Annotated in this window: 84 protein-coding genes, 3 tRNA genes, 1 other RNA gene and 1 pseudogene (2 of these 89 cut by a window edge); 25 read left to right on the forward strand and 64 right to left on the reverse strand. The window is 42.4% G+C overall.

The features are described 5' to 3' along the window. The 5 genes from K9E37_RS01420 to K9E37_RS01440 form a co-directional block, all read right to left on the reverse strand. Positions 1–69: transfer RNA gene (locus tag K9E37_RS01420), tRNA-Gln, on the reverse strand (it extends 2 nt beyond the left edge of the window). A gap of 91 nt (positions 70–160) precedes the next feature. Beyond that, positions 161–1,183 carry a ribose-phosphate diphosphokinase gene (locus tag K9E37_RS01425; RefSeq protein WP_032837849.1) on the reverse strand — a complete coding sequence of 341 codons (1,023 nt, stop codon included), beginning with the start codon at positions 1,181–1,183 and terminating at the stop codon, positions 161–163. Positions 1,184–1,279: 96 nt separating this feature from the next. After that, a complete protein-coding gene (nadD, locus tag K9E37_RS01430) occupies positions 1,280–2,092 on the reverse strand; it encodes a nicotinate-nucleotide adenylyltransferase (protein WP_004108320.1) in 813 nt (270 codons plus the stop codon). Then, positions 2,082–2,600, reverse strand: a complete 519-nt coding sequence (locus K9E37_RS01435) for a hypothetical protein (protein ID WP_004108325.1) — start codon at positions 2,598–2,600, stop codon at positions 2,082–2,084. The genes nadD and K9E37_RS01435 overlap by 11 nt, the downstream gene beginning before the upstream one ends. A 38-nt stretch (positions 2,601–2,638) precedes the next feature. Continuing rightward, positions 2,639–3,916 carry a glutamate-5-semialdehyde dehydrogenase gene (locus tag K9E37_RS01440; RefSeq protein WP_064621530.1) on the reverse strand — a complete coding sequence of 426 codons (1,278 nt, stop codon included), beginning with the start codon at positions 3,914–3,916 and terminating at the stop codon, positions 2,639–2,641. A gap of 200 nt (positions 3,917–4,116) precedes the next feature. Here K9E37_RS01440 and thrC point away from each other — a divergent pair, with 200 nt between their 5' ends. Then, a complete protein-coding gene (gene thrC, locus K9E37_RS01445; protein ID WP_248893424.1) occupies positions 4,117–5,643 on the forward strand; it encodes a threonine synthase in 1,527 nt (508 codons plus the stop codon). A 59-nt stretch (positions 5,644–5,702) separates the two neighbouring features. Here thrC and K9E37_RS01450 read toward each other — a convergent pair whose 3' ends face one another. From K9E37_RS01450 to K9E37_RS01490, 9 genes are all read right to left on the reverse strand, one after another. Beyond that, the gene (locus K9E37_RS01450) at positions 5,703–6,371 is read right to left on the reverse strand and encodes a regulatory protein RecX (RefSeq protein ID WP_248893426.1); all 669 of its coding nucleotides are present in this window, start codon (positions 6,369–6,371) and stop codon (positions 5,703–5,705) included. A 31-nt stretch (positions 6,372–6,402) separates the two neighbouring features. Continuing rightward, positions 6,403–7,542, reverse strand: coding sequence for a recombinase RecA (gene recA, locus K9E37_RS01455; RefSeq protein ID WP_004106501.1), 1,140 nt, complete (start codon positions 7,540–7,542; stop codon positions 6,403–6,405). Positions 7,543–7,747: 205 nt separating this feature from the next. Beyond that, positions 7,748–8,437, reverse strand: a complete 690-nt coding sequence (locus K9E37_RS01460) for a CinA family protein (RefSeq protein ID WP_248893584.1) — start codon at positions 8,435–8,437, stop codon at positions 7,748–7,750. A gap of 111 nt (positions 8,438–8,548) precedes the next feature. Continuing rightward, positions 8,549–9,229 (reverse strand): CDP-diacylglycerol--glycerol-3-phosphate 3-phosphatidyltransferase, encoded by a 681-nt coding sequence (gene pgsA / locus K9E37_RS01465; protein ID WP_076002943.1) that lies wholly within the window; start codon positions 9,227–9,229, stop codon positions 8,549–8,551. 81 nt (positions 9,230–9,310) lie between these two features. Then, complete coding sequence (locus tag K9E37_RS01470; RefSeq protein ID WP_248893428.1) at positions 9,311–12,010, reverse strand: FtsK/SpoIIIE family DNA translocase; 2,700 nt, start codon at positions 12,008–12,010, stop codon at positions 9,311–9,313. Between the two features lie 123 nt (positions 12,011–12,133). Next, the gene (locus tag K9E37_RS01475; protein WP_076002945.1) at positions 12,134–13,147 is read right to left on the reverse strand and encodes a class C sortase; all 1,014 of its coding nucleotides are present in this window, start codon (positions 13,145–13,147) and stop codon (positions 12,134–12,136) included. Positions 13,148–13,236: 89 nt separating this feature from the next. Further along, positions 13,237–14,874, reverse strand: a complete 1,638-nt coding sequence (locus K9E37_RS01480; protein ID WP_248893430.1) for a SpaH/EbpB family LPXTG-anchored major pilin — start codon at positions 14,872–14,874, stop codon at positions 13,237–13,239. Positions 14,875–15,100: 226 nt separating this feature from the next. Next, the gene (locus tag K9E37_RS01485; RefSeq protein ID WP_248893432.1) at positions 15,101–18,814 is read right to left on the reverse strand and encodes a Rib/alpha-like domain-containing protein; all 3,714 of its coding nucleotides are present in this window, start codon (positions 18,812–18,814) and stop codon (positions 15,101–15,103) included. Between the two features lie 456 nt (positions 18,815–19,270). Further along, a tRNA-His gene (locus K9E37_RS01490) sits at positions 19,271–19,346 on the reverse strand. Between the two features lie 140 nt (positions 19,347–19,486). Between K9E37_RS01490 and purT the strand changes: the two genes are divergently transcribed. The 6 genes from purT to purD all read left to right on the forward strand — a co-directional run bounded on the left by purT (position 19,487) and on the right by purD (position 29,663). After that, on the forward strand, positions 19,487–20,770 hold the full coding sequence (purT, locus tag K9E37_RS01495) for a formate-dependent phosphoribosylglycinamide formyltransferase (protein WP_248893434.1): 1,284 nt from the start codon (positions 19,487–19,489) through the stop codon (positions 20,768–20,770). Positions 20,771–20,945: 175 nt separating this feature from the next. Next, on the forward strand, positions 20,946–21,728 hold the full coding sequence (gene purC, locus K9E37_RS01500; protein WP_248893436.1) for a phosphoribosylaminoimidazolesuccinocarboxamide synthase: 783 nt from the start codon (positions 20,946–20,948) through the stop codon (positions 21,726–21,728). A 142-nt stretch (positions 21,729–21,870) separates the two neighbouring features. Continuing rightward, entirely contained in the window at positions 21,871–25,626 is a 3,756-nt protein-coding gene (locus K9E37_RS01505; protein WP_248893438.1) for a phosphoribosylformylglycinamidine synthase, read from the forward strand. 83 nt (positions 25,627–25,709) lie between these two features. Then, positions 25,710–27,197, forward strand: coding sequence for an amidophosphoribosyltransferase (gene purF / locus K9E37_RS01510; RefSeq protein ID WP_248893440.1), 1,488 nt, complete (start codon positions 25,710–25,712; stop codon positions 27,195–27,197). Positions 27,198–27,277: 80 nt separating this feature from the next. Next, positions 27,278–28,312, forward strand: a complete 1,035-nt coding sequence (gene purM / locus K9E37_RS01515; protein ID WP_004108361.1) for a phosphoribosylformylglycinamidine cyclo-ligase — start codon at positions 27,278–27,280, stop codon at positions 28,310–28,312. Positions 28,313–28,391: 79 nt separating this feature from the next. Continuing rightward, complete coding sequence (gene purD / locus K9E37_RS01520) at positions 28,392–29,663, forward strand: phosphoribosylamine--glycine ligase (RefSeq protein WP_248893442.1); 1,272 nt, start codon at positions 28,392–28,394, stop codon at positions 29,661–29,663. A 116-nt stretch (positions 29,664–29,779) separates the two neighbouring features. Here the strand turns inward: purD and K9E37_RS01525 are convergent, their stop codons facing one another. Next, a complete protein-coding gene (locus tag K9E37_RS01525) occupies positions 29,780–31,849 on the reverse strand; it encodes an LTA synthase family protein (protein ID WP_248893444.1) in 2,070 nt (689 codons plus the stop codon). 310 nt (positions 31,850–32,159) lie between these two features. Here K9E37_RS01525 and K9E37_RS01530 point away from each other — a divergent pair, with 310 nt between their 5' ends. The 5 genes from K9E37_RS01530 to K9E37_RS01550 all read left to right on the forward strand — a co-directional run bounded on the left by K9E37_RS01530 (position 32,160) and on the right by K9E37_RS01550 (position 38,363). Then, positions 32,160–33,539 carry an alpha/beta hydrolase gene (locus tag K9E37_RS01530; RefSeq protein WP_248893446.1) on the forward strand — a complete coding sequence of 460 codons (1,380 nt, stop codon included), beginning with the start codon at positions 32,160–32,162 and terminating at the stop codon, positions 33,537–33,539. Between the two features lies 1 nt (position 33,540). Continuing rightward, on the forward strand, positions 33,541–36,204 hold the full coding sequence (locus K9E37_RS01535; protein WP_080514463.1) for a bifunctional lysylphosphatidylglycerol flippase/synthetase MprF: 2,664 nt from the start codon (positions 33,541–33,543) through the stop codon (positions 36,202–36,204). Positions 36,205–36,317: 113 nt separating this feature from the next. Beyond that, entirely contained in the window at positions 36,318–36,782 is a 465-nt protein-coding gene (gene purE, locus K9E37_RS01540) for a 5-(carboxyamino)imidazole ribonucleotide mutase (protein WP_004108375.1), read from the forward strand. Beyond that, the gene (gene purK, locus K9E37_RS01545) at positions 36,766–37,938 is read left to right on the forward strand and encodes a 5-(carboxyamino)imidazole ribonucleotide synthase (RefSeq protein WP_004108378.1); all 1,173 of its coding nucleotides are present in this window, start codon (positions 36,766–36,768) and stop codon (positions 37,936–37,938) included. Before purE ends, purK begins: the two co-directional genes overlap by 17 nt. Before the next feature lie 20 nt (positions 37,939–37,958). Continuing rightward, on the forward strand, positions 37,959–38,363 hold the full coding sequence (locus K9E37_RS01550; protein ID WP_004106002.1) for a Fur family transcriptional regulator: 405 nt from the start codon (positions 37,959–37,961) through the stop codon (positions 38,361–38,363). Between the two features lie 125 nt (positions 38,364–38,488). Here K9E37_RS01550 and K9E37_RS01555 read toward each other — a convergent pair. Beyond that, positions 38,489–38,561 (reverse strand) — tRNA-Arg (locus K9E37_RS01555). Positions 38,562–38,640: 79 nt separating this feature from the next. Beyond that, positions 38,641–39,834: an SLC13 family permease gene (locus K9E37_RS01560; RefSeq protein ID WP_033888456.1), complete on the reverse strand. Its 1,194-nt coding sequence runs from the start codon at positions 39,832–39,834 to the stop codon at positions 38,641–38,643. Positions 39,835–40,089: 255 nt separating this feature from the next. On the opposite strand from K9E37_RS01560, the gene K9E37_RS01565 reads away from it, so the two are divergent. Then, positions 40,090–41,841 carry an acetolactate synthase large subunit gene (locus K9E37_RS01565; protein WP_012914359.1) on the forward strand — a complete coding sequence of 584 codons (1,752 nt, stop codon included), beginning with the start codon at positions 40,090–40,092 and terminating at the stop codon, positions 41,839–41,841. Between the two features lie 133 nt (positions 41,842–41,974). Here K9E37_RS01565 and K9E37_RS01570 read toward each other — a convergent pair whose 3' ends face one another. Beyond that, positions 41,975–42,940 carry a nucleoside hydrolase gene (locus K9E37_RS01570; protein ID WP_012914360.1) on the reverse strand — a complete coding sequence of 322 codons (966 nt, stop codon included), beginning with the start codon at positions 42,938–42,940 and terminating at the stop codon, positions 41,975–41,977. 258 nt (positions 42,941–43,198) lie between these two features. Here K9E37_RS01570 and K9E37_RS01575 point away from each other — a divergent pair, with 258 nt between their 5' ends. From K9E37_RS01575 to K9E37_RS01590, 4 genes are read left to right on the forward strand one after another with little or no spacing between them, the layout of a single operon-like run. Continuing rightward, entirely contained in the window at positions 43,199–43,810 is a 612-nt protein-coding gene (locus tag K9E37_RS01575) for an ECF transporter S component (protein ID WP_012914361.1), read from the forward strand. A gap of 54 nt (positions 43,811–43,864) precedes the next feature. Then, the gene (locus K9E37_RS01580) at positions 43,865–44,671 is read left to right on the forward strand and encodes an energy-coupling factor transporter transmembrane component T (RefSeq protein ID WP_012914362.1); all 807 of its coding nucleotides are present in this window, start codon (positions 43,865–43,867) and stop codon (positions 44,669–44,671) included. After that, on the forward strand, positions 44,655–45,509 hold the full coding sequence (locus K9E37_RS01585) for an energy-coupling factor ABC transporter ATP-binding protein (protein WP_041160522.1): 855 nt from the start codon (positions 44,655–44,657) through the stop codon (positions 45,507–45,509). Before K9E37_RS01580 ends, K9E37_RS01585 begins: the two co-directional genes overlap by 17 nt. Continuing rightward, on the forward strand, positions 45,493–46,338 hold the full coding sequence (locus K9E37_RS01590; protein ID WP_012914363.1) for an energy-coupling factor ABC transporter ATP-binding protein: 846 nt from the start codon (positions 45,493–45,495) through the stop codon (positions 46,336–46,338). The genes K9E37_RS01585 and K9E37_RS01590 overlap by 17 nt, the downstream gene beginning before the upstream one ends. Positions 46,339–46,384: 46 nt before the next feature. Here the strand turns inward: K9E37_RS01590 and K9E37_RS01595 are convergent, their stop codons facing one another. The 10 genes from K9E37_RS01595 to K9E37_RS01640 all read right to left on the reverse strand — a co-directional run bounded on the left by K9E37_RS01595 (position 46,385) and on the right by K9E37_RS01640 (position 61,245). Next, the gene (locus K9E37_RS01595; protein WP_162863112.1) at positions 46,385–49,519 is read right to left on the reverse strand and encodes an alpha-mannosidase; all 3,135 of its coding nucleotides are present in this window, start codon (positions 49,517–49,519) and stop codon (positions 46,385–46,387) included. A gap of 90 nt (positions 49,520–49,609) precedes the next feature. Next, positions 49,610–51,766 (reverse strand): DNA primase, encoded by a 2,157-nt coding sequence (gene dnaG / locus K9E37_RS01600; protein ID WP_219705505.1) that lies wholly within the window; start codon positions 51,764–51,766, stop codon positions 49,610–49,612. Further along, positions 51,760–53,043 carry a deoxyguanosinetriphosphate triphosphohydrolase gene (locus K9E37_RS01605; RefSeq protein WP_102155718.1) on the reverse strand — a complete coding sequence of 428 codons (1,284 nt, stop codon included), beginning with the start codon at positions 53,041–53,043 and terminating at the stop codon, positions 51,760–51,762. The genes dnaG and K9E37_RS01605 overlap by 7 nt, the downstream gene beginning before the upstream one ends. Positions 53,044–53,106: 63 nt before the next feature. Further along, on the reverse strand, positions 53,107–54,486 hold the full coding sequence (gene alr / locus K9E37_RS01610; protein ID WP_102155714.1) for an alanine racemase: 1,380 nt from the start codon (positions 54,484–54,486) through the stop codon (positions 53,107–53,109). A gap of 85 nt (positions 54,487–54,571) precedes the next feature. Continuing rightward, a complete protein-coding gene (locus K9E37_RS01615; RefSeq protein ID WP_248893448.1) occupies positions 54,572–55,111 on the reverse strand; it encodes a GNAT family N-acetyltransferase in 540 nt (179 codons plus the stop codon). A gap of 54 nt (positions 55,112–55,165) precedes the next feature. Continuing rightward, complete coding sequence (locus K9E37_RS01620) at positions 55,166–55,660, reverse strand: S-ribosylhomocysteine lyase (RefSeq protein WP_004106032.1); 495 nt, start codon at positions 55,658–55,660, stop codon at positions 55,166–55,168. Positions 55,661–55,777: 117 nt separating this feature from the next. After that, positions 55,778–57,445: an ABC transporter ATP-binding protein gene (locus K9E37_RS01625; protein WP_248893450.1), complete on the reverse strand. Its 1,668-nt coding sequence runs from the start codon at positions 57,443–57,445 to the stop codon at positions 55,778–55,780. Then, positions 57,442–58,326 (reverse strand): ABC transporter permease, encoded by an 885-nt coding sequence (locus tag K9E37_RS01630; RefSeq protein WP_248893452.1) that lies wholly within the window; start codon positions 58,324–58,326, stop codon positions 57,442–57,444. Before K9E37_RS01630 ends, K9E37_RS01625 begins: the two co-directional genes overlap by 4 nt. A 42-nt stretch (positions 58,327–58,368) precedes the next feature. Beyond that, complete coding sequence (locus K9E37_RS01635; protein WP_248893454.1) at positions 58,369–59,334, reverse strand: ABC transporter permease; 966 nt, start codon at positions 59,332–59,334, stop codon at positions 58,369–58,371. Between the two features lie 219 nt (positions 59,335–59,553). Further along, positions 59,554–61,245, reverse strand: a complete 1,692-nt coding sequence (locus K9E37_RS01640; RefSeq protein ID WP_102155710.1) for an ABC transporter substrate-binding protein — start codon at positions 61,243–61,245, stop codon at positions 59,554–59,556. Positions 61,246–61,680: 435 nt separating this feature from the next. On the opposite strand from K9E37_RS01640, the gene pdxS reads away from it, so the two are divergent. From pdxS to K9E37_RS01660, 4 genes and pseudogenes are all read left to right on the forward strand, one after another. Continuing rightward, entirely contained in the window at positions 61,681–62,616 is a 936-nt protein-coding gene (gene pdxS / locus K9E37_RS01645) for a pyridoxal 5'-phosphate synthase lyase subunit PdxS (RefSeq protein ID WP_076002965.1), read from the forward strand. A gap of 2 nt (positions 62,617–62,618) precedes the next feature. Next, positions 62,619–63,212, forward strand: a complete 594-nt coding sequence (gene pdxT, locus K9E37_RS01650) for a pyridoxal 5'-phosphate synthase glutaminase subunit PdxT (protein ID WP_004108408.1) — start codon at positions 62,619–62,621, stop codon at positions 63,210–63,212. Positions 63,213–63,697: 485 nt separating this feature from the next. Then, positions 63,698–64,030 carry a type II toxin-antitoxin system RelB/DinJ family antitoxin gene (locus K9E37_RS01655; protein WP_248893456.1) on the forward strand — a complete coding sequence of 111 codons (333 nt, stop codon included), beginning with the start codon at positions 63,698–63,700 and terminating at the stop codon, positions 64,028–64,030. Then, positions 64,027–64,307 (forward strand): annotated as a pseudogene (locus tag K9E37_RS01660) (type II toxin-antitoxin system YafQ family toxin). The gene K9E37_RS01655 and the pseudogene K9E37_RS01660 overlap by 4 nt, the downstream one beginning before the upstream one ends. 139 nt (positions 64,308–64,446) lie before the next feature. Here K9E37_RS01660 and K9E37_RS01665 read toward each other — a convergent pair. The 15 genes from K9E37_RS01665 to map all read right to left on the reverse strand — a co-directional run bounded on the left by K9E37_RS01665 (position 64,447) and on the right by map (position 82,462). After that, positions 64,447–67,428: a BspA family leucine-rich repeat surface protein gene (locus K9E37_RS01665; protein ID WP_248893457.1), complete on the reverse strand. Its 2,982-nt coding sequence runs from the start codon at positions 67,426–67,428 to the stop codon at positions 64,447–64,449. Between the two features lie 44 nt (positions 67,429–67,472). Next, positions 67,473–67,622 (reverse strand): hypothetical protein, encoded by a 150-nt coding sequence (locus K9E37_RS01670; RefSeq protein ID WP_231130940.1) that lies wholly within the window; start codon positions 67,620–67,622, stop codon positions 67,473–67,475. Between the two features lie 9 nt (positions 67,623–67,631). Beyond that, a complete protein-coding gene (locus tag K9E37_RS01675) occupies positions 67,632–68,012 on the reverse strand; it encodes a hypothetical protein (protein WP_248893459.1) in 381 nt (126 codons plus the stop codon). Positions 68,013–68,203: 191 nt separating this feature from the next. After that, the gene (locus K9E37_RS01680; protein ID WP_012914375.1) at positions 68,204–68,971 is read right to left on the reverse strand and encodes a type III pantothenate kinase; all 768 of its coding nucleotides are present in this window, start codon (positions 68,969–68,971) and stop codon (positions 68,204–68,206) included. A 182-nt stretch (positions 68,972–69,153) separates the two neighbouring features. Further along, entirely contained in the window at positions 69,154–70,584 is a 1,431-nt protein-coding gene (locus tag K9E37_RS01685; RefSeq protein WP_076003173.1) for an ABC transporter substrate-binding protein, read from the reverse strand. A 46-nt stretch (positions 70,585–70,630) separates the two neighbouring features. Continuing rightward, entirely contained in the window at positions 70,631–72,538 is a 1,908-nt protein-coding gene (gene glmS / locus K9E37_RS01690) for a glutamine--fructose-6-phosphate transaminase (isomerizing) (protein WP_076002970.1), read from the reverse strand. A 95-nt stretch (positions 72,539–72,633) separates the two neighbouring features. After that, complete coding sequence (locus tag K9E37_RS01695) at positions 72,634–73,422, reverse strand: amino acid ABC transporter ATP-binding protein (protein ID WP_076002971.1); 789 nt, start codon at positions 73,420–73,422, stop codon at positions 72,634–72,636. Between the two features lie 84 nt (positions 73,423–73,506). Next, complete coding sequence (locus tag K9E37_RS01700) at positions 73,507–74,508, reverse strand: amino acid ABC transporter permease (RefSeq protein WP_012914378.1); 1,002 nt, start codon at positions 74,506–74,508, stop codon at positions 73,507–73,509. A 144-nt stretch (positions 74,509–74,652) separates the two neighbouring features. After that, positions 74,653–75,561, reverse strand: a complete 909-nt coding sequence (locus K9E37_RS01705; RefSeq protein ID WP_004108432.1) for an ABC transporter substrate-binding protein — start codon at positions 75,559–75,561, stop codon at positions 74,653–74,655. A 276-nt stretch (positions 75,562–75,837) separates the two neighbouring features. Then, the gene (smpB, locus tag K9E37_RS01710; protein WP_004107461.1) at positions 75,838–76,335 is read right to left on the reverse strand and encodes an SsrA-binding protein SmpB; all 498 of its coding nucleotides are present in this window, start codon (positions 76,333–76,335) and stop codon (positions 75,838–75,840) included. A 133-nt stretch (positions 76,336–76,468) separates the two neighbouring features. After that, the gene (locus K9E37_RS01715) at positions 76,469–77,875 is read right to left on the reverse strand and encodes a CHAP domain-containing protein (protein WP_116440497.1); all 1,407 of its coding nucleotides are present in this window, start codon (positions 77,873–77,875) and stop codon (positions 76,469–76,471) included. 146 nt (positions 77,876–78,021) lie between these two features. Further along, positions 78,022–78,945, reverse strand: a complete 924-nt coding sequence (gene ftsX, locus K9E37_RS01720; RefSeq protein WP_004108436.1) for a permease-like cell division protein FtsX — start codon at positions 78,943–78,945, stop codon at positions 78,022–78,024. Next, positions 78,945–80,408 carry a cell division ATP-binding protein FtsE gene (gene ftsE, locus K9E37_RS01725; RefSeq protein WP_116431592.1) on the reverse strand — a complete coding sequence of 488 codons (1,464 nt, stop codon included), beginning with the start codon at positions 80,406–80,408 and terminating at the stop codon, positions 78,945–78,947. Before ftsE ends, ftsX begins: the two co-directional genes overlap by 1 nt. Positions 80,409–80,471: 63 nt before the next feature. Next, the gene (gene prfB / locus K9E37_RS01730) at positions 80,472–81,608 is read right to left on the reverse strand and encodes a peptide chain release factor 2 (RefSeq protein WP_116431591.1); all 1,137 of its coding nucleotides are present in this window, start codon (positions 81,606–81,608) and stop codon (positions 80,472–80,474) included. An 80-nt stretch (positions 81,609–81,688) separates the two neighbouring features. Beyond that, positions 81,689–82,462: a type I methionyl aminopeptidase gene (gene map, locus K9E37_RS01735; protein WP_116431590.1), complete on the reverse strand. Its 774-nt coding sequence runs from the start codon at positions 82,460–82,462 to the stop codon at positions 81,689–81,691. 91 nt (positions 82,463–82,553) lie between these two features. On the opposite strand from map, the gene K9E37_RS01740 reads away from it, so the two are divergent. Further along, the gene (locus tag K9E37_RS01740; protein WP_248893462.1) at positions 82,554–84,689 is read left to right on the forward strand and encodes a M13 family metallopeptidase; all 2,136 of its coding nucleotides are present in this window, start codon (positions 82,554–82,556) and stop codon (positions 84,687–84,689) included. A 113-nt stretch (positions 84,690–84,802) separates the two neighbouring features. Here the strand turns inward: K9E37_RS01740 and K9E37_RS01745 are convergent, their stop codons facing one another. Genes K9E37_RS01745 through K9E37_RS01755 form a run of 3 tightly spaced genes read right to left on the reverse strand, consistent with a single transcriptional unit; the run spans position 84,803 to position 85,928 of the window. Continuing rightward, on the reverse strand, positions 84,803–85,063 hold the full coding sequence (locus K9E37_RS01745; protein ID WP_240318922.1) for a hypothetical protein: 261 nt from the start codon (positions 85,061–85,063) through the stop codon (positions 84,803–84,805). Next, entirely contained in the window at positions 85,042–85,461 is a 420-nt protein-coding gene (locus tag K9E37_RS01750; RefSeq protein WP_240318921.1) for a hypothetical protein, read from the reverse strand. The genes K9E37_RS01745 and K9E37_RS01750 overlap by 22 nt, the downstream gene beginning before the upstream one ends. Beyond that, on the reverse strand, positions 85,443–85,928 hold the full coding sequence (locus K9E37_RS01755; RefSeq protein WP_240318920.1) for a hypothetical protein: 486 nt from the start codon (positions 85,926–85,928) through the stop codon (positions 85,443–85,445). Before K9E37_RS01755 ends, K9E37_RS01750 begins: the two co-directional genes overlap by 19 nt. A gap of 315 nt (positions 85,929–86,243) precedes the next feature. On the opposite strand from K9E37_RS01755, the gene K9E37_RS01760 reads away from it, so the two are divergent. Beyond that, positions 86,244–86,732 carry a single-stranded DNA-binding protein gene (locus tag K9E37_RS01760; RefSeq protein WP_033888461.1) on the forward strand — a complete coding sequence of 163 codons (489 nt, stop codon included), beginning with the start codon at positions 86,244–86,246 and terminating at the stop codon, positions 86,730–86,732. A 121-nt stretch (positions 86,733–86,853) separates the two neighbouring features. Here the strand turns inward: K9E37_RS01760 and K9E37_RS01765 are convergent, their stop codons facing one another. From K9E37_RS01765 to K9E37_RS01810, 10 genes are all read right to left on the reverse strand, one after another. Further along, positions 86,854–88,686 carry a proline--tRNA ligase gene (locus K9E37_RS01765; protein WP_116431587.1) on the reverse strand — a complete coding sequence of 611 codons (1,833 nt, stop codon included), beginning with the start codon at positions 88,684–88,686 and terminating at the stop codon, positions 86,854–86,856. Between the two features lie 162 nt (positions 88,687–88,848). After that, positions 88,849–90,306 carry an ATP-dependent DNA helicase gene (locus K9E37_RS01770; RefSeq protein ID WP_004108459.1) on the reverse strand — a complete coding sequence of 486 codons (1,458 nt, stop codon included), beginning with the start codon at positions 90,304–90,306 and terminating at the stop codon, positions 88,849–88,851. Positions 90,307–90,363: 57 nt separating this feature from the next. Further along, positions 90,364–91,071 carry an oligoribonuclease gene (orn, locus tag K9E37_RS01775; RefSeq protein WP_116773684.1) on the reverse strand — a complete coding sequence of 236 codons (708 nt, stop codon included), beginning with the start codon at positions 91,069–91,071 and terminating at the stop codon, positions 90,364–90,366. A gap of 188 nt (positions 91,072–91,259) precedes the next feature. Continuing rightward, positions 91,260–92,804: an IMP dehydrogenase gene (gene guaB, locus K9E37_RS01780; RefSeq protein ID WP_004108463.1), complete on the reverse strand. Its 1,545-nt coding sequence runs from the start codon at positions 92,802–92,804 to the stop codon at positions 91,260–91,262. 237 nt (positions 92,805–93,041) lie between these two features. Continuing rightward, positions 93,042–94,145, reverse strand: coding sequence for an MraY family glycosyltransferase (locus tag K9E37_RS01785; RefSeq protein ID WP_116431584.1), 1,104 nt, complete (start codon positions 94,143–94,145; stop codon positions 93,042–93,044). A gap of 127 nt (positions 94,146–94,272) precedes the next feature. Further along, positions 94,273–94,959, reverse strand: coding sequence for an L-threonylcarbamoyladenylate synthase (locus K9E37_RS01790; RefSeq protein ID WP_012914390.1), 687 nt, complete (start codon positions 94,957–94,959; stop codon positions 94,273–94,275). Between the two features lie 113 nt (positions 94,960–95,072). Next, positions 95,073–95,987 carry a peptide chain release factor N(5)-glutamine methyltransferase gene (gene prmC, locus K9E37_RS01795; RefSeq protein WP_248893464.1) on the reverse strand — a complete coding sequence of 305 codons (915 nt, stop codon included), beginning with the start codon at positions 95,985–95,987 and terminating at the stop codon, positions 95,073–95,075. Between the two features lie 39 nt (positions 95,988–96,026). Then, positions 96,027–97,124 carry a peptide chain release factor 1 gene (gene prfA / locus K9E37_RS01800; RefSeq protein ID WP_012914392.1) on the reverse strand — a complete coding sequence of 366 codons (1,098 nt, stop codon included), beginning with the start codon at positions 97,122–97,124 and terminating at the stop codon, positions 96,027–96,029. A 139-nt stretch (positions 97,125–97,263) separates the two neighbouring features. Further along, entirely contained in the window at positions 97,264–97,476 is a 213-nt protein-coding gene (rpmE, locus tag K9E37_RS01805) for a 50S ribosomal protein L31 (protein ID WP_004118797.1), read from the reverse strand. Positions 97,477–97,633: 157 nt separating this feature from the next. Further along, positions 97,634–106,432: an InlB B-repeat-containing protein gene (locus K9E37_RS01810; protein WP_248893466.1), complete on the reverse strand. Its 8,799-nt coding sequence runs from the start codon at positions 106,430–106,432 to the stop codon at positions 97,634–97,636. A 319-nt stretch (positions 106,433–106,751) separates the two neighbouring features. Here K9E37_RS01810 and ssrA point away from each other — a divergent pair. Continuing rightward, positions 106,752–107,148: a transfer-messenger RNA gene (gene ssrA, locus K9E37_RS01815) on the forward strand. Between the two features lie 293 nt (positions 107,149–107,441). Here ssrA and K9E37_RS01820 read toward each other — a convergent pair. From K9E37_RS01820 to K9E37_RS01840, 6 genes are all read right to left on the reverse strand, one after another. Beyond that, on the reverse strand, positions 107,442–108,077 hold the full coding sequence (locus K9E37_RS01820) for a VanZ family protein (RefSeq protein ID WP_169770239.1): 636 nt from the start codon (positions 108,075–108,077) through the stop codon (positions 107,442–107,444). A 12-nt stretch (positions 108,078–108,089) separates the two neighbouring features. Further along, the gene (locus K9E37_RS01825; protein WP_169770265.1) at positions 108,090–108,581 is read right to left on the reverse strand and encodes a GNAT family N-acetyltransferase; all 492 of its coding nucleotides are present in this window, start codon (positions 108,579–108,581) and stop codon (positions 108,090–108,092) included. 133 nt (positions 108,582–108,714) lie between these two features. After that, a complete protein-coding gene (locus tag K9E37_RS01830) occupies positions 108,715–109,377 on the reverse strand; it encodes a hypothetical protein (RefSeq protein WP_248893468.1) in 663 nt (220 codons plus the stop codon). A 164-nt stretch (positions 109,378–109,541) separates the two neighbouring features. Beyond that, a complete protein-coding gene (locus tag K9E37_RS01835) occupies positions 109,542–110,396 on the reverse strand; it encodes a 23S rRNA (adenine(2058)-N(6))-methyltransferase Erm(X) (protein ID WP_011117480.1) in 855 nt (284 codons plus the stop codon). A gap of 99 nt (positions 110,397–110,495) precedes the next feature. Further along, entirely contained in the window at positions 110,496–110,561 is a 66-nt protein-coding gene (locus tag K9E37_RS06465; protein WP_071569110.1) for an erythromycin resistance leader peptide, read from the reverse strand. A 50-nt stretch (positions 110,562–110,611) separates the two neighbouring features. After that, complete coding sequence (locus K9E37_RS01840) at positions 110,612–111,790, reverse strand: IS256-like element IS1249 family transposase (protein WP_005323424.1); 1,179 nt, start codon at positions 111,788–111,790, stop codon at positions 110,612–110,614. A gap of 194 nt (positions 111,791–111,984) precedes the next feature. Here K9E37_RS01840 and K9E37_RS01845 point away from each other — a divergent pair, with 194 nt between their 5' ends. Next, the gene (locus K9E37_RS01845; protein WP_248893471.1) at positions 111,985–112,929 is read left to right on the forward strand and encodes an Abi family protein; all 945 of its coding nucleotides are present in this window, start codon (positions 111,985–111,987) and stop codon (positions 112,927–112,929) included. Here the strand turns inward: K9E37_RS01845 and K9E37_RS01850 are convergent. Together K9E37_RS01850 and K9E37_RS01855 are read right to left on the reverse strand one after the other, a co-directional pair. Then, on the reverse strand, positions 112,926–114,848 hold the full coding sequence (locus tag K9E37_RS01850) for a DNA polymerase (protein ID WP_248893473.1): 1,923 nt from the start codon (positions 114,846–114,848) through the stop codon (positions 112,926–112,928). The two genes, K9E37_RS01845 and K9E37_RS01850, sit on opposite strands and share 4 nt — an antisense overlap. 71 nt (positions 114,849–114,919) lie before the next feature. Then, a protein-coding gene (locus K9E37_RS01855) for a DUF2815 family protein (protein WP_169770302.1) crosses the window boundary here: on the reverse strand, positions 114,920–115,343 show its 3' portion. The gene runs 149 nt beyond the window's last position; the window shows 424 of its 573 coding nt (coding positions 150–573); its start codon lies off the right edge, out of view — the gene reads right to left on this strand; its stop codon occupies positions 114,920–114,922.

A 115,343-nucleotide genomic window follows, 5' to 3' on the forward strand; every position in this document is an offset into this window, starting at 1 on the left:
CCCTCACCTGGATTCGAACCAAGACAAAGGGTTCCAAAGACCCGTGTGCTGCCATTACACCATGAGGGAACGGCGGAAAAACCGCCAAGTCACTATTATGCCATAATATCGAAAAACGTCAAATTGGCGTGCCGAAAAGCAAACCGTACGAAATCAATACTTAAGCAAATAAGAATCCTTGTCCGTGATGCTCAGGATAAGTGTCGAAAAGCTTAGCAACCGAACCATCCTCAAACACTGCTTTAATAGCGCTTGCAAGAAGCGGAGCAATTGAAAGAACAGTCAAACCATCCCAACGCTTCTCTTCTGGAATTGGCACAGTATCAGTCAAAACAACTTCCCTAGCACCACAAGACTTCAAACGCTCGACTGCGGGACCAGAAAGCACGCCGTGAGTTGCAACAACTGTAACAGACTTAGCTCCAGCTTCCTTCAACACATTGCAAGCTCCTGCAATAGTTCCTGCAGTATCGATCAAGTCGTCAACCATAACGCAATCGCGTCCAGCAACGTCACCAACGACGCGATTTGCAACCGTCTTATTAGGGCAAGTGATATCGCGAGTTTTGTGCACAAAAGCCAAAGGACCGCCACCTAAGCGCTGAGCCCACTGTTCTGCTACGCGAATACGACCAGCATCAGGAGACACAACAGTTACGTTTGCAAGATCATCGCGGAAACGATCACGTACGTAATCAACCAAAACTGGCATAGCAATCAAGTGATCAACAGGACCGTCGAAGAATCCTTGAGACTGAGCTGCATGCAAATCGACGCTCATAATGCGATCAGCACCAGCAGTCTTTAGCAAATCAAACATCAAGCGGCAAGAAATAGGTTCGCGACCGCGATGCTTTTTATCTTGTCGAGAATAACCAAGCAACGGGCATACTGCAGTAATTGAACGAGCAGAAGCCCTCTTCAAAGCGTCAATCATAATTAACTGTTCCATAATGGACTTGTTAACAGGATCACTGTGGCTTTGAAGCACGAATACATCTGTACCACGCACAGATTGCGTATAGCGAACATACATTTCACCATTAGCAAAATCGTATGCCGTAGTTTCAAGTACATCAATTCCAAGCTGATCAGCTACATCACGAGCAAGCTTCGGATGTGCGCGACCGGTAACGAGAACAAGGTTTTTATCTGGCTTTCCTTCAAGGACGATGCTCACCATATCTCCAAACATTAGTTCGCTTTAATTCGCGAAATGAACATAATCAATACTAACTTTTTGCACAGACGATAAACGACAAGCCTACAAAATCAATAATTACGCACGATATAAACCATGCTTAACTATGTATTGAACTACTCCATCTGGAACTAAATACCACACCGGCTCACCATGCTCAGCTCGACGACGAACATCAGTAGAAGAAATAGACAACGCTGGAATCTCTAAAATATCAACCGGCAAATGCGTAGAATCACAATGAACCATATCGTCACGATTCGCCGCAATACCAGTATCATTCGTATGCATTTGGCGAGGCATTAACGGAGAATTAGAATCTGCTAGCTTTTCTGGTCTCGAATAGCCAGGACGAGTAACAGCCACAAATCGAGCCAAATTCCACATTTCGCGCGCATTTTTCCATTGCATTATTTCAGCAATAGCGTCAGCTCCAGTAATAAAGAAAAGCTCAGCATCCGGATGCTGCGCGTGAATATCTTTCAAAGTATCAATAGTATAAGTAACTCCAGGGCGATCAATATCAACCCTAGAAACAGTGAACTTTGGATTTGATGCTGTTGCAATAACAGTCATTAAATAACGATCTTCTGCATTCGTAACTTTTTTATCAAGCTTAAAAACAGGCCTACCGGTAGGAACGAAAATAACTTCGTCAAGATCATAAACCCAAGCAACTTCTGAAGCAGCAACCAAGTGGCCATTGTGTATTGGATCGAATGTGCCGCCCATAATTCCAATGCGCTGACGTTCATGCACATTGCCACGAGCAGAAGTACGTTTATGAACTGAATTCACAACCGCAGGAGGAGCCGCTTCTTTACCAGTAAACGCGCCATGAAATAGGTCAGACATGCGACGTTCTGCATCTTCGTGAATTTCAGGACTCATTCGCTTCAGATTCCTTGTCTTCCACTTGAGTTTCATTCACTAATCCAGATGCAACATTTGCGCTATCCGGATTAATATTGCCCATTTCTTCATCCCACTCATCTTTTACAACACGCTGGATTTCGGCAAAAGTTGGAAGAGGGAAATCTGGTTGATATGCACCACGAATTTTCGCTACAGATTCCGAAATTTTAGCAAGCATGGATGTCATGCCATCAATATCATGATCACGTTCTAATTCGCTAAACTTAATAATATTCTTTTCCATATTGCGAACATTTTTAAGAACATTATTAAACGAAGTTTCATCAGGAATAGTCACATCATTCGAATCAGAATCTGGCCAGCCCATCAACACTGCGTCAGCATACTCAAGCGATGAACGTTGCGATGCAGAAGCAATACCATCTTCAATTTGCACCAAAAAAACATATCGCACAATGGACAAACGTTCAGCAGCAACATCAAGCGCCTCAGCTGTACTCAAATTCACGTCATTATTAGGCATACTCTTACCTTACCGCCACGTAACTATTAAAACCAGTACTACTCGCGTATCTGCCCATCTCCGTAGCCGATCCATTTGGTTGTTGTCATTTCAAACAAACCCATAGGGCCTCTTGCATGCAATTTTTGCGTAGAAATACCAAGTTCTGCACCAAAACCAAACTCGCCGCCATCCGTAAAGCGCGTTGAAGCATTTACCATAACTACAGCGGAATCAACACTTGCAATAAAACTTTGAATAGTTGAATAATCTTCAGCAATAATGGTTTCAGTATGACCAGTAGAATATTTCGCAATATGAGAAGCTGCATCAGTATAATCATTTACAACTTTCACACCCATATTCAGCGACAAATATTCTCGCTTCCAATCTTCCTCAGTGGCACACTCAAGCTGCAATCCTTGAATATTAGCGGATTGTAAAATATCGTAAGATTTATCATCTGCATGCAAAATTACATTATGCTCAGCTAAAGCAGCAGCGATTTTTGGCAAAAATTCTTGCGCAACAGCTTTATGCACTAATAATTTTTCAGCAGCGTTGCACACGCCCACTCGTTGCGTTTTTGCATTAATAATAATCGGTACAGCTTTTTTAATATCAGCGCTTTTATCTACATAAATATGTACGTTTCCAGCTCCAGTCTCAATAACAGGAACCGTAGATTCTTGAACAACTGCTGCAATAAGATTTGCGCTACCTCTAGGCACAAGCACATCAATATGACCGTGAGCATGCATCATTGACGTAGCTCCGTCTCTTCCTAAATCATCAACAGACTGAATCAAATCAGCACTAAAGTTAGAATTTTTAAGAACCGATTGTATAACTTCAATACTCGCCTGATTCGTATGGAGAGCCGCGCTTCCACCACGCAAAATCGCAGCATTTCCAGATTTAATACACAAAGCAGCTACATCAATAGTTACGTTTGGACGAGCTTCGTAAATCATTCCCATAACGCCCATTGGAACTCGAATTTGCGAAAGTTTAATGCCATTAGGAAGAGTGTATCCGCGAACAACCTCTCCTACAGGATCTTGCAATTGTGCAATTTTTCGCACGCTTTTTGCAGAAGCTTGGATTCGCTCTTCGTCAAATTTAAGCCTGTCGAGCTTTCCAGCATCCATTCCTTTAGCTTCAGCTTCTTTAAGATCTTTTTTGTTAGCCTCAGCAATATTTGAAGCTGCATACTCTAAGGCATCTGCCATTTTTTCGAGAAGCGCATTTTTTGCGCGAGTGTCTGCATGAGCAAAATTACGCCACGCTTTGCGCGCACAATCCGCACGAGCATTCACTAAATCATCAACAGACAACGTTTCCCCCTATAGATTATTTGCCTAATCGCCAATTAATTAATAGTAAAACAAAAGCATTTATACATATGAGATTAGCACACGCCCATTCGCCCAGCACTTCAGGTACCATAATTTGATATAAGTTGTGTAAATAATTTACATAAATAATCTATGTAAGTAAAAAATATTCTCTATAAACAGACGGTTACGGAGTTATTATGGCATCAGATACAACTATTTTCCATAGCACTCGTTCGCTTAAGCCAACATGCACTTCAAAAGAAGCAATACGTAAAGGAATTGCTGAAGATGGCGGATTATTTGTAGCCGATAGCCTTGGTAGCGAGCGTTACGATATTTCTAAATTGCAAGGCAAATCGTATCAAGAAATTGCGCAAGATATTTTACAACTGTTACTGCCAGATTATACTTCAGAAGAGCTTTCTTCTTGCATTAAACTGGCATACGGCAATCAATGGGCTAATAACGCTATTACTCCACTCCAGCAGCTTGGAAACACTCGCGATTTTGTGATGGAACTTTTCCATGGTCCTACATGCGCGTTTAAAGACGTTGCTTTGCAAATGTTGCCACAATTAATGTCTCGCACTAAAACTCAACACGAAAACGAATCTGATATTGAAAAAAGCGTTATGATTCTAACTGCAACTTCTGGAGATACAGGTAAAGCTGCTTTGGCTGGTTTTGCTGATGTTCCAGGCACTTCTATGGTTACTTTTTATCCAGAAGGAAAAGTTAGCCGCGTTCAAGAATTGCAAATGACTACGCAGGTGGGCGAAAATGTGAAAGTTTGCGCAGTTCGAGGCAATTTTGACGATGCTCAAACTGGCGTAAAACAGATTTTCACCAATAGTGAGCTTAATAAAAATATTGAAGAATCTGCGAATACTGAATTGTCTTCTGCTAATTCAATAAATGTTGGACGACTCGTGCCGCAAGTCGTGTACTATTTTGCGGCTTATAAGCAACTTGTTGAGCGTAAAGCAATAGCTCTTGGAGACGAAGTTGAGTTTTGCGTACCAACCGGCAATTTTGGCGATATTCTTGCTGGATATTACGCAAAAATGCTTGGTCTTCCTGTAAAACATCTTATTGTTGCAAGCAATAGCAATAATGTTTTGTTTGATTTTTTGGTAAGCGGCACTTATAACCGTCAGCGCACATTCCATCACACTGTTGCTCCTTCTATGGATATTTTGGTTTCTTCTAATTTGGAACGAATGCTTTATTACATGTGCGATAAAGACACGCGTTTAATACAAATGCTTATGAACGATTTACAGCAGTGGGGCGCTTTTGAGATTCCAGAAAATGTGCTTGCAAAGATTCGCTCACTGTTTGGCTGCGGTTGGGCAAATGAAGATCAAATTCGCGAAGCTATTTATGACTGCTGGAACAAGTACAAGTATGTAATCGACCCACATACTGCTTGCGGATTCTTCGTTATGCAAAATATTCCACATGACGAAAGCACACCTAGAGTATTGCTAAGCACTGCAAGCCCATACAAATTCCCTCGCGTTGTTGCTGAAGCTTTGAATATTGAGCATGTGCAAGATATGAATGATTTCAAATGCATGGACGCTCTTAGTAAAGCTACAGGAACTAAAGCTCCAAGCATGCTTAGAAATCTTGAAAATAAAACTCCACGCTTTAATGATGTTATTAATGTTGAAGATATGCCTGAGTATGTTTTAGCTCAAGCGCATAATTTCGCAAAATAATCATAAAGTTTTAAGCGAAAGAGGCTGGTTTACTTGTATAATCCAGCCTCTTTTACTATTCATTCGTTATTACTTTCGAATAAAGCTGCATACACTTCGTTAATAACGTTTAAATCATGACCTTTTCTTGCAGCTGCTGCGAAAAATCTTCGTCTTCGAACTAAAGGCTCAAGATTTCTCGTGCGCGAAGCCGTTTTGCGACCGAGTTCCCACGCTGCTTCAGTGAATACTCCAGAGTTTTGAGCAGAAGCTACGTTTTGTGAAATAGCAGCAGGATCAACATTTTTACGCTGCAATTCCATTCGAGTAGCTCTAGCACCAAGAAGCCTCACTGCGCAAGAGCGAATCACCATTTGAGCGTATTGATTGTCATCAAGAAGATGCAATTCAAGCAAACGATAAATAACCGCGTCAACAGCAACTTCCGTGTAGCCTTTTTCTTTAAGCCTTTTGCGCATGTCCATCACAGAGCGAGGAGCATAATCTAAAAGCCTTAAAGCAGCTTCCCTGCAATCATCTTCACTACTATTGCAAAGTTCGTCGCTTAAATCACTTACTTTAGCGTTTTTTACATACGGCATGTTTTTTGTATTATTTTTTGCGCTTAAAAGTACTGACTTATGCGATATTTTTTTGCGAGTATGTGGCTTTACGCTATTACTTTCGTCATCTTCTTCAGTCCGCTCTACTGGATGATCGCGAAGAAAACTCTCTACACTAATAGGCATATTGCATTCGCTTTATACTGTAATCTTATTATTACTTCGATTCGGATGACTTTTGTGCAGAATTTTTAGCTACAGAATCATCAGCGAATTGATCTAGTTCAGAATCTTCAGCGAATTGATCTTCAGGATGCATTAAACCTAACGAAGCTTTGACTTTTTCGCTAATTTCTTCAGTAATAGCTGGATTATCTTTCAAGAACTTACGGACGTTTTCACGACCTTGTCCAAGCTGCTCACCTTCATAAGTAAACCAAGAACCAGATTTCTTAATAACTTCAGCTTGCAGCCCCATATCGATAACGGAACCTTCAGTCGAGATACCTTCTCCGTAAAGAACATCAAACTCAGCAGTTTTAAAAGGCGGAGCCATTTTATTCTTGACAATCTTAACTTTAGTTCGGTTGCCAACAGCTTCTTCGCCCTCTTTAATAGTAGAAACTCTGCGAATATCCATACGCACAGACGCATAGAACTTCAAAGCTTTACCACCAGTGGTAGTTTCAGGATTACCAAAGAATACACCAATTTTTTCACGAAGCTGATTAATAAAAATAGCAGTAGTGCCAGCTTGTGAAAGAGCACCAGTCATCTTACGCAACGCCTGACTCATTAAGCGAGCTTGTAAACCCACATGACTATCTCCCATATCGCCATCGATTTCAGCTTTAGGAACTAATGCCGCTACAGAATCAACAACAATAACATCTAACGCACCAGAACGAATAAGCATATCAGCAATTTCCAATGCCTGCTCACCATTATCTGGCTGAGAAACAATAAGAGCATCCGTGTCTACTCCAAGCTTTCGCGCATAGACAGGATCCAACGCATGCTCAGCATCAATAAATGCCGCTACCCCACCATTTTTTTGAGCATTTGCAACAATATGCAAAGCAAGAGTTGTTTTACCAGAAGACTCAGGACCGTAGACTTCAACTATTCGCCCTCTAGGAACACCGCCAATCCCCAAAGCAGTGTCCAACGCTAATGAACCAGTAGGAATAACTTCTACATCTTGCATAGGTCTATCACCTAAGCGCATTGCAGAACCTTTTCCATATTGTCGTTCAACATTGGCTAAAGCAGTTTCTAACGCTGCTTGGCGACGTGGATCTGTTTTATCCGCATCAATAAGGCGATTAATACTGCCTTTACTTTTTGTTTGCGCCATGTATGCTACTCCTTTCGCATGCCGTTATGTATCGAACGACCTTAGTTCCATACTAGATTCAAGTACAAGCATTTTTGTGCAATGTGGATAAAACATTTAATCCAAGCACTTAAACACTTAACTCAGCTTAAATCATCTCGACAAACATAAGTATACTACATATGCGAACATTTGTTCGATAGCGCGTGTCTTGATTACACCCCAACTACTTACAATCTTCGACATAAGCAATCAAGTCATTAGCTATTCTCAATAACTGAAATACAGTAGATTCGCGAACTTCTTGACGACTGCCAGATAATCTCAATTCAAAAACAAAAGCAGCACTTGATGGCGCAATTTTAGTTACGCTTTGACTTTCGATTTGAGCAAAATCATAATCATAGACGTTACTCACACAGCCATTTTCAAGTTCTTTACGAGCTACATCTTTAACAGAATCCATAACATCACTAACTTGAGGCAAAAATATTCCAACATAAACTAAACCTGCTGGTTTATTACCATCAGGACCAGGACCTGCAACACCAGTTGTAGACAAGCCAATAATAGGAAAATTTGCACAACACTCACAATCTTCCTCATACATCCATCCACTGCCACGATATATTTGAGCAGCTCCAATCGCCATTTGAAAAGCAACATCCTGGTAAACCGCGCCTTCAGATTGTAAAAGATTAGAATTTACGCCAAGAATTTTGGATTTAGCATGAATATCATAAGTGACAGCAGATCCACAAAAAACTCGTGACGCACCAGGAACAGAAACAAAAGCATCAGCCAAAAGCCCGCCAGTTAACGACTCTGCTGAAGCAATATGCATTCCTTTAATAAAACTTTTTTCCAATAGATCCGCAGCTAAAGAAACTGTATTAAAACCTGAAGAATTATTCATAATACGCTCGATATGATTGTAGCTTACGATTTTCCAAAACATAAACCCTTTAGGGATAATCTATGAAAAACCGTAAGCTACAAACAAGAAGTTTAACTCGTTATATTTTATTTACTTCACAGGAGACAAAGGCACTGCATTTTTTGCATCATCAACTTGAGATTCGCTATTTGAAGAACCCTCAAAGAAAGCACTATAGACATACAAAACTGCAGAATAGAAAGCAAAGCCCAAAGAAATACCAAGCAAGCCAAAAGCAACTGCATAGTAAGAAACCATCCAAGAAGGCAATGGATTAGCATGAAGAGTTGCAACAAGAGGTGCAATAATCATTGCAATACCAATCGACTGCGTAAGAGTCTTATATTTTCCTGCAGAGGATGCAGCAATTACCCTTCCACGAACATTAACAACATAAATTCGCACAAGAGTAATGGCAATTTCGCGAATCATGAACAAGATGGTTATCCACCAATAAATTTCGCCGAAAACAGAAGCAATAATAAGCGCAGCTAAAATAAGAATTTTATCCGCAATTGGATCAAGCAACTTACCTAATTCTGTAACCTTATGATATTTACGAGCCATCCACCCGTCAAGCTTATCCGTAGAAGCAGCTACAACAAACAGCACAAACGCAGCCCAACGCAACGAAACTGAATCAAAACCCCATATACCTGCTTTCAAATATAAAACAATAAAAACAAGCGAAAGCAAAATACGGATATAAGTCACAATATTCGGAGCATAATTCCAGCCAACAAAAAATGATGACTTAGCTTTTTTCTTCATACACATAACCTTCATTCTACTGCAAAGTAAAAACTTCTAGCACATCACACAACTTGGTACTGCACATAACAATACAATATCTTATAACGAATCTGACTCACCACGAATAAAAGCCAAAACTTTTGGCAAATCTTCCGGCTGAACCAAAACTTCGCGAGCTTTAGAACCTTCAGAAGGTCCCACTACTCCTCGAGATTCAAGCAAATCCATCAATCGACCTGCCTTTGCAAAGCCAACGCGCAACTTGCGCTGAAGCATTGAAGTAGAGCCAAATTGCGAGCTAACAACAAGCTCTGCAGCCTGAAGCAACTCATCCATATCGTCGCCAATATCGCTAGTTTTAAGCTTGCTTTGAGCTTGAGCATCAGCTTTTTGAGCCATTTGCTCAATATCTTCACGATACTTTGGCTTGCGCTGCGTGCGAACATACTCAACAGCCTTACGAATTTCAGATTCACTCACCCACGAACCCTGCACACGCTGAGGCTTAGCAGCACCCATTGGAAGGAACAAAGCGTCACCTTGACCAATCAAAGTTTCCGCACCAACAGTATCGAGAATAACCCTGGAATCCGTTGCAGATGAAGTAGCAAAAGCCAAGCGAGAAGGAATATTTGCTTTAATCAGGCCTGTTACAACATCAACAGACGGACGCTGAGTAGCGAGAACTAAATGCACACCTGCAGCTCGAGCAAGCTGAGTAATACGCTGAATAGAACTTTCCACATCGTTCTTAGCAACCATCATCAAATCAGCCATCTCATCTACAACCACAAGTAAATACGGGTATGGAGCAACTTTTCGCTCAGATCCAGCCGGAGCATGAACCTTTCCTTCACGAACAGCCTTGTTGAAATCTTTAACATGACGGAAACCAAAGAATTGCAAGTCATCGTAACGAGCATCCATCTCTTTAACAACCCATTCAAGAGCCTGCGCAGCCTTCTTAGGATCTGTAATAATCGGAGTAAGCAAATGCGGAATGCCAGCATAAGCAGAAAGCTCCACGCGCTTAGGATCGACCATAATCATGCGAACTTGTTCAGGAGTTGCTCTCATAATAATCGAAGTAAGCATTGAATTAATGAAACTCGACTTACCAGAACCAGTAGCACCAGCAACAAGCAAATGCGGCATTTTATCGAGAGCTGCCGTTACGAAATGACCTTCAACATCTTTTCCAACGCCTGTAAGCATAGGATTAGGGTCATTCATAGCTTTTTGCGAGCGCAGAACATCTCCCAAATGCACAATTTCGCGGTCGACGTTTGGAATTTCAATACCAATAGCAGACTTTCCTGGGATTGGCGACAAAATACGCACATCCGTACTAGCTACAGCGTATGCAATATTTTTTTGCAAATTCGTAACTTTTTCAACTTTTACACCAGGACCAAGCTCAACCTCGTACTGCGTAACAGATGGGCCTCTAAGGAATCCAATAACGTGAGCGTCAACGTCAAACTGTTCGAAAGTAGAAGTTAACGCGCGAATAACGTTATCGTTTGCTGGAGTTCTCGCAACATGAGGCTTGCCATAAGCCAAAAGATTCAAATCAGGGAGCATGTAAGGTTCAGAGGAAGAATCAAAAGAAGGCTCATTATTATTGCCAGCACCATTTTCACTGTCGGTAGCATTTTCATTATCTGAATCTTCCTGATCCCTGCGATATTGATTCATACGTTCAGCTGGAATACTTGACCATGGATCGCTTGCAGATAAAGAGGAATCACTCATAGGAGCTTTTGGCAATATTTCTTCAGAAACAGGCTTTGATGAAGATGAAACACTTCTAGGTGTAAGTTGACTCGAATTATTATCAGCATTTTCAAATTGAGAATTATTTACAGCATTATTATCTGAAGAGCTGCTCACAGTTCTTGCTTTACGAGGTTCAACTCTTTCAAGATTATCTGCACTATTACCGTGAGAAGCAGCATGCGAAAATGCATCATCGCCAGCGTATTCGTCAAGCAATTCCCCATTATTATTACTGTTTTTACGCTTAAAGAATGATTTAAACAGTTTCAGCACAGAAGACATTTGAGAAGATCTGCTATTATTTTTCGGCAACTCTTCATTGTGAGTTGGCACATCATCTGCAAATTCCAAAGAATTGGTTTTGCTGTCAGAATTATCTTCTGCAGAGTTTCCTAAATCTTCAGAAGACTTTTTATTATTATACTTAGCAAGAATAGCAGCCACGACTTGAGCTATATCAGTTACATGAAGGCGAGTAATCATTAATATCGAAAAAATAGCAGCCACTACAAAAATAATAATTGCAAAAATACGAGAAAGACCCCACGATAGCGGAGACCCGAGCACAAAACCTAATAACCCACCTGACTTCTGTACAGTGTCTAAATTAAACGCTTTTCCGCGAGGTGCAGAAGAAATATCAAGAATTGAGCAAACAGACAACAATAGAATAATAAATCCGCTAATAACACGAGGATTACCAGAGCCAGCTCCACTGTTACGCATCAACCTAAAAGCAACAACGCTTAACCACACAGGCAGAACAACGCTCATAATTCCAAGCAAACTAGAGGACACAAAATGGAGACCTACTCCAATAAATCCACTAACTCTAAACCATTCTGATGCGCAGAACAAAATCGCAAGAACAAGCATAACGAAGCACAAACCGTCCCTGCGATATGCCTCATCGTATTCTCCAACACCAAAAAGCGAGCGCACTAACTTTCCTAAAGTTCTAGGCACAAACAGGAGAATTGTCTCCCACAATGGTTCACTAGGTGAAGCCTTACCAGCCATAAATACTCCTTCTGCACCATGTGCTATTTAGTACGCCATGTCATCATCAACATACATATTCGTAACCATACCAGTCTACTCCATAGACTGAGGTTATCTAAATGAAGCGGTTGCAGCTGAGTTTTATTTACTGCCAACATGCATTCCTTGCGGCGCAATATTATTATTACGACGTTTTCGAACTATAGCAATAATCATTGTGGCAAGAACCACCGCGCAACTTATTAACGCTATAAGGAACATCGTCATCCAGAATGACCACTGAAGATGATCTTCTGGAGCATGCGCTGGGTCCGGCAGCACACGATACCCCGTCACTAGCAATCTATGCGAGTTAACACCATACGGCGTACATGTAAGCAAAGTCGCTAAATCACGACCCTTTTCACGCTGCAACAAACTAATATCTTCTGGGTCTACAACATTAATGCGAAACACCCTATAGCGCATTGTATAGCCCTGTACATCAATGTAGAAGTAGTCCCCACGCTTCATATCGATTAAACCGTCAAACATGGTTGCTGTAGGCAAACCAGTATGAGCTGTGATAACAGTATGCCTGTTTTTGCCGCCCACTGGCAAATCTGTGCCATACAAGTGCCCTGCTCCGCGAGCTAGAACATCGCGCGAAGCACCATGATAAATCGGTAGTTTTACGCCTATTTTTGGGATTTTTATGATTCCCATAATTCCCATTGGTTCGTCTAGTTGTTTGATATATGACTTATAGTCTGCTGTTTTTTTGTAATTGTCACTACCGTCATACGGATCGGCTGTAAAAATTTTTTTTCTGCGCGCATTGTATTTTCGCGCACTTTTTAGAATAGATTGTCGCACGCTAGCGGCTTGATTATAAGTTACTTTGTCGTAATCTATGGAAATTTGTTTAGACACGTGATTATTCCACAGTGTTGATGCCACTGGGTAGGTGAAGCATAGAATTGCAGCTAGCGCCAGAATGATTGGTTCAATAACGCATTTAAAAACAGATTTTTTGGAATTTGCAGAATTTGAGTCTGCAGAAGATTCGTTTGCAGACGATTCATTGGGAGTGGATTTAAGAATATGTAAGCCTGCTAATCGCTCTACTCTTTCTAAGCTACTGCGGCAAGCTTTTGCAAATTTAGTAAAACTCATAAATCCACTTCCAAAAAGTAAAATAGGGGGCTAAGCAAATACCGCCCAACCCCCTGAGTTTTTTATAATATATTTACGTTAGAAGAATACTAAGCGCGCTTCTTATCTTCTTCTTTGCGATTGTTACGAGTGTAAATAAACACGCTTGCAGCAATCAAAACAATTCCAGCAATAGCGAAAATAAACACGCCATAAGCACCGGTCTTTGGAAGCTTGAACCAGTGGTCGATGTTATTGCTCGTTGGAACATCCTTGAACGAGTAAACAAACGTCTGCGAATTTTTATCATAGCCAGCAGCAGAGGTATAAGTCGTAGGAATAGTAACTTCTTCAACCTTTGGAGCCAAGACATAGTTGTCTGGAGCCTTAGTTTCCACAACGTAGAACTTTTGTCCAACCTTTGCTTTAAATCCAGCTGCTGTCAAACCAGTATCAGCAGTTTCAGTATCAGTAGCAAAGCCCTTAGAAGACTTGTTCTTGCACTTATCTGTAGAACGAGAAGCGTCAGCTGCGCATGCGTCAGCCTCAGTTTTCTTTGCAAACACAGCAAACTTAGCACCCTTAATAGCTTTTCCGTCAGTGCTGCTTATCTTCTTGATCTGGAATTTAACAAGAGTTACCTTAGAATCTGGATTTGGAGTTGGATTAACAGGTTTTGGTTGATCTTTTACAGGAGTACCTTTCTTATATCCTGGCTGATAACCATACTTGTTAACGAGTTCGCCAGCTAGAGCATCTGCCTTAAGAGTGAATTTAAGCTCAACAGTTAACTTTGCATTAGGCGAAGTCTTAAGAGCATTAGCAATTTCGCCAAGACCTGCATCTGTAAACAATACGGTAATACGCTGACGAGTATTATCACCAGGCGTTGCAACAACCGCTACCTTATACTTATCCTCTTTACCGGTAGAATTCTTAATTTCCGTAGTGCCAATCTTAACGCTTTTAACTACATCTTTATTAGAATCATAAGCAGACTTCAATGCGTCATCCCACACAGCAAAGCCTTGATAATCATCAGCCGTACGATCTTTAACAGGCGTACCACTAGTTGTAACTACAGAAGTTGAAATAGTATATGGCAAATCATCCTTTGTACCAACCATTCCTGTAGTATCAACAGTCTTCTTAATAGCATCCTTGGTATAAGCGTTCTTAGGATCAACCTTCACATCATAGGTGTATGTTGTCTTACCAGATTCATTGGCGATTTGTGGAATGGTCATAAAGAATGGCTGCGGAAGCTTTTCGTATCCATCCGGAACACTTGTTTCTTCAACCTTGTATAAGCCGATACCCAATTTATCAAACTTTGCAACACCATTATCATTTGTAGGATTTTCAGTTTCATTATCAAAGCTTAAACCAGCAGAAGAATCATTTGGATTAGCATTAAGAGTTGGAACCTTAGCAGCAACATCAAGCCACTGATCGTATTTTGTTAAATCAAAGTTGGTTACTTTGTAAACCTTGAACTTTGCACCCTTAACAGGAGTTGCCTTCTTCTGATTACCTTTCTCATCGGTTTCATCCTTATACTTAGTGATAGTAATGGAACCAGTCAGCTTCTTACCAGCTTCAGACCAAGGTGCTGGCTTAGCAGATTCAGCACTTGGACTATTAGCAAATGCTACGTTGTTTGCCACCACAGCACCGGCAACGCACAGCGTGCCAGCCATTGCGAGCGAGACGAATGCTGCCACGCATTGTTTAGTGAATTTGTTCATATTCATTCCTTTCATAAATGCTGTTTCCAGCAATTAAAAGTTTTGAAATTTTGATGTAAGTATTTACTTGTTTTTGGTTTTAACCGAATTATTTACATAATTTGCTCATAAATGAGTAAATTTTTTTAGATTTAGTGAAATTATGTTGCAATATCACGCTCCAAAATTCCATGAGATTTTGCATCAAAAACACGCACATTAAAAACATGCACCCAGTAGAAAAGTTTCATACGAGTCGCCACCTTCCAAGCAACTCGTGTCCGCGCTTAGTTTGATCCATTACAAACACAGCAGCAATCAAACTAGACAACATCGCAGAAACAACGCACAAAGACGCATTCCAGCCGCATCCGCCGGTCTTTGGCAGAGTGAATGGTTTCACAACGTGAATCATGAAAGTCTTAAACTCGTAATCTTTACCCCTGGTGTACTGATCTCCGTGAACATCATGCAACAAATCATATTTAGCACCATGATGACTACTCATATCATCAAAAGATTTCTTAGCGTCTGGTTTCAAAGCCCAAGCAACGCACTGATAGTCACCAGTTTTTTCTGGAATACCATCGAGCGTAGCAGTAGTACGTTGAGCAGCATCGAACGGATTATTCGGATTATCGTTAGCGTTATAGCTATACAATTTATGCTGCGCGTTGCAATTAGAATTATTCTTACATTTCTCACGCTCGGAGTACGTATCAACATGACTCCATGTAATTGGATTACTTGCTTTCATACCCGCAAGTTTTGAAACAAAATCACGGTCATCATTTTCGCATAAAACTTCCAAGCCTATTTTCTTCTCAGTTTTATTACCACTATTCCACACGTCTTTTGTAGACCAAGCGTCAATAAACGGTCTATGCATAAGACTCATGCCACTCATAATGGTAAGACCGCTACCACTTCCAAACTGACCATCAGCATCACTAATATCAGGCGCATCAGGAGAATCTGACCTTAGCACTCGAAGCTTTATATCATCGCCTTCCATAGGATCCGCTGTCACTTGCGCGTACACCGGATTTGGTTTACTTACACCATCGCCATTACCAGCATCTTTATCAGTAGACTTTGAACCGTCCGGATAATGTACGATCACAGGAATTTTATACACGCCAGGCTTCTGCCACTTAAGCGGCTTAAAAGACATCACTCCATAGTGAGAACCATCACCCGTACCATGGTTTTTACCAGTCTTCCCACCATCGCTAGGCTTATTGTCTTGACCATTATCGTAGAAAGACATTCCATAAGGATGATCCTTATCCTTCTTATACCAACCAGGATTATCTTTCTTATACTGCTTTTCATCAAACTCGAACCAAGTGCCGTCTGGAAGTGCGCCTTCTTCTATATCATCCTGATGAGTAGCATTATTAGCGCCTTTCTTACTCGTAGGCACATCAGTCATATTCTTATAACCGTTAGTAAGACTTGCATGATATTCACCAGCCTTCACTTTCAACGGCACATAACTAGGATTATTCCTATGCGCGTAAGAAGCTTTAACACTAAACTTTAAAGTTTGATCATTCCAATCTTTACCCTTTGAATTCTTAGTATCGCCCTGAGTACCATAATTAGCAAATAGCTTATAAACAACACTTCCGCCAGTGTCATTGACAATTATGTCATCGAAATTCTTAAGACTAACAGCATTGTTAAAAGCAAACACGCGACACTCATACTTACCGCTTTTCTTAGGTGTTCCGGTAATAATCGCGCGAGAACGAGCCATAGTATTCATGTTGTACTCGTCTTTAGTTAAATGCGAGTATTTAAAATCATTAAGATTACAGTTTTTATCATTCCTGCACTTGTTTTCTTCGTCTTCCGTAGCAATCTTCCATTGACGAAAAGCTGTAAACTTTAATCCGTTAACTTCACCAAAAGGCTTGTTTTTCACTTCATCCCATTTAAGAAGCGTATAATTATCCTTATTTTCTTCGTGGCAAATAGCGCGGAATGTAATCGGAGACTTATTGTTAGCAGACCACGCGTCAGGTATAAGAAGCCTACTACTATCTATCTGCTTATCTTTATCAAGATTCGTGTAATGATCCGTATGATACGAACCATAAGTAATACGGTCGGAATAGTTACTACCGTAATCGTGCATACCTGCACCCTCAGCAATAGAAAAACCTAAATCGTTATTGCCTACAGTAAGTGGCGTTACTTTAACGTGAGCATAAACCTGCCCATTATCCGTACTACTTGAGCCATCAGGATAGTGAGCAATTACAGGAGTATCGTAATTATTAGGATCTTGAGGTTTGCTCGGAGTAAAAGTTACTTCACCAGTACTAGTATTAGTCATTTTTGACCAAGAAAGCACTGGTTGAGAATATTTATTACTCTTACCAAGCTCAAACCTAGTACCTTTCGGAAAATCGCCTTTAGTAATCCCCTTATTTTCTGGAACCGACGTAATTGATTTTCCAGCTTGCACCTGTTTTTTATCATAATCTGGATACACAGGCTTATAAAAATGAGACATAGGCCAAACTTTGAATTTAGCGACAACCGTCTCTGAAAAAGGCTGAGGATGATTACAGTTGTACTTATTTGGATTAGGGTATGTTACTTTAATCGGTATATAGACTGTATGATTTTTATGCGAGTCTGCTGGGTTAAAATACACTTTACCTGTAGACTTGTCAATCCACGCATGACCTTGTTGTAAAGGCTCTGGCTTCTGCTTATTAGGATCATCAAAAGTAACTTGAGCATTGGATCCCTTATTGTTATCAAAATAAGCATTACCATCAATAGAATAAGTAAGATTCTTAGGAATATGATCGTACAGTTTACCTCTTTTACCGTCACTACCATAATCAGGAACAAAACTACCCTTATTATTGAAGTAATCACCAGGATTCTCTTGCCAGTGACCATCATCGGTATAAGCTCTCACAGAAGAAGCTTGACGAGGCTGCAAATCCTCCGACTCCTCAAAATGCAACCCACCAGGCTTAGTCGGATTGGTACTATTATCCCACTCCACGTTATCTGGTATGCCATCACCATCATGATCATAAGGACCATAAGTTGCATAATCACGCTCATGAGATTCAGCATTCGTAGCCTGATATCCAGCAATAATAGGCATGTAACGAATATCAGTACCATCTGGCACATCTGCAGTAATAACCCAACGGTAGCAAGTCGTAGAATTAGCACTCTCAAACGAACGCAGCATTATACCAAAGTCGCCATTGTCATGCCACTTCTTTATCTCGCATAAACTGTAATTCTTAAATTTAGACTCAGAATCAACATTATACCCACAGCCAAAATGACCATCACCAACAGTATCTTCCCATTGATCATTGAAATCTGTATTGCCATACGTATAATGCCAACGAGAAATTGTTTGAGACCAGCCCCATTTCTTATCCCAAGTTTTCATTGTTTCTGGGATGCCGCTAGCATTCTGAGTTGACCAGTCATTCCACTTTTTCTCGTAAACATTTCGCCTATCTCTTTTCACTCTAATAGTGTCCGTAATAAGCTGTTTCGGAAGATCTACATAAAAAGTAGGTCGCGCTGGAATACGCTGTCTAGGCTGAGAATCTAAACGCTCAAGAAAAGCATAGTTAAAATATATTTCATACTGCACATGAGTACCATTAGAATCCTTAGTAATCGTTGGCGTAATATGCATATTTTCAACAGCATTACCAACGCCATTACCATTAGCAGTAAAATACCCATATCCACCATACGACCACATAACCTGAGCAGCACTTGCAGGCTTAACAGGCACAACAAGAACAGCAAGAATGGTCACCACGGCAACAATCAGCGCAAGAGCCGCGCGACGAATGTAATACAATTTAGAAGCGTTAGCAACAGAGCACCCTTTAGTGCAACCTTTAGATTTTTGTAAAGTTACAGAACCGCTAACATCATCAAGCGCATGATGACGATTCATAAAACTACAAGTTATACGCATAAGGTTAGAGAAACAGCCATGAAGCCGTAACATTCTAACGCCTCGATTTCCAAAAATCTAAAAGCTACTCGAATACTCATGCCTGTTGGTTTTATGAATCAATAAGCACTGCCCGGGGTGCAGAACACTGCATTATCAGCAGCAAATGAGCGCGAAATATCACAAACTACTAAAGCAAACGTCGATACGAACGCAAGCAGGCACAATCATGTCCAAAATCAGTAGGCGAATTTACGCCAAAAACTTAAACGCAAGATAATGTAGTGCACTACCGCTAAGCACACACATAGTTGTACCCCCATGAAAAATTTCAAGTAAAATTTGCAAATTTCTTAATATTCATAAAAATTCCTAAATTCGGGGTTATATGCGGGTTATAGGCAAAATATTGCAATCCAAAAACAAAAAACGGCAGATATTTACCTGCCGTTCAAGTGGGGTGGCTAACGCGGCTTGAACGCGCGACCTTCTGAACCACAATCAGATGCTCTACCGACTGAGCTATAGCCACCATGCGCGTGAAAACATACATAATCACACAACAAAGGGATACTATACACGATTTTCTAGATTTCCGCCAGAGCAACACACTTCGGCGCGTCGTAGTAGCAACATCAATTATTCGACAATGGCAAATGCAACAATGGGTGTATGAGTTTTTCTGAGCAAAATCAACGCATTTTTGGCGTAACTGCAAATAGCAACAACACGACAGCACTTCTTCTTGGCTCAGGCGAGCTTGGCAAGGAAATTGCGATTGAGCTTATGCGATTAGGCGTGCTAGTATGCGCTGCCGATAGCTACAAAAACGCTCCTGCAATGCAAATAGCTCACGAATACCACGTGCTAGATATGTCGAATCCGCAAGAATTGCAAGAACTTATTTCCAATGTGAATCCTGACATTATTATTCCAGAAGTTGAAGCTATTGCTACTGAAGTTTTGAAAGATGCTGCTAAAAAGAATATTCAAGTCGTTCCTAGCTCAGATATTGCCGCGATTGCAATGGATCGCGAGCGCTTGCGTAGAATTGCGCACGAAGATTTAGGACTGCCTACTACACCGTATTGTTTCGCTTCATCTTATGAAGAGTTAGAGGATGGAGCTAAAAAAGTTGGCTATCCTTGTGTAGTTAAGCCTGTTATGAGCTCTTCTGGTCATGGTCAGTCAATAGTTCGTAGTTCTGAAAATTTGCTTGCAGCTTGGAATGAAGCTCAGCATGGCAGGCGTGCAGCAGCTGGTCATGAGAATGAGTGTTCACGCGTTATTGTTGAAGCTTTAGCTCCGCTTGATTATGAGCTTACAGTACTTACAATAAGCTCTTGCGCAGGAATTACTACTTGTGAGCCGATCGCTCAGTGTCAGCAAGACGGAGACTATAGAGAATCTTGGCAGCCTGCAAATATTCCTGAATCGATCCGCACTAATGCGAAAGATATTGCAAAGCGCGCTGTAGAAGGTTTGACTGATATTGCGCAAGAAGCTGGCGAAGCAGGTTGGGGCATTTATGGAGTCGAACTATTTGTATTAAAAGATGGCTCACTGTTATTTAACGAGCTTTCACCTCGCCCACACGATACTGGCATGGTAACTATGATTTCGCAGCATTACAGTGAATTTGCATTGCATGCATTGGCTATTTTGGGAGTTCCAGTTACAGCTAACTATACTGAGCTTTCTTTGAAAAATAATGAAGTTGCAGCAAGTCACGCCATTGTTATTAAGGCGGAAGGATCTGTTGGTTTTACGAATATTGCTCAAGCTTTGCAATCTGGCGAAAATTATCGATGCAACTTGCGTATTTTTGCTAAGCCTTCTGTACATGGTCACAGACGAATGGCAGTTTCTTTAGCTACTGGATTAACGCAGGAAGAAGCTAGAGAAAATGCGACACGCATCGCTATGTCGCTAAAAACTATACAAACGAATGCTTAGATACATTGAAAATTAAGGCATAGGAGTTAAAAAAGATAATAATTTACAGTATGTACGAAGGGAAATTTTGTAGGTAACAATTGTTACGCTAATCGTGCTGGCAAAGGTCAGGTAAACCTACAAATATTGTTGGTTTGCGCCTACAACTGTGAATGCACATAAGAGAGGGCATATCATGGAAAAACTTGAGAAGTTGTACGAAGGCAAAGCCAAAAAACTGTATGCTACCGATGACACCAATGTGCTATGGGTTGAATACATGAACCAGGCAACAGCTGGTAACGGTCTGAAGAAAGCTCAGATTGCAGGTAAAGGCAGTTTAAATAACCGGATTACTTCGTTACTATTCCATTTACTTGAGGCGCGCGGCGTAAAAAGCCACTTCCTCGGACGAATTTCCGATACTGAACAACTTGTAAAGCGTATGCGCATGTTCCCACTGGAAATTATTATGCGAAATACTGCTGCAGGTTCTTTTGCAAAACGTTATAACGTTAAAGAAGGAACACCTTTAAAGAAGCCATTGTTGGAGTTCTGCGTAAAGTCCGACGAGCTTGGTGATCCATTTATTAATCCTGAAGGCGTTGTGGCTCTTGGATTAGCAACAGATGAAGAAATGACGGAAGTCACTCGTCAAGCTCATGCTGTTAACAATGCTTTGTTGGATATTTTCTCCAAGATTGATGTTCAGCTTGTTGACTTCAAGATTGAAGAGGGCGTGGACGCCGAAGGAAATATTCTTCTCGCTGATGAAATAACTCCTGATACTTGCAGACTTTGGGATAAGCGCAATGCTGGTACGAACGGAGTAAGTCATTTGGACAAGGACTTGTTCAGGCGCGATTTAGGCGACATCATTCCTGCTTATGAAGAGATTTACGATAGGCTTGCATCTTTAGCTCAAAGCGAAGGTTTGGATGTTTCTGTGCGCAAACCTGACGATTGCGTAGAACGATAATGATTGTTGTGGCTCGTACCTTTAGGGGTGCGAGCCACATGCATTCTTAATGTGATTTTGAATAATTTAATATTTATAATTTAAAACCAATACAACAATAAACACTGCATTCATACCGCACATTCAACAAGGTAGGTTTCTCGTGGTATTTCGCGTATATGTGGAAAAACGCACTGGTTTTGACGTTCAAGCGCAACAGCTTTTACATGAGCTTAGGGAGATTCTTGGCATAAGCGCGATTACTTCCGCAAGAATTATTAACCGTTATGACGTTGAAGGTATCAGCAAAGATTTATTCGACAATGCTGTGCAAACAGTATTAAGCGAACCTCCAGTTGATAATACTTACGATTACTTGCCTATTGAAACCGACGAGCACGTATTTGCTGTAGAATTTTTGCCTGGTCAATTCGATCAGCGTGCGCAATCTGCTAGCGAATGCATTCAACTTATTAGTCAAGGCGAACGCCCAACAGTGCGCACTGCTAGAGTAATCGCTTTAAAAGGTAATCTTGACGAAAAAGCACTAAACGATATTAAACACTACGTTATTAATCCTGTTGAAGCGCGAGAAGCTTCACTTGATGAGGTAAAAAGTTTACAGCGAGAAGCAGTTGTACCATCTGATGTAGAAGTAATTAGCTCATTTAACGATTTAGACGAAGCTGGATTACAAGACTTTATTAATACTCGCGGTTTGGCAATGGATTTGGCTGACGCAAAGTTCTGCCAGAAGTATTTCTGTGAAGAACATAGAAATCCTACTATTACAGAAATTCGCGTTATTGATACGTACTGGTCCGACCACTGCCGTCACACGACTTTTGGCACCGAGCTTACAGATATTTCCATTGACGATAACACTGTTCAAGAAGCATTTAGCCGTTATCTTGATTTGCGAAAAGAACTAAATCGCGAAAATAAGCCTATTTGCCTTATGGATATGGCAACTATTGGCGCAAAATACTTAAAGCATACTGGCGAGCTTAAAAATTTGGACGAGTCAGAAGAAATCAACGCTTGCACAGTAAAAGTTAAAGTGGACGTAAACGGTCACGACGAAGATTGGCTATTCCTGTTTAAAAACGAAACACATAATCATCCTACAGAGATTGAGCCTTTCGGTGGAGCTGCAACGTGCATTGGTGGCTGCATCCGCGATCCTCTTTCTGGACGCTCTTACGTGTATCAAGCAATGCGCGTAACTGGTGCTGCAGATCCACGCACGCCTATTAGCGAGACTTTAAACGGTAAGCTTCCACAGCGAAAAATCGTAACTTCTGCCGCCGCAGGATACTCTTCTTACGGAAATCAAATTGGTTTAGCTACTGGCGAAGTGCATGAACTTTATCATCCGGGTTATGTTGCAAAACGTATGGAGGTTGGTGCGGTTGTTGCCGCTACCCCAGCCGACCATGTGCGCAGAGAAACTCCAGCTCCTGGCGATGTGATTATTCTTCTTGGCGGACGCACTGGTAGAGATGGTATTGGAGGCGCTACCGGCGCTTCTAAAGCTCAAGATGTTGAAAGTATTGAAGAGTGCGGAGCTGAAGTTCAAAAAGGTAATGCTCCTATTGAGCGAAAACTCCAACGACTTTTCCGACGCAAGGATGCTTGCCAACTTATTAAGCGTTGCAACGATTTTGGCGCTGGCGGCGTTTCTGTCGCAACTGGCGAAATTGCTGACGGCTTAACTATTAATCTCGACAAAGTTTCTAAAAAGTATGAAGGTCTCGATGGCACTGAGCTTGCTATTTCTGAATCTCAAGAGCGCATGGCTGTCGACGTTGCGTCAAGTGATGCTGAAGAATTTTTGAAGTATGCTCGTGAAGAAAATCTTGAAGCAGAAATAATAGCGACTGTTACTGAAGAAGCGCGAATGCGAATGACTTGGCGTGGAAAAACCATTGTTGACTTAAGCAGAGCATTCTTAGCTTCTAATGGCGCTCCAAAACAGCAGATATTGCATATTGAAAGTGGAGAATCTTACGAAACTCCATGGCAGAATCAGTCAGATTTGCCGTTAGAAAAGCGCATGCATAACTTAGTTTCGGATATTAATATTGCTTCAAATAAAGGCTTATCTGAACGATTTGATTCTACTATTGGCGCTGCTACTGTGCTTATGCCTTTTGGCGGTCGCCGTCAGCTTACTCCTGCTCAAGCTATGGTTGCTAAATTCCCAGTATTTGGCGAAACAAACACAGCTTCCGCAATGGCTTGGGGATTTAATCCGTATTTGATGGAAAAGAATCAGTTTACTGGAGCTTATGTTGCGGTTGTTGAATCATTGGCAAAGCTAGCAGCTAGCGGTTTCACTCGCGAACGTGCTTACTTGAGTTTACAAGAATATTTTGGCAAACCTCACGATATTCCAGAGCGTTGGGGAAAGCCAGCTGCAGCAGTTCTTGGTGCTTTAAATGCACAACTTGATTTTGGCGTTGGAGCTATTGGCGGCAAGGATTCTATGAGCGGCAGTTTTGAGAATCTGGATGTGCCACCAACTTTGATTTCGTTTGCTGTTTCTACTGGAGATGCACGTTTAACTGTTTCACCTGAATTTAAGGGTGTAAATCATAAAGTTATACGTATTGCTCCGAAGTATAAATCCGACGGAATTACTCCAGAAAAAGAAAGCTTCCTGAAAGCAATAGAAATTGTAGAAAATATTACGAAAAACAAGCAAGCTCTTGCTATATCTACTCCTGGCTACGGTGCTAGTGCAGAAAGCTTATTCAAAATGACGCTTGGAAATCATATTGGTCTTAAATTATTCAACAATTTAAGCGACGATGATTTATTTAAGCTAGCATATGGAAGCTTCTATGTTGAGCTTAAAGAAGACGCTGAAGTTCCGTCGTTAGCTAATACAAGCTTGGTTGACGTTGAGCTTGTTGGCGAAACAACTGAAAATTACGCGATTACTTCATCAAATGGCGAAGAAATTGATTTAAGTGATTTACAAAAAGTTTGGGAAAGCGCACTTTCCTCAATCTTCCCATATAAAAAGCCTGGCGAGATTGTAGAAACTATTAATAGCGAAACTAATGTTTCTACTACAGACCGCATGCACACAGGAAAACTAAAGCCGCTTTCGCATCCTCGCGTTATTATCCCAGTTTTCCCTGGAAATAATTGCGAATACGATACTCAAGCTGCTTTTGAAAAAGCTGGAGCAGACGCTCATACGCTTATTATTAATAATTTAAGCGCAAAAGATATTGCACGATCAGCTGAGAGATTGGTTGAAGAGATTAAAAAGAGTCAAATTGTAATGATTCCAGGAGGCTTCTCCGGAGGCGATGAGCCGGACGGTTCTGCGAAATTCATTACAGCATTCTTTAGGAATCCAGCAGTAACAGACGCAGTTCGTGACTTGCTTAATAATCGTGACGGTTTAATGCTTGGAATTTGCAACGGCTTCCAAGCGCTTATTAAGCTTGGTCTTGTGCCTTTTGGTGACATTATCCCAATAAATTCCGAATGCCCAACTCTTACCTACAACACTATTGGCAGACACCAAAGTAGGATTGTTCGCACTAGAGTTGCTTCAAATCTTTCACCATGGTTAGCAAATACGCAAGTTGGAGACATGCATACTGTTGCAATTTCTCATGGAGAAGGTCGCTTTATTGCAACGCCAGAAGTTATGGAAAAGCTTATTAACAACGGCCAAGTAGCTACGCAATACGTTGATAGCAATGGCGTTCCAAGCATGAGTTTGAATGTGAATCCAAACGGATCGATTATGTCCGTTGAAGGAATTACCAGCCCAGATGGTCGAGTTTTTGGAAAAATGGGACATTGCGAGCGCGCAGGTCGTGACTTGTATGTCAATATTCCTGATTTCCACGAGCAACCATTGTTTGAAGCTGGTGTTGAATATTTCACTGCATGAGCTTTAGTTTACAGTTGCAAAACTTGTATCAAAATAACTACAAAATTCGACGATTACAATCATCGATTATTAGGGGGGTATGAATGTCTGCAGAACTTGAAGATATTCACGAAGAATGCGGCGTATTTGGTGTGTGGGGTCATCAAGATGCAGCTAGGCTGACATATTTTGGACTTCATGCGCTACAGCATCGAGGACAAGAAGGTGCCGGCATTGTATCTAACGACAATGGCAAACTGCATGGGTATCGCGGATTGGGATTGCTAACTCAAGTATTTAGCAATGAACAAGTTATGGATCGTCTTACTGGAAACAGGGCTATCGGTCACGTGCGGTATGCTACTGCAGGTTCTGGAAGCGTTGATAACATTCAGCCTTTCCTATTCCGTTTCCACGATGGAGACGTAGCTCTTGCTCATAACGGAAATTTGACAAATTGCACTAGCCTACGTAATTCCTTGGAAGATAAAGGCTCAATATTCCACTCAAATTCTGATACTGAAATATTGATGCATTTAATTCGCCACTCCAGTAAAGCAACTTTTATGGATCGCCTAAAAGAAGCTTTACAAACTGTTCATGGCGGTTTTGCTTACTTATTGCTTACTCAAGATGCACTAATCGGAGCAACTGATCCAAATGGTTTCCGCCCTCTTTCGCTTGGTCGTATGAAGAACGGCGCGTACGTGCTTGCTTCTGAAACTTGTGCGCTTGATATTGTGCGAGCAGAGTTTATTCGCGATATTGAGCCTGGCGAAATCATTGTTATTAATGACGATGGCTACACTATTGAGCAATATACAAAGCACGTGCAGCATGCAGTATGCTCAATGGAATTTATTTATTTCGCTCGCCCAGATTCTAATATTTACGGTATTAATGTTCATTCTGTACGAAAGCGCATGGGTGCACGTTTGGCTAAAGAATCTCCTATTGAAGCAGATATGGTTATTGGAGTTCCTAATTCTTCACTTTCTGCTGCTGCAGGATACGCTGAAACAAGCGGAATTCCAAACGAAATGGGATTGATTAAAAACCAGTATGTTGCACGCACTTTTATTCAACCGACGCAAGAATTACGCGAGCAAGGCGTTCGTATGAAACTTTCTGCTGTTCGTGGTGTAGTTGCAGGAAAACGCGTTATCGTTATTGACGATTCGATTGTTCGCGGAACTACTTCTAAGCGCATTGTGCAATTGCTTCGAGAAGCTGGCGCTAAAGAAGTGCATATGCGTATTTCTTCCCCTCCGCTTAAATATCCTTGCTTCTACGGTATCGATATTCAAACTACGAAGGAACTTATTGCAGCAAAGCATTCAGTTGAAGAAATTCGCGAGTATATCGATGCTGATTCCTTAGCATTTTTGTCTTTAGATGGATTAGTCGAGTCGATTGGATTAAAAAAGCCTGCTCCTTATGGCGGTTTGTGCGTTGCTTACTTTAATGGTGACTACCCTACTGCACTAGACGATTACGGCGAAGAATTCTTGGCTTCACTTACTCCTGAAGAACGCGAACATTTGCAAGAAGTAAGGAAACATAGTAAATATTCGCACGAAGATCTTATATAACTTAATAATTTAATTGTTTATTGCAATTTATAAATAAAACTTAAGAAAATACTTATAACAGTGTTACGAAAGGAACCGATATGCCACATGCATATGAAGAAGCTGGCGTAAGCGTAGAAGCAGGATACGAAGTAGTACGTCGTATTAAATCTCATGTAAATCGCACAAAGCGCCCAGGCGTTGTAGGTGGCATTGGCGGATTTGGCGGCTTATTTGATTTGGCGTCTCTTGGTTACAAAGAGCCAGTGCTGATTTCTGGCACGGATGGCGTTGGAACCAAGCTTGTGATTGCAAAAATGATGAATAAGCATAACACTATTGGCATTGATTGCGTTGCAATGTGCGTAAACGATATTGCAGCTCAAGGTGCCGAGCCGCTTTTCTTCCTCGATTATATTGCATGCGGAAAAAACAATCCTGAAATACTTGAGCAAGTAGTTTCAGGCGTTGCAGACGGTTGCGTGCAATCAGAAGCAGGTTTAATTGGCGGCGAAACTGCTGAAATGCCTGGAATGTATGACGAAGACGAGTACGATCTTGCAGGTTTTGCAGTAGGCGTTGCAGAACGTTCTAATATTGTTGATGGATCCACTATTACTGCCGGCGACGTGCTTATCGGACTTCCTTCTTCAGGAGTTCATTCAAACGGATTCTCTCTTGTTCGCAAAGCTTTGTTTGAAGAAGCAGGTTTTAGCGTTGACACCAAGCTAGATGAGCTTAATGGCAAAACACTTGGCGAAGTTCTTCTTGAACCCACTCGAATCTACGTAAAAGCTTTAAAGCCACTTTTTGCTGAACATCTTATTAAGGGAGTTGCTCATATTACAGGCGGCGGATTTATTGAAAATGTTCCGCGCATGTACGCAGATGATTTAGCTGCAAAAATTGATACCACTAGCTGGAGCGTTCCACCTATTTTTGGCGTTATTGAACAAGCAGGCAAAGTTGCTCACGCTGAAATGTTCAACGTTTTTAATATGGGCATTGGCATGGTTTTGGCAGTTGATGAAAGCCGAGCAAACGAGGCAATGCGAGTACTAAACAAGCATGACGAAACCGCTTATATTATTGGCAAAATGGCTAAGCGAGAAAACGTTGCAGTTGAGTTGTTGTAAACTGCAAAACTGCAAAACCGCAAAATATGAAGCTGCAAAACAGTAGACAGCAAAATCTTAAAGCAATAAAGGATTAAAAATGAAAGTTTTAGTAGTTGGTTCTGGCGCTCGCGAACACGCTATTGCACACGCGCTACTTAAAGGAGAAAGCGTTGAAGAAGTAACTGTTGCTCCTGGAAATCCTGGTATTACAGCAGATGGCATTCAAACTGCAAACATAAATCAATCAGATCATGACGCTCTTATTAAGTTCGTTAAAGACAATAACTACGATTTTGCGTTCATCGGTCCTGAAGTTCCCCTTATGAATGGCATTGTTGACGATTTTGAAGCGCATGGAATTGCCGCTTTTGGTCCAAACAAAGCCGCAGCTCAAATTGAAGGCTCTAAAGATTTCGCAAAAAAGCTTATGGCTCGTCACAACGTTCCAACCGCCTCCTACAAAACATTTGACGCTTTGGAGACGGCACGCGCATACGTTCTTGAGCATGGTGCTCCAATTGTTATTAAAGCGGACGGTTTGGCTGCTGGAAAAGGCGTTACTGTTGCTATGGATGAGCAAACAGCAGTTGATGCTTTGGAAGATATTTTCGTCGATCATCGTTTTGGTCAAGCTGGAGCAAAAGTTGTTATTGAAGAATTTTTGCAAGGCCAAGAGTTTTCACTTATGAGTTTCGTAAGCGGAACTGATTTTTGGGTTATGCCTATTTCTCAAGATCACAAGCGTGCTTACGACGGCGACAAAGGACCAAATACTGGAGGCATGGGAGCTTATAGCCCTGTGCCGCAAATTAGCAACGAAACAGTTCAGCGTGCTATCGACGAAATTGTGCGTCCAACTGTCGAAGGACTAGCTAAAGAGGGTACGCCTTTTACCGGCGTGCTTTATGCTGGCTTAATTGATACAGCAACAGGTCCTAAAGTTATTGAGTTTAATGCTCGCTTTGGAGACCCAGAAACAGAAGTTGTGCTTCCTCGCCTTACTTCAGATTTTGGTGCAGCTATATGGAATATTTTGCGACATAAAAGCCCAACTTTTACTTGGAAAAATAGCGGTGTTACGCTCGGCGTAATTATTGCAAGCGAAGGCTACCCTGGCACTTTAGTTACTGGAACTCAACTTCCTCAAATTCCTGTTGACGAAAACCAAGGTCAGCACGTGTATTATGCAGGAGTAAAAAGCGATGAAAAAAGCGGAAAACTTCTTACTTCTTCAGGTAGAGTAGCTCTTGTACAAGTGCATGGAGACGACGTAAAAGACACTCAAAACAACGTCTACAGCATATTAGATAAACTTAATCTTCCACACATGTTCTTTAGGCATGATATTGCAGAAAAAGCTTTAAAATAGTTTGTTAATTAAATATAGTTTTCATTAACAAATTGCAAATCAATAAGCCCCTCGCTATTTGAAAAATAATATTTATCAAATACAAACGAGGGGCATTTTAATGATCAAACTAGCTTTTAGCGCGGTAATTTCATAAAATCAGTATTACGCAAATAATGCTTTCCAGCAGTAATATCGTATTGTATTAAGCGATAGTCGTGAAGAAGTTGACGTGACTTCTTATCCATCTTAGACAAAATCATCGGATTACCATCGTTATCCAAATAAATTGATTGTCCTTCAGGAATTCTATCCCAGCCTTGAATAGTATTTACAACAGGAGGCTCCATAGCACTCACATGCTCATGTAAACGAGTTAAGAAAGCAAGATACGGGGAAACTTTAGCGTTCATATGTAAAGCAGCCTGAGAAATAAAGAAGTTAGGCGAAGAATACTTATTAGTACGATCTACATCTTTACTTGTATTAGAATGCTCTACATTTTTGTTTGAAGATTTTTTCTCACTACGCTCTTTACGCTCCAAAGCAACTTTATTTGACCAAATAAAATAATCAGTCAAATGCAAAGACAATGAATTCTTTTCATCTGAACTTGCAGTGCCGTAAATTCCTGGCAAATGGTCACCATAAAACATAACAGTAATAGGCTTATTTAGTTTATCTAAACTCTTCAAAAACGCTTGTGTTGTCTCATCAGTGTGCTGCACACCCTTAGCATACGTTTCAATAGAAGTTTTTTCATCATCACCAAGATCAGCGGCACCATCTTTAGAAGACGCTTCGAATTCATTATTCGCATACCAATCCCTATAAGGCATATGGTTTTGCATAGTAACAATTTGTACGAACCTAGGTTGCTTATGCTCTTTAATCTTTTCTAACGCACTCTTATATGCTGATGCGTCAGAAACATACGGTGATTTATCTATAACATCACGGTGAGCAATAACATCAGGTCCTTGCAATGCGTAGAACTTACTAAATCCAAACTTTTTGTAATTAGTAGCGCGCAAATACATGCTCGGCTCATACGGGTGGAAAGCTATAGATTTAATAGAATTACGAGAATCATCCCAATATTGATTAATAGTTGGAGACCATTGAGCATTAGGAACCAACTGCTGATACGGGCTAGTCATTGAAGGATCAAAATTAGCCATGCTCAAACCAGTTAAAGACATGTACTCTAGATTTGCAGTACCGCCACCATAACCAGAAGAAAGCATCAAACCACTATCCGTATGCTTCTTTAAATTGCTAATAAATGGTATTGGATTCTTGTTCAACTTCAAACCAGGAACACGAGTAGGATCAGAGAACGATTCAGACAAGATAAGAATAAAAGTATTATCGTTCATATTTGTTGTACGAGAACGATTTATACGTTTAGCTTCATCGTTATAACGCTTGTATACAGCCTTCATAGTTTCTTCACTGTAATCAGCCGGTTTATCCATAATTTTAGGATTTACATTACGCAAAAATGCCACAATAGCACCATTGCGTTGAGCGTCATAAACAGAATCCCACATAGCAGGACTGTCACCAAGCATTTTAGAAAAAACATTAGCCGAAGAGTCAACTGTGCCAACGCCGCCAATATACCAGCTTAAATTCCCTATTAAAATCAACGCAATTGCAACACGAATACCAGCAGAATAACGCCAATCTTTAAATCGCACAATCTTTCCATGATTTGTATCAAATATGTGTAAGCAAACAGTTGTAACTAAAAGCAAAATAAAAACGCCTAAAGCAACACCAATGACCATAGGAGCATTATCTGGCAAAAATGAAGCGACATTACCAGTGTTACTTTTTAAAAAGTTTAAGTCCGCAGGAAGAATAGTTTCATAACGAACATTTACTTTCATATATTCAATAACAGCAATAAGCAATGAAACACTTAGAATTATTGCACTTGATATCCAAAATCGGTTACTAATCAAAAGAATTAAACCGTATATCATCGCAACAACGAGCACACTAAGAACAATAACGAAATTAAGTTCTTTCCAGGTTTTAGTTATTAATCCCCAACGTCCACCAGACATTGCAGAAGTCATCTCAACTCTTCCAGCGCGCTGCACACCCATTTGCACAATAATTACCGACATGCCGTCAATAACAAAGAAAAGAAATGCATACAGCCAATACGGAACTTTCAAGCGCAAAAATGACTTCATACTATCCTCAATAAATCACACACGTGCTAATTATTACTAATAATGTGCAAGTTTACTTATTGCTATCGTCATAAATTTTTAACAATGCATTGAAACAAGAAAAAATAGCAATTTTAATACTTAGGACTGATTACAATATATGTTTCGATATTTATTATTTAAATAGAATAAATAATAAAAAATAAAACAAATATTGAGGAAAATTTCAGATACTAGCATTACATTACTAGGTTGGGCAATTACTGTGCGTATATGTCGCTTAGATTAGTAACTGGTACGCAAATTAGACTAGAAAGTATAGGAGTCAAACATGCTGCAATTGGCAAAAGTGAGTCTTTTGCAAGGATGGCTACCAGTAAGCCTTTTTAGCGTAAATGGTATTTCTTTAGTCTTGTTGCTTTTTATGAAAACAAAACGCGGCAAGAAAATGTTCCACTTACTAATACAACTTGCAATAGGTGTCATAACATTTTTTGTCGGTGGAATAATTGCTTGGCTTATTTCTGACGTGTTTCTTGTATTCGAAGTAAGTCTTGGATGGCTCGTTATTTTTTCTATTGCATGCGGCTTCGGGCTTATAGGTTTTGCAGCAACAGCATTTGTTTTCTTACACAAATGGAGAAAACTAGTTGCAGTAATAGCTATTATCTTGACGTTAGCAAGCACAGCTCTTCATGTAGACATGATTTATGGGGAATACACGACAATAGGTTCAATATTTGGAATGGGCGGTTTTCCAAAACTAGAAGTTAATAAGCAAAAATCCGCATCCTCTAGTATTAAACAATGGAGAGAGTTAGCAGCACAACAAAAACTGCCAAAACTGCCTAAAAAAGGTATTGTTCGTTCAGTTTATATCCCTAGCACTGCTTCACATTTCAATGCCAGAATAGCAAACGTATACTTGCCACCTGCTGCACTTGTTAAAAAACCACCAAAACTGCCAGTTATGGTCATGTTTGCAGGACAACCTGGTAGCCCTAATCACTTTTTTGCAGCAAGCGATATTGCAAATACTTTAGACAATTACGCGAAAAATCACTACGGTCTTGCACCTATTGTTGTAGCCCCTGACCAAAATGGTGAATCTTCGCATAATTCTCTGTGTGCGGATACACATGTGTTCGGCAAAGCAGAAACATATTTAATTAATGATGTTCCTAAATGGATACGCAAACATTTGCCAGTAAGCAAAGATCCTAAAATGTGGCTTATGGGCGGCTTCTCACAAGGAGGCACTTGCTCAACGCAACTAGTTCCATCTCACCCTGATATATTTGGAAACATTTTTTCTGCCGGAGGGGAACTAGAACCAACATATAAGAATCGCCAAGAAACAATTAATCATTATTTCAATGGAAACACATCAGAATATGAGCGACATATACCTAGCGTGATAATGCGTAAAAATGCTCCTTTGAAACAAAATTATTACGCTATTGCGGGCTCATGGGATACTAAATCTCAAGCGAATCAGGCAACCATCGCACTAAGCGCACATCGCGCTGGAATGAATGTTATAACCATGCTTTCTCAAGGCAATGGTCATGATTGGCACACAGTAAAAGCTGGATTAAAAATAGCAATTGATCAATTCTGCAAAAAAACAGGTATTTCAAGCACTGCACCAAAACTTAATACCTACCAAAATGTACAAATTCTTATCAACCAGCAAGTGAATCGAGACTAATATGATGCTGTCTTTCTTTCATAAACGTTGTAAGAAAAATGATTCTGATTCTAAACATTCAGCAATTCGGCATACAAAAATATTGATGCACGATTTCATAACCTGGATGCAACATAAAGTTTTTGCATTAACGCTTACATGCATTTTTATTGTTATAAATTGCATACACTGGCTCGTATTAGCACTTATGCATTTTTATACTTATGGCACAAGCGCTACTCTTGCACAATTGTTTATGCGACATCATCATTCAAAAGGTCCAAGCCTATTCTTCGGGCACGGAAACGTCACAGAGCTGCTGATAAAAGTGTGCCATTCGCTTATTTTCGTAAATAATATGCCATCTCTTATGGTTAATTGTTTACTTGTTGCCGTACTTATTGGCGTTGCAGAAACTCGTATAAGTAGACTTAATATTATTTATATTGCAATATTTAGCACACTTGTTGGCATAATTGTAGGATTAACAATCATAGGTAATCTTTCAATCATTATTCGAAACATGCATTGGATTACCAAGATTCCTATTCGACTATCTCCATTCACACTGTTTATTGGCGCTTTTATGGCTTCTGCATCTTACGAATCTATTTTGTGGCGCAGAAGAACTTTAGTAATTGGATACGCTACTACTTCAGCAATGCTTCTTTATAGTGGAAATCCAGGCGATTATTGCACTATTATTGCAGCCCTTACAGGACACATCATCGGCAATATTATGAGCAAAACAAAAGGCGTTAGACGAAGTGTAAACTGGTGGGAAGGTACAGATTACGAAATTCGTAGGCTTTTTGCAGTAGCTCAGAGCATTATTGCATTAGGTCCAGTGTTGGCATTATCTTCACGCTCTCACGCAGGAATTCTTACTACTCTTGGTTTGTTTATGTCACCGCAACTAGGCTCTAAGACATGGCTTACGCGATGCATGACAAATTACAGCACAAATAATTGTTTTCTTCATTCAGGTCTACATCACGCTGCAATTGGCGAATTATGGATTCGCATTCTATTACCAAGCATCACACTGATGATTATTGCGTGGGGAATGTTACGAGGGCGTAGACTAGCTGCATTAACTTCTATATTTATAAACGCACTGACTGTGCTATATGCAGGAATGTATTTCACTGTTTTGCCGTTAATTGCCACAAAACAAAATATTTTGGAACATCAACATAATGCTGTTGCTGTTGCTTTTATGCTTACCGCTCTCCCACCATTATTGCTTACTATTTTGTTGATAATTAATTTAAAGCATTTTTCTGTTCATACGAGCAAACTACAGGCACGTTTGGGACTAATAGCAATTTTTATAGCATTGTATATAACTGGTGCTGGATATGTTGCTTTTGGTCTTATGATACCTGAAGAATTTACTCCATCTGCTGATATTTACCACTTATTGCGAGATCTACCAGGGCGCTGGATGCCTATGGGATTTGGAAACAGATCTAACGCAATGCTTCGCACTGAAACACCCCTATCTTCTTTACTAGCACAAAGCGTGGGCGTGATATTCTGGACAATATTGTTTATTGTCTGCTTTACGTGGTTCCGCAGCAGCATCTCTACAAGCGAAAACGATAGAAAAAAAGCAAGCTCATTAGTAGAACTTGGTGGAAACACAATGAGCTTTATGACGACTTGGGCGAATAACCATTATTGGTTCTCTCAAAGCGGGCAATCTGCAATTGCCTATAGACTAAATTACGGTATTGCGCTCACTCTTACAGAACCTTTTGGAAATGAAAAAGAGTATTCACAAGATATTCGAGGATTTATTAAATTCTGCGAACAAAATTCGTGGTCTCCAGCATTCTATGCTGTGCACGATAAAACGCGTCAAGAACTAGAAAAACTTGGATTTACTTCTATTAAAGTCGGAACAGACATGCTAGTAGACCCTAATACTTGGCAGACGCGAGGGAAAAAATGGCAAGATATTCGTACAGCTATAAACAAAGCAAAACGAGATGGAATTGCCGACGTACTTACAACTTATAACGAAGCCTCTTGGGACGTACGGCAACAAATTGTAGAAATTTCAGAAGAATGGGCAGAGTTAAAAGCTCTTCCAGAAATGAAATTTACTCTCGGAGGACTTGACGAACTTCAAGATAGCCGCGTCAAAATTTTATACGCTATTAATGAAGACGGCAGGGTACTTGGAGTAACAAGCTGGATGCCAACGTATAGAAATAATCGAATTATTGGTTGGACACTTGATTTTATGCGTCACCGCACAGATAGTCCTAATGGGATTATGGAATTATTAATTGCTAGAATGGCAGAACGTTTAAGAGATGAAGGATTAGAAAACCCAGACTGTTCTGTAGAATTTATGAGCCTTTCTGCAGCACCTCTAGCTGGCATAAACGAAGACATATTGAACGAAAATGGTCAAAAATCTTCTAACGTTATTAATCATGCGCTAGAAATGATGTCTGACATTTTGGAACCAGCTTATGGGTTCAAATCGCTATATTTCTTCAAGAAAAAATTCCAGCCATCCGCAAGTTCCGTATATGTTTGCTATATGGATTCTGCAAAATTAGCTCAGATTTCACTAGCTGTAACTCACGCCTATTTACCGGAAGCTAATCCTAAACAAATACTAGAAATGGTAAAATCGTTGCGACCAAAAAGCAATGAAGCGAACAAATAATTTGTTAAGTTTTAGATAAACTTCGGCGAGTTCTCCCTAGTGTTGCGTAAAGTAACAAGTGCACGTCAGGGAGGTTCATCGTGTCAGAAGTAAAGCCAACCGTCGCTGTCGTAATGGGATCCTCAAGTGATTGGGAAACCATGCGTCATGCTTGTGAAATTCTAGATAAATTCCAAGTTCCGTATATGAAACGAGTTATTTCCGCACATCGTACACCGGAATTAATGGCAGATTTTGCGCATAATGCTCGCTCAAACGGTTTCCACATTATTATTGCTGGAGCCGGTGGAGCCGCCCACTTGCCTGGCATGATTGCGGCACAAACCACGCTTCCTGTTATTGGAGTGCCAGTACGCTCGCATGCGCTATCAGGCTGGGATTCATTGCTTTCAATAGTACAAATGCCAGGAGGTATTCCTGTTGCAACTACTGCAGTTGGAAACTCTGGTGCGACAAATGCTGGATTGCTTGCTGTAAGCATTCTAAGTACAACTGATAATCGTCTTGCTAAAGAACTAGCAGAATATCGCAATGAACTAAAAGAAAAAGTCGAGGAATCAAATGCCAACCTTATCTGAAGTAACTAATGGTGCTGTTGAACGTTTAATGCCAGGATCCACTATTGGAATTATTGGCGGCGGCCAGTTAGGGCGCATGATGGCTATTGCAGCTCGCCATATGGGTTTTCGTATTGGTGTTCTTGACCCTACGCTTGACTGCCCTGTGTTCCAAGTAGCAGATTTGCAGGTTGAAGCTAATTACGACGATCCTGAAGGCTTACGTGAGCTTGCTGAACGTTGCGATGTATTAACTTACGAATTTGAAAATGTTAACGCAGACGCACTTGATAAAGTTCGTCATTTAACCGCAATCCCACAAGGAACTGACCTGTTACGCGTAACTCAAGATCGCGTCAGTGAAAAAACGTTCATTAATAGTCATAAAATCGAAACAGCTCCGTGGCGTGAAGTAAATAATTTGGACGACTTAGATGCTGCTATTGACGAAATAGGCTTGCCAGCAATTCTTAAAACTCGTCGCGGCGGCTACGACGGTCATGGTCAAGATGTTTTGCGCACAGAAGAAGACGTTGCTAACATTCACCATCGCTCGGATCGCGGAGGAAAATTCCCTCCTTCAATTCTCGAGGGTTTCGTCGATTTTGCTTTTGAAGCATCAATCCTGGTTTCTGGAAATGGTAAGGATTTCGTAACTTATCCTCTAGTAAAAAACGTGCATCACAATAGTATTTTGCACATGACTTTAGCTCCTGCAGTAGTTGATCCTGAAGTTGAAAAAACAGCTCACGAATTAGCTTTGCGCTTAGCTAAAGGATTCGAACTAGCAGGAACATTAGGAATCGAGCTTTTCATCACTAAAGATAATCGCGTAGTAGTAAACGAACTTGCTCCTCGCCCTCACAATTCCGGGCATTATACGATTGAAGCTTGCGATATGGATCAATTTGAAGCACATATTCGCGGTATTGTTGGTTGGCCTTTAAAGAAGCCTAAGCTACTTTCCCCTGCTGTTATGGTAAATGTTCTTGGGCAACATGTGGCTCCTACACGTTCGCTGATTTTGGAACATCCAGAATGGCATATACATGATTATGGAAAAGCTGAAGTTCGTAAGAATCGCAAAATGGGTCATATTACTGTGCTATGCGATAATCCTGTTGACGCTGCTGCAGCATTAGATGCAACAGGCTGCTGGGACGACGAGCTAGACTAAAAACGACGAAAGGATGCGAAATGTCTAGTGAGCCTATGCGTAGACATACAAAACAAAAAGAAATAGTACTCTCCTACTTACGCGAGTCTCGTAATTTTGTTTCTGCACAAGATTTGCACCGAATACTCGCCAAAGACGGGGAGATTATTGGCTTAGCAACAGTGTATCGTCAACTTAATTCTTTAACTCAAAGCGGCGAAGTAGATACCGTGCGCTTTAATGGACAGCAATTATTCCGTATTTGCGATGAAAATACTCATCACCATCATTTAGTGTGCGAACGTTGCGGAAAAACCGTCGACATTGAGCCACCTGACGACGAAGGATGGATTCATAAAGTAGCTGAATCTCACGGGTACACTGTGGTGGATCATACGCTAGAAGTATTTGGCTTATGCGAAAGCTGCCGCGAAGAAGATAAGTAACCTGTACGCGTCTTAAAGACGCGTACAGACCTCGCTTGCGTTGAAAACACACCGTGCTTTCAACCCTAAACAAGCTCGGCACTTTTAAAAAGCCCGAAATTCCAATAATTTCGGGCTTATAAAAGTGCCCCCGACGCGACTCGAACGCGCAACCAACGGATTAGAAGGCCGTTGCTCTATCCTTTGAGCTACAGAGGCAAACAAATGGTTATTATACCAAAAAACTGTTATCAACGCGCCATAAAATTATAAATATCAAACGTTTATATAAAAATTGTTATTCAATAATCCACGCAAGTGACATCAACACTGCAAGAAAGAACACATTGACAATAGTATACGTGAGCAAATAACGCCCACGGTAATGCGAATACTGGTGCGTAATTCCCTTATAAGAAATAAGCGAAGCCATAGAAGCAATCAAAGTACCCATTCCACCAAGATTCGTGCCAATAATAAGAAGCTTCCACTGATCACAGAATCCAGAAAGCAGAATTGTCGTTGGTACATTACTAATAAATTGGCTTGAAGCAATAGAAACTTCCATCGGATGCGCACCAACCCACATTTGCGCAAGATCGCTAAATCCAGAAACTCGGCGCATATTGCCAATAAAAACAAAGAACATAATAAACGTGAGTGGCAAAGCCCAATCTAAAACACGGAATACGTGGCGGTCGCAAACAAGAAAAGCTGCAACCATAATAAGCACCATAATCCAGTCAGGAATCCATCCACTAACACCACACAAGCAAACGACAAACAGCAAACTATAAACAGCAACACGCCAGCGAGTAAAATTCATGCCGTAACCCATAACACGAATTTCATCAGGCTGCGGATGACCATGCGAAGGAGCCAACACGCTTTGTTCAATATCGTCACCATGCAAACCTGCAAACTGGTCAACTGTGCGCGACTTAAAGAATACGAATGCAAATACGATCATCAACAGTGCTGCTGTAATCGTATAAGGAGCCATAATCTTCAAAAAATCTTGCGTAGACATATGAGTCAACGCCTTTAAATACAGATTGTGAGCATTGCCAATAGGAGTGAGCATACTTCCAACATTGGCACCAATGGTCATAAGCGTAATTACAAGAATTGACTGCTTTTCAGCATTCGCCATTACGAGCACAGATAGCGCAAAAGGCACAAAAGTAACCAAAGCAACGTCGTTCGTGATCCACATTGCTGAAAAGAATGTTAACGACATAAGCACGAGCACCAAGCCGCGCTCAGTGCGCACATGCCTTAGCAAACGCGCACCAATAGATCGAAACACACCAATGCGCTGGAATCCGCACACAACCATCATAAGACACACTAATTGCGAAATAGTGTTGACATGAATATAACTCAAATATTGCGGATCTAGAGGTACAAAAAAACAAGAAATAACCGCTAAAATTGCGGCAACAATAAGAATGGTTTCACACTTGACCAGATTCAACAGCCAGCGCTTCATCATTCCTCCGTAACGCAATAGACACAATGGTTCTATTGTACTAGAAACCCAGTCCTACAATCGGGTTAAATTCCCGACAAAATCGTTGCAATAACAATAAATTAGCAACTATTAATAGCGTGATTTAGCCTAAAGTAGCTACCATAAAATTCCGCCCTTTTTTATGACACGCGCATCGCAAAAATTGCGTTTAAAGACAAGATTGCGTATATCATATTAAAACAAAGAATTTGTTGTCTACACAAGAAGCGAATTATGGCAGAAATACACAAAACAGAAGATCAGAAGCTTGAACAAAAACTTGCTCGTCAAAAGCATCTTCGTGAAAACCACAAGCGCAATACTGCAGATTTAGTTGTTGAATGCTTGGTAAACGAAGGCGTTGAAGTAGTATTCGGTATTCCAGGTGAGGAAAATATTCCGCTTCTTGAAGCAATTGAGCGTGATGGGCGCATTCGTTTTGTGCTTACTCGCCACGAGCAGGGTGCTGGTTTTATGGCAGCAGCATACGCTCATATTACTGGAAAACCGGGCGTATGCTTGGCAACTCTAGGTCCTGGCGCATTGAATTTAACGCTTCCTGTAGCTCAAGCAAACGCAAGCACCACACCGCTTGTAGCGATTTGCGCACAAGGTAACGTTTCTAGGCTTTATAAGGAATCTCACCAAATTATTGATTTGGTTGCGCTCTTCCAACCGATTACGCAATGGTCTTCTATGATGCTTGCTCCAGAATCTGCGCCGGAAATGGTTCGAAAAGCTTTCTCTATTGCCGGTCGCAACCGTCCGGGAGCCACGTGCCTTGTTATTCCGGAAGATATTAGCGAAATGCCAGCACCTGACGACGCAAAGCCTCTTCCACTGCCGCATCCTTTGCATATTATGCCAGCGCCAGACACTATTGAAGAAGCTGCGAAAATTATTAGTCAAGCAAAGCAACCTATTATTTTGGCTGGAAACGGCGTTGCGCGCTCTCACGCTGAGGATCAGCTTCTTGCGTTTGCTGAGCAGCTTAATGTTCCAGTTGCAACTACTTTCGAAGGAAAGGGCGTTTTCCCAGATAATCATCCGAATGCACTTGGTGTAGTTGGCTTCATGCATCGCGATTACGAGAACTTCGCGTTTGACACTGCTGATTTGATTATTGCTGTCGGCTTCTCAATTCAGCAGTTCGACCCGAAGAAAATCAACCCAAATATTGATAAAACTATTATTCACATCAATACTTTTGTGGAAGATACCGATGCGCACTACCCTACTGCGCTGAATATTATGGCGAATATTGGCCAAACGCTTAAAACTCTTACAGAAGTATTAAAGACACGCAACATTACTTTCGACGTAAGCCACCCACGTATTCGACAACTGCTTACGGAAGAATTACATTCTTGCGAAAACGACGAAAGCATGCCAATGAAACCGCAGCGCGTAGTTTACGATATTCGCCGCGCTGTTCCTGAAGGCACGAAGGTACTTGTAGATACAGGTGCTTTGAAAATGTGGATGGCACGCTTGTACCCAACTATGCACCCGAATACTTGCATAATCGACAACAGTCTTTCAACTATGGCTTGGACGCTTCCGGGAGCTGTTGGAGCTTCGTTTATTCGCGATAATTCCGGCAAAATTAACACGAAACCGGTTTTGGCTGTGATGGGCGACGGAAGCTTTATGATGAACGTGCAGGAAATCGAAACTGCAGTGCGCGTTGGCAGCCGAATGGTAGTTCTTGTTTGGGAAGATAACGCTTATGGCTTAATTAAGTGGAAGATGGAACTTCATGCAGGCGAGCACGAATACGTTGATTTCCATAATCCGGATGTGCCAAAACTAGCTGAAAGCTTTGGCGCGCGCGGTCATGCTGTTAAAAAGCCGGAGGATTTGTACAACATGCTGCGTGAAGCGCTGGATCAGGAAAGCGGTGTCGATGTGATTTCCTGCCCAGTTGATTACAGCGAGAATATGAAGCTTATTGAAAAACTCGGCGATATTGACTTTAGTAACTAAAGTATATTTATACTGAAAATATACGCATTAAATATAAATACGACCGAGAAAGTTTGTGAACAACCATAAACAAACTCGGTCGTATCTAAATGTTATTTCAATATAGAAAGCATGTTGGTAAAAACAAATTTTGCTAATCTACAACATGCAAAGTACGATAAATGTAATTTTTATATTTTTCGGGATTAAGCCTACTACATATTTCAACATTCGGAGTTTTACCAGAGAAGAAATTAGCATCAACAAGAACTGAGCCATAACTTGGTCCAGGAGTTGCATCAACTTGGCAATAATATTTTGTGCACTCGCTTATACATTCAGGATATAACGCAGCGGCAACGGCAGATGGATCAGCCATATCTAGATAAGCATCCCCAAAACGGCTAACATTCATTTCCATTAATTCCCTATTACAATCAATAACAAACTTACCAAGTTCTCCACTTTTGCGAATATTAGCAATTTCTTGTGGATTCAGCATACATTCTCCCAAGCATGCGTCCCATCCAACAAACATAATATTTTTAAGACCAGAATCAACTAATATCTTTGCAGCTTCTGCATCTTGCCAAATATTAAATTCTGCTACAGGAGAAACATTTCCACGGCCTAAACCAGCAGATCCCATAACGACTATGCGACCAACTTTTTTCATCGCTTCATAATCAACCTTAATAGCTAGAGCAATGTTAGTTAATGGTCCTAATGCAATAATGTCTATTTCACCATCTTCACTGTTTCTCAAAGTTTCAATCATTTTCAAAACAGCATTACCATTACTTTCTTTCAAACGATGAGGAACTAGACCAATATCACCCATTCCATCTCTACCATGAGTTTCATGAGCATAAGCCAAATCGCGTAACAGCATGCTTCTGCTTCCTTTATATACAGGTGGCTCATATGAACCAGCATGCTCGATAGTAGTAAGCGTATTAATAGTCGCTTGTTCCATGCACACGTTTCCTGATACAGTGCAAAACATCAATATCTCATATCTAGGATCATTTAAAGCCATGGCAATTGCCATAGCATCATCCGAACCACAATCTGTATCTATTATTATTTTCTTTTTAGAATAAATTCCTTTATTTTCCATAAACTCTCAACATCCTATCAATTAATAGAAACTGTAGTTTCAGATGTAACTAACTTTAGCGTGCAGCTGAAGCAACATATACTGCAAGCATTATAAAACCAAATGTTATTTATATACGCAAGCGAGTATACGCCGTATATATGTCATATACTCGCGAAGATTTATCAAAAACACTAAATATTAATTTACAAACTTATAAAGGTATCTTATAATCCATGAAAAGATTATATTTGTAGTAATAAAATAGGAGGTAGTTGCATGAAACAGATAATTAAATCATTCAAGGAAGAATTTACTACTGCTGCAGTTGTCACAATACCATTATGTGTTGCTATTAATTATATTTCTGGCACTATAGCTGGCGTACTAAAACTACCTATTTTCCTTGATACTATAGGCACTTTATTTGCATGCATGGTTTTTGGACCACTTGTAGGAATAATAACTGGAATGCTATCTTCAATAGTTTCATCAATCACTATGCCAACCATGCTTCCATTTATAGTGGTCAATATTGCTCTGGCCTTATGCGCTGGCATTCTAGCAAAACATAAAATGTTTTCAAATTATATGAAAATTTTTATTTCTTCAATAATCATGGCAATAGTATCCATTATTATTGCGGCACCGATAGTAGTAATAGTATTTAGCGGGTTTACTGGCGGAGGATCATCTATGATAGCGGGTTTAATAACTGCATCTGGAGTGAATATTTGGATTTCTGTATTCTCTGCTGAAGGATTCTTTACTTGGGCTGATAGAATATTAACAATCATTATATGTTTAAGCGTTATAAAATGCTTGCCCAATAAATTACTGCTTCTTTTCCCATTAGGTTCACTTTACTTAAAAAATTCAGATTCTGAATAGTAAAAATTAAATCGAGTCTACTATATACAGACAAAGATAAAAGTAATTATGCACATGCATTATATAGATACTATTAATCAAGTAAAAAATACAAATACGTTTGTAACGCTGTATCCTACAACAAAATTTATATTGACCATATATTTGATAATAGTAGACATTATATTAAATACTTTTTCATTCACATTATACTATTTACGACTTTTATTGTTCCCCTATTTTCTTGCTCTACTTATTCTGATGATTCTATGCGGAATAAAAAAGAATGGATATAAACTTGTAGCAAGTATAGCCATGTTCTCATTATTTGTTGCAATATTTCAAGTTGCTTTCTATAGACAAGGAAATGCAATATTAAATCTTAATTTTTTGCAAATTACAGATACAGCATTGTCTAATTCTATAACGCTTGGAATGAATACCTTAAACATATCAACTATAGTCATATGGTTTTTCCAAATAACTGATATAGAAGATATTACAATATCTTTAAGCAAACTTGGGATGAGCAATAAAATATGTTTCATAATACTTTCTACTTTCCAAACTATTGATTATTTACAAATGCAAATTAAAGCAATCATAATCTCGCAAAAAAGTCGTGGAATAAACTTTAATGGAAATTTAATACGTAGAATTGGCACATTTACTTCGATTTTGCTTCCAGCATTTATTACTTCACTAATAAACATAGAGCAGCGCATAATGATGCTTGATTCAAGAAATTTTTTTAGTTCAGAAAAAAAGACATATATTAAACAGGTTAATCATAATGGTCACGAAAAATTAGTACTAGCAATAGGAACAATTACACTAGTTTTTCTTATTCTAGGAAGAGTAATTTATGGTTATCTCATATAATATTTGCGATTTTTCATACACTTATCCACTTACTTCAAAACCAGCTTTAAGTAACATAACAATACAGATAGAATCAGGGAAAATATATGGAGTAATTGGAGCTAACGCTTCAGGTAAATCAAGTCTATGCTTATCTCTTAAGGGTTATATTCCTCATTTCTATAAGGGAGAATATTCTGGAAAAATACTATTAAACAACACGATTGATTTAGTAAAATCTGATGAAAGTGGCAGCATAGGCTTTGTATTTAGCGATCCTTTTTCACAGTTAAGTCATATTAAAAAAACCGTATTTGAAGAAATTGCATTCAGCTTAGAAAATCGCAACACCCCTACTCAACAAATAGAGAGTCGAGTTACACAAGTTATGCAATTACTTAACATAGAACAGCTTGCGCTTCAAAACCCACTAAGCCTATCTGGCGGGCAAATTCAACGCGTTGCAATCGCTTGCGTTATAGTGAATAATCCAGAAATACTAATTCTTGACGAACCTACTCTACAACTTGATCCAAAAGAAACTAAGAATATTTATAATTTTCTACAAAAATACAAAGATGAAGGACATACTGTAATAATTAGTGAACAAGATACAAATTTGTTAGCAGAATATGCAGATAATATTATTGTTCTTCAAAATGGTTTTATAACCCATTATGGGAATAAATATGATGTTTTTTATGATGAAACCTTCCCTTCTGACTGTATTGATATTCCAGAAGTCGTCAAAATTGTAAAAAAGTTACGTAATTTTGATATTCAAATAACGCCTAACATAACAGATATAAGCAAATTAATAGTTTTATTGAAGGAGAAATGCAATGAGCACCGCAATTAAATTGGACGATGTAAGTTTTCAATATCCTTCAAATGAAAAAATAAAAAATAAGAACAATAATAAACAAGAAAAATCATGCAAAATTCTAAAACACGTAAATGTAGAATTCGAAAGTGGTGAAGTATGCGCAATAATAGGTAGCAATGGAGCAGGGAAAAGCACTTTAGCCAGAATAATAGACAATTTATTACAGCCAACTTCTGGTGACATAACTATCGAAGGAAAACAATATAAAACATTAAAGCAACACGATATTACATCACTCGTTGGTTATATTTTTCAGAATCCAAATGATCAAATTTTTAACAGCACTGTGCATAAAGAGATTACATATGGGATAAAGAATATAAACAATGATCTTTACCGTCGCATTGTGAATCTTACTGGTTTAAACGATAAAGAAAATACAAACCCATTTAATTTGTCATTCTCTGAAAGAAAATTTATTAACATTGCATCTGCACTGCTAAGAGAACCACATATTATTATTATGGATGAAGTGACTGGCGGGTTGGATAAGCTACAAAAAATGCGACTTGTAAAAATACTTAATTATTTACATACGATAAATGTAACAGTATTATTTATTACCCATGACATGGAATTTGCATACAAAAATTGTCAAAATGCTCTCATACTTGATAATGGAAATGTGCTATACAAAGGGAGCATCGAATCTGCATTTCAGAATGTAGAAATAGTAAGACGCGCGCATATTGACCAACCAATCATAGTGCAGATAATGAATGCGCTCGAAATTAACTATATAAATACAGATAATCCTATATGTGCTTTAGCTAAATATATTGCAAATCGCAATAATCATTAATGTATGTGCAATCACAAGTATCAAAATATAAACAAAAATATCAATATTAAGATGCAATGTGAATGCGCAATGAGCATAGCTGAAAAGGATGTAATTCTATATTTAACACGTCATTATTCTTGTGCAAAGCTACAGGCATACCGTGCAACACGGGCATTTCCATAAGATCCACTTCTTCAATCGAAGCCGCACGCAAGATTTTATTGAGTTTTATTTGCCCACTTGCGCAGCCACCACATGGCTCGTAAATACGCAAAATTATATCTCCAGAACAATCGTCAGCTAGCTTAACCCAATCTAATGCAATTAGACCTGAGTTTCTATGAATCGTAAACAGCGGATCTACATCTGGAAGCTTATCAATAATTGGCGAATTCAAAAAATCAGCTATACTTAGCACTGAATCCATATTTGCATCAGCAATAAATGACCAAGTAAATTCATGCTTACCTTGATCCGTATTTGGATCTGGGTAAAGAGGCGCAGAAAGCAAAGATAATCTGAGCATAGTTCCACAAGATGAAACATAATCGCCAATAGGAGCAGCATCAGCGCCATAAGTAGACGAATTCGCAACTGCAACAGCATAAGAGGAATCTTCTATACGAACAAACCTATGCGTGCATGATTCAAATTTTGCGTCATCACTACGAGTATTTTTTACTATTGGACGTTCAACTAAACCATATTGACACTCATATTGCGCATTATTTGAACATATAGATGTTGGCATATCTACTTTCAAAAATTGCTCTTTAGCTTTCCAATCAACTTGTGCATGGAAATCAAGTCGTTTAACACATGGCTCTAAAATTATATTTGTTTTAATCTTTATATCTTTTTTACATGCCAAGATTTCAACAGACACACCGCCCGATAAAAGTTCTTTAACATCAGCAATTGAGGAATCATCAATCTTACGATTCCTCATAAATGCATCTCTATCAACATCCCACGCATCCCATTGATACGGCTCATCTTTTAGTATCTCGTATTGCGCCATGCGATAACCAGATGGAATTAGCTCGCGATTAAATTTAATATCTTTAACAGAAGATACTGTGCCATCGCGTTCAATAATCACACTTAAAACACTATTATTAAGAATTATTCCACCATCATTTTTGTGTTTTACAGTTGTTTTATTATTTTTACCGCTTTCATTGCATTGATATAAATTCCAAGCGACCTCATTTTTACCTGTATAAGTCAATAACTTTACATTTTCACGCATACTAATCGCGCTAATAGTGCCAGTCGCACTGTTAGCTTTTACAATCGCATGAGCAATATCTGAGATAATCTTACGTAAACAAGAAATATCTCTAGCATATTCTTCTCTAGCTTGCCTATGAACCCATGCAATAGCAGAGCCTGGAAGAATATCGTGGAACTGGTTCAGTAATAAAGTCTTCCAAATTCTAGTAAGCTCATTGCTATTAAAACGGTATTCTGGCGCATAAACTCGAGCTAAAACAACAAGATATTCAGCTACGCGCAACAATGATTCCTCCATGCGGCAATAGCGCTTCATATCTTGCTGAGAAGTAAGAGTTTTCCTATGCAACTCTAGATAAAGCTCACCTTTAAACACTGGTGTATTACCATTTGAATCGTCAACAATATCTTTTCGTATTTTTTCAAACAACTCATCAGGAGTGCCGAAATCAACTCTAGGAGCACCCTCTAAATTACAATCACGCCTAATACGAGCAGTCATTTCGCGAGTAGGTCCGCCACCGCCATCGCCAAAACCGTATAACAATATTGCGTGATCAGATAAATCTTTATCCAAAAAATTGCGTTGAGAATAAACTAACTCATGCATGCTCACAGCTGAAGCATAAGTATTAGATGGAGGAAAATGAGCTAAAATCCTAGAACCGTCTATTCCTTCCCAAAGGAATGAATGATGCGGGAATTTAGTGGTATCGTTCCAAGAAATCTTTTGAGTTAAAAACCAATCAAATCCAGCGCGGCGAGCAAGTTGAGGCAATGCTCCAGTATAGCCAAAACTGTCTGGGAGCCAAATGCCATGAGGTTCAACACCAAGATGCTCCTTAAAATAGCGCTTACCAAAAGTCATTTGGCGAATTAAAGATTCACCGCATGGCATCATTACATCGGACTCAACCCACATACCACCGACAGGTATAAAACGTCCTTCCTTAATCCTATTTTTCATACGCTCAAACAAATCGGGATGCTCGTTTTCTAGCCACTCGTATTGTTGAGCAGAACTCATAGCATAAGTAAAATCAGGATCCTCATCCATAAGAGCTAAAACGTTAGATATTGTGCGTGCAACCTTTCTATGAGTCTCGCGCACAGGCCATTGCCAAGCAGAATCAATATGAGCATGCCCGACAGCCGTATGCTTTATAGAGCTTGCTGCAGCAGGGCAACTTAATACATTAAACAACTCTTTACGAGCATTTTGAACAGTAGAAAAATCATGCTCATCATATGCGTTTAAGGAGAGCTGTAAAGCTTTAGCTAATTTCCAATAACGCGGATTATCATCATTTAATTCGCGCATCAAAGAACTTACAGTCTCAAGATCTATATAATAATCAAAAATATTACGATTAAAAACGGTAACGTCAACATACTTCAACATATATTGGCATTCGGTTTTTCCAGTAGCACAATCTCCTAAATCAGTAGGAGAAAATGGAGCAGATCCTTCAACAAATGGATTGTCTGCAGCTTCTAAATATAAAGTAAAATTACCATTTTCATCAATACTAACAGAACGATTATTATGTTCATCAATCAATGGAACCCAATGATTACAAGGGTTTACAGCTTTGATAACTCTTCCATCGAGATTATATACTAATCCTTCAGCTTGAAAACCAGGAAAAAGATTGCTAATCCAACCTAAATCAACATTTAGCTCAACTTTGCGCCCTTTTACCTTTGAAAAATCAATCGACCCTGTAACTTCAAACCATGTTGTACCCCAAGTTGTTCCCCAAACACCTGGAACATTAAATGAGCTAAACACAATATCGTTTCTTTTTAGCTTAGAAAAGAATTCGTTAGAAGAAATAGGTTCTCCAGCAATCTCATATGCTCGAATTTTACAGTGCGATAAAACAATATTTATATACGGATATAGGCGTTGTTGCATAACTCTTGTACAGCGATTCAACTGCTGCTCAGGTAATAAAAACATTGTTTCTACACTTCTTTCTTACATAGCTACACATTTATATATAAATCGCGTATCTCGGTATATAAAGACAAAACAAGTAATTGATACATCTTATAGAATTTGCGATTGTAAGTTTTTGCGAGCCGCTTCCATTGAAGTAATTTTTCCTAGAAGCTCAAGCTTTTCCTGACCATCCTTGAGTTTCGCCATACGCACTCTAGCAGCACCGATTCTACGCATATAGCCGATATCAAGAAGGCGAATAAGCAGCTCGTTTGCATACTTACTTTCTGCACTCGTAGCTTTTCGCAAAAAATCTGAAGGAGATCCGTTTGAAACTTGCTGATTCTGTCGATTGCTGGTATCTTCCAATGTATCTGCAGGAGAAGGAAGCGGCAACGGCATTACAGAAAGTTCTGTAATAACGGACTCAAGCAAAGGACCTGCAGCTTTTGTCATCATGTGCAGCCACAATCCTTGCGAAACATTGCCAACCGGCAATCCACCTGCAGCTACAAATGCTTGAAACAGCGTACGAAATACTGGTGTAATAAAATTATTCAAAGTCAATTGCGCAAACAATTTCTCATCAAAAGCAAGCGGAACTTGCAAAAGTAACGCCATAAATTGTTGTTCGCACATAAATACAGCATCATCCACACGATAATAATGCTGATTTTTAGCAGAACTTTTAATAATTTCCATGCGAGAAGCTTTAAAACCTGCATTACGATCGTCATGAATTTGCTGACCAAAAGGCGGAATAACGTTATGCTTTTGCGCATAAGCATCGTCGTCACGCACTTTCAAACGTCTACGCGCAGACTCAACTTCATTGCGCATAACAGCTAAATCAACGCCAATTGAGCGCACTGCTTTGCGCATATACAAGTCAAGCAGCGAACGGTCTCGAATTTGCGCAATAAGAGGAGCGACAGCCTTTATAGCACCCATTTGACCAGTAGTGTACGAAGTTTCAAAACGATTAATTACTGTGTCAATAACGAAATCGTATAGCGGACTTGCATGTGCAACAAGCGAACGCACAGCCTCATCACCGCGCTGAATACGCAAATCGCAAGGATCGAGATTATTGTCTGCTACAGCAACAAAAGTTTGCGTCAAAAACGCAGAATCCAAACCAAAAGCGTGTAGCGCAGCCTTTTGACCTGCAGCATCACCGTCGAAAGTAAAAACGATGCGCGAACTTACAGACTGTCCATCTACCTTCAGCGGACCAACAAGCTGAATTGCACCCAAAGAATCGTCTGCAATAAGGCGGCGCACAATTTTTGCATGCTCAACGCCAAACGCAGTTCCGCAAGTTGCAACTGCAGTATCAATACCAGCTAAATGGCATGCCATAACGTCCGTGTAGCCTTCGACAATTACAACTTGACGCTTTTTTACAATATTTGCTTTAGCTAAGTCAATTCCGTACAAAACTTGCGTTTTTCGATACAGTGCAGTATCGGGAGTGTTAATATATTTTGCGCTAATGGAGTCGTCGTCATAAAGCTTTCTTGCACCAAAGCCAAGAGTTCGACCAGTCGAGTCGCGAATAGGCCAAGTTAAGCGACCGCGGAAATAGTCATATATTCCGCGCTGACCGAGTCTAGCGAGACCAGCATCAAGAAGTTCTTGACGCGTAAAACCTTTATTTGCCAAATATCTAACTAAATTATCCCAGCCTTTAGGCGCGTAACCACAAGAAAAACGCGCACTTTGTTGCGGAGTAAAGTTTCGCCCTGCAAGTAATTCGCGCGCAGGAGCTGCCTCTTTAGTGCCGAGATTTGAAACGAAAAACTTTTGCGCTTCTTCATTTGCTTCTAAAAGCCTGGCTCGCTTAGAACCGCGCGCTTGAGAATCATTATTTTGCTCCTGCTTATAATGCATCTCAATGTGATAACGATCTGCTAAAAACTCGACCGCTTCACGAAAATCAATATTCTCTTTTTGCTCAACGTACTTAAATACATCGCCACCAGCGCCGCAACCGAAACAGTGCCATACTCCCAAGCTTGGTCGCACACTAAAACTTGGCGTTTTTTCATCGTGGAATGGGCAAAGACCTACAAAAGTGCCAGTTCCGGAAGGCTTAAGCGTAACAGTTGCAGACACAATGTCATACAAATCTGCCGCAGCGCGCACGCGCTCAATGTCTTCTTTCACAATCATTCCAACCATGCTATCTAGCTTATCGCAAATCTGCGGCGAGTGGTAAATTTCTCCGCCAGTGTTGGAAACTCCTAGTGGATTCGTTAGCACAAAGCCGCGTGAAGAGTTGTAGCAGAACCGTCTGTAAGACTTGCTACTTGGTCGATTGCAACACGAAGACGCTCATCATCGTTAGTGCACTCGTTCCAATCTCCCACGAATACTTCCTCCATTGCATCGTGCGAGCGCGGCGACTTGCTCATAAATACTTCTACTAAATCTGTCAAAATTTTCTGTTCGCGCTTATAAACCTCACGCTCGCGAGGAGCGATTATAAAGTGCACAGCTAAGCTTTTCAGCATCACAATTTCGTAGGAAGTATTTTCCGGAATCACAAGGTTTGCGCGGTAGCGAACAAGCGGACCATTGCCATAACGCTCACGCGTAGCGTGCTCAACAGAGCTTGCAAAACGACCAATAAGAGCACTAGTAATATTTTTCAACTGCGCTAGCGCTCGACGAGAACCGTCGAAAGAATTAGGAAACATGTGAAGCGAGCGCAAACGTTTCAAAGCATCCAAAAGTTTATCTACATCCCAACGCTCACCATACCATGCGTGGGTTTCTTCAATAACTTCATCTACAACTTTTGAATCTGCAACTAAAGCCGGATTAAAAGCGCCGGTTACAATCGCATCCTCAATATCATGCACACTGTAAGCAATGTCGTCTGAAAGATCCATTATTTGACATTCCATTGGTTTTGCTTCGCATGGAGCACCAATTTTCAACCATTCAAACACATCTCGATCATCCGGATACACGCAGAATTTCAAATCACGCTCGCCTTTATCGTGCGCTTTTGCTTCTTCTAATCCCCACGGATACTTCACTGCAGCATCTAATGCTGCGCGCGTAAGATTTACTCCTGCACTACTGCCGTTTTCACGAAAAACTTTCGGTTCCAAGCGCGTAAGTAAGCGAAGAGTTTGTGCGTTTCCTTCAAATCCACCAATATTTTTCGCTAATTCTGCGAGCGCGCGTTCCCCGTTATGACCAAATGGTGGGTGCCCTAAGTCGTGCGATAAGCAAGCGCAATCAACAACATCTGGATCGCATCCAAGCATTGCTGCAATTTGCCTACCAATTTGCGCAACTTCCAAAGTATGCGTCAATCGAGTGCGAGCAAAATCATCCGAACCTGCAACTAAAACCTGGCTTTTTGCACCCAATCGACGAAGAGCAGACGAGTGTATGATTCGCGCGCGATCTCGTTCAAAAGGCGTTCTCACACGAGTGTGATGAGGCTCACTCGCCCAGCGCTCGGTATCATGCAAATCGTATTCGCCAACGATCTCATTATCTGATGCAATTACTTCGTCGCACATACAGCACCTCTTTTTATTTGCAATTAAGGCTATTATTAACCTTCTAAAACAAGCAGTAACAAGTTATATAAGACTTTTTGCGTCCAGTTTTGCAATATCGCTAGAAGATAGCACTTCGTAAGCGTTGCGGTAAAGCCGCGGCACGCGAGGCCCAATTCCAGTCATGATTTCGTAGCTGATTGTTCCTGCAGCTTCTGCCCAATCGTCTGCAGTAGGCTCAGCAAATTTCACGCCTCTTCCAGGTCCAAAAAGCGTTACAGTATCGCCTTCTCGAACGCCTAACTCTGAAGCATCTCCTTTTAAATCAACTATGAACTGATCCATACAAACTCGCCCAGAAACGTTCAAAATTCGCGCACCTTTATTGGTTTCTACTCTAACCGGTCCGCCCGGCTTATCAATATGACGAGCACCTTGCATATCAAATCCAGAGGCAGAACGCAAAATTCCGTCAGCGTAACCAAGCGGCACAATAGCAGTACTCGTATTATTTGGAGTTAAATACGTACGCCCGTAAGAAATTCCATGCCCTTCTTCTACAGCTTTTACAGTGCCAAGTTGCGCTTGAAGCGTCATAGCTGGTTGCAATCCATAAGTTTGCGAATCCCCCATTGCAGGATCCGGCTCGTATCCGTACAAACCAATTCCTGGACGAACAAGCTCAAAACGAATTTCTGGACGATTAAGCGTTGCAGCAGTATTCGCTAAATGGCGGATTTTAGGTGCTAAACCAGCTTCACTCATGCGATTTGTAAACTCGTGGAATTGTTGGATTTGCCGGTCGGTTGCATCTACAAATTCTGGAACGTCCGGCGAATCTGCCACAGCTAAGTGACTCCATTGACCAATAACCTCAATTACACCTTCGCTCGCATACTGCTTTAACTTTGCTAAAGCGGCACTAAAACCTTCTGGCGTAAAACCGTTTCGTCCAAAACCAGTATCGACTTTTACGTGCACGCGAGCAGGCTTTGCTAAATTACGTGCAGCAACAGCTACAGCATCAAGAGAGTCAACAGAGCCTACTGAAATATCAATATCTGCTGTAATCAGATCTGCAAATCTCGTAGTTGGAGCACTAGTAAGCCAAGTGAGAATATGGCAACGGCTGGAATCAATACCTGCTGCGCGCAAACGTAACGCTTCGTATGGTTGAGCTGTGCCAAGCCAAGTAGCGCCTCCAGCTAATGCTGCTAGTGCACTAGGAATAAGCCCGTGACCGTATCCGTCTGCTTTTACGACTCCCATAACTTCCGGCGCATTCTGACCAGGCTGCAAATCTTGCGAAACGCGCGCAACCAAAGTGCGCATATTGTCTCGAAGTGCCTTCAAATCGACGATTACCTGCCCAGGGTATGCACTTAACGCGCGAGCATAGTTTGCTTCTAACATTGCCGCATTACTTGCACTATTACTTGCCGCATTACTTAAATCTGTACTCATAACTCACCTAACTGATTTAGTATGCTTTTAATGCTACATGCTCTTTTGTATACTCTCCATAAGCTTTTAAGAACACATGCGCATTTCATATGACATGATTAAGTGTTTGCACCCATTGGTATGCAATACGTACTGCACTGTGTGCACGATCTGGAATAACGACCAATCCACAACGACTAAACCCTGCACGCGTAATTATTTTTTGCATAATTACGTTATCTGGATGCGTGTCAATGCGTACATTATTATAGTTTTCTTGCACCCAATGCAAGCACGCTGTTGCCATTTTTGGTTTTATTCCTGAAGACGCTAAGCGGTGAATTGTTACATAAGGAGAAATATCATCAAGCCACGCACCGTCAATACTGGCATACACTTCATCAACACCTTCGCATAATGCGAATTGCGCTAGAATACGCTCGTTATGCGATTCTGGATCCTCGTCAACAATCAAATAGAAACGTTTTAAACGAATATCCTCAATAACACTTGAAACAAGTGGAAAACTATTCCCCCACTGATGAGGATTGCCTGTAACACGCATAAATTTGCGAGCATTTTCATAAATATGCTCAATATCTCGCAAGTCACCAAGAGTTGCTTTTCTCAATGTTATATCTTCCATGTCAACCTCTAAAAAGAAAGCAAATAAAACTACGCAAAATTAGCTAATTATTACTTACACAAGTTTGCGCTCAAAAGGATCCGAACTAATTCCCTTCGCTAGAATATCTTTACACCATTGACTAGCACCAAATAAACTGTGGTCTCTATAGTTGCCACAAGATTCAATAGTTGTTGCAGGAACATCATCCCAAGTCGCCTTAAACGCAATAAACTCAAGAGATTCCTTTAAAGCGCGCGCCACATCTTCTGTGCTGTGTTCGCCCCAAGTTAGCAGATGAAAACCAGTTCTGCAACCAAAAGGCGAGCAATCAATATAGCCATCAATACGCTCGCGAAGTAACACTGCAATCATATGCTCAATTGTGTGCAAAGCTGCAGTAGGAATCGCTTCCTCATTAGGCTGCGTTAAACGAATATCATAGTTGGAAATAACATCCCCATTAGGACCTTTTTGCGTATTGATATAGCGCACATAAGGTGCTTTTACTTTAGTATGATCTAGTTCAAAACTTTCTGGTCTAGGTCTAGACGCATCCTGCTTATTCATAAGTATTCCCTTCACTTAACTACACAATAAACAACGTACTCTTTAACGTACTGAGTACTTCTATAGTAGACGGTAGTCGCCTAATTAGTTGAAAGATTTATTAGTTGAAAGATTTATTTACATGATTGCTGCGTTTACAAGAGCACGAGTGTAGTCATTTTGTGGATTATTGAGCACATCATTTACACTGCCACATTCCACAACTTTTCCTTCATTAAGAACAATAACTCGCGTTGCTAAATGCCGGATCATACCCAAATCATGACTTACAAATATGCATGACATGCTTTTACGCTCGGAGCGAATGGACGCAAAAGCGTCTAAAATGCGAGTTCTTTCAGCAACGTCAATTGCACTCATAGGCTCATCAGCAAGCAAAACTCGAGGATTATTAATTAAGGCGCGAGCAATACAAACACATTGCGCTTGACCGCCAGAAAGCTCGTGAGGGTGACGTTCCAAAAAATCTTCAGGTTTTAAGCCTACTAATTTCAACATTTCGCAAACACGCTGCTCAATAGTTGCATCGTCTAATTTAAGCGATTTTCGCCATATTCTAAGAGGCTCAGCAACACTTTTTTGAACTGTCCACCTAGGATCCAATGCAGCAAACGGATGCTGAAATACAAGCGACGATTCGCGTCTCATAAGTGTACAAGCATTTTTATTTACTTCTAATAAATTGACGTTATTTACGATTTCACCGCAATAAGTAACGTTACCTTCGCAAAGAGTTTCAAGCCCCAACATAGCGCGTATAAGAGTTGTTTTGCCAGAACCAGATCCGCCAATAATCGCCAAAGATTCGCCAATATTAAGATTTAAATCTACACCGCTTAAAACTTCAGCACGAGTTTTTGCGCGACCTAAAGTAACGTGAATATTTTTTGCATTTATAAGCGAATTTTCTTCACTATTGCCAATACGGGAATTAAATTTCTTAAAATCAGCGTTTTCAGAATCAACATTTGCAGAACCCACTTTTACAGAATCTAAATTTTTAGAACCTAAATTTTGCGCTCTAAAAGTCAACTTTTTAGCAGCACTCACTAATTGTTTAGTCGAAGAAATACGCGGATTATCAAGCAAATTCTTAATATTTTCACTATCGACCACACGCCCAGAATCAAGCACATAGCAACGATTAGCAGCATGCGAAAGCACAGAAAAATCGTGCGTTACAAAAAGCATTGAAGCGCCCATATCATCTACAAGTGAAGCAAGCATTCGCACAACTTCACTTTGTGTAACCGAGTCAAGCGCAGTAGTAGGCTCATCAGCCAAAATCAAACGCGGAGAGGTAATCAAAGCTGTAGCAATACCAACTCGCTGCTGTTGACCTCCAGAAAGCTCAAACGTGCGTTGAGATGCGAGATTTTTCGACAACCCTACTTTTTCAAGCATCATGCATACTCGATTGTGAATATCGTCATCATCTAGATTGTAATGTATTCGCAAAGGCAAAGAAATTTGTTTTTCAACGCTTAACATTGGATTAAGCGCTCTATTAGCTTGCTGAAATACTACACCAACGTATTTTCCACGAATAGAAGCTAAATTTTCATCTTTTGCTTTCACTGTTTGAAGATTGCCAAGCATACAAGAGCCTGAAATTTCAGCATTTGACGGCAATAATCCAGTTATAGCTCGAATTAGCATAGATTTGCCAGAGCCAGAAGAACCAACTAAGCCAACACGCTCACCGTCAGAAATCTCAATTGATACGTTGTCAAGAATTACTTTTCCGCCAAGTTTTAGCGTAAGATTTTGAATAATTAAGCTCATTTTTCCCCTACTTTATCCGTACTTTTTGATGAAGGATCTAAAACTTTGCGCAATACGTCACCAAAAAGATTAAGAGCAACAACAACCACAGTCACAATCAAACCCGGCCAGACAACCGATAAAGGATTTACGTGAATTAACGAAACAGAAGTAGCCAACACGCGCCCCCAGCTAGGAACTCCAGAAGGAACACCAATACCCAAGTATGTTAAGCCACTTTCAGCCAAAATAACAGTTCCTGCAGAAAGAGAAAGCTCAACAAAAGCAACAGGAATAATATTGGGTAAAACATGATGAATAAGAACATATTTACGCGAAGCACCTTGCAAAACAGCTGAAGTCACATAATCAGATTGCAACGCAAGCTGCGCACTAGGTCGTACAATACGTGCTAAATTCAAGCCATAGCCAGTTCCACAAGCAATAACAATCACAACAACACTAGCTCCAAACGGAACTGCAAGCATAAGCGCAATTAAAACAGTTGGAACAGAAATCAATGCGTCAACAGACATAATGCTTATTGTGCGAACCATTTGTGAACTAGAAATCATAAAGCTCAAAACAATAAACCCAACACAAGCAGCAACTAGAACAGTAGAAAAAACGAGAATCAGCTCAATTCTTGAACCTGCCATAAGCCAACTAAGCATATCTGAACCAGTGCCGTCCGTGCCAAGCCAATGCGAAAAAGACGGCTTCTGCCATACTTTAAAACCATTAGTTTCTAAAAGTGAGTACGGAGTCCATAAAAGCGAAAGCAACGCAACAAAAAACCATATTGCAAACGTTAAACACACAAATTTACCGAAAGTAGCATTCCATATGCGCTTACATAAAGTAGATTTTACTTTGATACTTTTTTTAGACATATTGCACATAAAAACTCACCTTATTCGCATGTTAGATTCAACAATAGGAAATTAATTCAAACTATCTTTAGATAACCTAGGATCAAGTAGTCGGTGCGTAATGTCAACTACAAAGCCGATTAGTAAGAACAGCGCAGCAAGCATAAAAAGCTCACCTTGCACTGCAATTAGATCGCGCAAACCAACATCTCGAACCATACCCGTACCAATACCAGGTAAGGAAAACAGGTTTTCAATAACCATCACACCCATAACCATATGAGCGAAAGTTAAACCAATAACAGATACAAGTTGAGGAAGAGCAAGCCGCAAACCAACACGCCACACAACTTGTTTGCGAGTCATTCCGCAAGCCATAGCTTGAGAAGCTACTTCACTTTTAACAATATTTTCAACAGTTGCAGCAGTGTAACGCATAAAACTAGAGCCAACAATAAGTCCGACTGTAAGAGCCGGAATAAGAAGAGACGCAAAAGCTTCAGGAAATTCACTCCAGCCATCTGTAGGGACACCTTGAGTTGGCAACAAACTGAACACACCAATACCGCGTCCTAATAGCAAAATAAGTAGCATGCAACCCCATAATGCTGGAACAGAGCCTGCTGTAATAGCCAAAAAGCGCATAATTGCCTGTGAAAGTTTGCCTTCATGAGTAATTTGCAAACAACCAAGTGAAATACCAACTACTAAAGCAATAAACAGACCCAAAAGAATCAGCGGAAAAGTAATAGAAGCACGCATCGCAATAGTTGAACTTACAGAACGACCAGTCAACATAGACACGCCAAAGTCACCGCGGAAAACACCACAAATCCAGTCAACATACTGCGTAAAAAGTGGCTTATTAATACCAAGTTCTGCTCTAAGCTCCTCTACTTTTCCGCTAGGAGCGTTTAAGCCGGCCATAACTTGCGCAACATCGCCCGGAAGTACACGTAACGATATGAAAATAACTACAGAAATGCCAAGTAAAGCAAGAAGAAACAGCAATACTCTGTAGCAAATCATACGAAACATAAAATGCCTACTTTCTATGTTCTTCTAGTCGAAACACACCACAAATACACAAATTCGGACACTAGTGCAGTTTGCGCGCTGCGCGAGTGTCTTATTTTGCCCATTTTGGGACACTCACGCAGATTACATACTGCGCGAGTGTCTCTGATTAGTGGTTTTCGGACACGCGCGCAGTTTCATTTCTACATTAGAAACTAGATGGCGACTAGCAAATAAAAATCAACTAAGTCGCAGGTTGTATAGCGGCAAAATCTCTTGATTCATATCAAAAGACATTCCTTCAAGATTCTTCACTTTCGCAGTTACAACGCGATAGTTAAACAGCCAATCAGCAGGAGCATCCTCGCTAATAATTCGCGCAGCTTGAGCAAGCAATTTATCTGACTCTTTAGGATCCGCACAAAGCATAGCTTTAGCATACAAATCCTGGACTTGCTTATTGTCATAACCGTAGTAATACGTAGGATCCGCCCACTGCCCAAAATCGTGACTCTCATTGTGATCAACCATCGACAAATCATACTGCTTATTCTTATAAACATCCTGAAGCCAAGTAGTAAACTCGACAATATTAACTTTCAAATTGATTCCAATAGGCTTCAATTGCGAGCGCAGCTGATCGCCAATTTGCGTGCCGTAAATATTCGGATAAGTAAGCGTCAAATCCATAGGATGCGATTCGTCAAATCCAACTTCCTTCATTAACGCCTTAGCGCGATGCAAATCATGTGGATACAGCTTAGTTAAATCCTCATAACCAGGGTCAAGAGAAGGAATTGGACCGCCAAGAGCTAAATCCGTTCCGCCACGAGATGCAATAATTTGCTTGTGATCAATCGCGTAACGAATAGCTTTGCGCACGCGCTTATCTTTAGTACGTTCGCCTTTCATATTCATCGCTAGAACAAATTTATCTGTGCCATTACCTGCACTTACATCGTAACGCTTGGAATCATCTTTAAAAGGCTTAGCAAGTTGACCAGAAATAGGAGCCAACGCTTGCACAGAGCCGGAAGAAAGTGCGTCAACTGCTGCGTTATCGTCAACAAAATAGCGAATTACTATCTTATTAGTTTGCGCACGATGAATGCCTTTATAACGCGGATTCGCTTTTAAAACAACGCGATCATTTGGCACAAATTTGTCAATTAAATACGGTCCAGAACCGACTGCTTGAGTTTTTGCATCATACTTTGCGTTTTTATCAAAAACTAAACCTGAACGACTGCAAAGTGCCCACAAAAGCTTAGCATTTGGCTCTTTAAGAGTGATTTCAAACGTGTAATCATCTTTTGCTTTAGCAGACTCAACTTTTCCAACCATGTTAGAGCCGCGATATTTTTTAGCAATAAGCTCGTTAAACGACCATTCTGCATCATGCGCAGTAAGCTTATTGCCGTTAGAAAATACAGCACCCTTACGCATGTGGAATGTGTAACGCAAACCATCTTTACTTATTTCCCAGCTTTGAGCTAACGAAGGAACTACCTGATTAATATCATTGCGAGCAACTAAGCCTTCATACACGTTACCAATAAGCAACTGGTCGAGTGAGGAACCTGATTGATTACGGATATCAAGATTCGTAGGAGCTAACTTTAGACCTATAGATACAGTTTTGTTCGAAATTTCCGATACTGAATTTGATTTATTTGGTTTATTAGATGTAGTAAGAGTTGCAAAAATTGCACTAAACACTACTACCAAAACAATAGCTAAGCTAAATAGCCATATCTTGCCCATTTTGCGTTTCGAGCCTGAATAAGCATATTTTTCAGCTTCATTCAGCGAAGAGTCAGTGCTCGCAGCGAAAGAAGTGCTTTTGTTAGCTTCATCGTTAGTTTTACCGGAGAATTTTTCAGTCGCGCCGTTTTCTTCGTGCACGCTTTCCTCAGGTTTGCTGTTAGACATACCATAAACCTTTCTTAATGGCATATACATTATTTATTTGTTATTATTTATTTTTTATTTATTCTTTATTTATTCTTTATTTATTTTTGTCTTATAGCTCGCCGCTTTATTGGAAATGCACATTTGCAAACATAACTATTTGCATACCACATAAACCCAAATACAAGTCGACTGCATTACTAATCGTAGTCGATTGACAAGCCAGTCTCACCTATGGCGCGTCCAAAAAATCAAATCATATTTTGTATATTTTTGTAATATTTTTATACCAATACATATGAGATATATCCTACGAATGTGGTTAAATTCCAACAGAACGTAAACTTGCAAACGTACGCAATAATCGACATAAGATTACAGCGTAGAAGCGCGCAAATTCACGAAATATTAAGATGCATACACGTATCTCATATGTTAAAACTAAAGCGAGGAATGATGGCTGAGAACTTGAATACTACGGTAACTGTGAACGAATCCTCGGATCCGCAAAATAAAAGCGGCGAAGACCGTACAGCATTGAACCGCCAATTGGCGCAAATGCTTAAGGGTGGCGTAATTATGGACGTCACCACCCCAGAGCAGGCGCGAATTGCTGAAGATTCTGGCGCATGCGCAGTTATGGCTTTGGAGCGTATTCCTGCCGATATTCGTGCAGCAGGCGGCGTTTCTCGTATGAGCGACCCGGCTATGATCCACGGCATTCAAGAGGCTGTGTCTATTCCTGTTATGGCAAAATGCCGTATCGGTCACTTTGTTGAAGCACAAGTGCTTGAGGCTATCGAGATCGACTACATCGACGAAAGCGAAGTGCTTTCTCCAGCCGACGACGTGTATCACATCAATAAGCGCGATTTTGCTGTGCCTTTCGTTTGCGGCGCTAAGGATTTGGGTGAAGCTTTGCGCAGAATCAACGAAGGCGCTTCCATGATTCGCACTAAGGGCGAGCCAGGAACTGGAGACGTGATTCAAGCTGTGCGTCACATGCGCATGATGAATTCCGCAATTCGTAAGCTTACAAGCATGCGCGAGGATGAGCTTTTTGAAGAAGCCAAAAATTTGCGCGTGCCTTTCGAACTCGTAAAATACGTTGCACAAAACGGCAAGCTCCCTGTTGTTAACTTCGCAGCCGGCGGCGTTGCTACCCCAGCCGACGCTGCTTTAATGATGCAGCTTGGTGCCGAAGGCGTATTCGTTGGCTCCGGTATCTTTAAGTCTGGAGACCCAGCAAAGCGTGCTGCAGCAATCGTTAAAGCTGTAACTAATTACAAGGACGCCAAGATGATTGCTAAGCTTTCCGAAAACTTGGGCGAAGCTATGGTTGGCATTAACGAGCAGGAAATCAAGCTTTTAATGGCTGAGCGAGGCGAGTAATTTTGTCAAACTCACCTACCAATACTGATAACTCCGCTCATACTGTAGCAGTTTTAGCTGTTCAAGGTGCTTTTCTTGAACATCGCTTAATGCTTGAAAAATTAGGCGCACACGTTATTGAACTTCGTCAAGCGCGCGACTTGGAGCAGTCTTTTGACCGCTTAGTACTTCCGGGCGGCGAAAGCACTGTGCAAGCTAAGCTTCTTCGTGAGCAAAATATGCTCGAACCTTTGCGTGAGCGCATTGCAGGAGGAATGCCTGTTCTTGGCACTTGCGCAGGTTTGATTTTGCTTGCGAAAAACGTGGAAGGTGACGAAGTAAACGGTTTTGGCACTTTAGACGTAACAGTTAAGCGCAATGCTTACGGACGTCAGCTCGGAAGCTTCCATTGCGAGGCTGAGTTTGGTGAGCTAGGCAATGTGCCGATGACGTTTATTCGCGCACCTTACATTGCAGAAGTAGGCTCTAATGCCAAAGCTCTTGCAACTGTAGAAGGTCATGTTGTCGCCGCGCGCCAAGGAAAGCAAATCGGCACATCCTTCCACCCGGAGCTTGACAACGATACGCGAATCCACCAGCTTTTCCTGGATTTGTAATCTGATTCGTAAGCGCACCGATACAAAAAGCCTTCGCAGTAGCAATATCTGCGGAGGCTTTTTGATTACAGACACTCGCGCAGTGCTCAATCTGCACCAGTGCCCGAAGACCGGTAAAATCAGACACTAACGCAGAACGCATACTGCGCTAGTAACTAAAAATTGGCATTATACGTTACTCACGCAGAACGCAATCTGCAATAGCAACAAAGTTTTTAACGCGGACGTCAAAAACTTTGAATTTTATGTAATTTGCACAGTAAACGTATACATGCACGACAAACGTAATGCAATCGTAATACAGTGTAAAACGTTTATATAATATTGTATAACAGTGCAACACATTATAGAATGTAATAAAAGTTGATATATGAATATAAAAGAGCTAAAAAAAAACAAATCAAAATTAAACAAAATTAACGAGTCAAGAAAACTAACGCGCTTATAGAAGCAAAAATTATAAGTATAAAATCAAGGAGCATATTATGGCAATCAGCGCAACTACAACAGCAACAGCAACCCCAGCAGCAGCAAAAACCGCAGCGAAAACCGCAAGCATCAACGTGCGCGTCACCAAGGATGTTAAAGCGCAGGCAGAAGAATTATTCGCAAGCTTCGGCATAACTCTTAGCGAAGCAATAAACATGTTCTTGCACAAGTCACTTATGGTAGAAGGACTCCCCTTCGACTTAAAACAGCCAAAATACAATAAAAAAACAATCGCCGCGTTTAAGGAATACGACTACATGAAAGCACATCCAGAAGAGTACAAGCGCTACGACAATGTTACCGAAGCATTGGAGGACGCACTAAAATGAGTCTAAAAGTCGTATTATTAAATTCATTCAAAAGAGATCTTAAGCGAATCAAAAAACGAGGATACGATATAAGTCTCTTAGATAGCGTCGTGCGAATGATTGCGTCGCAAGAGAAACTTGCTGAAAGATACTGTGACCACGCACTTACAGGCAACTATTTAGGATTCCGCAATGCCATGTAAAACCAAATTGGCTTCTTATATATCGCATAGATAACGATGATGTGGTATTTGTGCTTTCTCGCACGGGAACACACTCAGACGTATTCAACGAGTAGCGCTGCGAGTTGCTAAGCGTTGAAATCACAGTGTGCTTTCAACGCAAGCGAGGTCTGCCTTAGTCTCAATTGACGAAGGCAGGACAGATTTGTGTGGTAGTTCATTGGGAATTCGGTTGTGTTTTGCTTGCGCTGCGATTTAGCGCTGTTTGTTGTGCTTGCCGAAGGTGGAATCGTCACTTCGGAACCGAGCAAAGAAGCCGGTTGCCGCACTTACAGCAGATTTAATCATCGAGCCACTTACAACAGGATGCGCGAAGCAGTGCTTAGCACCAGAAGCAATATCAAGCGCGCCGCCACCAAAAGCCTTCGAAAACCCAGCTAAAGCAGAGCTTGGAAGCACAGACGCAACCCATCCATGACGACCAAATGCCCCAGCAACAGCGAACATTGAGAACAGTCCAATAGACAAGAACGTGAACATAATAGCCGACTGGCCGCCGGTATGAGGCAAAGGCACTGGCTGAACAAAGGTCTCCAAATAGTACATTGTAGTGAAGAACACTAAAGGCGACTTTTGATTATCAGACGCAGCAACATCTGCACCTTCGCTAAGTTCTGTCCAGTCGCAGTTAGTTCCTGTTCTGGCTGGCTTCTTAAACCAAATCTTATAAGTACTGCCCTGTTCCTCGGTACCTCCAGGTTCTCCGCTTTCTTCATCACTGCCATCACTTACAGATCGCGATTCTCTTGCGGATCGCGATTTCCCTACACGCGATTTCAACTTTGCACTACGCGAGCCAGAATTAGAATCTTCTCCTCCATCAGGTTCTCCACCAGGTTCCTCACCACCAATAACTTCGCCCGATTGAGAATCTATAGCACTTCTAAACTTTGAAGCGAAACTATTTTTTACAATTCTGTACGCATAATCCTGCGATTTTTCATCCTGCTTCTTCTCTAAATTACTCGAATTATACAGTGCAGGAACATAGTAAGTATAAGTAGTACCACCCGAATCTATATTGCAATCACATGTCATATTGTCATTTTTCATATCGCCAGGCTCCATTAGCTTGGCTTTAACAGGAATGTAGTATGCAATCTTTTTAAGATCATCATCGTTTGAAATTGTATCTAAAATCGTAACATTATTAGTTACGACTATATTATTGCTGTGACCATTCTCATCGAGGGAGAATATGTAACCACTAGCAAAATTTGCGATAGGATCATCATCAGGATTATTCTCAAAACCACTAGACTTCAAGTTATTCGCAATCAGCGTGCCTTTAAAACCACTGAACATACTATCAACAGAAAAGTAACGCTGCTTCCCTTCGTCATCCGTGTATACAGGTGTATCCGATTTTGTAAAAGCCTTATCGCTGAAATCTAATATAAGACTGTCGCCGCTTTCTGCTCCTGCATTGGAAAACATTGAACTAAGATTCGTAACTTTTGAAATATTCCACTTGCTTAAATCTGCAGCGCCAGTAAGTTTTTTGCAATATGCAAACATGCTAGACATGTCCTCAACATTGCTAACATTCCACTTACTCAATCCACTTATATCAGTCAGCTTATCAAAATCAGAACCGCTAATCTCATGGCTGAACATGCCGCTCATGTTCTTAACACTGCCAACATTCCACTTTTCTAGACTTTTAAGGTTACTCAAGTTAGTACAATCTCTGAACATGCTACTCATGTCCGTGACACTGCGAACATTCCAATCACTTAATGCACTTATATCAGCCAATCCTTTTATACCAATAGGATTAGGATCATCTCCGGAACCGTAGATATCCGTAGCGCAACCACTGAACATGCCGCTCATGTTCTTAACATTACTAACATTCCACTTTTCTAGACCTTTAAGGTCACTCAAGCTATTACAATCTCTGAACATGCTACTCATGTCCGTGACACTGCTCTTATCATTCAACCACTTACTCAAAGACTCAAGACTAGTTAAACCATTACAACCGATGAACATGCTGTTCATGTTCTTAACACTGCCAACATCCCAACCACTCAAAGGTTCAAGACCAGTAAGACTGCCGCAATTGTTAAACATGTCATGCATGTCAGTAACACTGCCAACATTCCAACCGCTCAAAGGTTGAAGATCAGAAAGAAAACTGCAGTTATAGAACATTCTATACGTGCTAGTTAATTTGCTTGTACTGCTCTTACCGCTTGTATTCCAATTAGATAATCCACTGATACTATCGAGGCTAGAGCATCCTGCAAACATGTCACCCATTTTTTTAACGTTACTAACATTCCAATTTTCTAGGCCCTCAGTATTTTTAATCTTGTCGCACAGCGCAAACATTGCCATCATATATTCAACGTTCTTTACAGTCCACTTTTTCAAAAATCCAAGCGAACTAATACCCTTGCAGTATTCGAACATACCAATCATTGCCACAACGCTTTTCGTATCCCAACCTTCCAAACCAGTAAAATCTGTTATGCTGGCGCAACCCTCAAACATTCTGTTCATGTTCATAACATTGCCAACATTCCACTTACTTAAAGGTTTAACCGAATCAATCGCCATCTCACCTGCATACCCGTCTACTGGATTCAAAGCATCATGTTGATTTTGGTTCTTAATAATAGACGCGAACATTCCAGACATACTTCTAACATTGCTTACATCCCAATCTTCCAACCCTTTAAGAGATTTCAGACTAGTGCACCCCTCGAACATGCCCTCCATATTCGTAACATTGTCAACCTTCCAATTAGCCAAACCGCTAATATCTTCTAAACCAGTGCACCCCTCGAACATGCTTTGCATGTTCGTAACATTGCTCACATCCCAGCTACTCAAAAAACTAAAATCAGTTAATGAGGAATCCTTAAAAAGGTGGGACATGTCTGTAACATAACTTATATCAAACTTTTCGATGTTATCAATGTTACTAATATTTTTCCCTGAAAAAAGACCTACATAATTCTTCCCGTCCAATTTTGACAAACGCCCGTACGCATACACTTTGCCACCGTAAAAACCAAACGAGCTATCTGTAGGAGCAAGTTTTTTTATTTCATTTATAATTTTACCAAACTCATCACTGCGTTGATCAGCACTAACAGCACACTTGTTTTCTCCGGATGGAGGTTCGATTGAAAGAGTACTGATTGTTCCATCTGCATTAGTTGCCATGACACTAGCCACGCAAGCAGGAAGTGCTTTAACTGCATCTAGGCTTAATTTCTCAACACCACCCGCGCTGCGATCTTTGCCAGCTTTTCCATCTTTTTTGGCAGATTTGTTGTCAGCGTTGTTAGCGTCTTTGCCAGATTTTGCAGCATTCCCGGCAGCATCGCCAGCATCTTTGCCAGCATCTTTGCCAGCACTGCCGTTATCTACAGCCCCCCCCCATTAGGATTTTCACCATTCCCCTTACTACCTTTATTGTCTACTACTTCATTATCTTTAACAGCTTCCCCTTTAGCTGCCCTGTTTCCTTCTTTTTTATCTACCCCTTTAGCCTTATCCCCTTTAACTTCTTTACCAGTACCTTTACCAGCTTCCCCTTGAACTCCCTTTTTAGATCCCCCTTCACCCGACTTATTTTGACCCCTATTATTCTCGGCAGCAGCAGCCATAGCAGCAACAAACAATGGATTCTTCGTTACGTTGGCATAAGCTATCGCAGGCAGCACAGTTACGCTTAAAATCATAGAGACTACGCATGAAACGGCACCAATTGTCGAAAGAATACGATGTTTCCTACTACTCATCATCAAACTTCCTCTCAAATGTGAACGAATCCACAGCCAGCGCATAAACAGTATGCAAAAAAATACATACCCAAGACGGTTCACCGGCGAACGCAATCTTTACACACAACCATCCACCATTATACGCCTAAACCCGAAAGAATAATATAACAAATTTATATAACAACCTATTGCACCAAAGTCGCACTACCGCACTACCGCAGGTTGCGCTTATAAATTTCAGCCATACCTTTGAAAATAAGATCCGGATCGTAATAGTCAATCGATTGCACGTCATTTTCAAAAAGCCTACCCAAGCCACCAGTAGCAACTACCTTAAATGGCTCGTCTATTTCAGTTTTAAACTGTGCAATTGTACGCTCAATTCCACCCAAGAAGCTGTAATATAATCCAGCTTGCATTGCGAGTTTAGTAGATTTTGCAAGAACAGACTGCGGTCTAGCTATTTCCACTTCTGGAAGCTGAGCCGTGTTATCCCAAAGTGCCGCAGCTGCAGTACGAATACCTGTGCAAATAAGTCCGCAAGTAATAGCACCACTTTTATCTATATAGTTGTAAGTTGTTGCCGTACCAAAATCAATAACTAGTACAGATCCTCCATACTCACTAAACGCACCAACGCAATCAGCTAAACAATCCGCGCCAAGAGTTCTTGGCTCATCAATACGAATATTCATACCGGTTTTAACACCAGGGCCTACAATCATAGGATCAATATGAAGAAATTTGATAATACTAGCGCGGAATGAATGCATAACTTTCGGCACAACAGAAGCAACGATAACATCTTCAACATCGTTTATTGTAAATCCGCTTAAATGCAAAAATTGCGCAATCATAATGCCATACTCGTCTGATGTATGATTAGACTTTGTTGTCATACGATAAGTGCCAACAATTCGGTTATTTTCCAAAAAACCCAGCACAATATTCGTATTACCAATGTCTACTGCTAATAACATGTGTGCCTACTTCCTATATTGGCATTTACGGATTAATTAAGTTAATCTGCAATCACGTGCGCACGTATTGTATGTGTATGTATACTATCCTATTGTATTTATACTACTTTTGCTAATAATCTTACATTTATACAAAATTAAGCTGCTTTTATGAAATCACTTAATTGTAATAAGTTACGAAATTATCTAACTACAAATCCTTGATTGTAACCATATTCTTGAAGATCTTTTTCCCACAATAAAAGACCATCTTTTAAAGAAATACGTTTACCAGGATCATCTGGAAGCCACAATTTACTTCCATCATCTTGAGTAACACCAGCATCAATCATGGCTTGCACGTTTAATCTAGCTAAAGATTTAACACTCCAGTCATATGCTCGACCCATAGTTGCTCTAAAATCACTTCGCGAGTACACTTCAAAAGGTAAATACCTGTATCCCGTATCCACGCGATTAGCGGCATCTGCAAATACACGATTAAACTTCTGACCGCCAAAATAAGGTATATCAATGCCTCGTGAATCACGAATAGTAGCTCTATCTAAAAATGACTTATCTCTAAGCGTAACAACATCTGCAGGAAACGCTCCACCATTGACACGAGTACGAATTCCATGCATATCATGGCATACAAAATTCACAAATCGCATTGCTGCTTCAGGCTTACGACTCGATTTAAGCACAGATAACGAAGAACCGCCCATTTCTGCATTACGCTTTTCTCCGTGCATAGTTGGCACATTCGTCACCTTCCACAATCCTGCAGTTCCAGGCACATTTTCCAGAAGCAAAGACGGCATCCAGGCTCCTGAGAAAACAGAAGCAATTTTTCCAGCTCCAACACCGTTCTTCCAGCGTTGACTCCAAGTTGTAGTTCTAATGTCAATCAAGCCTTCATCAATCATTGATTGCCAGAACTTTGTGAACTCTTCAGTACCCTTATCTTTACTCAATCTAACAGTAACTGTTTTCCCATCATGAGAAGTCATAAACGGGTGTCCACCTGCAAGCCAAATCATAGCGTTATAGAAACTTGCGTCACCTGAGTCTGCTGCAATATACACACCGATATCTTTAAGCTTACGAGCAGCATGACGGTAATCTTCCCAAGTGTGTATTTTTGTGGCATCTACACCAGCCTGCTTAAACACGTCATCATTATAAAACCAAGCCATTGGGCCAGAATCCATTGGCAAACCGTAAACACGTCCACCAAGTTGCACAGAAGACCATGTTCCAGGAGTATAGAAAGTGCGAGTATTTTTCACACGATCAGTAATATCTAAAAGCTGTCCACTTACAGCATATTGCGGAAGAGCAAAATATTCTAATTGAACAATATCTGGCATACCATAGCCATCTTGAATAGCGCTATTAAGATTGCTATATCCGCTAGTATCTTTTACAGTTACATGAACATCCGGATTATGTAGTTCAAATTCTTCAGCAAGTCGCTTCATGCTTGGTTCCCAAGACCAAACACTAATTTGAGTTCTAGAATCTTTAGTTCCGCATCCGCAAGAAAATAGCAAAGAAAAAACACAAAGCATCGACAGAAGCAAGCGCGAAAAATGATTGCGTTGTTGCAAAATTCTTGCAAATGCAGACATAAGATTTGCCATCCGTTACTTTATGTTACTCAACGTTGTTATGCGATTACTCAACAGTTACAGACTTTGCAAGATTACGAGGCTTATCAACATCATAACCTTTTAACTTTGCCATATCCATTGCAAATAATTGCAATGCAACTACATCTACAAGAGGACTTAGCAAAGTCGCACATTTAGGACGCCAGAACACAATATCGGCATAGCGAGAAGCATCCGGATCACCCTCTTCGGCAACAGCTATAGTGAAAGCTCCGCGCGCTTTAACTTCTTCAATTCCAGAAATAACTTTCGCATGAAGCACATCACGACCGCGAGAAGATGGCACAATCACAACTACCGGCTCACCTTCATCTACAAGCGCAATAGGACCGTGCTTAAGCTCACCTGCAGCAAAACCTTCAGTAAAGGTATACGCAATTTCCTTAAGCTTCAACGCACCTTCTAGTGCAACAGGATAGCCAACATGTCGACCTAAGAAAAGGAAAGATTTAGCTTCCAGAGTATGCTCAGCAGCTTTCATAATTGATTCAGATTGTGTATCAAGTACATGCTGAATTTTATCCGGCATCTCTTTTAATTGCGCAACGATTTGCTGAATTTCGTCGCGATACATAGTGCCTTTTACTTGCGCCAAAAACAGACCAAGCATATAAGCTGCAACTATTTGCGCAACAAAAGCTTTAGTAGATGCAACTGCTATTTCGGGACCTGCATGCGTGTAAAGAACTGCATCAGATTCGCGCGGAATGCTAGAACCTTGCGTATTGCAAATTGCAAGAACCCTACTTCCCTGCTCGCGCGCGTGACGCAAAGCCATAAGAGTGTCCATTGTTTCGCCAGACTGCGATATTGCAACCACCAATGTTCGATGCGTCAAAATAGGGTCACGGTAGCGAAACTCGTGCGCTAATTCAACTTCTACAGGCACACGAACCCAATGCTCAATAGCATATTTTGCAACCAATCCGGCATAACTTGCAGTTCCGCAAGCAACAACAATAATTTTGTCAATTGCGCGCAACACGTCTTGGCTAATATGAACTTCGTCAAGAACAATATTTCCCTGAGCGTCAAAACGCCCGCGCAAAGTGTCAGCGACAGCATGCGGATCCTCATGAATTTCCTTATCCATAAAGGAATCCCAACCGCCTTTTTCTACAGCAGACGCATCCCAGTCAACTGTAAAACAAGTAGGATTTTCAACAATATTATTGTCAAAATCAGTTAGAAGCAAAGATGCTTTGCCGCTGCCATCTACATCTCCAATGCACACAGCTTGATCTTGACCAACTTCCAAAACGCGATCCGTATAAGCTACAAAAGCTGCAACGTCAGAGCCAAGGAAATATTCACCGTCTCCAAGACCTACAACCAACGGCGAATCGTGACGAACAGCAGCCACAATACCTGGCTGACGAACGTCAACAGCAAGTAATGTGAAAGCTCCTTTTAACATTTTTGCAGTACGACGAAGAGCTGTAAATAAATCCGGCTTGCCAGTTTCGTCTACAATATCATTCGCAATTTTACCAAGTAATTTTGCAGCAACTTCAGTATCTGTTTGAGAAGAAAATTCGTATCCTTCTTCGTGAAGCTGCTCTTTTAATACAACAGCATTTTCAATAATGCCATTATGAATAAGCGCGATTTTGCCATCTGCACTAATATGAGGATGCGCATTAATGTCACAAGGAGCACCATTAGTAGCCCAACGAGTATGACCAATAGCTGCACTCGCCTCAGGCATAGGATTTGCATCAATATCGTTGCGAAGAACAGATAAACGACCAGCTTTCTTTCGCACAGTCGCACATTTCATCCCAGGAGCAACTAAAGCTACGCCCGAAGAGTCATATCCGCGATATTCTAGACGCTCTAACCCACCTAAACAAACTTCTAAAGGTTTTGCACAAACTTTTCCAAAACCTGCGTATCCTACAATGCCACACATAATCTTCTATTGTACGTTATGCGAGCGAGCGCACGCCAGAGAAGCACACAAAAACTACGCAAAACTACATAAATAAGATGTGTTTCTTACGTAAATTACAATACGTGATTTAGGAAATCTTTAAAACGATCAGTTTGCGGACTAGTAATAATATCTGCACTACCCTGCTCAACTATGACACCGCCATCCATAAACACAACCTGATCTGCAACCTCACGCGCAAAACCAATTTCGTGAGTTACTACAATCATAGTCATGCCATCTTTAGCAAGATTTCGCATAACGGTTAACACTTCACCTACAAGCTCTGGATCTAGCGCAGATGTTGGCTCGTCAAATAGCATAATTTCCGGTTTCATAGCAAGAGCGCGAGCAATTGCAACGCGCTGCTGCTGACCGCCTGAAAGTTCTGCAGGATAATGGTTCATACGCTCATCCATGCCAACTCGCTTTAGTTCTTCAATAGCTAAATCGCGCGCTTCTTGAGCTTTCATATGCATAACATGAATAGGAGCTTCCATAACGTTTTCTAAAGCCGTCATATGAGGGAATAAATTAAAACGCTGGAATACCATGCCAAGCTTCGCACGCTGTTGAGCAATTTCTTTGTCGTTAAGAGCCTGCAGACATCTCTCACCTTTATGCATTACTTGCTTTACACCGATGCGCTCGCCATAAATACTTATACTTCCTGCAGTCAAAGTTTCTAGTTGATTAATTAAACGCAATAATGTCGATTTTCCTGAACCGGACGGACCCAAAATAACTGTTACACTACTTGGGTTCACTGTCATATTAATACCGTTAAGTACATGCAATTGGCCGAAAGATTTTTGCACATCGTTAATAGCAACCGCAGGAAGATTAGATTTTGCTTCTACCATTTATTCACATCCAATTTGTTTATTTCATGCAAAATTTAAAATTTACAAAGAAAAATATTAAAATTTAAGCTATTATGCGATTATTTAAGCATTAAATCCGAGCATAGCAGCATCATTTCGTCCTTTAACATTTTTCCGTTTAGCATCTAATGATTGATCGCCGCGCTGATCAGAATCAGTATTAAGTTGAGCATGCTTTACAATATCTCTTGCTTCAAAACCTTTAGCAAAATGCTTCTCGAGCATGTATTGCAAAACCATCAAAATGGAAGTAATAATCAAATACCAAATACTCGCAACAAGAAGAAGCGGAATTGGTTTATAGATACGGTTAGCAATAGCATTTGTAGCAAATTGCAATTCAAGAGTAAACGGAACTGCAAGAACTAACGAAGTTGTTTTTAGCATACCAATTGTTTCGTTACCAAGCGGAGGAACAATAATACGCATTGCTTGAGGAAGAATTACACGCCTCATAGTTAAAGCTCTACCCATTCCAAGAGCCTTAGCAGCTTCAACTTGTCCACTATCAACGGCTTCCAATCCTGCTCGAACGATTTCCGACAAATAAGCGGATTCATTCAAAGACAAACCAACTACAGCAGCAGTAAGAGAAGTCATAATTACATTAGAATCAATAGACCAAAATTCTACAGAAGTAAAAGGAATGCCAATACTAATTCTCGGCACAAGCACTGCAAACATGCCCCAAAATACAAGCTGCGTATAAACAGGAGTACCACGGAAAAACCAAATAAAGAACCAACTTACGCCACGAAGCACAGGATTAACTGACTTGCGCATCATCGCTAAGCCTACCGCAAACACGATTGAAATTACCATAGCAATTAGCGTAAGAAGTAACGTCCAGCCAATACCAGAAAGCACGTTATCGCTTATTAAATATATTCCGACTACTTGCCATTCAAAACGAGGGTTAGTAATAATACTGTAAAGAAGCGAACATGCTATTACAGCTACAATGACTCCGGCAATAATAGGTCCTGGCTTTTTTACTGGCAAAATACGTTCAGAGTTAGCTACTCCGGACTTGCTCTTAGCAGAGTTACCAATTAAAGAATTCAAAATATGCTCCAATAAGTACGTTTATACAAAAACAGCAAAGTAAAGAAACAATCTGAGCCGAGAATTCAATCACGACTCAGATTAACAATATCATTTTAGATAATTATTCAATTATTTGATAGCTAAAGTTTCATAGCTAAAGTTTTATAGTTTTGGATTAACTACAGACTTTTCAATAGCAACATCTTCAACGCCCCACTTCTTCAAGATATCCTTGTAGACGCCGGACTTCATAAGCTTATCAATGCCAGCTTTTACAGCCTTCAGCATCGCTGCATCACCCTTTTTAACAGCCGCTCCCATTGGTTCAGAATCCTTGCTGTTTTCCAAAATTTCAAGCTTTCCAGGATTTTTAATTGAAGCGTAACCTGCAACAGGAGTATCTGCATACATAACATCAGCGCGACCGGAAAGAAGTGCAGTAGTTGCGTCAGTTTGCTCCTTGAAACTCATGATTTCAAGAGGCTTATTTCCTTTAGCTGCGCACTGTTTCTTTGCTTCTTCCATAATAGGTTCGCCAACAGTTCCAGTTTCCAAAGTTACTTTCTTGCCACAAAGGTTCTTTGGATCTACTTTAGTAGGATTTCCCTTACGCACTTCAAAAGACAAACCTGCGTTTGCATAAGTAATAAAGTCTACAGACTTCATACGTTCAGCATTTACTGTAAAACCAGAAATACCGACATTATATTTGCTTCCTATTGCTGGAATAATTGAGTCAAACTGAGCATGCATAATTTTTGCTTTTAAGCCCATGACCTTTGCAAGAGCCTTCGAAAAATCAATTTCGTAACCTACAGGAGTTTTACCGTCTGCAGCAAAGAATTCTGCAGGGGCATAACTTACGTTTACACCAACAGTTAACTCTCCTGTTTTTGCAACTGGTGCTGGTACCAAGGCTGCAACAGCATCATCTTTTTGCACATGACTTACATCATAGCTACGAGCAACATCAGGGTCTGCTTCTTTAGAATCAGCAGGTCCACATGCAGCAATACTGCCAATCATTACTAAAGATGCAACAATAGCAACAGGCTTCATAGATTTAAACATAGTTCTTCTCCTCATGTATGTACTAAGAATCTATAATTTGCATTAATGTGTATAACTATACACGATAACCCTACAAATTCAACAGCCTTTTATACGATTATTGAATATACAAAGATACTCATGCGGTACATCTGCACAATAATTATGCTTTTCATAAACAAAAACTGCATATTATTCGCAATAATGTATAATATGTGCGTGTCGCATTGCCTCACTTTTTATCACGTGCGAAGCAAGCAAGTGTTTCACAAACGCATAAAAAAGAAGCGTCAACTCTTAATCAATACTACGAGAACGCAGATTACGGTAACGCATTTCACGCAAAGCCTCTCGCTTATCTTGCTCCTCACGCAAAGCCTGACGCTTATCAAATTCCTTTTTACCGCGCGCTAAAGCAATTTCTACTTTTACGTAGCTTCCCTTAAAATACAAACGCAAAGGCACAACAGTGTAGCCTTTCGCCTCAGTTTGCCTAGAAAGCTTAGCAATCTCAGCAGCGTGAAGCAGAAGCTTACGCTTGCGCTTAGGAGCATGATTATTCCATGTGCCGTTTAAATATTCAGGAATATTTGCTCCTTCAAGCCACATTTCACCACGACGATCAATATTCACAAATGATTCAGCTAAAGAAGCACGCCCTTCGCGAAGTGACTTAACTTCAGTACCAGTAAGAGCAAGACCTGCTTCATAACAATCTTCAATTACATAATCATGATGCGCTTTACGGTTTTGTGCCACAGTAACAGTGCCATCTTGCGCAGGCTTATTTGCCATAATTCCCCTCCAGTACACATCACACACAAAAGAAACTTGCCATAAGATACTACTATCTTATGGCAAGAACAATAAGTCGTAAACTTACAAAGTTTTCAATTTCAACAAATTGAAAACTTTGAAGTACTTATATTTAATAATGCACATACTCGTAATCGCCTGGATTATAAATAGTTTCATAAGCAGGGAATGTCGAAAAACCAGTTCCACCTTCAGAAATAAGAACTGATCCATCAGCATTCACACGTTCCACAACCGCAACATGTCCATATTGCCAATCAGCATTCCAATTACCAACACGTTGACCACGAGCAAACACCATAACAGCACCAACATGTGGAATTCTATTAACTAAATATCCAAACCTACGACCAGTATTCGCCCACTCAGCACCATTACCCATGTAGGAGCCAACAGGCAAACCAAGTTGCGAACGACGCAAATAAGCCCATAACGTGCATTGACGAGCAGGATAAGCAGAACCACCAACAGTGTTTCCAGTATTATGCCCGTAGCAGAACTTAGAACCTTCTGCGCAATTTCCAGGAACAGTATAATTCATACCATTAGCAGCACCATTAGAAAGTTGCATCGGAGGAAGGTAAACATTCTTTCCAGAGCTTCCATTCAATTGCTGGCGATTACCAGCATTCGGATCAGCCTTAGCGAATGACTTATTAGCAAGAGCACGCGCTTGAGCATCGATGGCAGATTTCATTGCTACAATTTCTGCAGCCTCACGCGCAGACTGAGAAGTCAAACTACTCTTTTGACCTTCCAGCTGCTTACGAATCTCTTCACCATGATCTCGCAAACTTTGCAAGGACTTTTTGCGATCATTGGCGGCTTTCGCAGCGATTTGAGCACTTTGCGCTTGAACATCCGCCTGCTGCTTTAACTTGGTTATTTCTGCTTCAATAGCAGCCAAACGCTGACGACGATTCATAGAAGTATTCAACTTAATAGCAGCATCATTAGCAGCATTTGCTTCACTTCTAGCAACAGCAGCCTCGGATTGTAACTTTCCAACAAACTGTTCTGTAGTAGTTGATTTAGTCACAATATCCATAACATTAGATGCCTGAGAACCATGGAAACTCTTACGAGCAAGCTGTGCTACAGCAGCCTTAGCATCATCAAAATCTTCACCAGTTTTTTTAATTTTCTCTTCCAAATCACGCTTATCTTTTTGTGCAGACTCTAGACGCTGCTGCGTTGATTCTACAAGACTGCGCGCCTGAGAAGCTTGCTCTTCTGCTTGTTGAGCAGCTCGTATTTGATTTGGAATTTTATGCTCATTTAAATCATTCAATTCAATGATCTTATTTGCAAGTTGTTTACTTACACCAGCAAGTTGGCGCTTCAAATTCTCGTTTCGTTGTATTTTGCGCCTATATTCCTTCATGTTGACAGCACTTGCTGTAGACGCATTAAATAATGCACCAGCAACACCAGCAAACATCATTGAAATAGCAACTATTAAACTCACTACAGTGTGAGTGCGTCGAATTGCATACATGCTATGTCGATCTTCGCTCATATCACTTCCCTTTCAACATCACTATTGCGAATTATACCGTAATGCAAGGAATCACGCGAGTTTCTACTTCAAATCTTCTAAAATATTACTTTCACAATGCTCATGCGAAAATAACGCAAATAATTACGCACCTATTATTTTGCATTTTAAGCTTTTAAGTATCGCCTCAAAGCAATAGCAGAAGCAACTATAGATAACACTACTGCACCAGCTACAAGTATTGGAACGCATAGCCACACAGTTGTTTGAGTAACAAATGGCATCCAACGCACATTCTGCGCAAGCCAATCAGTTACAAAAACTTTAACTACTAAACTTAGCGCAGCACCAGCAAGTAAAGAACCTACAAACGACGCGAACGCTCCTTCAAGAATAAACGGCATACGAATAGTCCAGTTAGAGGCACCAACTAAGCGCATAATTTCGGTTTCTTGACGACGGCTAGCAGCAGACATTCGAATCGTAGTGCCAGTAAGCATAATCGCTACAACAACCATAACTGCTGCAAGCACAATTGTCACAACAGTAGCGCGATTAAGCACACTGAAAACAGGATCAAAAATCTGACGCTGATCAACAACTTCTTCCACACCATCGCGTCCAGAAAGAACTTCTGAAACAACCTGATATTTCATAGGATTAGTAAGCTTCAAGCGCAACGAATCTTGCATGTCTGCCGCAGTTAAAGTACGTCCTTGATACATTCCGTTAGGATATTGCTTTAAGAATGTGTTTTTATAAAATTCATTGCGGCTAACATAAGTGATATTTGAAACATCATCGCCTAATTCTTGGTGAATAATATGCTCCAATTTTACAATTTCGGCATTAGTAGGCGCTTTCCCAGAAGCACAAGAAGGAGATTGGCTAGTTCCATCCGGGCACAGCCAGGCAACCACTTCTACTTTGTCATACCAGTCACCTTTTGCCTTGGTAATCTGCGCTTGCATAAGCACTGAAACACCAATAAAAAGGAAAGAGATGAACGTTACAAGCATAACCGAAAGAATCATCGAAACATTACGACGCAAACTAATGCAAGTTTCGGAAAAAATAAATCGTAAACGCATTACTCTGCTCCTTCAGTTTTATTAATGTCATTATTGCTATCGTCAACACTAATGTTCTCATTATTAGTATTTTCAGCTGCAACAGGTGGCTTAGGCGGAGCTGGAGGCATAGGAGGAAGCTGAGATTTACGCTCAGATTCAGCATCGGATTGTAACTTACTTTCTGCTTCTGACTGCAACTCATCGCCGGTTTCGGATTGTGATTCTTCGCTCACTTCAGAGTTTTCAGTAGATTCAGTAGATTCATTAGTTTCAGCAGTTTCGTGAGATTCGTGAGATTCATTAGTTTCTGCAGTTTCGTGATTATCAGCAGTCTCAGTAGTCTCAGTAGTATTAGCAGTTTCTGCAGTTTCAGAATTTCCGGCAACTTCAGAGGATTCTTTATTATCTTCCGAAATCTCAACTTCTGAATCATTCTCTTCAACATCTTCATTATCGTTTGAAGAAATCAATCCTCGTCCCCAAGTCATCGTTGTTTCCAAAGACTGGAACACTTCGCCGTAACGACCAGTTCTGCCAGAATGAACAGACTGAGCCAAACGTGCAATTCCTTCATTTTCTGAAGTGTCGCTCTTCAACGATTGCGTTACCATGTCAACAACTTCACGCGCCTGAGCAGCACGTTGAGCTTTTTTAGAAAGCCTCTTATGACGTTCAGTATGCTCAGATTGAGTAATTGATTTTTGAGCATCGCTAGCTGATTGATCTTGAGAATTTTCAACAGTTTGTTGTGCTTTAGAATTATGCTCAACTTCACTATCTGGGAAATACAATGCAGAATCATATGATCCTTCACGCTCATCACGCACAATTTTTCCAGCATGAAGTTCCACAACTCGCTTACGCATTGAGTTCACAATTTCCTCATTATGCGTAGCCATAACAATCGTTGTGCCAGTTCGGTTAATAGCATCCAAAACTTCCATAATTCCAAGAGAAGTAGTTGGATCCAAATTACCAGTAGGCTCATCTGCAAGAATAATTTGAGGGTGATTGACGTATGCGCGAGCAATTGCAACTCGCTGCGCCTCACCACCAGAAAGCTCATGTGGGTAATTATTTTCTTTACCAGTCAAACCAACGGTTTCAAGAACACGAGGAACAAGCGAACGAATAGTCGCTCTACTTGTACCAATCACTTCCAAAGCAAAAGCAACATTTTGATAAACTGTTTTATTATTAAGCAGCTTATAATCTTGGAAAATAAAGCCAAGAGATCTACGATACTGCGGCACTTGTCGGTTAGAAAGTCTGCGCAAATCGTTACCGGCTACGTGAATTTCCCCACCATTTGCTTCTTCTTCGCGAAGCAGCAAACTAAGCAATGTGGTTTTGCCAGAACCTGAAGCGCCAACAAGAAACACAAAATCTCCGCGATCTACATGCAAAGACACATCGTCTAATGCGGGACGTGTACCTCGAGGATATATTTTTGACACATGATCTAATGAAATCAGCGACATTGTTTCAATTCCTTCCGAAGATTATGTGTAATTGTTGGTTTTTAGTTCTAGCTTTAGTTTTATTTAAGATTCTGCTTCAGCTTCTTTTTGAGCTGCAACTCGCTGCTCGTGACGCCAACGAATGCCAGCTTCAATAAAACCGTCAATATCGCCGTCAAAAACAGCTTGAGTTTGTGAAGTTTCGTAACCAGTGCGCAAATCCTTCACCATCTGATAAGGGTGAAGCACATAAGAGCGCATTTGATCTCCCCAACTTGCCTTAATATCTCCAGCAAGTTCCTTCTTTTTTGCAGCTTCCTCAGCATGCTTAAGCACAAGCAAACGCGATTGCAAAACTGCCATTGCAGCAGCACGGTTCTGAATCTGGCTTCGCTCATCTTGCATAGAAACAACCAAGCCGGTTGGCAAATGCGTAATGCGAACAGCAGAATACGTAGTGTTTACGCCCTGACCGCCAGGTCCTGAAGCTTGGAAAGTATCAACGCGAATATCCGAATCTGGAATATCAATATGATCCGTAGCTTCAACGAGAGGAATTACTTCCACAGCACTAAAACCAGTTTGGCGACGTCCTTGATTGTCGAATGGCGAAATACGAACCATTCTGTGAGTGCCGCCTTCTACAGAAAGACGACCATACGCATAAGGAGCATCAACTTGAAAAGTAGCGGATTTAATACCAGCTTCCTCTGCATAAGACGTGTCCATCATCTTAGTTTTATAGCCGTTTCGCTCAGCCCAGCGCAAGTACATACGGAGCAACATTTGAGCAAAATCAGCAGCATCCACGCCACCTGCACCAGAGCGAATCGTAACAACTGCAGAACGAGCGTCATACTCGCCGTCAAGAAGAGTCTGAACTTCCATATCGTCCAACTCGTGAGCAATATTTCCAAGCTCTTCTTGAGCCTCATTCATTGAATCAGCATCGCCTTCTTCTTCACCAAGCTCAATTAAAATCTTAGTATCTTCAATGCGTTGCTCGACAGCTTGCAAACGCTTCAATTGAGACTGAGCTGCAGAAAGCTTACTAGTGACTTGCTGAGCATGCTCAGAATCGTCCCAAAGTCCAGGCTCTGCAGCCTGCTTTTCTAAATCAGCAATCGTAGCCTTCAACGAATCTACATCTAGTGCTTTAGAAATCGAAGAATACTTTGCTTCAACATCATTTAGTGCTTGGGAAAAATCAAATTCCGCCATTTATTTAAAGTACCTCTTTACATACCTGTTTTACGCAATTACTACTCGCAAAATACTTACAAAATCAACTATTGATAAGTTTAGCGCACGGTCAAAATCTCAGGACCGTTTTCCGTAATTGCAATCGTATGTTCAGTGTGCGCACCGCGAGAACCATCAGCAGAACGAAGAGTCCAACCATCCTTAGGATCCTGATAAATTTCGTCAGTAGTCTTTAAGAACCATGGCTCAATTGCAATCACAAGACCTGGGCGAAGCTTATAACCATGGTGAGCAGTGCCATCGTTAGGAACGTGCGGATCTCCGTGCATAATATGACCGACTCCGTGGCCACCAAACTCAAGGTTTACGCTGTAACCATACTCGTGAGCAACGCAACCAACAGCTGCAGAAATATCGCCAAGACGGTTGCCAGGCTGAGCCATATTAATACCAGCCTCAAGAGCTTCCTCAGTGCACTTAATTAAGCGTAAATCCTCAGGATCAGCATGATTTCCAACCACAAAACTAATAGCGGAATCACCAACCCATCCGTCGACGTTAATTGCCAAATCAAGAGTCAACAAATCGCCGTCTTTAAGGTTGTAATCGTATGGAACTCCGTGAAGAACAGCATCGTTTACAGAAGTGCAAATATAGTGCGCAAAAGGTCCTGTACCAAAATCAGGAGCGTAATCAACATAGCAAGAAGACGCACCTTTGCGGCTCATAATTCTCTGACGAACGAAGTCATCAATCTCAAGAAGATTCGTGCCAACTTTGGTCATTGCTTTCAAGTCTTTAAGAATACTACCGACAAAGCGACCTGCAGGCTTCATCGCTTCAATTTCAGATGGAGTTTTAAGTTCAATCATGCTTCAAGACTAACGCGCAGGCACGAAAATAAAGCAAAATATAGCGAAAATACTAACCAATAGTGTCGCTTAATACTTGTAAGCTAATCACATGTCTAACAACAATAATAATAGTAATAATAAGGAATCGCAGAAGGAAATTTCTGCTGTAGATTTCGACCCTGCCTCCTTCTCGTCGGCTACTCGTCCACAAGACGATTTATTCCGTTACGTAAATGGTCCTTGGATTGACACTTACACTCTCCCAGAAGACAAACCAATGTATGGTGCTTTCCACAAGCTTGCAGAAGATGCAGAAAAGCAAATTCGAGATATTTTAGAAAACGAAAATTGCCCAGCCAAAAAGTCACAAACCTTATACCGTAACTATTTGGATATCGCATCTATTGAAAAAGCTGGAATTACGCCAATTAAGGGCGATTTAGACGCTGTGGATTCAGCAGAAACTAAGGAAGATTTGGTTCGCACTATTGGCGCGCTTAATCCGTACGGCGGTCCAGATGCAATGTTTTATTTTGGCGTTTACGGAGACCCTAAAGATCCTAAGACGAATATTATGCATATTGAGCAATCGGGATTGGGCTTGCCAGACGAAGCATACTATCGCGAAGATAACTACGCTCCAATTCGCACTGAATATGTAAAAATGGTAGCTTCTTTGCTGCGCTTAGCAGGCTACGGAGACGCAACTACTACACAAGCGCAAGCCGAGCGTTTCTTGAATGTTGAAACTAAAATAGCGAGCTACCATTGGGATAACGTAGCAACTCGCGATTCTCAAAAAACCTATAATCCTTACAATTATGCCGATTTAGCAAAAACTCTTGAAGCGCTTAATCTCGACGCTTTCTTAGACGCTACTCAAAAAGCGTACGATAATTGCGAAGAAGCAACAAATCAGCCAATCAACCTTCGTGAAGCTTTTAACAAAGTTGTAGTTCACGAGCCAAGCTTTATGGAAGGTTTGAATAAGATTTGGCAAGAAGCCGACTTAGAAGATTTAAAGCTTTGGGCGCGCGTACACGTGATTTTGCGCTGGGCAAGCTTACTTAGTGAAGATTTTGCACAAGCGCGATTCGACTTCTACGGCAAAGTGCTTTCTGGTGCCACAAAGCAGCGCGACCGTTGGAAGCGAGCAGTCGGAGTTGTTGACGATGCTTGTGGTGAGGAAGTTGGACGCGAATACGTGCGATTGCATTTCCCTGAGTCTTCTAAGGAATATATGCAAGGCTTAGTTGACAATCTTATTAACGCTTACCGTGAGTCGATTTCGCACAGCACCTGGCTTGGTGAGGAAACTAAAGCGAAGGCTTTGGAAAAGATTAGTAAATTTGAGCCAAATATTGGTTACACAAACCATTGGGTTGACTACTCTGCGCTAAATATTAAGGAAGACGCTGACTTAGTTGATAATATGCGCGAAGTTTATCGATTTGGCTTTGGTAAAAATACTGCAAAAGCCGGAAATCCTGTGGATCGCGAAGAATGGCAGATGACTCCGCAAACTGTGAACGCTTACTACGATCCTCTGCTGAACGTAATCGTGTTCCCAGCTGCTATTTTGCAACCACCATTCTTTAACCCAAGTGCTCCAGACGCAGCAAATTACGGCGCTATTGGTGCCGTGATTGGTCATGAAATCGGTCACGGTTTTGACGATCAAGGTTGCGAATACGACGGCGACGGCGTGCTTAACAATTGGTGGACTGAAGAAGACAAAACCAACTTCACTGAGCGCACTAAGAAGCTTATTGAGCAATACAATGCTTTCACACCAACGCAGCTTATCGTTAAGTACTCTCACTTGAAGAGCAAAGAAGAGCGCAATGCGATGCCTCACGTAAACGGTGCTTTAACGATCGGCGAAAATATTGGCGATTTAAGCGGCGTGACTATTGCGCTTAAAGCATACGCTTTCGCTTTGCAAAAGAGCGAAGGACATGAAATTGACGGAAGTGAAGATGCGATTCGCGAAACTTTGTTGAACGCTCCTGAAGTAGATGGTTTCACTGCTTTGCAGCGATTCTTCTTAAGCTACGCGTTAGTATGGCGTTCCAAGGCTCGTAATGAAATTGCGGAACAGCTGCTTCAAATCGACCCGCACTCCCCAGCCGAATGCCGCACTAACGGCATTGCTCGTAACGTAGACTTGTTCTACGATGCTTTCGACGTTAAAGAAGGCGACGAAATGTGGCTCGACCCTGCTGAGCGCGTACACATTTGGTAAGTTGCGAATAAATCGCAAATAAGTCGCTATAAGTCAAAAATAGAAGCCTGCAGACGCTTAATAAACGTTTGCAGGCTTATTATTTTCTATTTTTATTAATATTTTTAGTAATATTATTGTTTATCTTTTGAATTATCAGAAGATTTTTCACTTCCGCAAGTTTTGCTACGCGCAATATGCTTCACGTGCAAACTATTTTTAGAAATCATTCTTCGTCTTAAGAAAATCCAAGCTACCACTGCAATTGCGCACAAAACAAGCACGCTTAAAATCGCAGAAATAATCACAATAAATTTATACGTTGAAGCATTTTTCTTCATAGCTTTCGCTAACTTTTTATGATGCTTATGCTTCAAATGCTTCTTTTTAGCCAAAGCTTTTTTCTTCTTAGCTTCCTCGTCTTTACGCTTCTGCTCTTCCTTCTTCTTTCGCTCCTCTTCAGCACGCTTTTTTGCTCTTCGGGAGATTCTGGGCCAATCTTGCCATCCAGATAATCAATATCACCGTTATATTCCGACAGTGTCAACGCTCCAACAACACCATAAGGGCCGCCCGAAGCCTCTCCGTAACCGAAAGAAATATTGCTAGGATTCAAAATCTGATACAAATGACCATTATCTTCGTTAAAACTTCCGCCGGTTGCGCGCAAAGCCGACTCTTCATCTTGAATCCACAATTGCATAGAACCAGCAAGATCCACACCCCAACTTAAATTTTCACCCCACGCTTTTCGGCCAGTGTAATCAGGCTCGCTCACACCATCTGGGCCCAAATGGCCAAACTGCCCATGCTGGCGGTTTCTTGCGCGCGACGGAAAGCATCCTCTTCATTTGCAGAATCGTACTGAATATTATTAACATACGCTTCTTTAGTAAGACCGTAGCGGCTCACGTAATCTTGCAAAGGAACGCCATTAAAATACGTGCTGCGATCATCGTAAAGCCTAGATCTTGCGTTTCGAATATAAGAAAGAACGTAACGCGCTACATTACTTGACTGAATAAAAGCTGCAGAAGAAGCAAAATTAGTTGTTTGAATTATTGGATTCTGATGATACTTATGATGATATTCGCGATTATACGCCTGATGATACGCCTTAGAATGTTCTAAAGTAAAATCAGCAAAATTTTGCGATATTGCACACGCAGCTAGGCATACAGCCGAAATAACAAGGATACTAACCCAACTTATGCGCATATTAGATTTATGCTTTGCATATTGCTGATTATTTTCCACCATAAATATCTTCTTCACTGCATTCAATATTTTCAATACGTTTGCTCAATACTACCCTGCAATGAGGAATGATTACGTATGCACAGTTAATTGTTGAGCTTTTACTAAATATTTTGCTGTAGTCAAGAGATCAATTACATTGTGGATAAAACCTAGGTTTTAACCACAATAGAAAAGTTTGCTGGCAAAGTTGTTGCGCAAAGTTCATAGTTGTTATTACTGCGGCATTTCCTCGTGGCTGCGAAGCTCAGAGGCAATGATGGCTCTGTATTTCGGGGCTGAAATGGCTGCAGTCCATTTGTGAAAGGACTATGAAATATGGCACAACAACAGTCGACCGTGACTATTAGTGGATACGTAGGCGCTGAGCCTGTAAACTTTGGGCGAAGTGAAAATTCTCCGGCTTGTTCGCTACGAATCGCGAGCACGCAATCATATTACCGCAACGACGAACAGCAATGGCATGAGCGTCCAACTACTTGGATGACTGTGAAAGCGTATAGGACTTTGGCTTCAAACGTGCTAAAAAGCGTTCATAAAGGCGATGCAATCGTTGTATATGGCAATTTGAGTACAGAAAGCTGGACAAAAGATGGAAACGATTATAATCGCGTAATTTTGGAAGCTTCTGCTATTGGGCACGATTTAAATCGCGGAACTACGCAATTTACAAAGCGAAACGCTGATTCCGCTAAAAATGATCATACGAAAGAAAGTAATCAAGTACAGCAGAAGAACAATGCACAACAAAATAACTCTAACGCAAACATTTCGAATGACGAATTTGGAGGCGAAACTGATATTTAAGGAAAATAAAATCGCAATTCGAGAAATCCACTAAACTCACAGCACAATAAATTAATATGAATACAATAAAATAATGCCGCCAAGAATCAATATTCCTGGCGGCAAATTGTAAAACAGGCCGTTACTTAAGCAAATCGTTTACGCGAGATACGATTCGAGCGGCAGCTTCGTCAACTGGAACTGCCTCAACGTTTGAGCCATCACGATTGCGGATTTCAATAGTGCCATTGTTCACGGTATCGCGACCAGCAACAGCAATCAGCGGCACGCCAACAAGCTCAGCATCCTTGAACTTTACGCCTGGAGAAACCTTTGGACGGTCGTCAAAGATTACTTCGATGCCTTGCTTGCTAAGCTCCTCAACAACCTTTTCAGCAGCGTCGAAAGCAACCTGATCCTTGCCTGTTGCAACAACATGAACTTGAGCTGGAGCAATTGCCATAGGCCATGCTAGACCAGCGTCATCGTGATGCGTTTCTGCCAAGCATGCAATTACGCGGCTAACGCCAATGCCGTAGCAGCCCATCCAAACCGGCACAGCCTTACCGTTTTCGTTAAGAACGCTTAAGCCCAAAGCCTTAGAATACTTTAAGCCAAGCTGGAACACTTGACCAATTTCCACACCGCGTTCGAAGCTCAACGGACCGGAACCATCTGGGCTCATATCACCATCGCGAACCTGGGCTGCTTCAACAACACCATCAGCTTCAAAATCGCGACCGTAAACAGCGTTGTAAACATGCTTTCCGTCTTCGTCAGCTCCTGTAATCCAGGCACTTCCCTTTGCAACGTGAGCATCCATCAAGTAGCGGACAGGATTTGCAATACCCCTACCCTCTTTGCGAGCTTGAGGACCTAATACGCTAAAACCAATGTAGCCCTTAACAAACTCAGGATGAGACTTCAAATCATCCTCAGTTGCTTCTTCGATTTCTGCAGGAGCAAACTGAGCTTCAAGACGCTTCATATCTACTTGGCGATCCCCTGGAATACCAATCGCCACGATTTCGCGCCATGGTTCCTCATGCTCGCCGCCTTCAGCATCAGCTGGGTGCTTAACAGCAATAATAAGGTTCTTCAAAGTGTCGGAAGCTTGCCATTCGCGACCATCTTTACGCGGATGCAAGTCGTTAGAAACCTTAACCAAAGCTTCAATCGTCTTAGCGTCTGGAGTTTCGAGAGATTGCGCTGCAGGAGTTGCTGAGTAATCAACATCTTGCATTTCTGGAGTGGTAAGAGCCTCAACATTCCAAGCTTTTCCTGAAGGTGCGAGCGCAAAAGTATCTTCACCAATTGGCATTGGAGCCAAGAATTCCTCGGAATCAGAACCTCCCATTGGGCCGGAAACAGCGTGAACAATCACGTATTTAATTCCTAAACGGTCGAAAATACGAGCGTAAGCAGCGCGCTCCTCAACGTAAGCAGATTTCAAACCATCTTCGTCAATCGAGAACGAGTAACCATCCTGCATAATAAACTCGCGGCCGCGAATCAGGCCAGCGCGCGGGCGAAATTCGTCGCGATACTTCGTTTGAATCTGGTACAAAGTAACTGGTAAATCCTTGTAAGAAGAATACATATCCTTAACGAGAAGCGTGAAAACTTCTTCGTGCGTTGGAGCAAGAAGATAGTCAGCCTCATGACGATCTTTAAGACGGAAGATATTGTCGCCATATTCTTCCCAACGGTTGGTAGCCTCGTAAGGCTCGCGCGGAAGAAGTGCCGGGAAGTGAACTTCCTGCGCACCGATACCGTTGATTTCGTCGCGAATAATCGCCTGAACCTTGTTCAAAACCTTAAGTCCTAGCGGAAGCCAAGTCCACACACCTGGTGCAGATTTACGAATATAGCCTGCGCGCTGCATAAGTTTTGCGGAAGTCACGTCCGCGTCTGCAGGATCCTCGCGCAGCGTACGAAGGAATAGCTGAGACATACGAAGTACATTGGAATTCATGCGTTCCAATCTATTTGCGCATGAGGACATAAACACTTGTTTACACGCATCAACAAAAGTAATACTCGATTAAATCATAACGTGCAAAAATATAACAAAGCGACCAAAACGACTCAGCCGCGAGTAGTTTATGCCGTGCGCAAGGCAAAAGCTTATAGAATATTAAAACTCGTCGTCGAAAGAAAATTCGTCCGTAACGCCATCACCGGCATTTTCAAAAAGACTAAACTCCTGCTGATCCGCAAAATCACCATCTGCTTTTTTAGCAACAAACGCGGAAGCTCCATCGCTAGCAAGCAGCTCACTTGCGCACCTTGACGCCTCACGCAAAGATCCGTCTAGCAGTACAGCATCCGCCGAAACGCTAAACGCGCGCTCGTTAATACCCTCTAAGTAAAGACCTTGCAGATTTTCCACACGCGAAAGCGCAACGTAACCCATTCCGGGAGCGAAAGTTCTACGCAAATCCATTACCGCAGCATCAAGCGTCATACCTTGCGATTTATGAATCGTAATTCCCCACGCGCAACGAAGAGGCACTTGATTTACGCTAGCAAGTACAGTCTCACCGTCCGTCATTTCCCACGCTGCAGGCTTAAGAGTTACAATATTGCCGTTTTCAAACTCAACAATCGGCCATCCGCCCTTAGATTCAGGCGCAAAACGCAACACACGCCCAACAGAGCCGTTTACATACTGCTTTTCCTGATCGTTTCGCAACGCCATCACAGCAGCCCCAGCCTTTAAAACTAAACGCTCCGGAGCAAGCATATTCTTTTTTAATCGATCAACGAGATTTTTAGGTCCTGCTTCCGTTGCAACGAATTCGTGAGACTCAGCATTAATTTCCGCAAGCTGCATATTATTTAAGCCATCTGCTTGCGCGTTCGTTGGGAAAAGATGTACTGCAACTTCGTCATCTTGCGGATACTCACCAAGGCGGCTAGCAAGCACTTGCTTATCGTCGTCACTCACGAGACCGCTACGAATATCCGTCAAAACTTCTAGCAACTTGCCGTCATCCTGACGATGTTGCTCAGTTAAGTAGCACACAACAGGTTTCAAAGCGTCCCATGCAAACGATTCCGTAATATAGCCTTCCGGATTTTTTCCAGCTGCAGCATACTTTTCGCGCGACGAAATAAACTCCGAGCTCGGCTCGAACACGTCACGATTTCGCATAGAAGTGCTAACAGGCGGCAATTGGAAGAAGTCGCCCGAAATAACTACTTGAAGCCCGCCGAAAGGAGCGGGATTTTTGCGCACCTTCCGGCAAACTTCATCAACCATGTCAAAAAGCCACGCGTGAATCATGGAAACTTCGTCCAACACGAGCACGTCCGTGGCTTTTATGCGCTTTCCTCGCCTAGCTCTAATTGTTTTAAGAAGCGTATCCGTAAGCGCGTTTGAAACTCCAACTCCACTCCACGAGTGAATGGTTTGACCGTTTAAGTGCGTTGCCGCAATACCGGTAGAGGCAGTTACAGCAACGCTTAAACCGTTCTTTCGCATTGCGCGAATAGCTTCGTTTAATACGTAGGTTTTACCTGCACCCGGAGCACCGGTAATGAACGCGCTCGCGCCAGCGTTGATTATGGTTAAGGCTTCGGATTGCTTCATTGGCAGTACCTTTTATTGCGTTTAGTAGTCGCGCTTTATTTAATAGTAGCGTTGTATTTAGTAGTCGCGCTTTTCTGCGGAATTTACGTCTTCTAGCGCCTCTCCGCGACGCTCATAGTCACGAAGCAAGCTCGTGCTTTCAATGTGTTGCGCACCGGCTTTTGCTTGAGACTCGCTTGGGCCTGGAGCTGGAACGAACATCATATCGCGGTAATAACGAAGCTCGTCAATCGACTCAATAATATCCGCGAGCGCACGGTGACCGCCATGTTTTGCCGGCTTATTGCGGTAAACGTCCGGGTAAAGCCTGCGTGAAATTTCCTTCAACGTGCTTACGTCGATTACGCGATAGTGCAGATTTGCCATTAAATCTGGCATGTAACGGTCGAGGAATTTTTTGTCAGAACCAACTGAGTTTCCAGCAAGATGCGCTTTTCCGCGAGCTGGCAGGAAACGCTTTACGTACTCAACAACCTGCTTTTGCGCTTCTTCTAACGGCAAACCGTTCTTATTCCACTCGTCAACAAGCCCAGAAGAAGTGTGCATATTGCGTACAAAATCGTTCATGTGAGACACAGCAGCATCGCTTGGCTTAATCACTAAATCAATGCCGTCGTCCAAAACTTTCAGATTAAAGTCGGTTGGAACTACAGATACTTCGCATAATTCGTCGTGGAAAATATCGAGTCCAGTCATCTCGCAATCAATCCAAATTAAGCGCGATTCTTCCGGCGTAAAAGTAAGATCTTCCTTAGCTTCAGCCATTTTCGTTCCTTTCCTAATATTTTTTCGAACCCACAAGCCTACATCTTCCCACCGACGAGACGCGTATTAAAAACGACGAAAAGCAGACAAGTTATGAGTAACTTGCGTAACTTTTCGCCGTTTAAAATAGTTGCGATTTATACGCGACTTATACGCGATTTAATCGCGCAACTTACGCACCACGCGACTTAGTTGTGGAAACCGCTGTAGTTTGGTGCTTCTGCAGTCATCACAATATCGTGAGGATGAGATTCGCGAAGGCCAGCATCAGTAATGCGAATAAAGCGACCGCGCTCTTGCATTTCCTTAATATTGTGCGCACCAACGTAGAACATTGACTGGTGTAAGCCGCCGAGAAGCTGGTAAAGCACAGCGTTAAGCGGACCGCGATATGGAACTTCGCCTTCAACGCCTTCTGGAACCACCTTGTCGGAGCTGGTAACGTCTGCCTGGAAGTAACGATCCTTCGAATAAGACTTCTTACCGCGAGGAGCCATTGCACCAAGCGAGCCCATGCCGCGGTAAAGCTTGTACTGCTTGCCGTGAAGAAGAACCTTCTCACCAGGAGCTTCCTCACATCCAGCCAAAGTGCCGCCGAGCATAACAGTGTCCGCGCCTGCAACCAAAGCCTTAGCAATATCGCCAGAATAGTGAATACCACCGTCTGCAATGCATGGAATACCAGCAGCCTTGCAAGCCTGAGCAGCGTCGTAAACTGCAGTAAGCTGAGGTACACCAACGCCTGCAACAACACGCGTAGTGCAAATAGAACCTGGACCAACGCCAACCTTTACAGCATCAACGCCAGCATCAATCATAGCCTGTGCGCCTTGGCGAGTTGCAATATTTCCGCCAATAATTTGCACGCCGTCGAAAGCCTTATCTGCCTTAATACGACGAATCATGTCGAGAGCCAAGCGAGCCTCGCCGTTTGCGGTATCGACCACAAGCACGTCAACTCCAGCTTCCATAAGAGCGCACGCACGCTGCCAAGCATCACCCAAGAAGCCAATGCCAGCAGCAACGCGCAAGCGACCCTGATCATCCTTAGTAGCATCCGGATACTGTTCAGTCTTCACAAAGTCCTTAACAGTAATCAAGCCTGTAAGCTTACCTTCAGCATCAACCAAAGGCAACTTTTCAATCTTGTTATCCGCAAGCAAACGGTGAGCATCTTCCTTAGAAATATTTGAAGGACCGGTAACGAGATTTTCGCGCGTCATCACATCCTTAACTTTCAAGCGATCGTAGTCTTCGGAAGCAATGAAACGCATATCGCGGTTGGTAATAATACCAACTAAACGATTTTCGCTATCCACTACCGGAAGACCAGAAATATGGAAACGCCCGCACAATTTATCTAAATCGGCGAGCGTAGCATCTGGGTGAACAGTAAGTGGGTCGGTAATCATACCAGATTCACTGCGCTTAACAATATCAACCTGCGCAGCTTGATCATCAATAGAAAGATTGCGGTGAAGTACTCCAATACCACCGTTACGCGCCATGGCAATAGCCATATCAGACTCGGTAACAGTATCCATAGCTGCCGAAATAGTCGGTACTTTCATGGTAATTTCGCGAGTCAGACGAGTGGAAGTATCCACTTCGGACGGAATAACATCAGTTTCATTTGGAAGCAAAAGGACATCGTCATAAGCGAGACCGAGCTTCTCGAAAATTGGTGGAACAGGAGCATACACGGATTCCGTGTTCATATCAGTTGTAGCCATAGGGTTACTATACGTTTTTGCTATGACGTTTGCCGAAACGCACCCTCCAAACGCGGGCGCGACGGCATGCTTGAGCGCAGCACAGCGCGCGCGAAAGCAATTCGGAGCGGAAACTCGCTCAAGTTGGAAGTCCAGTGGACTTCCAACGCGAGTTTCGTAAGCGAGCGCTTATAGCGCGAGCGTACTCGCACGTTTTGAGTGCCACGCCACATTAAGAAAAACAAAATTAAGCAGTTGTTACGAATTGCGAAGTTCGGGCAGGCGACGACGCAAGTACGGCATCATTGTGAGCACAGTAAGTAGCGCAGCAGCAAGAATCATTCCAACAAGCACATACACAGCTTTAAAGAACAAAATCATAATAGAGCCAAACGCAATTAGCGCAGCCCATCCCCACAAAATCAGCACAGCACCCTGCACAGAATGCCCAATGCGCAGCATGCGATGATGCAAGTGCATGCGATCCGGATGCATTGGCGACTGCCCTTTAGCAACACGCCTAAAAATAGCCAAGCACATGTCAAGAACCGGCAAAAACAGCACAAGAATCGGCAACAAAATCGGCATAAATACAGGCAAATAAATACTCGTATGAACGGCGGAAGGATCCAAATGGCCGGTCATAATAATCGACGCGCAAGTAATTAAGTAGCCGATTAACATGGAGCCTGAGTCACCCATAAAAAGTTTCGCAGGATGCCAGTTGTGCAAAATAAAGCCGATACACATTCCCACCATTGCAACGTCGATAAGAGTTGCCATTGATGCGTAGGATGGCGACGTGCGCGCGAGCATGTAGGAGTAGGTTGCGAAGGCAATTCCGCCGATTGCAACGATTCCAGAAGCCAAGCCGTCTAATCCGTCTACAAAATTTACTGCATTAATTGAAGCAACAATTAGTATTGCAGTTATTGCGATTGACACGCTTGGAGATGCCGTTACTAGGGAGCCTAGCGGCAAGGTTACAATTTGCAACCCTCCCCACGCAACGAACACGGCTATAAGCAGCTGGCCGGCAAGCTTTAGCATCCAATCTAAATCCCAAATATCGTCGCATACCCCAAGCAGGCATATCATGACTGCTCCGGCAAGCACCACCCACGGCTGGTGAGTTCCAGCAAAAAGCCCGGAAATAAAGGGCATTGAGCTTGCGAAAGCCATGGCAACCGCGAAACCAAAAAGCATACCCACACCGCCCATGCGAGGAGTTGGAATAGTATGCACATCGCGCGCGCGAACTTTGCCAACAGCACCCATACGGATCGCAAGGTGACGAACAAGCGGCATAATAAGCCACGTAGCACCGCCTGCAATTGCTGCAATAAACAGGTATACCCTCATGAATGCGTCCTTTGCTATGCGATTACTTCGTTGGTTTTAGCAGCGTTTGCTAAATTTTCGCTTGCTTATTTTGATTGTAGCGATTTGTTAGTACCAGAAATTTAGTACCAGAAATAAGTTAATAAACTTACTCACTTAACGCATTACGAATTTCGCACTCCGAAATCACACCTTCGCGCAAAATCACAATGCCGTCTTTATCGTTTGAATCCGCACCAACTACAGTGCTTGCCACGTGCGAGCGAGTCGGGCCTGCGTTCAAATACAGTGGAATTTCGTTGCCGAAAGCCGCAAATGCTTCTTCCACACTGTCTGCACTTTCGTTACCGCTGCGATTCGCGCTAGAAGCAGCCAGTGGACCGGTGACTCGCAAAATTTGCATTAATTCCGGACAATCCGGCACGCGCACGCCTTGAGTTGATTCGATTGCTTGAGTTGTTTCAGTTTCTTGAGTTTTCTCATCAGTCTCATTCGTTTTGCACAGCGTTGCAAGTTTGGACGCAACCGAGTCCTTCTTAGCGCGCGCAATCGGAGAATATCCACCCGGAAGGAACTTTTTGCCTAAAATATCCAGCGGAGACGGCAAATACAGCCCAAGTTTTTCTAAATCTTCCACTCCGCTCATTAAAATTTGCAACGCCTTCGTGCGCGGTCTGCGCTTAAGCTCGTAAATTTTTGCAACTGCAGCTTCGTTAAACGGGTCGCAAGCAACGCCGTATACGGTGTCAGTCGGCACTACGATTACGCCACCCTCATTAATAATTTGCGCTGCCATTTGCAGTGATTCTTCGTTAATCGTGCAAATTTTACTCATTTTTAGCCTCTTTTGTTGCTTTTATTTATCTTGTTGCTTTTGTTTATTTGCTTATTTTATTCTGTTTGAGTCAAATCTTTCGTTTGAGTAAAGTCTTTCGTTTTAGTCAAATCTTACTTTTGCGCAAAAGTGTATCGCGGTCTGCCAGTTAAGTCATTTCCAACGCGCGCACGCGAAAAACCTACGCTTTCCGCATACTTTTTAAGCGCATCTCCTTGCGAAATATCGTGCTCCATAACCATCGCTCCCCCAGACTTAAGCAGCGCAAAAGCCGCACGCATAATCTGCTCCGGAATAAGCAAGCCGTCCGCAGAACCACCATAAAGCGCAACCGGCGGATCGTACTCTCGCACTTCAACTTGTTCTGGCACTTGACTTTCCGGCACGTAAGGCGGATTCGTTATTACTAAATCTACTTTGCCGCAAATTGCGTGAAGTTCCGGCGTGCAATCCGAAATATGCGATTTGGTTGCGTCTGCAAGCACAGCATGATAGCGACTGAAAATCTGAATATTTTCCCACTTTTTTGCAGTTTCTTCGAAATTTTTTTGCAAATATTGGAAAGCTTCAGGAGATTTTTCTACAGCCCATACTTGCGCGTCTGCAACTTCCGCCGCAATCGACAATCCAATTGCGCCCGATCCGGCGCATAAATCGACTACCGTCGGCTTGCTAATACCAGACTCTCTAAGCCAATCCAATCCAGCTTCAACAACAATTTCCGTTTCCGGCCGCGGCACAAAAACGCCCTTACCAACTTGCAAATCCAAGTAGCGAAAAGGCGCGCGACCAACAATATGCTGCAACGGCTCACGAGAAGCACGCCTAGATACAAAATCGCTATATTTACTAGCATAATCTTGCGAAAAATCGGTTAAATCGCCAAGTATTAGCGCCTTGTTCAGCTCAGCTAAGCTTACGCCGCAAGCATGAGCCAGCAGCAAGCGTGCATCATATTCTGCTGACTCCACGCCTGCAGAATCAAGCTTTTTAACAGCATCGCGCAAAACTCGCAAAAGTTCTTGCATTTTAAGAATTGCTTGGTTATTTCAGTAATTTTACTTGACTTACTTGGCTTGCGCTAAGCGGTCAGCTTCATCCGCCTGAATATCACTGTCGATAACAGGCTGCAAATCGCCGTCAAGAACCTGATCAAGATTGTAAGCCTTGTAATTCGTGCGATGATCCACAATACGATTTTCTGGGAAATTGTACGTGCGGATTCGCTCAGAGCGGTCGAGCGAACGCACCTGTGAGTGGCGCATATCCGCCGCTTCTGCTGCCTCCTGCTCGTGCTTCATAGCGAGCAAACGAGACTTTAACACGCGAAGGGCTGCCGCACGGTTTTGAATCTGCGACTTTTCGTCTTGCATGCTAACAACAATTCCGGTTGGAATATGTGTCATGCGAACCGCAGAATAAGTAGTGTTCACGGACTGCCCACCAGGGCCGGAGCTCATGAAAATGTCGATCTTCAAATCTTTTGGATCGATTTCGATTTCGTCGTCATCTTCGTCTGCTTCTGGGAACACGATTACGCCAGCTGCGGAAGTTTGAATACGTCCCTGCGATTCCGTAACTGGGATTCGCTGCACGCGATGCACTCCGCCCTCATACTTCATGCTTGCCCACACGCCATCTTCTGGAGCAGGCGTACCTTTTGCTCGAATCGCAAGCTGCACGTCTTTTACGCCGCCAAGTTCCGTTGAATTTTCGCTTTGGATTACGGTAGTCCAGCCGCGCTTTTCCGCGTAACGCATGTACATACGCAATAAATCGCCAGCAAACAAAGCCGCTTCTTCGCCGCCTGTGCCAGCTTTAATTTCCATAATCATATCGCGCGCATCATCCGGATCCCTAGGAATTAATGCAGTGCGAAGCTTTTCTTTTGCTGCTGGAATCTGCTCTTCTAAGCGCTTAGCTTCTTCAGCGAAATCTGGATCGTCGCTTGCCATTTCGTTTGCGGCTTCAAAGTCGTCGCAAAGCTGTTTGTAATTTAGGTAAGCGTTTACGATTGATCCAAGTTCTGCGTGCCTACGACCAAGCTTACGAATAGCGTCCGGATTTGACGCAACTTCCGGGCTTCCCATACGACTTTCAATATCGCGATACTCTTCTAACGCGGTAACTGCTGCCGGGAATTGTTCCTCTACTGACTCAGCCATCATATTCCTTTGTAGTCACGCTTAACGCGGATTGTAAATCAAAAATTTAAATGTTAAATATTAAACACACATGTTTAGCACATAAAACGCCAGCCCCGATTCCGCGAGTTACACGAAAGCAGGGCTGGCGTCACAAAAGCTACTTAGTCTTCTTACCGTAGCGCTTCTCGAAGCGAGCCACGCGACCGCCGGTGTCGAGAATCTTCTGCTTGCCGGTATAGAATGGGTGGCACTTTGAGCACACGTCAACCGTCATGTGATCGCCATCAGCGGTAGAACGAGTTACGAAAGTGCTTCCGCAAGAGCAGGTAACCTGCACTGCGTGATAGTCGGGATGAATACCCTGCTTCATAATGTCTCCTATGGAATTCGGGCGACCCGGGTCGCAAAGCCCCAATAGCTAAGCGTGAACCGGAACCTTCGTAATTCTAGTCACCACCCTCGACGCGCTTATAATCCGCATAAAAATGGAGCGCATGAAAAATTCAAACGCTCCAAATTTAAATAAATTATTTATTATTGCGACGCTTGCGATGGTGTTTGCCAGTCTTTACAACCGCGAGACCAATTGCTGCGATTGCTGCCGACAAAATACCAGCGGATGCAGAAGAAACCGTATTGCTACCAGTTTTAGCTAATTCCGGCTTTGCTTCAGCAGTTTCTTTTACATCCTTTTCTTGCTTCTTTTCATTCTCAATAGTTACGTCATATGAAGTATAAGAATCAAGAGAAGGAATAGCTTGTTCAGGCGTTGGAGCAGGTTTACTCTCAGAAATCACATCAATTTCAACAGTAATTTCCGCTTCGCGACCATACTTGTCGGTAGTAGTAAACGTTAGCTCAACTTTCGGCTTGCCGTCAACAATCTTAGGCGTGCCAGAAATCTTGCATTCAGTACCAGCGCAATTTGCGTTAATGCCGTTTACAGAAGTTAAGCCTTGAGCAACTAACTCGTTAATAGTTACTTTCTTGCCGTCTACTGTAACCGTTGTGTTATTAACATCTCCTTCAGTCATGTTTTGCAATCTGAAGTTCGTTAAAACACCCTCGCGAGCAGAACCACTAAACTTAAACTTCATAGGAGCCATCTTCTCGAAGTTTGCAGTAATAATGGTTTCGCTTTCTGGGAATACCATTGCAATATCGGCGTCAGTAATACCAGCTTGCACAAGTAAATTCTTCAAAGCTTCAATAGTTGAGTGTTGTGAATTACGAATTATTTTTGCCGTATATGACTTTCCTAATGTTTCAGCAACAATAGCCAATCTATTACGACTTGCTTCATAACTCATATTCTCGTTATTTATAGCTTCAGCAAGAATATTCTTTATAGCCGCAAATGTAGAATTCTTAGATTTGCGGATTACATTAGCTGTAAACGACATGCCATAGCGTTCAGCAATCTTAGCTAATGTTTCACGCTCAATATCAGTTGATTTGTGGTTATCAGCACTGTTATAGATGGTATCAATATGTTTAGAGTAAGATACTTCATCCCAATTCTTGAATATGTAACCTTTGTTAGCAAGAACGTCTGGAATATAATTCTTTATTTCAGACATTCTATCTTTACGCACCCAGTATGTATGCATTGGTGACTGCATAGTTCCGCCATTGCCAGCTACATACGTTACCTTTGTGTAGTTTTCTAAAATGAACTTTCCTGCTTGGCTGCCAGCTGAAGGCAAATCTCGCTCTGCAATCACATTCGGAAGCACTTGAATAGGTACATTTTCATAACGTACTATCTTTGCATCCTTCTTATTTGGATCAGATGTTTCAACCTTCACTCTAACGGTAGTAATTCCAGGCTTCGCAATTCGAACAGAATTGGCACCGGAAGAATAAACTACACCAGCACCGTGCATGCCCGCAATCTCTAGGTTATTAGGATCAACACCAGACACAAGCTCATCAGGAGCAGGAACTTCATCTCCAACACTCTTAACAAACTGAGATACATTCACAGGCATATCAGCAATCTGATTTGCAACATATACGCGAATTTGTCTATTCTTATTTGTGTCAGTTGACGGAACAGGCTTGTTGCCTGCATCATAAACTTCCCACTTGCTAAAGCCCTTAAGCTGTTGCTTTAACTCATTAGTTTTATTATTAACGTCATTTTCATATGTAGTACTATCGGACTTAAAGTAGATAACTTTCGGTTTGTATGAGCCATCATCCCACTTCCTTCCGAAAGCTGGTAAGAACACATACGGCACGTAGTTATCTGGAATTTTCTCATTACTCTTCGCGTCGATGATGTTCATCACCTTTTCATACACTGCTTGGTATGTAGTATTTTCAGAGTACTTTAATTTACGAATCTCATCATTCGTTAACAACTTTTCACCATTCGCGTTTTGCACATCAACGCTAGTTGCAGATGCTGGTTCACTTACCATCAAAGTAGTGACAGGAATTTCAGGTTGATTTGCTGAGCCTCTTCTTACACTCGAACGAGCATTAGAATTATCATTATCAACAAAATTCTCAAGCTTCCTCCAGCCTTTGAACACGTAATGGTATCCATCAGCGTCATAATTCTTGCCAACAGCTTGCGGAGCTTTTACGCCCGTAACATCGTCTTTAAGAACGTAGTACAGCTTAGTAGTATCTTTATCAAGGCTGCCCTGATCTTTATGATCAACTTGATTGGCATTTATAAAGTTGACCTTAACATACTTATCCTTATTGAGAACAAGATCACGCTCTGCAGCAACACCAGTAAGAGGATTAGTATCGCCAGGCTGATGTGAAGGCTGAGTACTATCTGGTTTCGGTAGGCTCTTATCGTACATCAACTGGTAAAGCACCTTTAAGCGTCCTACAAGTCTATAAGTCTTGTAATCTGCTGCATCCTTATACTTAACTGTAACTTTCAAAGGAACAGTGTACAAAGCAGGCTTCTTAAGCATCTTCTGCTTTAACTTATTTTGTTCAGCTTCAGTTGGCAAATCATATTCGACTTTTATGTCTTCTATGCCATTATTCACAGCAGCATCTGCTTTGAGCTGAGACATATTAGTTATAAAATCGGTTAACTTTGGAAGCGTGTCAGGCTTATCTTGCACAGCGACCAAGTAATCAGTCTGCACTGTTGGCTCTGTCCAAGGGGTTTGATCTGCCACGAACTCTTGGAATGGTTTATCAACTTTCCAATTCGAAACATCATCTATAGGCGTTACTTCTTCTTTGCCATTAATCATGCTGCTTCGATTCCAAGTTCCCTTAGCATTGGTTAGGTTCTCTTGAAGCCTTGTCAACGCACTAGTCTGGTCGCTAGCACTGTAAGGAATTTGCGAAAGATCAGTACCCTTCTTTACGTAGAACACCTTAGGGCCGTCTGTGCCGTCCTTCCACTTTCGTCCTGGAGCAGGCTTGAAGATTGCAACTACAGAATCTTCTGGAACTGTTCCATTGTCGGACGAGCTGGAGAAGTAGTCGATTCGCTTGTAAATAGCGTGGTAAGTTACGCCGTCTTGCAAATTTACTTTCTTGTAGCGGTCGCTTGAATTTATGTCAAACGTCTGCTCTTGTTTTGGATTTTCAGCAGTTGGCTTTACAACATTAGTCGCCCAACCCTTAAACACGTAGTGGTAATGCTGGTCGCTGTAATCATTGCCGAAAGCTTGCGGCACGCGGATTCTAACTTCCTTGCCCTTATAAACGTACGCAGTAAGCGTAGTTTTTTCACCAGCAGGATGATTGGCATTATCTCCATCGTGACCAATAATAGTGCCTTCATCATTCTTGCCGGTGAAAGTAATCGGCGCATACTCGTCAATATGCGCTTTGCCGTAGTCAGTAGCTTTAAACTTATCCCACTCGCTTGCGTACACCAAATCCGGCAGCACGCGGTACAGCACTTCAGCTTCAGCAATGTTATTGCCAAGATGCACTTGCACTTTAATCTTGTGTAATCCTGGAGTGTTGTCAAACTTTTCGCCAGGCGCAAAGCTGAACGTAGCACCATCTGGATAATCACTAGCATTCGTTATAAGCTTCTTAGCATCATCACTACTTCCAGTACTAATCTTCTCAATTGGCTTAAGCACTTGCGGAGCTGCAGCAACAGGAGCTTTAAGCTTGAAGTGAGCAATGTAAATTACTTCAGGATTGTTCTGCTCTTCGGAGCGAATCGGCAAGCGATTCACACCATCGGAATACTGAAGCGTATGCGAGCCAACTTCAGACGAACCGACTTTTGAAGTCCAACCAACAAACTCAAATCCAGGCTTTGCTTTTACTGTTGGAAGTGGCATTTGATAAGCTTTTGTGCCCTTAATTGCGTCGTACACAAGAGCAGAGTCGTCAGCTACATCCTTGTTCTGCCAGTCAACAACGCTGCCCATAGAGTCTTGACCATCAGCCACTTTGAACACGTAGCGCGTGTAGTGATCTGGACGAGCTTGCTTATCGTCATTGCGTTTAAGCACGCGAACGTCTTTATATTTGAAGATGAATGTATCTTCTCTAGTCTGCTTACCTTCGCTATCAGTAGTATAAGTAATATTCTGCTGTGTGCTTTCCGGCACAAAGCCTTCAATCGGCTTGTAGAATACTACGTCGTACTTTCTGTTTACAGAGCTGACTTCGCTTTCTGGAAGAAGCTCCTTACCGTTTTGATCAATATACTTTACCTTATACTTGCGCGTATTGTACGTTTGGTAAATAAACTCGCCAGTATTCTGCTTCTCATCACTCGAAGCTTCAAAGCTCGTGAACTGCTTATCTGGGAAGTGCGTTTCGTCGCTGTAGACTGCTTCCGCATTGTAGCGCAAATGCTCGCGCAAGCCGGAAACCGTTTGAGTAGAAACGTGATCCACCATCGCGGCTTTTTCTGCGTCTGAAAGACCCTCTTTCTTATAGTCAGCAAACGTTACGCCTGGCTTTAAGAATATGTGCTTAAAAGTACCGTTGTAGCGAGTATCCTTAACCCACACTGCATCAAGCTTTATATCTTCTACTACTTTATTGCCAAAAGCGTACGGCAAAGTCGTGCCGTTCTTTTTAATCTCCCAGCCGTAGAAGTCGTAGCCTTTGCGCGTTGGGGTGCTTATCTTCTTTTCGTCAATAACATGGTAGCGAGGGAACTTCTTTTCCGTAACTACGTCGGAGCCACTTATTTCATTGCCGTTGTCGTCGGTTTTCGGCATATGGTAGTCAAACGTTACAGTGTGCTGAATATCAGTTGGAAGACCCCACGCAGCGTAAAGCTTAATGCCGTTGACTGGCATTGTAATATCTTTGTTTTCGCCATTTATAAACTGAGTACCAGCCTGATCAACAGCCCAGCCTTTAAACACATAGTCTTCTGGCAAATCAGCAGGGCGAACGATGGAGTAAGTCTTGTTATTAAGCGTGAAAGTGTACTTGCCGTCGAACTGCTTAGACGTATTACCGGCATCGTCTTTAGTTACAGAAGCATCATAAGATGTATCGTTTCCGTATAGCTCTTTGTCTTCGCCCGTCAAATCTTTTTTGCCGCGCTTAGTCAAACTATACTCGAACGGCAGGCTCTCTGTAGCAGCGCTACCGTTTGTAGCTATAGCCTTGCCATCCGCATTATAAAACTGCACATCGTACGACTTGCGGTTGTACCTAAATTCAAGTAGTTTGTTAGTTTCAAATTCAGTTGCATCACCAGAATAATCTTCTTGTTCATCTACTGGAACGCCCCTATACTTTCGAAATGCTAAATGATACTTTTTAGCAAAAGCATTCTTCTCATCATCACTTAAATCATCCCAATTCCCATGACCATGAGATTCGTTATACCACTCTTCCCGATTATCTTCAAAGTCGAATGGATCTAACGAATCACCAACATTTTTCTTATCATAACCATCAGCAGGATTAAAACCTGCAATAGATGGAGCTGTATATAAATAACCCGAATTGTCAGTATCATCTTTGCTATATGAATCAGTTGAAAGCTCATAATCATTGTCGTCTATATCATCGCCACCGTTTTTAGCAGACGCAATACTTTGCTTCCTAATAATCACCTGTATAGGCGCACTTTTACTACTGATATCAGCCGTAAGCAGACGCTGATTATCTTTTAGCTCGTATTGCTGTGCACTAGGATTCGAAGGGTCATCACTAATTTTAGGCGCTTGATTATTACCTTGTACACGGAATTTAGGATCAGCAAATTCTTTTATAGTAAAACGATACGGAGGAGTGTCACGATAATTCACTTCACCTGCATATCCAAGCTGCCATCCTAAAGAGCCTATATTTTCTTCATTAAAATCTAATTCATTTATATCAGGCCAAATATCAGTAAGCTTTTGACCGTAACGAACTTTTACGCGGTAGCCCTTATGGTCAATTTTGTTGCCATCGTTATCTTCATTTTCGCTATCATACTTCGTTGAGCAATTGCCACCATCAGCATAGCAATAAATAGTTGTTTTGCCGCTTTCGTCTTTTCTTTTTATAGCAGCATTGTTACCCCTATCTACGCCAGTAGGCTTAGCAAAAATAAGCTCGTAAGTCTTGCGGTCGTAAACTAAGTTAAGAGTGTTGTTTAAGTCGTTCGCGCAAAGCTGCGATTTACTACGTTTGCCTAAATCTGGGTGACCCGGCACAAAATCATATTGCTCAGTGTTAAGCTTTTTAGTAAGCTCCTTATTCACATGGAAGTAGCGTGTGAATATATCCTTGCCTTTGTTTGAAGCGTCACCAGGATTCGCGGTATCATACCCGTCTAAGCTTGTTACAGGCGTATCGTTCATCCAGTTGAACTTTGAAATTAAGCCGTCTTTGTAACTCTTATCCTTCGTGCCTTGCAACTCTTCTTTCGTTAAGCCAAGCTCTGGGTTTTCTACATAATTATCTTCGTTTTTACCATTAAGCTTACTAGTATCATTAGCAACGCCGGCATCATTCATCTTATTAAGCGCAACGTCACTCTCTGTCTTCACGTTCTTGCGCTCAACAAGACCAACAAAGTCGTAGTTTGCAAGCGAATCCGGATGCTCTTTGTCAACCAAATCCGCTTTTTGCACCCACACGTTCACGCGGTAGCTAGTAGTATTGTTCGCTTCCCAATTAGCGCGGAATTGCACATTGTGATCCGGCATCTTGTAGTCATCAAGAGAAACAATAGTATTCTCAGCATAAAGCGGATCACTCTCTTTGCTAGGATCTACTAAAGACCATCCTTTAAAAGTGTAACCTCGCCTAGTTGGTTTCGTAACTTGTGGCACATCTTGCTGGTAATACACTTTTTGAGCAGTAACATCCGTGCCGCCAGCAGAATCGTAAGTAACTTCATACGCCTTACGGTAGTAGCGAAGGTTCAAAACTAGCTTATCTTTTTCATCTTCAGAATCCGAAAGCGGCGAGCTAATAAGATTATGCTCCGGCTCGTAGCCTGGAATGTACAGAGCTACAGCACTCACATCTGAACCAACAGTGCCAGTAACTTCAGTGACGTGGATACGTTCTTTTTTGCCATCTTTGTAAGTTACTTCAATAGTCTTGCCAACGCCAAGATTTGGAGCATCGTGAAACTCATCCTTATGATCGAGATCCTGCACCAAGTGACGCACATAGTACTTAGCTGTTTTAGGAGCGTAGTTGATATTCAACTCGCCGTAGTACTGAATACCGTCGTCCGAACCTGACTGCGTAGACGATGGATTCTGCGAAGATTGAGCACTGTTGTTGCTTTCAACAGCCTGCCTTTTCTTTACAGCGTAATCAGTAATCAGCTTCTTGCTTAAACGCAAGTAACGCTTAGCATCCGCATCCGTACCGTCGTCAATAACAAACTTGTCTTCGCTGTTTTTAATGTAGTACTGGTAATCACCGGAGTGATATACGGACGGACGGTATCCAGCAGCCTTTGGAAGCTCAATGTATTCGTACTTGCCATCTTTGCCTAGATTATCGAAGTCTTCTTGATCAATTGTAAGCTCATACGGCTGCACAAGCTGCTTATTCGCAGCACCACCAATCGTATAGCGAATTTTCAAATTGTAAGTGGCTTTTGGCTTTTTGTCGGTTTGTACCTGTTCGTTGGCTTGCTCTGTGTTTTCAGCAGTTGGATGCTGCTCATTCGGCTTAATTACCTGGCTGTTTGGATCAGTTGCTGCGTTATTAGTTGTTGTGCCAGCGTTCGATGTAGAAGCAGGTGAAGGATGCTCATTGTTCGAAGCAGGCGTAGTGCTTTTCTCTTCGCCTGAGACGTTTGCATTTGCACCTTGTGCAGTTGTATTTTCTGTACTTGGTTTCGCTGTAGTTCCAGCACCAGCGTTAGACGCTGTACCTGTTGAAGGTGCAGGAGCAGACGGTGCAGTCGTATTATCTACAGTGTTCGCAGTCGGAGCTGCAGACGCATTATTTGCAGACGGTGCAGTCGAGGTTGCAGGCGCACTTGTTGTAGTAGTTACACTATTCCCGTCGGAAGCACCATCGCCGCTCTCAACAGACCTACGAACACGCACTCTTGGCGTATTTGCATCGCTTGCCGCATTCGTATTTTCTGCGTGAGTGCTTGAAGATTGTGCGCTTGTATTCTGCTCGTTTGCAGGCTTTGCGCTTTCAGTATTTACAGGCTGCGTATTTGCTGGTTGTGCAGGCTGCTTATTTTCACCTGGCTTAACCTCAGCAGGCTTAACGTCACCAGCATTTTCTTCCGGTTGCTTTGCTTCCGGTTGCTTTGTTTCTGCAGGTTGCTTTGCATCTTGTTTTGCAGTTGACGTTGATTCTGGCTTTGCAGTCGGCTTCAAAGTTGGAGTCGACTCTGGCTTTACTGCTGGATGAACTGGCTGCACTGGCGCAGGCGCACTTACTGCATAAGAATGTCCGAAATTAACCTGTTCTGAAGAACTACCTAACTGCGAGTCAATTCCATCACGCTGTTGCACTTCGTGTTGTTGCGATTCGCGCTGCTTTGCTTCACTCTTATTTATTTCACGCTGCTCAATCTCACGCTGTTGTGCTTCACGCAACTTTTGCATTTGTGCATCATGCCGCGCAAGCTCTACAAACTTTTGAGTTTGAGCACTCTTATTAAGCACGCCAGCACCCCAACGCTGCATGTTCAATTCTTCTACATCAGGCTTACCTTTGCCCATTTTTTGCGTCATATTAGACGCATCGATAATATCTTTTTGAGTAGGCTGAAGCGCGGAAGCTACAACAGATGGCAGCATCATTGCCAAAGTTGAAGCAACAGCAACTCCAGCAACTCCCTTATGCAAAGCACGAGAACGCTTCACTGCATGAGCCTTACGAAGTGTTCTTCTTGGTGCCACATCACCGTGTAAATCTTTACGCTCTGCCATTATTTCTCCTCACTCCAACCAATTTCAAGTAGACCACGCATACTTATAAATCTTCATATGTACTATACATGAATACAGTATATGGGCATAAAATAAACATTTTGTTATAATCTTTTATTCATTACAAATCAACTACAACTCATATTTACGCTTGGCAAATAAAATCACCTAACTAATAATATACTAATCAATACCCCCCAAAAAAATCACCCGAACGACTATGCCGTGAGGAATAAGTGCTCAAGCAGTTCGTAACGTTAAAATATGATACAATGTAGAAATGTGTGCTCTAGAGCAACAATTGTTTGAAAAATCAAAAGGGGTCGATCGGTTTCGACGGCGATCTGTTCGCCGCGGGGAAGCGTGCCGAGAATGCGGAAGTCCACTCGTAAACGTCCTTTCGCAAAAGAATAAGTGCTAAATCTAATCGCACTGAGTTCGCTCTCGCTGCCTGAGCTTCGCGCCAGGATTAACCAGTGAGCAGCTGCTCCGTCCACCCACTCACGTCTTCGGAGTGGTGCTGAACGTCATGAGAAGACTTGCTTGAATTGCTGGGCTGCAGGGCAATTCAGGGACTTTTACTGTAGATATGCTCGCCATGAATTGTCTGCTATAACATGGGGGCAGAAAAACTGCCGTGCGGCCAGCAGACTACGCACGTAGAAGACCGAGGGTACGGTCACCGGACCGGGGTTCAATTCCCCGCGACTCCACTACGAGCACACTGAATTGATACAATTTCGCAAAACTAGGGTTTTGCGCAAAGGTGCGCGCAAAATTTGAAAACGCGCGCAGAATCTAAAAGTCCTGCTCACAGGCATGAAAATAGGGCTGACTACCTGAACGGTGGTCAGCCCTTTTGTTTTGCACAGCCCTCATAACGATGCCGTATGCACCGTTACGGAGTAAGGTATTCGGTTTTATCGCTGCCTGTGCGTACGTATCGATCTCTTCGTGAAACTGGTAGTCACAGTTCGTGACCACCAGATCTTTTTCTCCTCGTTATTGATTAATTCCATGTTTGTATTTCGCCGCCGGCAGTAAACAATGCATGATATATTTGCGGCTGTATAGTTATCATCACCAAAAGTGTACATAACCAAAAAATCACCAATTCATATATGCATTGTGAACCATCTACTTGAATCTTTTCTAAATACGATTCCGGGATAATCCTATATAGCATTTTATATATGCAGAAGCCCAAACAAGCACCCACTGTATTGGCTATCAAATCATTGATGTCTGTCGCTCCACATCCAAACATCTGAACAACTTCAACGGATGCCGAAATCAAAAAACCAGCTAAAGCTATTTTTCCCATTTTATCGAACTTTTTATAAAGCAATGGAAGAAATATCCCCAAGGGAATAAAAAGAACGACATTGAGTATAGTATCAACTGGTCCTCTGACCATATCCACAAAAGGAATATATACGATTCTCGGATCAAAAGCTGACGTATACCAAATCCCCGTCATCGTCAATATTCCTGTCAAATAGAAGCAAAACACACAAGAAATGGCAATATGACCAAACGTCCGTCTTCTCTCTTTCAAATGTAAAAAAATAAAGTACACCGCCAATAATGCGATAATAGGAGCAAACCCGCATAACAGATGTCTGCTACTTAATTCCCAGTCCATAAACACATCTCCTTATAATTCGCACACCATAATGTATTCTTCGGCATTTTCATCGACCGTCTTGAAGCCGACATTCTTATACATCTTCACGGCGTAGTTTTCTTTCTGCACCGCCAGGGACACTCGTTCATATCCCTGCCATTTCAACAGTTCGAGCATCTTCACCATAAGCTGTGAGCCGATGCCCTGACCGTGATACTCTTTGTAAAGCGAAATGGCAAAGGACGGCGTCTCGTCATCCACATGGCCATAATCGTCCATGATCCTTGTCCAGACCACTCCGATAACCTTGCCGCCGAAATCAGCCACCAGGCAGTTATCACCCTTGCGTGTACCGAAATCATCCGTATACACTCGCAGTTCCGGCTTTTCAATGATATCTCTTGTCGGCGGCTCCGCACCTTTCGGTATGAGGATTGCTTCATACAAGAAGTCCTTCAGCAGCTCGGTTTCACCCTTTCGGAGACTGCGGATCACATATTTCTTATGCTTATCGCTCGTCATGTGGGAGATACGCTCGTTACGCACCCTGCCAAACATCTCAAGCACCTGTCTGCCGATCTGCTCCGGCTCGTTGTCATTGCCGCTACATATTAGTTCCAGCGTATCCGGTGTCCAAATGTACCCATGCGCCTTGTTATAGGGGTATTGCTGAAACTCTTCGTATTCTTTTTCTTTCAGTTGCTTCTGCTGGGATCTCTATTTCGGTGCCGTTAGCAAAGATTACGCTCGCCTCGCCTGTTGGTGTGATTTGGATGCGTTGGCAAAGAGCACGCAGGGTTGCTCGGTCAAAGTCTTGGCTGAGGGTGGCGTTTTGGATGGTTTTCTTAAACCTAGTGAGTTTGGCTTTGATGCCGTGGCGGCGCTCAATTTCTACCTGAGTTGTTTCGTAGGCGTTGATGGCTTCACGTTGGCGGGCTTTTAGCTGGGTGAAGCGCTCTTGGTAGTCGTCTTGGTTTTGAGAGTGATGAGCGTTGTGGGTTATGGCTTGGTTAATGAGTTTGGTGGTTACCTCGATTTCACTTGCTTGCTGTAAGGATTGTTCTTCTAAATCGGTGGTGTCTGATGTGGTGGTAATTAGGTAGTCCCAGTCGATGAGCTGCTGGCTTTTGATGAGCTGGGCGAGCGCTGTTTGGAAGATTGTTTGCAGCTGATTATCGCGTAGTACGGGCATTTTCTTTGGGTGAGGAACTGTGAATTTCTCGTTGCATTGCCAGATGATAGCCCGGTATTTATCAGTGGAGTGCCAGGTTTTGCTGCCATAGGCTGAGCCGCAGTGGGTACAGTAGTTAGGCTGCACAGTAGGTCCTTAGTTTTGTACGGATGGATTAGATACCTTTTTCCTACAAAGCCAAGGACCCCAATATCTTGTGCCACGCCCGAACCCCCGGCGAACTAATCAATGCACTCTAAAACCGGAAGAGCCCTTTTAGTACTACTGGTGGATTTCGGTTTTGGTGGGGATTAACGCCGCCGGCTTCGGTTTTTCCGTTGAGGAGGTCGTTGACTACTTCCCGATGGTGAAATGGGTCGATGGTGAGGTAGAGAGGAACCAGTCACCTGGAAGAGATCGATCCAGTCGTTGGTGTGCAATCTGGGAGGTAGGGTCGCGGGGTCGATTCCTCGCGAGCGCAACCATGATTGTGTTTCTGAACGTGATGAAAACAACCCTGCCCTTCGGAGAATTTCCCCTATCCCGCGTCCCCGGGCAGTGAAAACGGTGTGCACCATCGCCTGAAAGGCTTTGCGCTGCTCTATCGGAATCTTCGGGTCACCCACCCGGCGGATCACTAAGATCCCCCCGTCAACGTTTGGCTGTGGCCGGAAAGCAGACCTTGGTACCCGAGAACCCAGGTGAAATGTGAACCATGGGGACCACTGAGCCGTCATCATCGTGCTTGCGCCTACCCCGGCCCGGCGGCGAGCGACTTCCCACTGCATGAGGAGTACAGCGTCAGTCCATGCTGGCGCATGCAGCAACTTTCGAAGAATGGCAGTGGTGAGGTGAAAGGGAATGTTTCCCACAATGACGCAGGGAGTGGCGGGTAACCGGAAGTTAAGGAAATCATCATGGACCACTTCGACCGCCGCCGAGGAGGTTTCTTGTGTGATTTTGGCAGCTAGTTTTGCGTCCACTTCAACTGCCGTTATCGCCCTCCCCAAGTGGGCCATCGGGTGAGTGAGGGCACCGCTTCCTGGTCCGATCTCAATGATGGGGCCGGAGGTTTGTTTCACAAGGTCGATGATGGAGTTGATGATCTTGTGGTTGGTGAGAAAATTTTGGCCATGCTCGTGACGGCCGTGTCCGTATGCAGACATAAGGTGTGCTCCTTGGATTTGAAAGGGAGCCGGGCATGACAAATAGCCGCCCGGCTAAAGGACCGGAGCGGTTTTTAACCTACGGGGTAGGAAACCGCCTTAGCGGTTGGTGCGCAACCGCAAGAAAGCGGTACCTGAAATCAACATGGGTCTAATTATATCCATTTAAAGGGTTAAGGGTCAAAATGTGTGTCTGGCTCGGCGTGTCGCGGGGGTTAGATTTGGCCTTTTTGAATGCCGATTGAGTGGGTGTAGTCGGTGTCGATAGCGTTGTCGTAGAGGGCTGGGCGTCCTGTTTCGTGGTCGGCTTGGTTCTCGGTTTGGGTCAGGGTGGATACTTTGGCGAGTTGGCCCTGGCCCCAGTCGGACTGCCTGGCGATTCGTACTGGATCGTCAGGCAGTTCCGTTTTTAAGTAGAGCCACCAATCCAGCATGCGGCGTTGTCGTTCGCCTGATCTGCCGCGGTGGGTTCTGGCGAGCAGTTTGAGCTGGGCGTTGATGCCGCCTTCTAAGCTGTTGGTGGTGGATTTGATCCGCTCGGGCGCAAGGACTCCTGCTGGCGGGTTGAGGTAGACAAACAGCATCTCGGACCGCCAAAGATGGTTGAGGCTGTTGTAGGCCTTGCGCACGTTGTGGTGGGTCCACACGCGGGTCCATGCACCTGTTTTGGGGTCTTTGATCATGGTTTTCTCGTTCATCCATTCCCGGTAGATCGTTGAAAACTCGTGCAGTTGCACACCCCACGCGGCGGCTTCATCCAGTGTGGTGATCCGGGTCAGTTTCAGCGCAAGTCGGTAGATGGTGCGCCCGGCATCGGTGCGTGGGTTGGTGGTGGTGTAGCGGCGGACCACGCGTTGGGCGTGGACGAGGCAGCGTTGAATTTTCGTAGTCGGCCAGCACTTTTTGATTGCGCTGTATGCGCCTTGGCCGCCGTCGATGACGGCGATGAGTGGGGCTTCGATGCGTTCAAGCAGCAGTTGGTAGTCGCGGGTGGTTTCGTGTTTGCACCAGTGCCAGGCGATCACGTGGTCGATGGTCGCCGCGACGATCAGGCAGCCACCGGCGGTGTAGGTGCCATCGAGAAATACCTGGTCGTAGATCCGCTTGTGGTGGCCGGCGGTGGGGTCAGGCACATCAACGAGCCAGCACCACTTGAAGCGCCGCTTCATGGTGGCGCGGCTAACACCGTTTCGTTTGGCTAGGTCGTCGAGTGATATTGCGGTGGTGCAATGCTCGATGAACTGGGTGAACACTGCCGCGTTGGTGATGTCGTTTCGACGTTTGACGCTGGAGGCGCCGCATTGTTTGCAGCGCCATCTGGTGGTGCCTTTGCTGGTGGTGCCGTTGCGTTTCATTTCACCGCCGCAGTGGCAGCGTGGTTGGTTCTTCGACATTGCGACACCACACCACGCCGCGCATAGCACATCACGGCTGCCACACCGAGGATTTCCCGTCGGGGGCTAGATATATGCTTCCGGAGCATATACTTTCCGGAAACCTACAGGTCAATCCGTGAAAATCCGCGATTCCGGACACACTTTTTGACCCTTAACCCGGTGCCGTCGTGAGCCCGCAGCAGAGCCGACAAGTGCAGAGCGCTACCGGGAGCGGTAAAGCGTTCAAGACGCATGGCGAGCAGATCAACTTGTTACGCTCTCGCGGGATGGTGATTGATTCCGATCAGTTGGCACGGCATCTGTTGGAACGAGTGAATTATTATCGGCTTTCCGGGTATTGGTACTCGTGGCGTGAGATAGGGGCAGATGGTGCGCGCCGCGATGTGTTTATTCCTGGCACGAATCTTGCTGATATTGATGCTGTTTATGATTTTGATTGGCGTCTGCGGGAAGCAGTGTTTAGTGCGCTCGCTCATATAGAACTCTCGGTGCGCTCTATGCTTGGCCACGAGCTTGGTCGTATTGATCCGCTTGCCCACCTGCATCCAGAGCTGCTCGGTCCAGTGGCTTATGAGACGAAACCAAAACCGGGTCCGTCAGTGAAATATGAGCAGTGGCTGAAGCGCTATCGTAAAGAATTAACGGGGTCGCGAGAAGATTTCGTGATGCACCATAACCAGAAATATGGTGGCCAGTTGCCGATTTGGGCAGCGGTAGAAGTGATGGACTGGGGTTCACTGTCATACTTGTTTCAGCTAGCGCCAATACCGGTGCGCGAGACGATTGCTGGCCGGGTAGGTTTGAACGGGGCACAGTTTGGTTCCTGGCTGAAAAGTCTCAATATTTTGCGTAATTATTCGGCTCACCATGCGCGTATGTTTAACAGGGTTTATGCTCTCAAGCCGCGCCTACCGAAGATTGGGGTACATCCTGAATTGGATGCTGTAGCTTCGGTGATGAACCGCCTGTTTGGTCAGCTCACAATTGTCCAATACTTGCTCGTAAAGCTTAATATCGGTGACGCGGCTCTGCTTCCTAGTGTGATAGCTAGTTACCCGGTTCTTGAGCCACTACCACCGAGCCATCTCGGTATTCCAGAAAACTGGCAGCAGAACCCGCTCTGGAGTATCAACTAATCCTTCTGATAGAAGCCGCATTCGTACCCGGCTGCATCAATCGGTAAACCCTCAGCCCATTGGGGTAGCTCGTTCATGAAGGCGCATATGTCAGTAACGGTGGTGCCGGAATTGATGGGTTCGTCGATGACAACCTCGTCGTGAATATGCATCACGATCCGGTGACCGGCATTCTCAATGCGGGTTATGGCTTCGGCGAGGAGGTCTCTGGCGGTGGCTTGGACGATGTTCTCCACGAGCTTGCCGCCGTAGGTTTCGAGCTTCTGCCACTTCCGAGCCACTCCCTGACCCCAATAAGTAATCGAGGTGCCACCGAACCTATTCACGCCAATACCTGGCTTCACATATGCCAAGCGTCTGCCAGAGGGCAGGGTGATGAAGATCATCCCGGATTTCTTCTCGAAACCCAGGTTACGCAACGTAACAGGCTTGCTGGTGCTAATTGCTCTGGTAGCGGCATTATCGACCTCGTGCCACAGCTGCACAATATTAGGGTTGGCTTGCCGCCAAGCGTCCACAATGGGCTGTAACTCGTCCTCACTTAGCCCCATCTTCAAAGCGCCCATAGCTTTGAGCGCGCCAACGGAGCCGTTGTAGCCACAAGCAAGGACAGCGATTTTTCCTTTCTGCCGAAGCTCACTGTTGACTCCGTGCTTTTCCACAGGCATACCAAACATCGCCGAAGCGGTCGCGCAATAAAGGTCTTCACCGTTCTTGAACGCGGCAAGCGTGGTTTCCTCACCAGCAAGCCACGCCAGCACTCGCGCCTCAATCGCCGAATAATCGGCGACGATGAACCGGTGAGCTTCCGAGGGGATGAATGCGGTGCGAATCAGCTGACTGAGAGTATCGGGCACGGAAGAATAAAGCATATCGAGCGCCTCACCGTTACCATCACGCACCAAGCCACGGGCCTGAGCAAGATCGGGCAGATAGTTCCGAGGTAGGTTTTGCACTTGCACAAGCCGTCCAGCCCACCGCCCTGTACGGTTTGCACCATAAAACTGGAGCAGACCATGCGCTCTTTGGTCGGTGCAGGTGACGTCTATCATCTTGCGATACTTTGCCACTGATGAGCGTGATAATTCTTGCCTGAGTTCGAGTGCTTCTTTCACCTCACCACTGGCAGATGCTAGGGCTTCATCGACTGATTCTTTCGCCATTGACTCTATCGGGCATCCGTGTTGGTTTAGCCATTCTTGTATCTGTAATGGCGAGGCAGGATTATCCAGACCGGTGAGTTCTTGCGCACGGGCGAGTTCTTGCGCCCGGTGTTCTTCGTCAATAGCGATAGCGTTTGCGGTCAGTGTGGTGTCGATACGGATACCTCGGTCGTTAATTTGTTGATCGACCTCATACTGCTCCCAGAGGTAATCAGGTACTGGGAAGTTGGCGAGCTTGCCCCTAATCTGGGTTTCTACCTCCACGTCGCGGGCATTATAGGTCTTAAACAGCCTCCAGCCATCCGGGTCACTACTGGGCATGCGCTGATATCCGTGCTTATCGGGGACGCAGAAATACTTGATGAGTTCCTTGCCTTCACTCATCTTTTGCGCATCGAGATTCAGTACCGCGCCGACATTTTTCAGGGACAGCGGCAGGCCGAGAGTTGCTGCCCATATCATTGAGCATCGCCACCCAGCAGGGTCAAGATGTCTTCCTAGATAGGCGGAGAGGCAGGTGCGTTCAAAAGCAGCGTTGTAAGCCCACTTAACCACGGCAGGGTCATCAAGTGCTCTAAGAATCTTTGCTGGAAGTTGCTCTCCGGATGCTAGATCCACTGTGCGCACCGCGCAACCGTCGATCGCGTAGGAGAAAAGGAGAATCTGAAAGTCAGGGTGGTTACAGTATTTGTAGACTCCGGCTTTGGTGAGGCTGATTGGCGAGTAAGTTTCGATGTCGATACTGAGCGTGCGCATAAGGTTCCTTGACGAGTGGGCGGGGCGGAGCCAACCGACTTGACTCCGCCCCTTGAGTGGATTGGTTTGCTTTAGGCGAGGAAGTCTTCGTCTGCATCCCAGGTATCGAATTCCGATGCCGCGCTCACGTGCCCGCCGAGTGGCTCACCATCACGGGTCTTTTGAATATTGCCAAGACCGCAGGCCACGCCACGATTACCGTTGGTGTTGAAAGCGTAGAAATTGATGGAAACTCGCCCGTAGCAGCCAGAATAAACTTCGGAGCGATCAAGGATGGGGTTTACATCTTGATCCACAATCTGCGGAGCATTAATACTGTTGGCATTCACGAAATAATGTCCGGCATAAGCCTCATCGTCACGCTCAGTATCTCCATCACGTAGCGGCAGCTTCAAAGATGCGCGTGGCGGGATCTTCCCGCCGAACTTCCCAATACCCTCGGTGATTGCTGCATCGATAGCAGCATTAATCGCATCGATAGTTGCAGCATCATCT

This window comes from Gardnerella swidsinskii, from assembly GCF_023277705.1.
Lineage (GTDB): Bacteria > Actinomycetota > Actinomycetes > Actinomycetales > Bifidobacteriaceae > Bifidobacterium > Bifidobacterium swidsinskii.

Bases quoted from the DNA above. Each gene is read 5' to 3' on its own strand.
- K9E37_RS01755 (WP_240318920.1), bottom strand. From the start codon at position 85,928: ATGGTGGAAAATAATCAGCAATATGCAAAGCATAAATCTAATATGCGC.
- K9E37_RS01840 (WP_005323424.1), bottom strand. From the start codon at position 111,790: ATGTCGAAGAACCAACCACGCTGCCACTGCGGCGGTGAAATGAAACGC.
- K9E37_RS01550 (WP_004106002.1), top strand. From the start codon at position 37,959: ATGTCTAGTGAGCCTATGCGTAGACATACAAAACAAAAAGAAATAGTA.
- K9E37_RS01685 (WP_076003173.1), bottom strand. From the start codon at position 70,584: ATGTCTGCATTTGCAAGAATTTTGCAACAACGCAATCATTTTTCGCGC.
- K9E37_RS01580 (WP_012914362.1), top strand. From the start codon at position 43,865: ATGCATTATATAGATACTATTAATCAAGTAAAAAATACAAATACGTTT.
- ftsX (WP_004108436.1), bottom strand. From the start codon at position 78,945: ATGCGTTTACGATTTATTTTTTCCGAAACTTGCATTAGTTTGCGTCGT.
- thrC (WP_248893424.1), top strand. From the start codon at position 4,117: ATGGCATCAGATACAACTATTTTCCATAGCACTCGTTCGCTTAAGCCA.
- K9E37_RS01470 (WP_248893428.1), bottom strand. From the start codon at position 12,010: ATGGCTGGTAAGGCTTCACCTAGTGAACCATTGTGGGAGACAATTCTC.
- nadD (WP_004108320.1), bottom strand. From the start codon at position 2,092: ATGAGTCCTGAAATTCACGAAGATGCAGAACGTCGCATGTCTGACCTA.
- K9E37_RS01560 (WP_033888456.1), bottom strand. From the start codon at position 39,834: ATGAAGCGCTGGCTGTTGAATCTGGTCAAGTGTGAAACCATTCTTATT.
- recA (WP_004106501.1), bottom strand. From the start codon at position 7,542: ATGGCGCAAACAAAAAGTAAAGGCAGTATTAATCGCCTTATTGATGCG.
- K9E37_RS01675 (WP_248893459.1), bottom strand. From the start codon at position 68,012: ATGATGAGTAGTAGGAAACATCGTATTCTTTCGACAATTGGTGCCGTT.
- K9E37_RS01570 (WP_012914360.1), bottom strand. From the start codon at position 42,940: ATGGAAAATAAAGGAATTTATTCTAAAAAGAAAATAATAATAGATACA.
- orn (WP_116773684.1), bottom strand. From the start codon at position 91,071: ATGGCTGAAGCTAAGGAAGATCTTACTTTTACGCCGGAAGAATCGCGC.
- K9E37_RS01605 (WP_102155718.1), bottom strand. From the start codon at position 53,043: ATGTGCGACGAAGTAATTGCATCAGATAATGAGATCGTTGGCGAATAC.
- K9E37_RS01625 (WP_248893450.1), bottom strand. From the start codon at position 57,445: ATGAGCTTAATTATTCAAAATCTTACGCTAAAACTTGGCGGAAAAGTA.
- K9E37_RS01480 (WP_248893430.1), bottom strand. From the start codon at position 14,874: ATGAACAAATTCACTAAACAATGCGTGGCAGCATTCGTCTCGCTCGCA.
- K9E37_RS01665 (WP_248893457.1), bottom strand. From the start codon at position 67,428: ATGGCAACTAATGCAGATGGAACAATCAGTACTCTTTCAATCGAACCT.
- K9E37_RS01475 (WP_076002945.1), bottom strand. From the start codon at position 13,147: ATGAGTTTTACTAAATTTGCAAAAGCTTGCCGCAGTAGCTTAGAAAGA.
- K9E37_RS01630 (WP_248893452.1), bottom strand. From the start codon at position 58,326: ATGTGCAATATGTCTAAAAAAAGTATCAAAGTAAAATCTACTTTATGT.
- K9E37_RS01680 (WP_012914375.1), bottom strand. From the start codon at position 68,971: ATGTTATTAGCAGTAGACATTGGTAATACGAATATTGTGCTGGGTTTT.
- pgsA (WP_076002943.1), bottom strand. From the start codon at position 9,229: ATGAAGAAAAAAGCTAAGTCATCATTTTTTGTTGGCTGGAATTATGCT.
- purT (WP_248893434.1), top strand. From the start codon at position 19,487: ATGAGTTTTTCTGAGCAAAATCAACGCATTTTTGGCGTAACTGCAAAT.
- K9E37_RS01760 (WP_033888461.1), top strand. From the start codon at position 86,244: ATGGCACAACAACAGTCGACCGTGACTATTAGTGGATACGTAGGCGCT.
- K9E37_RS01530 (WP_248893446.1), top strand. From the start codon at position 32,160: ATGCTGCAATTGGCAAAAGTGAGTCTTTTGCAAGGATGGCTACCAGTA.
- K9E37_RS01820 (WP_169770239.1), bottom strand. From the start codon at position 108,077: ATGGACTGGGAATTAAGTAGCAGACATCTGTTATGCGGGTTTGCTCCT.
- purF (WP_248893440.1), top strand. From the start codon at position 25,710: ATGTCTGCAGAACTTGAAGATATTCACGAAGAATGCGGCGTATTTGGT.
- K9E37_RS01590 (WP_012914363.1), top strand. From the start codon at position 45,493: ATGAGCACCGCAATTAAATTGGACGATGTAAGTTTTCAATATCCTTCA.
- smpB (WP_004107461.1), bottom strand. From the start codon at position 76,335: ATGGCAAATAAGCCTGCGCAAGATGGCACTGTTACTGTGGCACAAAAC.
- K9E37_RS01525 (WP_248893444.1), bottom strand. From the start codon at position 31,849: ATGAAGTCATTTTTGCGCTTGAAAGTTCCGTATTGGCTGTATGCATTT.
- K9E37_RS01695 (WP_076002971.1), bottom strand. From the start codon at position 73,422: ATGGTAGAAGCAAAATCTAATCTTCCTGCGGTTGCTATTAACGATGTG.
- K9E37_RS01785 (WP_116431584.1), bottom strand. From the start codon at position 94,145: ATGAGGGTATACCTGTTTATTGCAGCAATTGCAGGCGGTGCTACGTGG.
- prfB (WP_116431591.1), bottom strand. From the start codon at position 81,608: ATGGCGGAATTTGATTTTTCCCAAGCACTAAATGATGTTGAAGCAAAG.
- K9E37_RS01575 (WP_012914361.1), top strand. From the start codon at position 43,199: ATGAAACAGATAATTAAATCATTCAAGGAAGAATTTACTACTGCTGCA.
- K9E37_RS01765 (WP_116431587.1), bottom strand. From the start codon at position 88,686: ATGAATTCCAATGTACTTCGTATGTCTCAGCTATTCCTTCGTACGCTG.
- K9E37_RS01790 (WP_012914390.1), bottom strand. From the start codon at position 94,959: ATGAGTAAAATTTGCACGATTAACGAAGAATCACTGCAAATGGCAGCG.
- K9E37_RS01825 (WP_169770265.1), bottom strand. From the start codon at position 108,581: ATGACGAGCGATAAGCATAAGAAATATGTGATCCGCAGTCTCCGAAAG.
- K9E37_RS01565 (WP_012914359.1), top strand. From the start codon at position 40,090: ATGGCAGAAATACACAAAACAGAAGATCAGAAGCTTGAACAAAAACTT.
- K9E37_RS01425 (WP_032837849.1), bottom strand. From the start codon at position 1,183: ATGGTGAGCATCGTCCTTGAAGGAAAGCCAGATAAAAACCTTGTTCTC.
- K9E37_RS01655 (WP_248893456.1), top strand. From the start codon at position 63,698: ATGGCAATCAGCGCAACTACAACAGCAACAGCAACCCCAGCAGCAGCA.
- K9E37_RS01450 (WP_248893426.1), bottom strand. From the start codon at position 6,371: ATGCCTATTAGTGTAGAGAGTTTTCTTCGCGATCATCCAGTAGAGCGG.
- map (WP_116431590.1), bottom strand. From the start codon at position 82,462: ATGATTGAACTTAAAACTCCATCTGAAATTGAAGCGATGAAGCCTGCA.
- K9E37_RS01595 (WP_162863112.1), bottom strand. From the start codon at position 49,519: ATGTTTTTATTACCTGAGCAGCAGTTGAATCGCTGTACAAGAGTTATG.
- K9E37_RS01835 (WP_011117480.1), bottom strand. From the start codon at position 110,396: ATGTCTGCATACGGACACGGCCGTCACGAGCATGGCCAAAATTTTCTC.
- rpmE (WP_004118797.1), bottom strand. From the start codon at position 97,476: ATGAAGCAGGGTATTCATCCCGACTATCACGCAGTGCAGGTTACCTGC.
- K9E37_RS01705 (WP_004108432.1), bottom strand. From the start codon at position 75,561: ATGTTTAAATCTATGAAGCCTGTTGCTATTGTTGCATCTTTAGTAATG.
- pdxS (WP_076002965.1), top strand. From the start codon at position 61,681: ATGGCTGAGAACTTGAATACTACGGTAACTGTGAACGAATCCTCGGAT.
- purC (WP_248893436.1), top strand. From the start codon at position 20,946: ATGGAAAAACTTGAGAAGTTGTACGAAGGCAAAGCCAAAAAACTGTAT.
- K9E37_RS01460 (WP_248893584.1), bottom strand. From the start codon at position 8,437: ATGAATAATTCTTCAGGTTTTAATACAGTTTCTTTAGCTGCGGATCTA.
- K9E37_RS01585 (WP_041160522.1), top strand. From the start codon at position 44,655: ATGGTTATCTCATATAATATTTGCGATTTTTCATACACTTATCCACTT.
- K9E37_RS01535 (WP_080514463.1), top strand. From the start codon at position 33,541: ATGATGCTGTCTTTCTTTCATAAACGTTGTAAGAAAAATGATTCTGAT.
- K9E37_RS01715 (WP_116440497.1), bottom strand. From the start codon at position 77,875: ATGAGCGAAGATCGACATAGCATGTATGCAATTCGACGCACTCACACT.
- K9E37_RS01435 (WP_004108325.1), bottom strand. From the start codon at position 2,600: ATGCCTAATAATGACGTGAATTTGAGTACAGCTGAGGCGCTTGATGTT.
- K9E37_RS01770 (WP_004108459.1), bottom strand. From the start codon at position 90,306: ATGAAGCAATCCGAAGCCTTAACCATAATCAACGCTGGCGCGAGCGCG.
- K9E37_RS01620 (WP_004106032.1), bottom strand. From the start codon at position 55,660: ATGAATAAGCAGGATGCGTCTAGACCTAGACCAGAAAGTTTTGAACTA.
- K9E37_RS01485 (WP_248893432.1), bottom strand. From the start codon at position 18,814: ATGAATCGTCATCATGCGCTTGATGATGTTAGCGGTTCTGTAACTTTA.
- K9E37_RS01810 (WP_248893466.1), bottom strand. From the start codon at position 106,432: ATGGCAGAGCGTAAAGATTTACACGGTGATGTGGCACCAAGAAGAACA.
- ftsE (WP_116431592.1), bottom strand. From the start codon at position 80,408: ATGTCGCTGATTTCATTAGATCATGTGTCAAAAATATATCCTCGAGGT.
- guaB (WP_004108463.1), bottom strand. From the start codon at position 92,804: ATGGCTACAACTGATATGAACACGGAATCCGTGTATGCTCCTGTTCCA.
- alr (WP_102155714.1), bottom strand. From the start codon at position 54,486: ATGAGTACAGATTTAAGTAATGCGGCAAGTAATAGTGCAAGTAATGCG.
- K9E37_RS01850 (WP_248893473.1), bottom strand. From the start codon at position 114,848: ATGCGCACGCTCAGTATCGACATCGAAACTTACTCGCCAATCAGCCTC.
- glmS (WP_076002970.1), bottom strand. From the start codon at position 72,538: ATGTGTGGCATTGTAGGATACGCAGGTTTTGGAAAAGTTTGTGCAAAA.
- prmC (WP_248893464.1), bottom strand. From the start codon at position 95,987: ATGCAAGAACTTTTGCGAGTTTTGCGCGATGCTGTTAAAAAGCTTGAT.
- purD (WP_248893442.1), top strand. From the start codon at position 28,392: ATGAAAGTTTTAGTAGTTGGTTCTGGCGCTCGCGAACACGCTATTGCA.
- purK (WP_004108378.1), top strand. From the start codon at position 36,766: ATGCCAACCTTATCTGAAGTAACTAATGGTGCTGTTGAACGTTTAATG.
- purE (WP_004108375.1), top strand. From the start codon at position 36,318: ATGGGATCCTCAAGTGATTGGGAAACCATGCGTCATGCTTGTGAAATT.
- prfA (WP_012914392.1), bottom strand. From the start codon at position 97,124: ATGGCTGAGTCAGTAGAGGAACAATTCCCGGCAGCAGTTACCGCGTTA.
- K9E37_RS01740 (WP_248893462.1), top strand. From the start codon at position 82,554: ATGTCTAACAACAATAATAATAGTAATAATAAGGAATCGCAGAAGGAA.
- K9E37_RS01615 (WP_248893448.1), bottom strand. From the start codon at position 55,111: ATGGAAGATATAACATTGAGAAAAGCAACTCTTGGTGACTTGCGAGAT.
- K9E37_RS01635 (WP_248893454.1), bottom strand. From the start codon at position 59,334: ATGTTTCGTATGATTTGCTACAGAGTATTGCTGTTTCTTCTTGCTTTA.
- K9E37_RS01640 (WP_102155710.1), bottom strand. From the start codon at position 61,245: ATGTCTAACAGCAAACCTGAGGAAAGCGTGCACGAAGAAAACGGCGCG.
- purM (WP_004108361.1), top strand. From the start codon at position 27,278: ATGCCACATGCATATGAAGAAGCTGGCGTAAGCGTAGAAGCAGGATAC.